This is a genomic window from Pseudoalteromonas sp. UBA6610, from assembly GCF_002433295.1.
In the GTDB taxonomy this organism is placed as follows: Bacteria; Pseudomonadota; Gammaproteobacteria; order Enterobacterales; family Alteromonadaceae; genus Pseudoalteromonas; species Pseudoalteromonas atlantica.
On the sequence record NZ_DJHW01000001.1, the window covers coordinates 35,813 to 124,337 of the forward strand.

At 40.1% G+C, this 88,525-nt stretch carries 80 protein-coding genes and 2 pseudogenes; 34 read left to right on the forward strand and 48 right to left on the reverse strand.

Annotated elements, in window-relative coordinates:
* Window positions 1–96: 96 nt before the first annotated feature.
* The gene (locus tag B4F91_RS00165; protein ID WP_288635311.1) at window positions 97–720 is read left to right on the forward strand and encodes a DNA/RNA non-specific endonuclease; all 624 of its coding nucleotides are present in this window, start codon (window positions 97–99) and stop codon (window positions 718–720) included.
* Window positions 721–1,613: 893 nt separating this feature from the next.
* Here the strand turns inward: B4F91_RS00165 and B4F91_RS00170 are convergent.
* The 6 genes from B4F91_RS00170 to B4F91_RS00195 all read right to left on the reverse strand — a co-directional run bounded on the left by B4F91_RS00170 (window position 1,614) and on the right by B4F91_RS00195 (window position 8,351).
* Window positions 1,614–2,573, reverse strand: coding sequence for a sugar-binding transcriptional regulator (locus tag B4F91_RS00170; RefSeq protein WP_064385369.1), 960 nt, complete (start codon window positions 2,571–2,573; stop codon window positions 1,614–1,616).
* 163 nt (window positions 2,574–2,736) lie between these two features.
* The gene (locus B4F91_RS00175) at window positions 2,737–3,750 is read right to left on the reverse strand and encodes an ABC transporter ATP-binding protein (protein ID WP_029772719.1); all 1,014 of its coding nucleotides are present in this window, start codon (window positions 3,748–3,750) and stop codon (window positions 2,737–2,739) included.
* Window positions 3,751–3,760: 10 nt separating this feature from the next.
* Complete coding sequence (locus B4F91_RS00180; RefSeq protein ID WP_004586533.1) at window positions 3,761–4,591, reverse strand: carbohydrate ABC transporter permease; 831 nt, start codon at window positions 4,589–4,591, stop codon at window positions 3,761–3,763.
* 2 nt (window positions 4,592–4,593) lie between these two features.
* Window positions 4,594–5,466 (reverse strand): carbohydrate ABC transporter permease, encoded by an 873-nt coding sequence (locus B4F91_RS00185; RefSeq protein WP_286938101.1) that lies wholly within the window; start codon window positions 5,464–5,466, stop codon window positions 4,594–4,596.
* A gap of 118 nt (window positions 5,467–5,584) precedes the next feature.
* Window positions 5,585–6,889, reverse strand: coding sequence for an ABC transporter substrate-binding protein (locus B4F91_RS00190; RefSeq protein ID WP_286938103.1), 1,305 nt, complete (start codon window positions 6,887–6,889; stop codon window positions 5,585–5,587).
* A 139-nt stretch (window positions 6,890–7,028) separates the two neighbouring features.
* Window positions 7,029–8,351 (reverse strand): hypothetical protein, encoded by a 1,323-nt coding sequence (locus B4F91_RS00195; RefSeq protein WP_286938106.1) that lies wholly within the window; start codon window positions 8,349–8,351, stop codon window positions 7,029–7,031.
* A 466-nt stretch (window positions 8,352–8,817) separates the two neighbouring features.
* On the opposite strand from B4F91_RS00195, the gene B4F91_RS00200 reads away from it, so the two are divergent.
* The 5 genes from B4F91_RS00200 to B4F91_RS00220 all read left to right on the forward strand — a co-directional run bounded on the left by B4F91_RS00200 (window position 8,818) and on the right by B4F91_RS00220 (window position 14,401).
* Complete coding sequence (locus tag B4F91_RS00200) at window positions 8,818–9,201, forward strand: response regulator (RefSeq protein WP_029772290.1); 384 nt, start codon at window positions 8,818–8,820, stop codon at window positions 9,199–9,201.
* 12 nt (window positions 9,202–9,213) lie between these two features.
* Window positions 9,214–10,119 (forward strand): AAA family ATPase, encoded by a 906-nt coding sequence (locus B4F91_RS00205; protein WP_286938108.1) that lies wholly within the window; start codon window positions 9,214–9,216, stop codon window positions 10,117–10,119.
* Window positions 10,120–10,303: 184 nt separating this feature from the next.
* Window positions 10,304–11,116: a DUF58 domain-containing protein gene (locus B4F91_RS00210; RefSeq protein WP_414704595.1), complete on the forward strand. Its 813-nt coding sequence runs from the start codon at window positions 10,304–10,306 to the stop codon at window positions 11,114–11,116.
* The gene (locus B4F91_RS00215) at window positions 11,109–13,070 is read left to right on the forward strand and encodes a DUF3488 and transglutaminase-like domain-containing protein (protein WP_286938110.1); all 1,962 of its coding nucleotides are present in this window, start codon (window positions 11,109–11,111) and stop codon (window positions 13,068–13,070) included. Before B4F91_RS00210 ends, B4F91_RS00215 begins: the two co-directional genes overlap by 8 nt.
* Window positions 13,071–13,078: 8 nt before the next feature.
* Window positions 13,079–14,401: a Na+/H+ antiporter family protein gene (locus tag B4F91_RS00220; protein WP_286938112.1), complete on the forward strand. Its 1,323-nt coding sequence runs from the start codon at window positions 13,079–13,081 to the stop codon at window positions 14,399–14,401.
* A gap of 210 nt (window positions 14,402–14,611) precedes the next feature.
* Here the strand turns inward: B4F91_RS00220 and B4F91_RS00225 are convergent, their stop codons facing one another.
* From B4F91_RS00225 to B4F91_RS00235, 3 genes are read right to left on the reverse strand one after another with little or no spacing between them, the layout of a single operon-like run.
* Window positions 14,612–15,046: an acyl-CoA thioesterase gene (locus B4F91_RS00225; protein ID WP_024033640.1), complete on the reverse strand. Its 435-nt coding sequence runs from the start codon at window positions 15,044–15,046 to the stop codon at window positions 14,612–14,614.
* A 5-nt stretch (window positions 15,047–15,051) separates the two neighbouring features.
* On the reverse strand, window positions 15,052–15,870 hold the full coding sequence (locus B4F91_RS00230; RefSeq protein ID WP_096041760.1) for a M23 family metallopeptidase: 819 nt from the start codon (window positions 15,868–15,870) through the stop codon (window positions 15,052–15,054).
* Window positions 15,863–16,720: a 6-carboxytetrahydropterin synthase gene (locus B4F91_RS00235; protein WP_024033642.1), complete on the reverse strand. Its 858-nt coding sequence runs from the start codon at window positions 16,718–16,720 to the stop codon at window positions 15,863–15,865. Before B4F91_RS00235 ends, B4F91_RS00230 begins: the two co-directional genes overlap by 8 nt.
* A gap of 204 nt (window positions 16,721–16,924) precedes the next feature.
* On the opposite strand from B4F91_RS00235, the gene fabA reads away from it, so the two are divergent.
* Window positions 16,925–17,440 (forward strand): bifunctional 3-hydroxydecanoyl-ACP dehydratase/trans-2-decenoyl-ACP isomerase, encoded by a 516-nt coding sequence (fabA, locus tag B4F91_RS00240; RefSeq protein WP_004586523.1) that lies wholly within the window; start codon window positions 16,925–16,927, stop codon window positions 17,438–17,440.
* Window positions 17,441–17,506: 66 nt separating this feature from the next.
* On the opposite strand, the gene rmf is transcribed toward fabA, so the two are convergent.
* Window positions 17,507–17,677, reverse strand: a complete 171-nt coding sequence (rmf, locus tag B4F91_RS00245; protein ID WP_004586522.1) for a ribosome modulation factor — start codon at window positions 17,675–17,677, stop codon at window positions 17,507–17,509.
* A 609-nt stretch (window positions 17,678–18,286) separates the two neighbouring features.
* On the opposite strand from rmf, the gene B4F91_RS00250 reads away from it, so the two are divergent.
* From B4F91_RS00250 to B4F91_RS00260, 3 genes are all read left to right on the forward strand, one after another.
* Window positions 18,287–18,919, forward strand: coding sequence for a TetR/AcrR family transcriptional regulator (locus B4F91_RS00250; protein ID WP_248452175.1), 633 nt, complete (start codon window positions 18,287–18,289; stop codon window positions 18,917–18,919).
* Window positions 18,920–18,969: 50 nt separating this feature from the next.
* Complete coding sequence (locus B4F91_RS00255) at window positions 18,970–19,959, forward strand: MDR family oxidoreductase (protein WP_248452176.1); 990 nt, start codon at window positions 18,970–18,972, stop codon at window positions 19,957–19,959.
* A gap of 73 nt (window positions 19,960–20,032) precedes the next feature.
* Complete coding sequence (locus B4F91_RS00260; RefSeq protein ID WP_004586518.1) at window positions 20,033–20,449, forward strand: VF530 family DNA-binding protein; 417 nt, start codon at window positions 20,033–20,035, stop codon at window positions 20,447–20,449.
* A 255-nt stretch (window positions 20,450–20,704) separates the two neighbouring features.
* Here the strand turns inward: B4F91_RS00260 and B4F91_RS00265 are convergent, their stop codons facing one another.
* Window positions 20,705–21,136: a DUF3859 domain-containing protein gene (locus B4F91_RS00265; protein WP_004586517.1), complete on the reverse strand. Its 432-nt coding sequence runs from the start codon at window positions 21,134–21,136 to the stop codon at window positions 20,705–20,707.
* 164 nt (window positions 21,137–21,300) lie between these two features.
* On the opposite strand from B4F91_RS00265, the gene B4F91_RS00270 reads away from it, so the two are divergent.
* Together B4F91_RS00270 and B4F91_RS00275 are read left to right on the forward strand one after the other, a co-directional pair.
* Window positions 21,301–22,296 (forward strand): YHYH protein, encoded by a 996-nt coding sequence (locus B4F91_RS00270; RefSeq protein ID WP_414704593.1) that lies wholly within the window; start codon window positions 21,301–21,303, stop codon window positions 22,294–22,296.
* 23 nt (window positions 22,297–22,319) lie between these two features.
* Window positions 22,320–22,844: a hypothetical protein gene (locus B4F91_RS00275; protein WP_286938758.1), complete on the forward strand. Its 525-nt coding sequence runs from the start codon at window positions 22,320–22,322 to the stop codon at window positions 22,842–22,844.
* A 54-nt stretch (window positions 22,845–22,898) separates the two neighbouring features.
* Here B4F91_RS00275 and B4F91_RS00280 read toward each other — a convergent pair whose 3' ends face one another.
* Window positions 22,899–24,716 carry a protein kinase domain-containing protein gene (locus B4F91_RS00280; protein ID WP_286938756.1) on the reverse strand — a complete coding sequence of 606 codons (1,818 nt, stop codon included), beginning with the start codon at window positions 24,714–24,716 and terminating at the stop codon, window positions 22,899–22,901.
* 238 nt (window positions 24,717–24,954) lie between these two features.
* Between B4F91_RS00280 and B4F91_RS00285 the strand changes: the two genes are divergently transcribed.
* Window positions 24,955–26,970, forward strand: coding sequence for a TonB-dependent receptor (locus B4F91_RS00285; RefSeq protein ID WP_288635312.1), 2,016 nt, complete (start codon window positions 24,955–24,957; stop codon window positions 26,968–26,970).
* A gap of 60 nt (window positions 26,971–27,030) precedes the next feature.
* Here the strand turns inward: B4F91_RS00285 and B4F91_RS00290 are convergent, their stop codons facing one another.
* Both B4F91_RS00290 and B4F91_RS00295 read right to left on the reverse strand, forming a co-directional pair.
* Window positions 27,031–27,690, reverse strand: coding sequence for an NADPH-dependent FMN reductase (locus B4F91_RS00290; RefSeq protein ID WP_286936777.1), 660 nt, complete (start codon window positions 27,688–27,690; stop codon window positions 27,031–27,033).
* Window positions 27,691–27,852: 162 nt separating this feature from the next.
* Window positions 27,853–28,653: a hypothetical protein gene (locus B4F91_RS00295; protein WP_288635313.1), complete on the reverse strand. Its 801-nt coding sequence runs from the start codon at window positions 28,651–28,653 to the stop codon at window positions 27,853–27,855.
* Window positions 28,654–29,082: 429 nt separating this feature from the next.
* Between B4F91_RS00295 and B4F91_RS00300 the strand changes: the two genes are divergently transcribed.
* Entirely contained in the window at window positions 29,083–30,282 is a 1,200-nt protein-coding gene (locus B4F91_RS00300) for an Nramp family divalent metal transporter (protein WP_024032231.1), read from the forward strand.
* A 13-nt stretch (window positions 30,283–30,295) separates the two neighbouring features.
* Here the strand turns inward: B4F91_RS00300 and B4F91_RS00305 are convergent, their stop codons facing one another.
* The 4 genes from B4F91_RS00305 to B4F91_RS00320 form a co-directional block, all read right to left on the reverse strand.
* Window positions 30,296–31,201: a cation diffusion facilitator family transporter gene (locus tag B4F91_RS00305; protein ID WP_121637463.1), complete on the reverse strand. Its 906-nt coding sequence runs from the start codon at window positions 31,199–31,201 to the stop codon at window positions 30,296–30,298.
* A 76-nt stretch (window positions 31,202–31,277) separates the two neighbouring features.
* Window positions 31,278–31,733 carry a hypothetical protein gene (locus B4F91_RS00310; protein ID WP_248442389.1) on the reverse strand — a complete coding sequence of 152 codons (456 nt, stop codon included), beginning with the start codon at window positions 31,731–31,733 and terminating at the stop codon, window positions 31,278–31,280.
* Between the two features lie 17 nt (window positions 31,734–31,750).
* A complete protein-coding gene (locus B4F91_RS00315; RefSeq protein ID WP_029772273.1) occupies window positions 31,751–31,987 on the reverse strand; it encodes a hypothetical protein in 237 nt (78 codons plus the stop codon).
* Window positions 31,988–32,058: 71 nt separating this feature from the next.
* Window positions 32,059–33,072, reverse strand: a complete 1,014-nt coding sequence (locus B4F91_RS00320; protein ID WP_248442390.1) for a DUF5924 family protein — start codon at window positions 33,070–33,072, stop codon at window positions 32,059–32,061.
* A 556-nt stretch (window positions 33,073–33,628) separates the two neighbouring features.
* Between B4F91_RS00320 and B4F91_RS00325 the strand changes: the two genes are divergently transcribed.
* Entirely contained in the window at window positions 33,629–34,603 is a 975-nt protein-coding gene (locus B4F91_RS00325; protein ID WP_286936779.1) for a DUF1852 domain-containing protein, read from the forward strand.
* Window positions 34,604–34,632: 29 nt separating this feature from the next.
* Entirely contained in the window at window positions 34,633–35,664 is a 1,032-nt protein-coding gene (locus tag B4F91_RS00330; protein WP_286936781.1) for a methionine synthase, read from the forward strand.
* Between the two features lie 112 nt (window positions 35,665–35,776).
* Here B4F91_RS00330 and B4F91_RS00335 read toward each other — a convergent pair whose 3' ends face one another.
* From B4F91_RS00335 to B4F91_RS00370, 8 genes and pseudogenes are all read right to left on the reverse strand, one after another.
* Window positions 35,777–36,580 (reverse strand): Stf0 family sulfotransferase, encoded by an 804-nt coding sequence (locus B4F91_RS00335; protein ID WP_286936784.1) that lies wholly within the window; start codon window positions 36,578–36,580, stop codon window positions 35,777–35,779.
* Window positions 36,581–37,107: 527 nt separating this feature from the next.
* On the reverse strand, window positions 37,108–37,230 hold the full coding sequence (locus B4F91_RS00340; RefSeq protein ID WP_257125064.1) for a hypothetical protein: 123 nt from the start codon (window positions 37,228–37,230) through the stop codon (window positions 37,108–37,110).
* 50 nt (window positions 37,231–37,280) lie between these two features.
* The gene (locus tag B4F91_RS00345; protein WP_286936787.1) at window positions 37,281–39,170 is read right to left on the reverse strand and encodes a putative bifunctional diguanylate cyclase/phosphodiesterase; all 1,890 of its coding nucleotides are present in this window, start codon (window positions 39,168–39,170) and stop codon (window positions 37,281–37,283) included.
* A gap of 502 nt (window positions 39,171–39,672) precedes the next feature.
* Window positions 39,673–39,927: pseudogene (locus B4F91_RS00350) on the reverse strand (transposase); the annotation flags it as partial.
* Between the two features lie 88 nt (window positions 39,928–40,015).
* Window positions 40,016–40,381, reverse strand: coding sequence for a DUF7674 family protein (locus tag B4F91_RS00355; RefSeq protein ID WP_286936789.1), 366 nt, complete (start codon window positions 40,379–40,381; stop codon window positions 40,016–40,018).
* Between the two features lie 118 nt (window positions 40,382–40,499).
* Window positions 40,500–41,801 carry a S41 family peptidase gene (locus B4F91_RS00360; protein ID WP_286936790.1) on the reverse strand — a complete coding sequence of 434 codons (1,302 nt, stop codon included), beginning with the start codon at window positions 41,799–41,801 and terminating at the stop codon, window positions 40,500–40,502.
* 160 nt (window positions 41,802–41,961) lie between these two features.
* Window positions 41,962–42,399, reverse strand: a complete 438-nt coding sequence (locus B4F91_RS00365) for a DUF695 domain-containing protein (RefSeq protein ID WP_157742999.1) — start codon at window positions 42,397–42,399, stop codon at window positions 41,962–41,964.
* 239 nt (window positions 42,400–42,638) lie between these two features.
* Window positions 42,639–42,881: a hypothetical protein gene (locus tag B4F91_RS00370; RefSeq protein ID WP_286936792.1), complete on the reverse strand. Its 243-nt coding sequence runs from the start codon at window positions 42,879–42,881 to the stop codon at window positions 42,639–42,641.
* A gap of 240 nt (window positions 42,882–43,121) precedes the next feature.
* On the opposite strand from B4F91_RS00370, the gene B4F91_RS19425 reads away from it, so the two are divergent.
* Both B4F91_RS19425 and B4F91_RS19430 read left to right on the forward strand, forming a co-directional pair.
* Window positions 43,122–43,373: a site-specific integrase gene (locus tag B4F91_RS19425; protein ID WP_414704594.1), complete on the forward strand. Its 252-nt coding sequence runs from the start codon at window positions 43,122–43,124 to the stop codon at window positions 43,371–43,373.
* Window positions 43,374–43,554: 181 nt separating this feature from the next.
* Window positions 43,555–44,047: pseudogene (locus B4F91_RS19430) on the forward strand (tyrosine-type recombinase/integrase).
* Window positions 44,048–44,322: 275 nt separating this feature from the next.
* Here B4F91_RS19430 and B4F91_RS00380 read toward each other — a convergent pair.
* From B4F91_RS00380 to B4F91_RS00410, 7 genes are all read right to left on the reverse strand, one after another.
* Window positions 44,323–45,093, reverse strand: a complete 771-nt coding sequence (locus tag B4F91_RS00380; protein WP_286936794.1) for an SDR family oxidoreductase — start codon at window positions 45,091–45,093, stop codon at window positions 44,323–44,325.
* Between the two features lie 9 nt (window positions 45,094–45,102).
* On the reverse strand, window positions 45,103–46,002 hold the full coding sequence (mmsB, locus tag B4F91_RS00385) for a 3-hydroxyisobutyrate dehydrogenase (RefSeq protein WP_288635314.1): 900 nt from the start codon (window positions 46,000–46,002) through the stop codon (window positions 45,103–45,105).
* A 10-nt stretch (window positions 46,003–46,012) separates the two neighbouring features.
* A complete protein-coding gene (locus B4F91_RS00390) occupies window positions 46,013–47,164 on the reverse strand; it encodes an enoyl-CoA hydratase/isomerase family protein (protein ID WP_286938276.1) in 1,152 nt (383 codons plus the stop codon).
* Complete coding sequence (locus B4F91_RS00395; RefSeq protein ID WP_286938278.1) at window positions 47,164–47,949, reverse strand: enoyl-CoA hydratase; 786 nt, start codon at window positions 47,947–47,949, stop codon at window positions 47,164–47,166. The genes B4F91_RS00390 and B4F91_RS00395 overlap by 1 nt, the downstream gene beginning before the upstream one ends.
* A 10-nt stretch (window positions 47,950–47,959) precedes the next feature.
* A complete protein-coding gene (locus B4F91_RS00400) occupies window positions 47,960–49,117 on the reverse strand; it encodes an acyl-CoA dehydrogenase family protein (protein WP_286938279.1) in 1,158 nt (385 codons plus the stop codon).
* 141 nt (window positions 49,118–49,258) lie between these two features.
* Window positions 49,259–50,749 carry a CoA-acylating methylmalonate-semialdehyde dehydrogenase gene (locus B4F91_RS00405; protein WP_286938280.1) on the reverse strand — a complete coding sequence of 497 codons (1,491 nt, stop codon included), beginning with the start codon at window positions 50,747–50,749 and terminating at the stop codon, window positions 49,259–49,261.
* Between the two features lie 103 nt (window positions 50,750–50,852).
* Window positions 50,853–52,034 (reverse strand): thiolase family protein, encoded by a 1,182-nt coding sequence (locus tag B4F91_RS00410; protein ID WP_286938282.1) that lies wholly within the window; start codon window positions 52,032–52,034, stop codon window positions 50,853–50,855.
* Window positions 52,035–52,364: 330 nt separating this feature from the next.
* On the opposite strand from B4F91_RS00410, the gene B4F91_RS00415 reads away from it, so the two are divergent.
* The 9 genes from B4F91_RS00415 to B4F91_RS00455 all read left to right on the forward strand — a co-directional run bounded on the left by B4F91_RS00415 (window position 52,365) and on the right by B4F91_RS00455 (window position 61,940).
* Window positions 52,365–52,799, forward strand: coding sequence for a MerR family transcriptional regulator (locus B4F91_RS00415; RefSeq protein ID WP_004587901.1), 435 nt, complete (start codon window positions 52,365–52,367; stop codon window positions 52,797–52,799).
* A gap of 48 nt (window positions 52,800–52,847) precedes the next feature.
* Window positions 52,848–54,023: an isovaleryl-CoA dehydrogenase gene (locus tag B4F91_RS00420; protein WP_024034119.1), complete on the forward strand. Its 1,176-nt coding sequence runs from the start codon at window positions 52,848–52,850 to the stop codon at window positions 54,021–54,023.
* Window positions 54,024–54,033: 10 nt separating this feature from the next.
* On the forward strand, window positions 54,034–55,641 hold the full coding sequence (locus tag B4F91_RS00425; RefSeq protein WP_024034118.1) for a carboxyl transferase domain-containing protein: 1,608 nt from the start codon (window positions 54,034–54,036) through the stop codon (window positions 55,639–55,641).
* 13 nt (window positions 55,642–55,654) lie between these two features.
* Window positions 55,655–56,425 carry an enoyl-CoA hydratase/isomerase family protein gene (locus tag B4F91_RS00430; RefSeq protein ID WP_004587898.1) on the forward strand — a complete coding sequence of 257 codons (771 nt, stop codon included), beginning with the start codon at window positions 55,655–55,657 and terminating at the stop codon, window positions 56,423–56,425.
* Window positions 56,426–56,433: 8 nt separating this feature from the next.
* Window positions 56,434–58,425, forward strand: coding sequence for an acetyl/propionyl/methylcrotonyl-CoA carboxylase subunit alpha (locus B4F91_RS00435; protein ID WP_288635315.1), 1,992 nt, complete (start codon window positions 56,434–56,436; stop codon window positions 58,423–58,425).
* Window positions 58,425–59,327 carry a hydroxymethylglutaryl-CoA lyase gene (locus B4F91_RS00440; RefSeq protein WP_286938287.1) on the forward strand — a complete coding sequence of 301 codons (903 nt, stop codon included), beginning with the start codon at window positions 58,425–58,427 and terminating at the stop codon, window positions 59,325–59,327. The genes B4F91_RS00435 and B4F91_RS00440 overlap by 1 nt, the downstream gene beginning before the upstream one ends.
* A gap of 45 nt (window positions 59,328–59,372) precedes the next feature.
* Window positions 59,373–60,071, forward strand: a complete 699-nt coding sequence (locus B4F91_RS00445) for a CoA transferase subunit A (RefSeq protein WP_286938288.1) — start codon at window positions 59,373–59,375, stop codon at window positions 60,069–60,071.
* 15 nt (window positions 60,072–60,086) lie between these two features.
* Complete coding sequence (locus B4F91_RS00450; protein ID WP_004587894.1) at window positions 60,087–60,743, forward strand: 3-oxoacid CoA-transferase subunit B; 657 nt, start codon at window positions 60,087–60,089, stop codon at window positions 60,741–60,743.
* Window positions 60,744–61,058: 315 nt separating this feature from the next.
* Complete coding sequence (locus B4F91_RS00455; RefSeq protein ID WP_004587893.1) at window positions 61,059–61,940, forward strand: LysR family transcriptional regulator; 882 nt, start codon at window positions 61,059–61,061, stop codon at window positions 61,938–61,940.
* 854 nt (window positions 61,941–62,794) lie between these two features.
* Here the strand turns inward: B4F91_RS00455 and B4F91_RS00460 are convergent.
* Window positions 62,795–63,550, reverse strand: a complete 756-nt coding sequence (locus tag B4F91_RS00460) for a substrate-binding periplasmic protein (protein WP_286938290.1) — start codon at window positions 63,548–63,550, stop codon at window positions 62,795–62,797.
* 115 nt (window positions 63,551–63,665) lie between these two features.
* Window positions 63,666–64,955 (reverse strand): peptide-methionine (S)-S-oxide reductase MsrA, encoded by a 1,290-nt coding sequence (gene msrA, locus B4F91_RS00465; protein WP_286938292.1) that lies wholly within the window; start codon window positions 64,953–64,955, stop codon window positions 63,666–63,668.
* A 195-nt stretch (window positions 64,956–65,150) separates the two neighbouring features.
* Between msrA and pxpB the strand changes: the two genes are divergently transcribed.
* From pxpB to B4F91_RS00485, 4 genes are all read left to right on the forward strand, one after another.
* Complete coding sequence (pxpB, locus tag B4F91_RS00470; RefSeq protein ID WP_286938293.1) at window positions 65,151–65,810, forward strand: 5-oxoprolinase subunit PxpB; 660 nt, start codon at window positions 65,151–65,153, stop codon at window positions 65,808–65,810.
* A 1-nt stretch (window position 65,811) separates the two neighbouring features.
* Entirely contained in the window at window positions 65,812–66,744 is a 933-nt protein-coding gene (locus B4F91_RS00475; protein ID WP_055253495.1) for a biotin-dependent carboxyltransferase family protein, read from the forward strand.
* A 438-nt stretch (window positions 66,745–67,182) separates the two neighbouring features.
* Window positions 67,183–68,856 carry an asparagine synthase B gene (asnB, locus tag B4F91_RS00480; protein WP_024034109.1) on the forward strand — a complete coding sequence of 558 codons (1,674 nt, stop codon included), beginning with the start codon at window positions 67,183–67,185 and terminating at the stop codon, window positions 68,854–68,856.
* The gene (locus tag B4F91_RS00485) at window positions 68,840–69,679 is read left to right on the forward strand and encodes a PhzF family phenazine biosynthesis protein (protein WP_286938295.1); all 840 of its coding nucleotides are present in this window, start codon (window positions 68,840–68,842) and stop codon (window positions 69,677–69,679) included. The genes asnB and B4F91_RS00485 overlap by 17 nt, the downstream gene beginning before the upstream one ends.
* Window positions 69,680–69,683: 4 nt before the next feature.
* On the opposite strand, the gene egtD is transcribed toward B4F91_RS00485, so the two are convergent.
* Window positions 69,684–70,658, reverse strand: a complete 975-nt coding sequence (gene egtD, locus B4F91_RS00490) for an L-histidine N(alpha)-methyltransferase (protein ID WP_286938296.1) — start codon at window positions 70,656–70,658, stop codon at window positions 69,684–69,686.
* Window positions 70,655–71,929, reverse strand: coding sequence for an ergothioneine biosynthesis protein EgtB (egtB, locus tag B4F91_RS00495; protein WP_286938298.1), 1,275 nt, complete (start codon window positions 71,927–71,929; stop codon window positions 70,655–70,657). The genes egtD and egtB overlap by 4 nt, the downstream gene beginning before the upstream one ends.
* A gap of 435 nt (window positions 71,930–72,364) precedes the next feature.
* Between egtB and B4F91_RS00500 the strand changes: the two genes are divergently transcribed.
* A complete protein-coding gene (locus tag B4F91_RS00500; protein ID WP_138611230.1) occupies window positions 72,365–73,945 on the forward strand; it encodes a BCCT family transporter in 1,581 nt (526 codons plus the stop codon).
* 120 nt (window positions 73,946–74,065) lie between these two features.
* Here the strand turns inward: B4F91_RS00500 and B4F91_RS00505 are convergent, their stop codons facing one another.
* The 5 genes from B4F91_RS00505 to B4F91_RS00525 form a co-directional block, all read right to left on the reverse strand.
* A complete protein-coding gene (locus B4F91_RS00505) occupies window positions 74,066–74,770 on the reverse strand; it encodes a 3'-5' exonuclease (protein WP_064385440.1) in 705 nt (234 codons plus the stop codon).
* A gap of 3 nt (window positions 74,771–74,773) precedes the next feature.
* Entirely contained in the window at window positions 74,774–76,669 is a 1,896-nt protein-coding gene (locus B4F91_RS00510) for a DUF294 nucleotidyltransferase-like domain-containing protein (RefSeq protein ID WP_004587882.1), read from the reverse strand.
* A gap of 137 nt (window positions 76,670–76,806) precedes the next feature.
* Window positions 76,807–79,887, reverse strand: coding sequence for an efflux RND transporter permease subunit (locus B4F91_RS00515; protein ID WP_286938301.1), 3,081 nt, complete (start codon window positions 79,885–79,887; stop codon window positions 76,807–76,809).
* A 2-nt stretch (window positions 79,888–79,889) separates the two neighbouring features.
* Window positions 79,890–80,906 (reverse strand): efflux RND transporter periplasmic adaptor subunit, encoded by a 1,017-nt coding sequence (locus B4F91_RS00520; protein ID WP_286938303.1) that lies wholly within the window; start codon window positions 80,904–80,906, stop codon window positions 79,890–79,892.
* A gap of 253 nt (window positions 80,907–81,159) precedes the next feature.
* Window positions 81,160–82,167 carry a rhodanese-related sulfurtransferase gene (locus B4F91_RS00525; RefSeq protein WP_024034100.1) on the reverse strand — a complete coding sequence of 336 codons (1,008 nt, stop codon included), beginning with the start codon at window positions 82,165–82,167 and terminating at the stop codon, window positions 81,160–81,162.
* A 198-nt stretch (window positions 82,168–82,365) separates the two neighbouring features.
* On the opposite strand from B4F91_RS00525, the gene B4F91_RS00530 reads away from it, so the two are divergent.
* Both B4F91_RS00530 and B4F91_RS00535 read left to right on the forward strand, forming a co-directional pair.
* Window positions 82,366–83,691, forward strand: coding sequence for a DEAD/DEAH box helicase (locus B4F91_RS00530; protein ID WP_286938305.1), 1,326 nt, complete (start codon window positions 82,366–82,368; stop codon window positions 83,689–83,691).
* A 2-nt stretch (window positions 83,692–83,693) separates the two neighbouring features.
* Window positions 83,694–84,524: a CvfB family protein gene (locus B4F91_RS00535; protein ID WP_054982457.1), complete on the forward strand. Its 831-nt coding sequence runs from the start codon at window positions 83,694–83,696 to the stop codon at window positions 84,522–84,524.
* Window positions 84,525–84,774: 250 nt separating this feature from the next.
* On the opposite strand, the gene B4F91_RS00540 is transcribed toward B4F91_RS00535, so the two are convergent.
* The 6 genes from B4F91_RS00540 to B4F91_RS00565 form a co-directional block, all read right to left on the reverse strand.
* Window positions 84,775–85,149, reverse strand: coding sequence for a hypothetical protein (locus B4F91_RS00540; RefSeq protein ID WP_004587876.1), 375 nt, complete (start codon window positions 85,147–85,149; stop codon window positions 84,775–84,777).
* Between the two features lie 91 nt (window positions 85,150–85,240).
* Entirely contained in the window at window positions 85,241–85,945 is a 705-nt protein-coding gene (gene pyrF, locus B4F91_RS00545; protein WP_055253475.1) for an orotidine-5'-phosphate decarboxylase, read from the reverse strand.
* 46 nt (window positions 85,946–85,991) lie between these two features.
* On the reverse strand, window positions 85,992–87,128 hold the full coding sequence (lapB, locus tag B4F91_RS00550) for a lipopolysaccharide assembly protein LapB (RefSeq protein WP_004587874.1): 1,137 nt from the start codon (window positions 87,126–87,128) through the stop codon (window positions 85,992–85,994).
* Between the two features lie 2 nt (window positions 87,129–87,130).
* Window positions 87,131–87,412, reverse strand: a complete 282-nt coding sequence (locus tag B4F91_RS00555) for a lipopolysaccharide assembly protein LapA domain-containing protein (RefSeq protein WP_004587873.1) — start codon at window positions 87,410–87,412, stop codon at window positions 87,131–87,133.
* Between the two features lie 21 nt (window positions 87,413–87,433).
* The gene (gene ihfB, locus B4F91_RS00560) at window positions 87,434–87,721 is read right to left on the reverse strand and encodes an integration host factor subunit beta (protein WP_004587872.1); all 288 of its coding nucleotides are present in this window, start codon (window positions 87,719–87,721) and stop codon (window positions 87,434–87,436) included.
* 65 nt (window positions 87,722–87,786) lie between these two features.
* A partial coding sequence (locus tag B4F91_RS00565) for a S1 RNA-binding domain-containing protein (RefSeq protein WP_288635316.1) occupies window positions 87,787–88,525 on the reverse strand: 739 nt, incomplete at its 5' end.

Here is an 88,525-nt window from a genome sequence, read left to right on the forward strand (position 1 = left end):
CGAGTTTTGTAACCTAGTGGGCTAAGTAAAAATCGAGTAACAAAGAGTAAATAGCCCCTAGAAAGAACCTTACTAGGCAACGCGTGTTTGGTATTTATGCTGCGTTATCGCCAATTTATGGGGAATAACCACACTACATTGGCTCTGCCTTGCCTAAAAACCAAACACACTATTGCAAATTCAATCTCGAATGACTGGCACGCCCTTAAACCTAGTGATTACACCGATGCATATGCAACAATAAATACCGATAGAGGCCATCAAGTTCCATTAGCATCTTTTAGCAATACGGCTGATTGGAAACTAACAAACTTACTTTCTAATATTACGCCGCAATCATCCGCATTAAATCAAGGCCCATGGGTTAGGCTTGAATCTGCAGTTCGAAATCACGTAGGAAATGGAAATGATTTATATGTAGTAACAGGTCCATTATACGAATATTATTTTGCAGAGTTACCACAAGCTAACGAAGCCCATACGATTCCAAGTGGCTATTTTAAAATTGTTATGCAGCAAACTGGTAGCACAATTAAAGCATCGGCATTTATTATGGAGCAAACAGCAAGTCGTAGTGATAACTTTTGTAATACCGAAGTAAGTATTGATGAAGTTGAATCGCGATCTGGTATAAATGTAATGCCAAACTTATCGTATAACAGTGCACAAACAATTGAATCGTCAGTGTATGGTTTAAGGTCTGAACTAGGTTGTAACTAAGTCATATTATTTTTGCGTAAAGCCTTAGGTTTTGAAGAACTTAAATCTAAGGCTTTAAATTAAACCTGATATGAGTCGCAAAAAATCTTGTAGCAATAAGTTAGCTTTAAATAAAATGATAGAAACGAAAATTACAATATTTGAGCCTGTTTAAAAAGGTAATTAATTTTCATAAAGGGAATATAGAGGCTGCTATATGGAATTTGTAATTGCTTGGTTTTATAAGATTGAAAGGCTACATAAATAGTTGCGAAAATATCAGTGTAAAAACTAGTCCGTAAGTTGTTGTTAAAAGTTACTGTGCATAACAATTTAAACGGTTAACTGAAAGACCAACTTTAAAAGACTATTACAAAACACCAGAAATAGGGGTTTATACGTAATTAATAGAAGCATAGTTACTCTGCTTATGCATTAACTTACCTTATTTAACATAATATAAATTATAGGTAGTTATGTATATTATAATAAGGAGTGCGCATTACACTCCCACTATGTCCAATACTAGACGGTATCGGACATTAAGCTTATTTTTACCAAGCTATACCAAGCCTTACTTTGCTAAGTGCTTTTAGTTTATTTCTGGTCATTAGGCTTTTATTATCCATTACACTTAAAACTTTACTAACTATATTACTTACAAAGAACTTTAAGCATTGGCTACTTTAAAATTTTAACTACACCAGTTTTTGCTTTGCTATTTTCATCAACGTTCTTTCATTGCGGCGCTCTTTTATTACAGCGCTATTTAAAACGTTTTACAAAAAGCCTAAATTTATCAATGCTTTATTGGTATTTTAAATGAGCCTGTTAGTTTTCCTTTTTGAAAAATAAAGGCTCAGTTAGTCAGTTATCATCCGTAGATTTTAAAAAACTACCTAAAACAACCTTGGCTAATCCATACTTAAAATACGTTCTGCTGTGTATTCGTTAGTAATTAAACCGCTGATCATATTCGATCTAACTGCACCAAGTATCGCAAGTACTTTATCTTCACCGGCGGCTATAGCGTAAATTTGTTTATTACCTTCAATTTTTAATGGCGTACTGGCAACACGTTGGTTTACAGTGCAGTCAATTAATTGGCCGCGTTTGTCGTAAACCCAGCTGATCATTTCGCCCACAGCCCCTAAACTTTGTAGCTCTTTTAGCTCTTGCTCATCAACAAAGCCATCAATATGCAATGGCGATTTTTCGCCTAGGCTACCTACACCCACAAACGTTACGTCGGCTTGGGTGGCCAATTTTAAGTTACTGGTAATATTATGTTGTGAATGCAATTGCTGTTTTTCTTCAACACTTCTTGGTAATACAGGAAGCGGCATTGGGTAATGCTTTGCATTTATATGCTCGGCCATTCTAACGACTACATCATAAGGTGAAGCCGACCCATCAAGTGCCATGTTACCTAGCATCGCCACTACTTTGTGTTGGCTACAATCTAGCGTTGGCAGTTCATCAACGCATGCACGTAATACGCGCCCAGTACCCATAGCTAAAATTTTCGGTGTTTCTGATTTTAAATGGCGTTGTATTTCAGCAGCACCGGCTTGCGCTAAACCCACTGTAGAGTTTGGATCTGAGCCATCGCTAGGCACTACTTCACAAGAGTCTAAGCCAAAACGGCTTTTAATTTTTTCTGCTAAATCCATACATTTAGCAATAGGATGATCGAGCCTTACTTTAATAAGCCCTTGGCTTACAGATAGTGCCACCATACGTTGAGCAGATTGACGAGATACATTGAGCTTCTTGGCAATTTCGTCTTGTGTTTTACCCGCAACATAATAGAGCCACCCTGCTCTAGCTGCATCATCGAGCTTACGTATTTCTGTATTTGATAGCTTTGCCACATAAACCTCTTATTTTGATAAGCCGCTTAGTTTAGCGATAAATCATTTTATAATATTTGCAAATATATCATTCATTTATAAAATGCCGAAGTGTCACATTAATTTAATAACCAATACTTTAGGTAAATTTACTATTCCTAAAGTATTGGCTTACAACGGTGAATTAAACTGTTGGGTTTTTAATCGTTAAACCATTTTTATCAAATCTATGTACCTTGTGCTCTGGTGCACTTAAATAAATTGTATCGCCATATTGTAGTGGGCAATCGCCATCTGCTTTTACCGTAACCGTACTGCCATCGTTAATAGTTACATGTAAAAAGCTTTCAGAACCTAAATGCTCGATTACGCCCACAGTACCTTGCCAAGTTCCTGACTCAGTTGAAATTTCAAAGTGCTCAGGACGCACACCTAAACTGTGCGTTTGTGCATGGCTATCGTTATCTACTTCAATAAAGTTCATTTTTGGTGAACCAATAAAGCCTGCCACAAATTTATTTACCGGGTGCTGATAAAGCTCAAGTGGCGTACCGACTTGCTCAATAATCCCGCCATTAAATACCGCAATTCTGTCTGCCATAGTCATCGCTTCAACTTGATCATGTGTTACATAAATCATTGTTGTAGCTAAGCTTTTGTGCAGTTCAGAAATTTCTAATCGCATATTTACACGCAGTGATGCATCTAAATTTGAAAGCGGTTCGTCAAACAAAAAAGCCGACGGTTGCCTAACAATTGCGCGCCCTATTGCTACACGTTGGCGTTGCCCGCCCGATAATTGCCCTGGTTTACGGTCTAGGTAATCAGTTAAATTAAGTATTTTAGCGGCATTTGCTATTTTACTTTCAATTTCAGCAGGGCTTACTTTTGCGCGTTTTAGTGGAAACGCAATGTTATTGCGTACACTCATGTGCGGGTACAAAGCGTACGACTGAAATACCATAGCTAAACCACGTTTTGCCGGTGGCGTCTGTGTGGCATCTTGGCCATCAATCTCAATTGTGCCGCTGGTTGTGTCTTCCAATCCGGCAATCATACGTAGTAATGTTGATTTACCACAGCCCGATGGCCCTACAAATACAATAAATTCACCGTCTTTTATCTCTAAATCAAGCGGTTTAATTACGTTAACTTCATCAAAACTTTTAGTTACTTTTTTTAGTGTGATGCTGCCCATGTGTGTTCTCCTACTTTACTGCGCCAAAGCTTAAGCCGCGCACTAATTGTTTTTGACTAAACCAACCAAGAATTAATATTGGCACAATGGCCATGGCAGATGCTGCCGACAACTTGGCGTAAAATAACCCTTCAGGGCTTGAGTAACTGGCAATAAATGCCGTTAGTGGTGCGGCATTCGCAGCGGTTAAAATGAGTGTCCAAAATGCTTCGTTCCATGCCAAAATTACGTTTAACAGTAATGTTGAGGCTATGCCGGGTAATGCGATTGGCAGTAATACATGAAATATTTCTTCGCCAATAGTTGCACCATCCATTCGTGACGCCTCTAAAATTTCACCCGGAATTTCTCTAAAGTAGGTGTATAACATCCATACCATAATCGGTAAGTTTATTAAGGTCATAACAATAACTAAGCCCAGTTTTGTATCTAATAAGGCAAAGTCTCTAAAGAGTAAATAAATAGGAATTAACACCCCTACCGGCGGGAGCATTTTTGTAGAAAGCATCCACATAAGTAGGTTTTTAGTTTTTTTCGTTTGCACAAACGCCATTGACCACGCGGCTGGTACGGCTATTAATAAGCCCAATAAACTTGAGCCTAGTGATATAACCACCGAGTTCCAAAAGTGATCAAAATACGGCGAGCGGGCTAACACATCTTGATAGTTTTCCAGTGTCCAATCAAAAGCAAATAACGCTGGTGTGGCTGATATTGCTTCTGCTTCGGTTTTAAAACTGGTGATTAATGTCCATAAAATTGGGAAAAATATCATCCCACTGATGGTCCATGCTGCCAGGGTATAAATTAGTTTTGATTTTTTATTTGCTGCACTAGCCATGATTAACCCTCTAAGTTTTTACCAATAAGGCGCATTAAAAATATGGCTACAATATTGGCAATAATTACTGCAACTATGCCCCCTGCTGAGCCCCCGCCTACATCAAATTGTAATAACGATTGGGTGTAAATTAAGTAAGTAATATTGGTTGATGCATACCCAGGTCCGCCACTGGTTGTCACTAAAATTTCTGCAAAAATAGACAGTAAAAATATAGTTTCAATTAAAATAACAGCGGTAACAGCGCGTGATAAATGCGGCAGCACGATGTAAAAAAACTTACTAAAAGGCCCTGCACCATCTAAATCAGCAGCTTCGAGTTGTTCGCGGTCAAGGGATTGAATTGCCGTGAGTAATATCAACGCTGCAAACGGTAACCACTGCCAAGAAGCAATAATAATGATTGAAAACAAAGGCATTTGCGCAAAAAAGTCGATAGGTTCAAACCCGAGCCAAATTGCAAAGTGTGCAAATAATCCATTTACAGGGTTCATAAACATGTTTTTCCACACCAAAGCCGATACGGTTGGCATAACAAAAAATGGGGCGAGAACCATAATACGAACATAGTTTCGCCCCCATATTGCTTGGTCGAGGAGAACAGCTAAACCGATACCACCACAAATTGTGATAGCTAATACACCCGTTACTAAATAAAGGGTATTAAAAAAGGATTCAACAAATGCGGGATCTGTTAAAAAAAACTCGTAGTTTAAAAAGCCTACAAATTCGCGTTCACCAGGAATAAGTAAGTTGTAATCTACAAACGAGAAATAGAGTGTCATGCACAGCGGCACTATCATCCATCCTAGTAATAAAATTACACTAGGAAATAGCATTGTGCGTGCAAGCGTACGAGACTGTGTAGTTGCCATATCAGTGACCTTCAAAAAGTCAGCATTATCCTTAGCAACAACGACAAACGGCTACTAGATAACATGCTAATGCTGACGAAAAATACGAGGTAAGCGTTAAACTTACCCGCCTACTTATTTATTTTGGGTAGCGTGCTTTACGCATTGTGCGCTCAACTAGGCGTTGTGATGTGTTAAGCGCTTGCTCAACAGTCATTTGCCCAGTAAGTGCAGCGGAAAACTGCTGCCCAACAGCAGTGCCAATTCCTTGAAATTCAGGGATAGCAACAAACTGAATGCCAACATAAGGCACGGGTTTAACAGTAGGGTTTTTCGGGTCGGCCGAATTAATAGAATCAAGCGTTATTTGTGCAAACGGTGCTGCATTCATGTATTGCTCGTTTTCATAAAGTGATGCGCGAGTACCCGGCGGTACTTTTGCCCAGCCTTTGTTATCGGCAACTAATTGGCTGTACTCTTTTGATGTAGCCCAGCTAATAAATTTCATTGCAGCATCAGATTTTTTACTACTAGAAGGAATTGCAAGTGTCCATGACCATAGCCAATTACCACGTTTACCTAGGCCATTATCTGGTGCAAGTGCAAAGCCTACTTTATCAGCTACTTCAGAATCTTTTTTATTGGTTACAAATGCGCCAGCAACCGTTGCATCAATCCAAATACCACATTTACCCGTTTGAAATAACGCTAGGTTTTCGTTAAACCCATTCGCTGACGAACCCGCAGGTCCAGACTCTTTCATAACATCTACATAGTACTGGAGTGTGGCTTTCCACTCAGGGGTATTAAATTGTGGTTTCCAATTTTCATCAAACCAGCGAGCGCCAAACGAATTTGCCATTGAAGTAATTAAAGCAACATTTTCGCCCCAACCCGCTTTACCGCGTAAGCAAAGGCCATAAACACCTTCATCTTTATTGGTCATCGCTTTTGCAGCTTTTTGAATAAAGCTCCACGTAGGCGCGTTTGGCATTTCTAGACCGGCTTTTTCCATTAGGTCTGTACGGTACATAACCATAGAGCTTTCGCCATAAAATGGGGCCGCGTATAATTTGTTATCTATCGTTAAACCACTGCGAATAGCCGGTAGTAAGTCATCAACGTCGTAATTTTCACCTAGGTTATCAAGCTCAGTTAGCCAGTTTTGTTTACCCCAAATTGGCACTTCATATGTGCCAATTGTCATTACATCGTATTGGCCGCCTTTTGTGGCAACATCGGTTGTTACACGTTGACGTAAAATATTTTCTTCTAGTGTTACCCATTTTAATGAAATCTCTGGGTTTTGTTCTTCAAAATGATTGCTTAGCTCTTTCATGGTGATCATGTCACCATTATTAACAGTGGCAATGGTTATGGTTTCTTTAGCGGCTACGTTAATAGCCATAACTGAACACGCGAGCATTAACAATTTAGTTTTCATCGGGTTAAACCTCATAAATATGTTAAATGACGCTTAAAAAATAACTGTAAAGCGCCTTAGTAAATAAAGCGGTGAGCAATTTCAACGTATTTACAGCGTTGAAATTACCTTTAAACCAAACAGTAAGTTAGTAAGCTATTTAAAATTTAACTGAGATTTCTGAGGTGAAACCGTCAAAACCACGACCAATTTGGCCGCCTGAGTTTGCGCCTTCTTCTTGGTTTACATACTCAACTTTTAAAAGTGTTGAATCTGTAAACCAGTAACCTGCGGCTACTTGTAAGCGCTCAACGGTGTTATCGTTTTGGCTGATTAAATCGGAAGTGTTTTCTGACTCTGCATAGCGTGCGGCTACGTAAAGTTTTTCAGGAATGATATATTGCTGTGCTTCAACGGCGTAATATTCTACTGAGCTTTCGCCTTTAATTACACTGTTAGAATCAAACGAGGTACCGTTTTCGTCTGCCACGCCATCTGTACCAAAGTAGGTAATACCTGCCACTGCGTTACCTGCAGAGTCTGCAAAGGTGTAATCGTCAGACGATTTACCCAACATTAAAATAATGCTGGTTTGCTCTGATGGCTGATACGCTAAATTTAATTGAATGATAGACTGATCAAGCCCTGGCATAACGCCTACGTGAGTATCACGTTCGCTTGAAGGAGAAGCCGAAAAGTTATAGTTTTCGCCATCACCAAAACGGTAATTTGTTGTTGTGAGTCCATCTAAGCTCGCTACGCCATTTTCAAAACGAAGTTGGTCGCCTTGGTTAGCTTGTAAGTAATTTAAGCCAACTTTAAAGCCACCTTCAAACTCTAATGTACCTTGTAAGCGGTAATTAAAGCCTCTATCTTCTTGAAATGCTTCGCCAAAGCTTGATGTAGTAATGTGACCTGCCACGTTATAAGAACGAAGCACACCACTGTCAAAAGTTTCTGTGTAGCTTAATTGTGCACCGTTTTCTGCGGTTGCGTAGTCGTTAATGCCGTTACCAATTAAGGCATTACCTTGGTTATCAGCGCCGTCTTGAAAACCTTTGAACTGAAATGGAGACGCGCCAATATTACCTAAACGAAGCGTTAAATTTTCGTTTTCGTTTGGTGTGCCGTATAAGCCAAGTAAATCAAATTCAATACCTGCAAAGTCGTTATGGAACGAAAAATCACGGTCGCCGCCGCCAAAATCGTTTGGCTCTTCGGCTATATCAATGTCGGCAGTAATGTATTCATTTATATGAAACTTAAGCATTAAGTTAGCTCTAATACGCCCAAAACCTGATGATTGTTCTTCATCTCCAGGACGAAATGCACCGTCTTTAGCTTGAATAGACTGAAAGTTTTGCATTGCTAGAAAGTTAACGTCAAGGCGGTCAAAGTAATCTGACATTTCTGCTTGTGCAGGCGCCGCCAACGCTGCTGCTACTAAAGTTAGCGCAAATTTAGCTTTCTTATTATTTAACATAATGAACTCTCTATTTAGTGTGTTGTGTATTTTCAGTGTGCAGCTAAAGCAAATGGGCATTTTATTTAAATGTGTTTTTAAACTTCATAATGAGCATTGGCTCAGCTAATGAGCATAATCACAAATGAATAATGTAACGTCAACATCTTTTATTACAAAACATTTACATGAAATCGCACTTATAAAAATTTACATTTATAAACAAGGGTTTAATAGTTTTGAATTCCAAAATAAAATTGCCAGTTATGACTAAAGTCTTATTTAAAGTGTTCTGTAGAGGGCTATTGAAGATCGTTATTTAACATTTATTAACCAATTAAATGGTATGGGCGTTTAATTAATACGGCAGGTTTAGGCGCGTAAAAGCGCTAATTGGTTGTTTTTTGATTTACTTTCTTGAGCTTATACAGTGCTTAGCATAAAATTAAATTACTTTAGATGTATAAAAAATAGAAGTAATTAACATATGGAATTTGTGCGCCCGCTTGAGCCTATACTTATTATTGATGACGTTAAGGAAATACGTGACTACCTAAACCAAATATTAACGGAGCTAGGCTTTGAAGATATTTTAGAAAGCAACGATTACCTTTCTGCAAAACCCCTTCTTGATAAAAAATCACCCAATGTCATATTTTTGGATGTGGACTTACCTGATTCTGAAAGCTCTGATATTCTAGAACATATTAATGATAGCTACCCTCACGCTCACGTTGTTATGTGCTCGGGTCATAACACCCTTGAAAACGTGCAAAATACATGGGAATTAGGCGCTAAAGGCTTTATAGAAAAACCTTTTAACGCTAAAAAGGTTAATTCTGTTATGAAGCGCCTCGAACTAAGCGAATAAAATAAGGTCAGTATGCAAAGCACTGTTACGGCAATTATCGACGATTTATCGAGTGTTATTTTTGGCAAAAAAAAACAAATAAAACTAGCACTCACCTGCTTATTCAGTGAAGGACATTTACTGATAGAAGATTTACCCGGTATGGGCAAAACTACGCTCTCACATGCACTTGCTGCAGTGCTTGGGCTGTCGTATCAGCGTATACAATTTACAAGTGATCTTTTACCTGCCGATATTTTAGGAACCAATGTATTTAACGCTAATGAGCACACGTTTACATTTCATAAAGGACCGATTTTTAGCCAAGTTGTATTAGCAGATGAAATAAACCGCGCGGGCCCTAAAACGCAAAGTGCATTGCTTGAGGCGATGGAAGAGCAGCAAATTACAGTAGATGGTACTAAGTACACGTTACCAAATCCTTTTTTTGTAATTGCCACGCAAAACCCGCTTTATCAGTCGGGTACTTACCCACTTCCAGAATCGCAGTTAGATCGATTTTTAATGCGTATAAGTTTAGGTTTTCCTCCTAAAGAGGCTGAAAAACAACTTATTTTAAACATCAAACCGCGAGACTACAGCCAATTACCACAAAGAATAGACGCTAAGCAGCTACAGCAAATTCAAACCTTAATTAACCAAATTGTGATAAGTAGCCCTGTAATCGATTACATTATTGAATTAGTAACGCATACTCGTCAAAGCGTAGCATTTGCAGGCTCGCTGTCTCCTCGGGCAAGTATGGCGCTTGCCAAAGCGGCTAAGTCGTGGGCATTTATTGAAGGGCGAGAGTTTGTAACCCCTGACGATGTACAAGCTGTATTTGCCAGTGTGTGCCAACACCGCTTAGGACTGCATAACGAGTCGGGCGAAGCGCAAGTAAATGAAATTTTAAAAACCGTTGCTGTGCCAGTTTAACGTGTTATTTAAAAAAAAAGCCAAAAAGGTCGGTATATTAGGCGCATTAAAAAAGCGTTTACTTAATAAACTACTTAAAAACAAGCATTCAAAGCAATCCATTACGCTGGCTCATAACAATATTTATGTAGTGCCCTCGCAGCTCGGCTTTTACTTTATTATTGTGGCTATTTTAAATTTTGTTATGGGCATTAATTATCAAAATAACTTAATTTTGGTGATGGCTTATTTAATGTTTGTGGTGATGATTATTGCCGTTCTGCTTGGTTATACAAACGCCAAAGGGCTAAAAGTTGAATATATAAAAAGTTTTGCCAGCTTCTCACCAAATAAAGGATCGGTTAAATTTATTTTAAAAGCCCCTACACTTACGCAATCAGTATCGCTTGGCTACTCAAGTGACTCAGAATACGCAAAGCACTTAACGCAAGTTACGCCCAAAGACAGCGCTTTAATTATTAACCTACCTTATAATGCCCGCGGTAAATATACCCTTGAAAGTTTTAAAATACACAGTAATTACCCATTTGGGCTGGTAAGCGTGTGGAGTTATATACAACCCAATGACTCTGTTTACGTTTACCCTGGGCCAGAGCATGTACTAAACGACACTTACAACAGTACGTTTGAACACACAACGCAAACAGGCAGTATTAAAGAGCCCGGCAGCGAAGAGTTTGATGAACTAATTACGCATTTACCAGAAATGGGATTGCAGCGAATTTCATGGAAACATTATGCTAAATCACAGCAGTTACTCGTAAAAGAATTTATAGATTATAAAAAGTCCGATATTGTTTTTGATTTTAACCTGCTAACGGGTAACACCGAGCAACGCTTGAGTCAGCTTTGCTTTTTAGTGTGTAATGCATGCGAAAACAACACACCGTTTACACTGATTTTGCCCTCAGCAAATTACAAAGCAACTAACGACGCGCACGATAAATCACAGTGTTTAGCACTTTTGAGCGAATACTGCGGAGCAACTAATGGCTGAGCTATTAAATTACCGGGCAATTAATTTAGCAATGAGCTTTATATACGCCTGCTTATTTGCGTTTTATTTATCGCATATGCCCATACTGTTTATTGGGGTTTTATCGCTTTTATGCCTTTGGAACGTGTACTTAACACTGACTAACAACCCTAAACCTAACGCGTGGCTTGCAAATATTTTGGCTGGGTTAGCTTTAATATTAATGATTTACACCATAGGTATAGGCGATACAGTCATATTGTTTGTTGCTATGTTATTGCTCTCTAGTATTTTTAAATTACTGCAGGCTAAAACAAAAAAACATTACCATATTATTGTCACACTCACGTTTTTTTCTATTTCATCGGCGTATTTGTTTAACCAAAGCATAATAACCACCTTAACCATGAGCGCCCTATTTTTACTCAACTTTGCTGTATTGAGCTTAATTGAATCTTCTCATAGTTTAAAATTAGCCTCTAAACAAAGTGCTAAGCTGTTATTTATTGCTTTGCCTTTAGCAATATTTTTGCTGTTGTTTTTACCTAAAATGCCCGCTTTTTGGCAGTTACCTGGGCCAAAGCTTGCTAAAACAGGGCTCTCTGAACAGGTTGACCCGTTTGATATTGCAAAGCTGTCTAATTCTGATGAACTGGTTTTTAGAGCGCGTTTTGATAACAACACGCCCGCCTCGCCTTATTATTGGCGAGCACTTGTACACGATACTTTTGATGGTAAAGCGTGGAAAACATCTGATTTATTAAAATATAATAATCAAAGCGCTGATCCCAATAAACAAATTACGATACAACACACCTACACTATTATTGCCGAGCCTGCTAATCAAAAATGGTTATATGGGCTTGATTACGCAACCAGTAACAATAAAAATGTTGAAAGTAATGCGCTAGGGTTACTTCGAAAAAAACAATATCAAGCTAAAAGCTTGCAGTATCAGGTATCAAGTGCAGCACTGAGTACAGAGCAACTTTCAAATTGGCAAACCGCTTATTACACACGCTTAAATAACCAAACAAACCAACAAGCAGCCAAGCTTGCTGCCAAACTTAAACAATCAACCACCTCGCAAAGCGACTTTTATAATGCATTGCTTAGCTACTTTGCTGAACAAGAATTTAGTTACACGTTAACCCCTGAGCCAATGACCGGTGACAGCACTATTGATCAATTTTTATTTGATAAAAAGCGCGGCTTTTGCGGCCATTACGCCAGTGCAGCAGCGTATATTTTTAGAAGCGCCGGTATTCCCGCGCGCTTGGCCAGCGGTTATTTAGGGGGCGAAAAAAACCAAACAAATAATTATTTATCGGTTCGTCAATACGATGCCCACGCTTGGGTTGAAGTGTATATTAATAATCAGTGGCAAATTTTTGATGCCACTGCGGTGGTCGCCCCCGAGCGGTTAAATGGTTCACTTTCACAAAACGAAGAACTCAATGATGAATTTAAAAGTAATCTCGATTTTGGCTTAGTGAGTTTAAGTAACTTTGCAGCCGTTAATTGGTTAAGGCTCAAACTAGAAACCCTTGATTACCAATGGACTAGCTGGGTACTTGGCTTTGACGAAGAAAAGCAAAGCAACTTTTTAAAATCACTTTTTGGTAGTAAACATCTTTGGCTGGTCCCTTTGGCGGTTATTTTAGGACTTGCTTTTAGCTTTGCTGCTTACTTTATTTATTTAAATTGGCCACGCAATAAAAGTAAACGGCCGCCGTTAGTTGTAGAATTTGAGGCAATTAAGCACTGGGCAGATAAAAGCCACATAGCAGCGCCTAGTCATTATTCACCTAATCAGCAGTTAATATACTTTGCTGAGCAAAGCCCTAATGCTGCGGAACCTTTAAGCGAATTTAGCTATTTATTTAACCAAGTGCGCTACGCTAAAAAACCTTTTACTAAAGAACGTAAAAATCAGGCTAAAGATCTGATAAAATTAATTAAATCTTCAAAATAGAGAAAACTATGAATGCGGTTGTTATAGGCGTTATTTTAATGCTTGGGCTCTCCTTAGCCCGTGTAAATGTCATTGTAGCTATGATAATTAGTGCACTTGTAGCTGGTTTAACAGCGGGTTTAGGGATAAAAGAAAGTGTTGATGCATTTAATTCTGGTTTGTCGGCCGGCGCTGAAATTGCACTAAGTTACGCAATGTTAGGTGCCTTTGCAGTGGCTATTTCAAAATCGGGATTAACCCGTATCCTCGCCGAAAAGCTATTAAACAAAGTGAATGCACAAGGTGCTGGCAGCGAAACCTTTTTAAGCTATTTTATTTTATTAATTATATTAGGCTGCGCTATCTCTTCTCAAAATTTAGTACCTGTGCACATAGCCTTTATACCTATTTTAATCCCCCCTTTGCTGGTTGTGTTTAATCAACTACGTATAGACCGTCGCGCCATTGCCTGTATATTAACGTTTGGTTTAGCTACCTCTTACATGGTATTGCCTTATGGATTTGGTGGCATTTACTTATACTCTATTTTGCATAAAAACTTAGTTGATAACGGCCTAGACATAGTTAACACCCAAGTGCCTATGGCAATGATTATTCCTGCCTGCGGTATGTTGGTTGGGTTAATTATTGCGGTGTTTATAAGTTACGCAAAGCGCCGTGACTACCAAGCGCAACCGTTAACAACACAAAGCAAAGCTAGCGACATTGAGAAGCCAAAAAAAGTGATGATCGTGGGTTTGTTTGCTGTGCTTTCATCATTGGTTGCACAAAACCTAAGTGGCTCTATGATATTAGGCGGCCTTGTTGGCGTAATGATATTTAGTGTATTTGGTGTTGTTAAGTGGGAAGAAAACGGCGACGTATTTAGTAAAGGCGTCGCCATGATGGCGATGATTGGCTTTATTATGATTTCGGCTCAAGGATTTGCCTCAGTAATGAAAGCAACCGGTGATGTAGCAAGTTTAGTTCACAGTGGCGCGGCGTTATTTGATGGCAATAAGCCCCTCGCTGCGGCCTCTATTTTATTGGTGGGATTATTGATAACAATGGGTATTGGTAGTTCGTTTTCTACAGTGCCAATTATAGCTACCTTATTTGTTCCTTTATGTTTAGATTTAGGTTTCTCGGTTATGGCAACTGCGGCTTTAGTGGGCACAGCGGGTGCATTAGGTGATGCGGGCTCTCCTGCCTCAGACTCTACACTTGGACCAACCTCGGGTTTAAATGCCGATGGTCAACATGACCATATACGAGATTCAGTGATCCCCACCTTTATACATTTTAATATTCCATTACTTATATTTGGTTGGATTGCGGCTATGGTGCTTTAACACCTCTGCACTTACAGTGTGTAAAATTCATTATTTTTAAGGCATGCATTCCATGCCTTTTTTATACCTCCCTATTTTGCTGACGAAATCTATATATCTTCATAGCTGCTAAGGTTGTTTTTTACAACAAACCAGTATGATGTGTTCTTTTTATATAATTAAAGAAGCACCTAAAAAAGGTGCTTCTTTAAAGGCCGCTTGCCTTAATATTTACTTGTCAAAACCGTAAATCATTTTATCGCACACAACCGGTGTCGGTCTGTGGTCATCATCTACGGCTACAAAAGTAAAGCTGCCTGAAATCGCCGAGTGCTTATCATCTTTATGCATGGTCTCTAAACAAATATCTACATCCACTTTAAGTGATGTATTGCCCACATGCACAACTTTAGCAATTAGCTCAGCAAAAGTCCCCGCTGGAATAGCCTCTTTAAAATCAACTCTATCAGATGAAATAGTCACTAACGGCTTTCGGCAAAAACGAGTGGCGGCAATAAAAGCAACCTCGTCCATCCATGCTAACGCATCGCCACCAAATAATGTGTTGTGATGATTAGTGCGCCCAGGAAACACCGTTTTAGTGACCGAGGTCGTTGAGTCTTCAATACGCTTTGCAATAATTGCATCGCGGTTAATGTCTGTCATAGTATCTACTTTTTATTAGCAAGCTTATCTTGCATCAATAATGCTGGGTCTAGGCGCTCGCCTTCCCAATTAAAACGCCAATCAAGGTGTGGGCCTGTTACACGCCCTGTTGCACCTATTTCGGCAACTTTGTCGCCTTGGCTTATTGTATCGCCTACTTTTACATCTAATTTGCTTAAATGAATATATGTAGAGGTAACGCCATGGCCGTGGTCAATAATAAGCGTACCGCCAGAGTAGTATAAATCGGGGTCAGCAAACACCACGGTGCCACTAATCGGAGCATAAACAGGCGAGCCGGTTTTATTGGCAATATCTAAACCGAAATGTGGGCGTCGCGGTTCGCCGTTAAAATAACGTTGGCTACCATAAACACCCGATATACGCCCTTGTGCAGGCTTTAATACCGGCTCTAAAAAGTACTGTAAATCAGAGTTAACTGCGCGCGCTTTACGTATTGCTTGCGCCTCACGGCTAATACGTGCGCTTACTTCTTTAGGGGGCGACACATACTTTTTAGCCACACCGGTAATTTTATCAATTTTATAATCACGTTTAGTGATCATTAAATCTTGAGTATGTGTTTTACCGTTATTATCTACCCACGTAAGGGCGTGTTTTGCTTTCGCATCGCGACCAAAGCCAAACACAAAATCGCCAGAGTCTGATAACTTTAATGTTTTACCATCTAGTGATACCGACTTTACATTTTCAAGCTTGCCTGTCACTAAGCCGCCCTGTGTAAGGTGCCCTTTTAGCTCAAGCGCTAATGCACTAAAGCTAGTTGTGGTTACAAGCGCTGTGGCTAAAAGAGTTTTAAGCATAACTAATCGATCCCTTTCCTACGCCTTCATAAGCGGTAATTTTTACGTCTTTGTCTGGGTATTCTGCCTTAACTTGCTCAGCAAGGTGTTGAGCAATACATTCTACCGTTGTATCAACAGGTAAAATGTCACAGCGTGACTCGCTAATCGCCATTTCAAAGTAACCTTGTGCAGCGGTGTAGGCAAAGCACACATCATCGTTTTTAGCGCTTATGTGTTTTAATTCGCTTGCAGCGATTTGGTCTTCACGCGTGGCTAAGTAAATATCTTGCCATTTTTCTGCCCATTGCTTTTGTAAGCGTGGCATAGACATACCATCTAAACTAATACCAATTTGCGAACGATGGCCATGAATAATACGCTGACAGTTGCCATCGTGCTTTTTAAGGCCATGGCTGTAATGATAATAAAAACTTTGGCTGTGCTCTGGTTTAAGCGACAACTCAATTTTTTCAATGTTTCCTGGCAGTTTTGGTAAAATAGTGTCGATTAAAAATTCAGTCACTGATTCAACGCTAATTTCTGGTGCATCTATCATGCAATAAGCTTGATGCGGAGCACTCATGGCTAAATGGTGGTTATCACCAAATGTGCAATCAAGCGTTTTGTGCGAATCAAATTCTTGTACTGTGCCATTTAAACCTTTAGCAATTGCTAGTTTGTGGTCTAAACAGTCGTCAATTATGCCTTTAATTTGCTTTTTAACTAAGCCAAAGTCTAACACCATAGACTCTTCATTTAGCTTGCCATGCAACGTTAAGTCAACAATCCAGCTCTCGCCAACGGCGCCGCGTTTGTTACATAAGTAAGAAAAATCAATCACTGTTAGTGAGTTAACAAAAAGGATCATAAACTTCCTTTAAACTGGTTATAAGTCAGGGGTAATTATAATGATTTCTGATTGTAATTGCGCGGTTTTATAGTGCAAAAAGCAATCGCCACTACTGATTGGCGATAAATCACGCAAAAAAGTGTTTTTTTCAACTGCTCCGAGTTGTTTAGCGTACAAGTGTACGCTAAAGTACTTGGCAATTTCTAAGCGAAGATAAGTGTTATGGAACCTAAAAATAGCTATACAAAAGAAGATTTGATCCTATGTGGTCAAGGTGAAATGTTTGGTGAAGGTAACTGCCGTTTACCAAGCGACAACATGTTAATGATGGACCGTATTACTTCAATCACTGCTGATGGCGGCGAGCACGGTAAAGGCCAAATTGTAGCTGAGCTTGATATTGACCCAAGCCTATGGTTTTTCGATTGCCATTTTAAAGGCGACCCAGTTATGCCAGGTTGTTTAGGGCTAGATGCTATGTGGCAACTCGTTGGCTTTTTCTTAGGCTGGTCTGGTGGGCCTGGTTTAGGCCGTGCTTTAGGTGTGGGTGAAGTTAAATTTACCGGTCAAATTTTACCTACCGCTAAAAAAGTAACGTACCGCCTTGATATGAAACGTGTAATTAAGCGTAAATTATTTATGGGTATGGCTGATGGCACAGTTGAAGTAGATGGCCGCGTAATTTACGAAGCAAAAGATTTAAAAGTGGGCTTATTTCAAGACACAAGCGCATTCTAAAATTAGTAATGTATGCAAAAAGGCCTCCATTTGGAGGCCTTTTTACGTTAATTCTTATTTGATGAATTAGGTTTTATACATGTTTCGGTTTTCAATTGCTTCACGCCAACCGCCTAACCATTCTGACTTAGGATCGATTTGCTGATAAGGGCATAGCTCTTTTGAGCGCCCGGCTAAACCTGCTTTAAAACCTTGAGAATGAGCTCTTTCTAAACGATCTCTTTTTTGTCTCTTCATCGGTAATATCCTCACCTTTTTTAATTATAAATTTTGTAGCATTAGTGAAATCTACATTTAATGAATAGTTAATAAAAATGTTAAATTCAAATAGCAAAATTAATTAATTTGTTTGACATTAACTAACATGCTGATGCAAAAATAATTTAACATTAATAAAAACACAGTGGTCGCACCACTTCATTTCTTACTACTTCTTTAATTTACAATACGGCTATCTAACCGCTTAAATGCACTTATGTGCTAAGGCGTGTTCTACTTTGCTGATTTAAATATCTCCATTAAAGCGATTAAATAACTGCTTAATGAAAGCAGCTAATGGGAAGCATATAGTTGGTATTTATGGTGCTTTACCGCCTTGTCTAAATGCCAAACACCACTGCAAATTTAACCAGCAAAAATCAACACGACCTATTTATCCGACACACCTTTTTTGGCTAAGTTCCAAACAAAAATGTAATCATGACGATTTTATTGCAATTTGCCCTTTTGTTTAAAAAACAGCTTTAACGATTTATTTTTAAACAATTGGTATTTATGCTTGATTAATTAAAGTCGATCGGTCTAATATGGATTAACTATAAAAAAGGCTATTAGGGGTTACTTATAATGAACACTGCTCAGGCACCTGCACGGCGCGGAAGACCCCCTAAAATACCTCGCGAAAACGCCGATACCAAAGCGCACCTTATTAGGGTTGGCCTAGAAACCTTAACCGAATTTGGTTTTAGCGCAACTGGCCTTGATACCATTTTAAAAAAAGCCGGCGTGCCTAAAGGCTCGTTTTATCATTACTTTAAAAGTAAAGAAGCGTTTGGTATTGCGTTAGTAAATGCCTACGATGACTACTTTATTACTAAGCTCAAAAAATATTTAACCGATAGCAATACCCCGCCCCTCGAGCGCTTAATTCACTTTACGCAAAGTGCCATTATGGGCATGCAAAAATACCAGTACAAACGCGGTTGTTTGGTCGGCAATTTAAATCAAGAGCTCAATCATTTAAGTGATGAATTTAAAATCCGCCTACTACAAAGCTACGTAGCATGGCAGCAGCAAGTGGAGCAGTGTTTAAATGAAGCACAGCAACAAGGCACGATTGCTAAAACTGTTGATACGCAGCTTATGAGTGAATATTTTTGGATTGGCTGGGAAGGCGCCGTTATGCGCGCTAAACTTACCCAATCAAATAAACCCCTTACGTTGTATACAGAAATGTTTTTACGCGCATTACTCACCTAATGCGCATTTTAATTAGCCATTAAAAACCGATCGGTCTAAAAGGATATGTTATGAGTAACTCAGTTAAAGCTATTGTAATTACGAAAGACGAAAACTACGCTGCGGCGCTTAGTGAAGTGCAGCAAAGTGACCTACCAGATCAAAACGTGCAACTTGATGTACTTTACAGCACACTCAATTACAAAGATGGGTTAGCCATTACAGGTAAAGGCCCTGTTGTGCGCAGTTTTCCTATGGTGCCAGGCATCGATTTAGTGGGCACAGTAAGTGAAACAAGTACGGATGAATTTGCTGTTGGCGATAATGTAATTTTAAATGGCTTTGGTGTGGGCGAAAAACACTGGGGCGGCTTAGCACAAAAGGCATCGCTTAATAGTGATTGGTTAATCCCCCTCCCTGCAGCGCTATCGCCAAAACAAGCAATGCAAATTGGCACCGCAGGCTACACAGCAATGTTGAGTGTTATTGCCCTTGAAAAACAAGGCATCACTCCAAGTGATGGCGAAATATTAGTGACCGGTGCAAACGGTGGTGTTGGCAGCTTTGCTATTTATTTATTAAATCAGCTGGGCTATAACGTAACCGCTGCAACAGGAAGAATGGAGCAAAGCGATTACTTAAAAGAACTAGGTGCGTCACAAATTATTAGCCGCGATGAGCTTTCAAACCCAGGTAAGCCACTTCAAAAAGAACGCTTTGCGGGTGCTATAGATTCGGTAGGGAGCCACACGCTTGCTAATATTTGTGCATCGCTTAAATACGGTGGTGTGGTTACTGCGTGTGGTTTAGCCCAAGGCATGGATTTACCCGCATCAGTAGCGCCCTTTATTTTACGTGGTGTATCTTTAATTGGTATAGACAGCGTTATGCGCCCTAAAAAAGACAGAGTAGAAGCATGGGACAGACTAGCAAGCTTAATAAAAGCCGATTACCTTGATAAAATTTCAACCGAAATTACACTTGAGCAAGTAATCGAAAATGCCGAGCAACTTATGGAAGGTAAAATTCGCGGCCGCGTAGTTGTTAATTGCCAAAGTTAAGCAATTTTATCTATTAAAGCCTCGTTATTAAATTTATAATGGCATTTGTATTTTTATTAATGAGGCAACACCTATGAGCAACCAAGATCTTTACAGTAATAACCCACTGCAAGGCGTAAAATTAGAGCAAGTGGTTGAAGAACTGGTTGAGCAATATGGGTGGGAGCTACTACACGCTTATTTGCAATTAAACTGTTTTAAAAACAACCCAGATGTAAAATCGGCGGTTAAGTTTTTACGTAAAACACAATGGGCACAAGAAAAGGTAGATAACTTTTACCTATACCGCCTTAAAAACTTACCTAAACCCGACGATGTGCAATACGAATTACCGCCACGAGATAGAGTTATTCCTGCTGATCATAAACCGGGGGAGCCGTGCGAATTAAGTTTTAGTGATGCAAAGCGAATTATGGAAAAAAAGGCCACTAAACAACGCGCCAGGGCACGAAAACAACGCTCAAATGCAACTAACCCGTGGGGTAACTAAGTTAACCTCAACTCTGGATAATAAATCTATCTCTAGCAGCTATTTTCAGCGCTAACAGCGTTGAATTTACTTGCAATAGGCTAGCTATTGACGCGTAAATTCGCCTTGTTTTCACCGAAAACCGCTGGCTAGAGAATTAAGCTTAAAGATCATCATGATAAATTATGTTGGTCTATCTCTTAACCAGAGTTCAGGTTAAGTTATATTTTTAAAGCCAATGTATATTGGCTTTTTTTAGCCCTGCAATTTTAGGACTTAGTAACCTCGTTTACGCCAAAAATCATTAACAGAGCCTTGCTCTTCAAGTGCAACGTTAAATGTTTTATCGGCAATAATTTTATTATTAAGGGTGAGTGTCATTCGCCAATCACCTAATTTATTTTCAATAGGCTCCCACAGCGTATCACCTAAATAAAACTGCCAGTCGTTCTCTTTAATGTATTCAACGCCTTCAAAGGGCGGCATTATTTCGCCATTACTGTCTGGTATATCGGGGTGATAAATACAAAAGTGAAGTTTTTCGCCTTTTGCTTTTTTAATATTAATTATTAAACCAAATTCAACATCAAGCTTGGCAATTACATTGGTAGTAAATTGCTCAATTTGTGGCAATGCTTTACTTTTGCTATCCCATGTAGAATAAATCCCACAACTTTGAATCGACACCTCAGGTTTTGATTTTGCCATTACACCATTCTTTACTTTAGGCTGTTAATGCACTGATTTTATAATACATGCAGCTTAAGTAAAATCACCTGATTAACAAACATACTCAATGTTGATTTATTTTTGCACATTGCTTGCACATTTAAGATCAAAAATAGCGTCAATTAGTACTTAATTGGCTGTGTATGATGAATCACACTCTATGTAATAAAGTTAAACTATTAAAAATTTCGTTATTAAGCGCAGCAATTTCTTCTCTTGTTGCATGTGGCAGTGATGAGCAAAACCTAACAACCGCCACTGATGAAAGTACAAGTTCAAGCAGTGAAAGTACAACAGCAACAAGTGGCTCCAGCTCAACCGAGCAAGTGCTATGTGAATACAGTTACAATGAATACAACGACTCAACATCAGTGCAAACCACCAGTTCTGCTGATTGGGCATGTACAGGTACAACACGCGATGTAGTTGCTAATGGCATTCCCGATCATGATGTGGGCACCTTTCCTAACCCCGATAATCCAAACACCATTTCTGAGCAAACAGTGAGTGAGAGCTTTACGTTAACGCCTATACAAAGCGATACGGCAACCTTAATGGGCGGCCCTCGAGGCGTGTTAGGCATAGTACTAAATGGCGTTAAAATTGATGCCGGTACCGGCGGCAGTTGTGATGACTCTGGCGATAATTGCTCGCTTGGCGATAACAGTGGCAACTGGAGTATTGAAGCACTAAGCCAAGATACCTTTAGTTTTGGAACAGACGATAACAACGCACACGTACAGCCCGATGGCACATATCATTATCATGGCATGCCTGAGGGATTTATCTCCCTTAGAGGCGGCAACAGCTCAACAATGACTCTAATTGCATGGGCGGCTGATGGGTTTCCTATTTATGCGCGCTATGGCTATAGCACCGCGGATGATGCAAGTTCGTCACTTAAAGTGATGACAGGTAGCTACCAACATGTTAGTACTGTGAGCGATAACCGCCCTTCTACCGATATTTATCCACTTGGGACTTTTGCACAAGATTGGGAGTATGTAGCTGGCTCTGGCGATTTAGATGAGTGTAACGGGCGCTTTGGTGTGACTCCTGAATTCCCACAAGGCATATACCATTACTATGCAACCGATACTTATCCGTTTTTTCAACGCTGTGTTAAAGGCGAACTATAAATTTACTTATAGGCAGAGTGAGTATGAAGAAAATACATAAAAAAGCACTGGTTGCACTTATTTTAGTGGCCAACATTGTTATAGCACCGGTTGTTTATGCACATTTAATGGTGGCTCAACACGGAACATTAAACGTGATAGATAACCATGCCTTTATTGTGCTCTCGCTGCCTATTTCTGCATTTAATAACCTTGATGATGATTTAAATAAAAAAGTATCTATGGATGAATTTAACGCCCATAAAAAGCAAATCAGCAAAACCATAATGCGAGGGGTTTATTTAAACGATCATCATTATAAGTTTTCCCTAGAGGGCTTATTACTAAACCCTGAAGTGTCGCATACTGATACTAATAACATTGAGTACATAACAATTACGGGCCGATATACAGTGCCCGATATAAGCGCACAGCTAAAATTAAACGTTAGGTTATTTAGTCAAAACTCTGATTTAAATAAGTACCACATTACCGCCACTAACAAACAGCAAAAAATGACTCATCAGTTTGCCTTAACACCGCGTACGCCTTTTAGCACAGTGTTTTAAACTAAAAATTAAGTAGCCAAGGGCAGACTTAATATTAAGCTGCCCTTTTTTAATTTATTGCGCTAATAATTTTGGATTTTTAGGAAAGAAATTCTCTGGTTGTTTTTCACAAAGCGAAAATTCGCGAGTGTTTTTATAAGGAAGCTTCATAAATCCTGCTACTCCCACATCAGTAATGTTAACTGCATACTGCATTAATTTATTAAGTAACCGTTTAAACTCTACTTCTTTGCTTTCATCGAGTAAGCGATAGTAATGGTGTATTTTCATTCTATCTGGCAGGGCTTCAAATATAATACAGCCAGTATGATGAATTTGGTTTAGCTCAAACACGCATCTAATCACTTTATTAGGAAGTTGCAGCTGCTCATCAGGATCTTTACCATCTTCAAAGTAAGAATGTGGACGTGCAATTTCGTTTGCCTTCATACTAACAACTTCATAATCAAGCTCAGGGAGGTTATCAAACTTAAACGCTCCGGTTCCATCTCGCTCTAACTGAATAGTTTTACGCGCATCAAATAAACAACACTTAAATAAACCTTTTTGACTTATTGCTTGTGCAAGCATCACGGTATTATTAATGGCATCGGTAAAGGCTGTTTTTAAACTTTCATCATGCATAATAAGCGATGACTCAACAAACAACGACTCATCTTTCCAATGAAAGCTCAATCCACCCACTACCGGGTATTTAGCTAGGCGGCTGATAGAGGCCAAAAAGGCTTTTTCGGTATCGCCGGTATCAAACAAAAACTCTTTATAGTAGCGATCTAATTGAGCATCGTTTACATCAAGCAATTGTTGATTATGATCGGCTTGTCGTAAAAACTGTTTTCGCGAGCTATATACTACGGTGTCGGGCTTATCGCCTTTACCAAACCAATACGGAATAGCAGGACGAGGCTCCGCTTTTTTAAGCTCAGGTAAATACGCCTTAGCCATTTTGGTAATGTTACGCATAAAGTAATCGCCTGCGCCATCTCGTATGGTTTTATTTTTAGACAGCATGCCATCAATTACATTGGCAAGCTCTTTGGGTAAGCCAAGCGAGCTTGCAGGAATGGCTTGCGCGCCAAAACGACACGACTGTGCGGAGGCAAGTGCATATAAAGTAGAAGCCACGCCTTGTTCATCAAATCGTGGCGATGACTGCTCACCCGACATTTGCGCATCACCTATAAAATACACATCGCCCATTCTGGCATTAGTAGTGCTTAAATCTCCCGACATTAAATCCATAAAATTACTGGCTATAGGCTCACCCTTACTATCAACCTGTGCGTAAACAGAGCTTCCCCAATCAACTAAAGACAGCGCATCGCTTTGCTCATCCCATACCAAGTTAGAAGGTTTAATATCGCCATGTACTATAGGTTGAGGGGTTAAACCATTTTTATGATTACGCAAATCTATTAATACATTACGCAGCCGCACCGCTAATTGCATAATATGGGCGGCACTAAAACGCCCTTTTTTTAGCGATACTTTTTCAAGGTCTTCTCCAATGGCGCGGGCCATCATTAAAATACCTTGCTTTTTTATACGCTCAAAAGCATAAAAGGTGGGCACTAGGGGGTTATTAATTTGCGAGAGCATATACGCTTCGTCTTCTAGGCGGTCGCGTACGCTTTGGGCAAGCGTAATACGCGAGAACTTAAACACCCAAGGTAAGGCGTTTTCGTCATTGCCAGCAAACACAAACCCAAACGCGCCTGAGCCAATCATCTCTACATTTTTATACCCAAGCGCACTCAGTTGTTTAATACAAATATTAAGCCATTGACGGTGTTTTTTGGCATCTCTATGCGACAGCAAATAAACAGATTGCTCTTCGTTAATATAAAAATTGCGAATTTCTTTGGCTTTCAATACAGGCTCTTTGTTTTATAGGTTAAATAGTGAGTTAGCCAGATGATTATTAGTGTTATATAGGCAGATTACAATACTCACCAGGTAGTTTTTACTCATACCTAAAAAGCTAACTAGCTAAGTGCTAAACATGCACTATTACACCTTGATAACAAATGTTGCATCCAATCGATTAGCTAAGCCGTATTTAAACTATCTGCTTATTTTATTAGATAGTAAATACATAGGGATTTTAGCGATGAAGAGATTAGCTTTACTTACACTGAGCACGTTATATAGCATTAGCAGCTACGCGAATATAGAGACCCTTACTGTTTATGGGCATAGAGATGGTTTAATTGGCGAGTCTATCAGTGCCTCAAGCGGTATTATTGGTCAAGGAGAAATACAGCAGCGTCCCATGCTCAGAAGCGCCGAAATGTTAGAGCTTATTCCAGGTATGGCGGTTACACAACACAGTGGCTCAGGTAAGGCTAATCAATACTTTATTAGAGGCTTTAATTTAGATCATGGCACCGACTTTGCCACCAGCATTGAGGGCATGCCCATAAATATGCGAAGCCATGGACACGGGCAAGGTTATACCGATCTTAATTTTATTATTCCAGAAGCTATTTCAACTATAAATTACCAAAAAGGATCATACAGCGCTACACAAGGCGACTTTTCAAGTGCGGGGAGTGCGCAATTTAATTTAGCTAATAACTTAAAGCACAAGCAAATAGAGCTAAGCATTGGTGAAGATAACTATAAACGTGCAGTTGTGCTTAGTGCGGTTGATGTATCTAATGCCAAGTTAATAGCAGCAGCTGAGTGGCAAGGCTACGATGGCCCGTGGGATGATATAAACGAAAACGTAAATAAAAAAAATGCCCTACTTCGTTATGTTGGCAAAGCTTTAAATGGAGATTTATCTATTACAGCAATGGCCTACGACAACACATGGCAATCAGCCGATCAAATTCCACAGCGCGCAGTGTCACAAAATATAACGTCACCATTAGGGTCGCTTGATACCAGCCTTGGGGGGAGTTCGAGTCGCTATAGCCTATCAAGTGCTTGGCAAGGCAAGCATATACAAACCAGTCTTTATGCCATAAATTACGATTTAACGCTGTTTTCTAACTTTAGCTATTTTTTAAACGACCCTATAAATGGCGATCAATTTAATCAACAAGACAGCCGCACTATTTATGGTGGTGAGCTAAGTTATCAATTTGACTCCCTTACTGCTGGTTTAAATATGCAGCACACAGCAGGGCTTGAGGTTCGCCATGACGATATAGACAAGGTAGGACTTTATAACACTAAAGCGCGAGAAAGACTCAATACAATAAGACAAGATGCAATAAAACAAACAAGCTATTCGAGTTATTGGCAAACAAAAATACTTTTCACACCTAAATTAGAGGCCACTGCAGGCGTGCGGTACGACTATTTTGATACCGATGTAAGCAGTATTACACGGGTAAACTCGGGAAAAGCAAACAATGACTTAGTAAGCTTTAAAGGCAGTTTAAATTATAAACTTACCGATTTGCTAGTCGCTTATGCAAACTGGGGGCAGTCTTTTCATTCAAACGATGCCCGCGGCACTACCATTAATATTGACCCTGTTAGCCAACAAAATGCCGAAAAAGTAGATTTACTGGTAAAAAGTGAAGGTGCTGAACTAGGCCTGCGTTTTGCCGATGATCAAAACGTTAATTTATCCGCCGCTTTATGGTGGCTTACACTCGACTCAGAGCTTTTATTTGTAGGTGATGCGGGTAATACAGAGCCCAGTGATGCATCAAAACGTTATGGTCTAGAGCTAAGTGCGTATTATTGGATTAATGAACGCTTTAGCCTAGACATGGAAGCCTCGTTTACTCATTCAAGATTAAATATAAACTCTGACAAAAACTATATAGAAGGCGCAGTACCTGTTGTTGCAAGTGCAGGTTTAAATTGGCATATAAGTCAAATGTGGCAATCATCATTTAGAGTACGCCACATAGGTAAACGTACGCTTTCTGACTCTGGTGATATTCGATCTGAACCATTAACGGTAGTTAATAGTGCTATTAGCTATAAACAAACTCACTGGAAAGTCGATTTTGAACTACTGAATTTATTTGATAGTACCGATCACGATATAGATTACTACTACGCTTCGCGCTTACCTGGCGAGCCTGCACAAGGTGTAGAAGACAATCACTTTCATCCTATTGAGCCTCGCACAGCCCGCTTATCAATTAGCTTATTGTTTTAATCGAGTAAAGTACTGTATATAAAAACAGTGCACATATAAAAGCGCACCTTAATACATTTTTTAAGGTGCATTTCGCTGAGATGGCGCTGTTTTAAAACTTTTTAACATAGCGTGGGGATCTACGTTTTTACTATGTTGGCTGCTCGCCTGTGCCCACCACTTCAGTTGGCTAAAAGTACGCGAATAATAATTAAACCACGATTTTTCTTCTTCGCCCTCTTGCATTGAACCATCGCTATTTAGCACCTCTTGCGCCTTTGGTACATGAACCATTGCAGAGACTGGCAAACACCCAAGTTCTGATAAAAAGGTACGTAAACTAATTGCCGCACGTAACCCTCCCCATTGCCCTGCCGAATAGGTGACAATAGCGCTTGGCTTATACGAGAACAAAGAACTGCCAAAATGGTTTAGCAAATCAGCTAATGCCGGGCTCATACTATGATTGTACTCTGGGCTTACCATTATATAGCCATCTGCTTGGGTAATTTTATCTGCTAAGGCTGTTAAATGTGCTGGAGCTTGGCTTTTTGCATAGGCAAAATGAGGTTTAAATACATCCTCTGAAGGAAAGTCGAGCGCGTCTATAAGCTCAAACTCGTGCTCGCTGTAGCGCTGGTTTAAACATTTGAGGCATGACTCAGCTACTCGCTCTCCTAATCGTGCTGGCTTAGGGGGTGTGCTATCTCTAACGGTGCCTAAAAAAACTAAAAATTTCATAAAAGCCTCTTTAATTGAGTGTTGTACCCACTATACCTTAAACCTAAAACATATTAAAAATGCGAGGCTTTTATTTGTTTGCACAATTTTTAGCACTCTAAACAAAAATTAATAAGGGTGGCACCCATCACTTACGCTTTAACGCTAACGCCAAGCCTACCCTCAATTAAATTGATAACTAACACCAAACCCTGCCCAAAATAAGGAGCGTAAATGTTCATCACCGCTATAGTGTGCAGCATCTTTGTTTATTGCAACGCTGTAACTGGCATAGCCAGATAGCATGACATTATTTAATAGTTGATAAGATAAATTAGCAGCAAGTTTTACGTTATTAAGGCCATTGTGGCCATCGCTTACATAACCACTATTAAAACCCGCCGCAGTTTGCAGCTCCAATCGCATTAAATCACTAAATGCATACTCTTTTGTAATTCCCACCTCTATAAAAGAGCCGCTTAGCGATAACGAGTGGTAGATACTCGCTATTGCATGTATATCCCAATCATATGCATAGCTTATATCGAGGCTAAGCTCATTATCATGGGAATTTACTCCTTCCTCGCGTGCTTTTATATGGTTGTAACCTGCATATAAAGTTAGGTGCTCTGCAAGCTCAGTTGAATAAATAGCATTTAAATTTAGCTCATCGTAGTCATTATCAGTGCCTGTTGCTAACCAAGGGATAAACGTAAAGTCATTGTAATTTATTTCGCCCGCAATAGAGGCTAAAGCGCTACCGGGCAAGTTATCGCGCCCTTCTGTCACATAATGGCTTTCCCATAAAGGATGAATATGAATATTAAATTTTTTATTTGCGTGATCAGGGTGTGCAACGCTTTTTATATTCCCGCCTACACCTACCTCAAGCTCTTGTAGCGACTCATTCGCAGCGCTTTTACTCGTACCTAAAGCCAGCGACATAATGCAGATTATGTGAGAGATTTTTAAATTAGTTTTCATTAAAAGGTCCAAAACCAAAAAGTTGCGCATAATAGTGCTATATAACGAAGCTCAGCAATAAAAAGATGCCTTTTTAAACAATTTATTTAAAAAATTGCCCACATCATTAAAAAACTAAGTAACTTGCTCATTTTACAATCTATAAGGTAGGATAAAAATGAGAAACCAACAACGCACATGGCTGATTTATAAATATAACTCGCGCATATTGTGCATTTAACAAGCAGGTAATCGTTTGGCTCTTTAAATCTATATATAAGTTGGTATCCTACGCGGCTTTTTGATAGTCATATTAAAATAATTACCCAGAGTGTAAGGTTAATTAGCCAAGGTGGGGCTCTCGCTGCATGGCACGTAAAGTGGCAGCAATCTAGGTTCAACGTAATAAAACGTTGTTCTAAATTTAAAAGCAAATATTAAGGTAACAGTATGCGATTTGGCCCAGGATTACTTGTAACAGCCGCATTTATTGGCCCCGGAACAATCACAACGGCAAGTGTTGCCGGTGCAAACTTTGGGTTTGCATTAATTTGGACATTACTATTTTCGGTTATTGCCACTATTTTGTTGCAGTCTATGGCTGCTCGATTAGGAGTAGCAACAGGGCAAGATTTAGCACAAGCGTTACGTGCACACATTAAAACCCCTTATCTTAAAGCGCTTGCTAGTTTTTTAGTAATAAGTGCAATTGGTGTGGGTAGCGCTGCATATGAAGCAGGAAACCTCAGTGGTGCAAGTATGGGGCTAGTTGGTATTTTCCCAGGGGTAAGTGCACAAATATGGACGCCGTTAATTGCTGTATGTAGCGCTATTCTTTTATACAGTGGTAAGCACAAAGTGGTAGAAAATGCATTAATACTGCTGGTGATCCTTATGAGCCTTGTATTTATATCTACCCTAATTATGGCTGCGCCACCAATGGCTAAAGTCCTCGCTGGGTTTATACCTACAATGCCAAGTGGCTCAATTACAACGGTATTGGCCCTCATTGGCACAACCATTGTACCGTATAACTTATTTTTGCACTCTGGTGTTTTAGCAGCGCAAGATCATTCTAAAAGTGATAAAGACACTGTTATTAAACAAACTAACTTAGATACAGGTTTATCAATTACGCTCGGTGGGGTGATCACCCTTGCCATTTTATCAACCGCGTCTGTTGCCTTTTATGGCACCGATGCCGGTAAAATTAGTGCAGCAAATATGGCCGTGCAACTTGAGCCATTACTTGGCGAAGCAGCGCATTACTTTTTTGCTATTGGCTTATTTGCCGCAGGATTAACAAGCGCAATAACAGCCCCATTAGCAGGCGCGTATGCGGTATGTGGCATGCTTGGTTGGTCAAGCGAAATGAGTAACACCCGTTTTAAAACAGTCGCCATTACTATTTTAGCTTTCGGTGCATTTGTGGCCTCACTGGGGCTTGACCCTGTTGCGGTAATTATATTTGCACAAGCTGCGAATGGATTACTACTGCCCATAATTACCGCGTATTTGGTGTGGTTAGTGAATCAAAAATCAGTCATGGGAAAATACACCAACTCAACACTTTTAAATGTAGTTATATTACCCGTGCTACTACTCATTTTTTCGTTAAGTTGTTACAAGCTATCAGGGTTAATTTTTTAAAACCAATTAACGTTTAACCATGGGCATGCCCATGGTTGAACATACAACCTGTGCTGCCTTGGCTGCTTTCAACTTGAATGGTGGCGTGTTCAATGTCAAAGTGGTCATGTAAATGGTGCTGTACTTCAATTAAAAAGTCGTTATTTAATGCGTTGTTGTCAGTTACTAAGTGAACAATAAGCGCAGACTCTGTGGTACTTAGTGGCCACACATGTAACCCATGCACACCTGTTACATGCTCAATGCTTAAAAAATACTGCTTTAGTTTTTCTATACTAATATTTTTGGGTACGGCGTCTGTGGCGTAATTGAGCGAGTCTTTAAATAATCCCCATGTGCCAATAAACACAATCACGACAATACTCAAACTTACAACAGGGTCTACCCACTGCCAGTTTTTAAATAAAATAACAATGCCGGCAATTACCACACCTAAAGACACCGCAGCATCGGCCGCCATATGTAAAAAAGCACCTCGAATATTTAAATCGTGCTTTTGACCTTGCACAAACAACAACGCAGTTAATGTGTTAATTACTACACCAATAAGCGAAACCACTATAACCGTCATGCCTGTAACCGGCTGAGGGTTTTCAAAACGTTCTATGGCATGCCAGGCTATGCTAGCAAGGGCAGCCATAAGTAAAACAGAGCTCATTAATGACGCTAACACCGTTGATTTTTTATAGCCAAAGGTGCGCTTGTCGGTAGCGGCTTTACTTGCCAAAACATTTGCCCCCCACGCAAGTAATAAACTAACCACGTCGCTTAGGTTATGCCCTGCGTCGGCTAAAAGCGCGAGGGAGTTGGCAAAAAAACCGTACCCTGCTTCTATCACGACAAATATAAGATTGAGTAAAACGCCTATAGCAAACGCGCGATTATAGTGACTAATATGATGGCTGTGATCGTGACTCATGTTGCTCCTTACATAGTAAATAACTTGATTAACCTGAGCTGTGAAAAATCTATTTTTAGCGCTCGCTGTGTTTAATTTATACAGTTAATGAGGTATGTGTTCGGAAAAGTTTAAGCGTACCTAATAAATAAAACAGCCCATAAATACTGCATACAATTGAGCTTACAATCCAAAATACAATGGAGTTGTGATGAATTAACTGACTGGTTGTTACAAAAGGAGCTATTAACCCTGCTATCCCCCTTAGTAAATAAACACCTGTTATTAATACCAAAGCCGTTTTTAAAAAAGGCAGCTTTAAAATAACACCTGCGCCAGAGAGCGCATACATGCCCCATATAGCAAGTATGGCTGATATAATTAAAGTAACAAAGGTAGGATACGTACTTCCCTGCTCAGCCAACTGCGCCATGTGCTCACCAGCACCAAAAAAGCGATACCAATCAGGGCCGCCAAAAATACAGGCAATATGTAAAAGTGACGCTATAAAACTTAAAACCCCCGCTATAACCAATAGCTTATTAAACTTCATATACTTATAAACCTAAGTTATTGGCTTATGTAAGCAACAAAACCAATTAACGCTGCGTAAAAGCTAAAGCCAAGTAAACATATTAGGTAAACGTTTTTAGCTTTATTTGCCTTAAAGCTCACATAATCTTTAATGTCAGCTTTAAACTTACCAAAGGTGAAAACGTTTAAAATTGCACAGCCGGTAGAGTACAAAATAAACCCTAAAATGGTTTCTATCATTAGCCACATAACAATATCTAAAGCAATGCTCATAACACTCATCCATTAAGTAATGTAAAAACAGCGTATCAAATCTATAGTTGATTATCAGCGTATTTATAGCGTTAAGGTGTAACAATAAATTTCGTAAGCCCTATTAATTGCCCAGACTCAGTTACCACTTTTACTTGCCACTTACCTTTAGCATCATGCGGAAAATTTACTTTATGAGTCCATGCTCTGTAGCCTTGTTTTCGCCCGCCATTAATATTGAGCGTAATTCTGTCGACCTCTTTTTTATTGTGTATCCATACATGAAATATTTTTTCGTTTAGGCCTCTTGGCGCTTTTACTGCGGTCCATGTGTATAACCCTTCATGATGAAGTGTATATAAATCAAGAGTATCAATGCTACCTAGTGGTTTTTTATGCTCAACATCTACTTTGTGTGCCAAGGTAATATCGGTTAAACGCAGGGCTGCTGGCGGAACAAAGCTGCGAAGCTGCCAAACCCCGGCGCTTATTACGCATAAAATTAAAACTAAAATAGGAAAACGCCACCAGCGCGCATCAGGCATTAAGTTTGTTAAGCTAGGTAAAGTAATAAGTACTGAGGTTACAAGCGCAATTGCTAAGCTTTGGCTCGTAGTTAGGTTTAATAAAATAGGTAACGTAACAAGCAAAACCACAAATAATGCAAAGTTATGAAATACTGTAAACAGCGTGCGGTTTTTAGCTAACTTTTTATAGTAAAATGGATCTATTACCGATATGAAGGCACATATAATTATCAGCGATGTAAAGAGTGCTTGTGGGTGATCCCACTGAGTAACCGCTAAAAAAAACGGTAACGCAAAAAATAGGCTTTCTTGTTGCACCATTTGCAGTGCAAAGCGCATTACATTAGGAGATACGGCTACCCCAAAGCGCTCTTGTACTTTATCGCGTAGCCAGTTGTCGATGATCAACCAAAACCAGCTCACCAGTAAAACAATGGCAATAACCTGCGAGAGCGACTCTTTTCTATCAACCATTACATAGCTTGCAACACCTGAGCAAAACGCCAATACAGCCAATAGCCCTGGTCGCTTTTGCATTGCCACTATAAATTGAGTAATGAGATTTTTTAGTTTGTTCATTTATTTTAGTGTCCGTACATAATATACTTTATTATTATCAAGTTAGTTAAGTCAGTGTAACTAAGCTTAGATGAACAACACATAGATGCCTGCAGGTATTATTGTTAGTTGTTGCATTAAAAACCACTCCCTTTTAATCGCTATTTTAATAAATAAGTGCCTATAACTCGCCGTAAAATTACAGTAATTTTTAAAACTGTAACTTTAAGCGTTAATTAAAATAAGGGTTACAGCCGTGCCTGAATTTTATTAATGCGCAACGTGAAATTATCACAACAAACACATCTAGACGTCTAAACACCTATAAATTATACGCTGCACTATTTTTTTACATGCCTAAACACAGGTATATGTTCTCTCAGTAACACATTTAATTTATATAAATGAATCAAACTCATGTTTTATGTGAAATTAAACCGTTTTTATTAAAGCACCAATCAACGTATAAATTATCCATCGGCCAGCGCTTATAAGCATTAAGCCTGTTTATTACAAAACCACCCTTTGAGCACGCTAAAGGCTCAGGTTTTAAATATACAATATGGATAGAGTCACCATGAGTAAAAACATTACATTTAATATTAAAAGTCAGCGCCTTGATGAAAACTACCAACCCGCTGAAAACACCCGTATTACCACTAATTTTGCAAACTTAGCACGAGGCGAACACCGCCAACAAAACTTAAGAAAAGCGCTAAATATGATCAACAACCGCTTTAACACCCTTGCTAATTGGGATAACCCAACCTCTGAGCGCTACAGTGTAGAGCTTGAGATTATTTCTGTAGATATTGGTTTAGATGAAAACAGCCAAAGCTTTCCTTCTATAGAAATATTAAAAACGAATATTATTGATACCAAAACAAACAAGCGCATAGAAGGTATTGTTGGTAATAACTTTTCATCGTACGTTCGCGACTACGACTTTAGCGTGTTACTTCAGCAACATAATAAAAATAAACCACAATTTAGTATTCCCGATAATTTTGGTGAGCTGCATGGTAAATTATTTCAATCGTTTGTACGCTCAAACACCTATAAGCAACACTTTAAAAAGCCACCGGTAATATGCCTCAGTGTGTCAGATAACAAAACATATCATCGCACTGCCAACGAGCACCCTATTTTAGGTATTGAATACCAACCAAACGAACCTTCGTTAACAGAGCAATACTTTAAAAAAATGGGCCTACAGGTGCGTTACTTTATGCCTGCAAATAGTGCCGCACCTTTTGCCTTGTTTTTCTTTGGTGACTTACTAAACGATTACACCAACCTTGAGCTAATAAGCACCATTAGCACAATGGAAACCTTTCAAAAAATTTATCGCCCAGAAATTTATAACGCCAATGCCAAAGCGGGTAACGCCTTTAAGCCTAATTTAAAAAATGCCGACCACTCACTCACGCAAATTATTTACGACAGAGATGAGCGCAGTAAATTAGCCGCAGAACAAGGCAAGTTTGCTGAAGAGCATTTTATAAAACCGTATAAATCAGTGCTTGAGCAATTTACAACAGCAAACGTTTAACCTTATTTTAATAAAGGGTCACTCTTATTATGAAAACATTATTACCTACATCTACAGCAGGCAGTTTACCAAAGCCCTTATGGCTTGCAGAGCCAGAAACCCTTTGGTCGCCGTGGAAGCTTCAAAACAACGAACTCATTGAAGGCAAAAACGACGCACTGCGCATTGCACTTCACTCACAACAACTCGCTGGTATTGACATAGTGAGCGATGGCGAGCAAACACGCCAACATTTTGTAACTACATTTATAGAGCATCTAAACGGTGTTGATTTTGAAAAACGAAAAACGGTAAAAATACGCGACCGTTACGATGCAAGTGTACCAAGCGTAGTGGGCCCTGTTAGCCGCCAAAAACCTGTGTTTGTAGAAGACGCTAAGTTTTTGCGCTCGCAAACTAACCAACCTATAAAGTGGGCACTACCCGGCCCAATGACCATGATAGATACACTTTATGACGACCACTACAAAAGCCGCGAAAAACTAGCCTGGGAATTTGCCAAAATACTCAACCAAGAGGCCAAAGAACTAGAAGCCGCAGGCGTTGATATTATCCAATTTGATGAGCCCGCGTTTAATGTATTTTTTGATGAAGTAAACGATTGGGGCATTGCCTGTTTAGAGCGCGCAATTGAAGGGTTAAAATGCGAAACTGCTGTGCATATTTGTTATGGCTACGGCATTAAAGCCAACACCGATTGGAAAAAAACACTTGGCAATGAATGGCGTCAGTACGAAGAAGCTTTTCCTAAATTACAGCAATCAAATATTGATATTATCTCACTTGAGTGTCACAACTCACACGTACCTATGAACTTACTTGAACTGATCAGAGGTAAAAAAGTAATGGTAGGCGCTATTGATGTAGCCACCAATGAAATAGAAACACCCGAAGAAGTAGCTACTACTTTACGCAAAGCCCTACAGTTTGTAGATGCCGACAAACTCTACCCCTGCACAAACTGCGGCATGGCCCCGCTTTCGCGCGAAGTTGCGAACGCTAAGCTTAATGCATTGAGTAAAGGTGCTGAAATAGTAAGAAAAGAGCTATTAGCGCAGTAAAGCTTTATCTTAAAGTGACTATCATTAAATTGGCCCTTTAGTATATTTTTACTAATGGGCCATTAAATATAAAAAATCGAGAAAAAAATCGCTTAACCTATAAATATACAAATTAAGACAACACTTTCTTAACCTTTTTCTTAATCTTTTTTATAAGTTCAGGTTTTTGTTCAGAAATTAATTTACTTGATAAGTTAAACTCTGAGCAAAAACGTTCTTCCCATTCTTTGTTTAGCTTATTACTTTGTTTACTCGTAACTTGTTCAGTAGGAATATCTTCAACATTTACGGAAACCCCCATAAATTTAGCGATATCAGAAATAGTCTTATCCAAATTATTTTTGACATTATCAAAATTCATTTCCATATAATTACAGTCACTCGCCGCGAGAGAATATCGCCAAGACGAGTTATTTTTAATAATACTTTTAAGACTTTTATCAATACTCAAGTAATCATATTCAGGGTTTTCGTTTACAGGCTCTTGCCCCGCAATCCATACCCCAGTTTGGCTTGCTATTGATAAAGACACAGCTTGATTAAGCACATTTTCTCTTGATAACAAAACATAATAAGCATCAGGAAAATAATTAACTAATTGTTCAAATCCACCAAATTCTTCAATGTGCTGATAATGTAACTTTATTCCAAATACCCCATTGGGTGATGTTCTGCGTTTTTGTATCTCATCTAAAACCTCATAAAAATCATCGGTTTTAAATTTTTCTTTCCATTTTTTTAAATTAGCAGGATTGGAATATTCTAGGGGAAAACCGAACGCATGCGTATTATGTAAAGCATGACCAAGCATATGACTACCACAACGTTCAGTTGATGCGATAATAAGCACTTTTGTAGGTTTAGAAACTCGTGGGTAATCATGCTCTTCTAAAAACTGTTCCTCATATAAGTGCATAAACAGATCCTTGTTGTTTAGTGAAAATAATAATAAATCATTAAAAATATTACACCTATAGAATAGGCTTGTAAATATTGTATATTTTCATTAAGTAACATATATAGTGCAATAGATTGATAATAAAGGGATTAAAAAGTTTAAATATTGTACACACGTATTATTCTTCAGAATAATCTACATTGTATAATTTTGTTAAAAAAACGATAAATCCTATCGTATTGAAAATATATTAGATCCGTATTTTAAATAAACAGAGAATTTTAAATAACAATCCAATTTTCTAAAAACCTCTAGAGCCTTATAAGTTAAGGGTACAAATAGCAAAATCGATAACTGTTTTGTACTGACTAAAAAAAGGCGAGCTAATAAACCATGAGTCACTTGTTTAGCATTCCCAAACCTGAATTACACGCATAAAAAAAACTGCAAGATTGCAGTTTTAACATTTACTGAATGGTTTTTAATTTATGCGAGTAGTTTTCGCAGTTGCTAATATTTGAAAGCCGTTTGCGCTTTAAATTTTCTCAGTCACTTACTTGTGAAGTGAGATTGCCTAATGCACCATGAAAGAATCGACCTGTGCAGTTATCTTCTTTACAAGCTCTGCGACCAATGTCTTCATTAATGGTTTCGGATAATTCACGCATAAACCAGCGCACTTATTTTAAAAATAAGTGCGCTGGTTAAGTTAATTATTTTAGGATTTAAGTAACGCGCAAAAGTCATCCCACGGTAATGGCCGCGATAAATAGTAGCCTTGTGCCCAATCACAACCAAGTTCTTTGAGGTAAGTCATTTGTGCTTCGGTTTCAACACCTTCAGCAATCACTCTAAGATCGTAAAGCTTGGCCAAACTTTGGATGATCATCACCATTTTGTTACGTGCCTCGCGCTCTGAAAAAAGATCATTTACAAATGAGCGATCTATTTTTAAGCAATGAGCTGGGTAATGTATTAATTGATTAAATGCCGTGTAACCTGTACCAAAATCATCTAATGCTAAGGATACGCCAAGTTCATTTAGCGTATTGAGCGTTTTTAGGCAGGTAACATCACCAGCAACAAATGCCGTCTCTGTAACTTCTAGCTCAACACAGTTAGGTTTAATTTGGTGATGTTCTAATAAATTTTTTACCTGTTCAGAAAATAGCTCGTTGTGTAGCTCAACACCCGAAATATTAATACAAATTTTGCCACTAAAACTGTGTTCTTTTTGTAAAACGCCTTGTGCTTCTAAAGCGTTGTCTATAACCCATAAATCAATATCTTTTATAAGGCCTGTTGCCTCAGCCACAGGGATGAATTGATCAGGCCCATAACCTTTCAATGCGGGGCTGTGACACCTAAGCAGCACTTCAACGGCTACAATAGAGCTATCTTTACAAGCAAAAATAGGCATATAAACTAAACTAAAATGCGCTTCATTTAAAGCAAGTCTAAGCCCTTTTTCAATGAGTTGGCGTTCACGAAGCTTGTCAGCAATGTCTTGGGTAAAAAATTTAAAGCAATTACGTCCATTATTTTTAGCGTCATACATTGCTGCATCAGCATGATGGAGTAAATTTTTGGAGTCAGCAGAATCATCGGGGTAAACAGCAATACCAATACTTGCGTATATCATGTGATCTACATCATCAACACTAAATCCCCCTTTAAAAATATTTAAAATTCTTGCGGCCACAGTACTTGCATCAAGGGGGTCTTTAATATTAGGTAACAGTACAACAAACTCATCGCCAGCAAGCCTTGCTAAACTTTCTGTTTGTGGCTTATATAGTTGATCATTTGGGCGTATAACATCTAAAAGCCGCTCACTAAATTTAAGTAAAACTCTGTCCCCAGCTTCATGGCCATGCTGATCATTAACCTGCTTAAAGTTATCCAAATCTATATAAAGCAAACCAATGCGCTGTTTATCTCGCTCAGCACGGTTTAGCATACGCTCAAGGTTAGTTTTAAAGCTCCATCGATTAGGTAACCCCGTAAGCTTATCGTAATAAGCCATTTGGCGAATATCATCTGCATGCAGTTGCATAATAGTTTCGTAGGCTTGCTCTTCTGAACGTAAAGCAGCTAAACAAATAGAATTTAAAGCCAGCATTGTAAGCATGAAGCGAACGGATTCGGTGAGTGAGTAACTAGTCATTAATAAAGCACTTAATGGCGTAAATAAAAGCAAAGCACTTGCAATACTAAAAATACTAAATACAAAAACAGCAGGCCAAAAGCGGTTTATAAAAAGATTTATAGCAACAATAGGATAAATCCACAGCATTCCGGTATTGTTCTCACCGCCAGTGATTAATAAGCTCATCGATAAAACAAACAAAATACCGCTAAGAATTTTTGCCGCTCGCTCAACATTACCACTTCGCTTTAAAAGATAAAGATTGATTAACCCCACAAGTGCATTAATTAATAATATGGTACCTAAAACATGCGAACCACTAACTAAGCTCAAACCTCCAAATGCAGTAAGAAAAAGCACACCTAAAAAGGTCAAAACATGGCAAAGTGTATAGCGCCTGCGTTGGCGCACCGCCAGCATTTCTTGCTGGCCAATTATATTTTCTGGTGTAGAAGACATGTGAATCAATTTTTCCTTAAAGCACTTACTAAAATCACTTCACGACATCTGTAGCTGTGATAATAAAAAAAACTTATTACTAAATGTTAAAAGAATAAACGAGATAGCTACTCTGTCAAATAAGTTATTGTTTTTTAACGTTGTTAATTATGGAATAATTTACATTAGTGACTTAATTTTGCTGATAATGGTTATAAATAAAGCTCACTTTGGCTAAATAATAAAGACTCTGCCTTTCTCTCGTATTTATATTTCAAGTATATAACCTTTAAAGCTGACCAACTAAGTAATAACGCTTAATAGAAACCAAACTTGAAACCCAGTTTTATTTACAAATAAAATGTACCAACAAATTTACCAATCAGATTAAGAACTTATCTTTTATTTCTGGGTCACTTTTCATTTCATCTAATAAATAAGTCATTAGCATTCTTAGATCTAAATTTCATACATGAAAATAACTGCAGGATTGCAGTTTTAACTTTTACTTAGTGGTTTTGATTTATGCGAGTAGCTTTTCGCAGTTGCTAATATTTGAACGCCGTTTGCGCTTCAAATTTTCACAGTAACGTGCTTGAGAAGCGGGTCTGCCTAATGCACCATGAAATACGCGTGTAAATTGGGTTGCAAGCTTGAACCAGTTTTCTGGTGATATATTAAGGCTTACTAGCAAAGGAAGGGTTATATTATCAATGTGCCCGCGTTTATCCTCTCGCATTATTAGCCCTGTTAGCTCAACGAGCTCTAGACTTGTTTTTTATACTAAATAAAAGCTACTATCTAATTGCGTGAAGTGCAAAATTTAATATGGGTGTCACGTTAATAATTCCTAGGTGCGTGCATTTTTAAACCACAACCCTAGGTGGTTTACCATGAAAGTCCAAGTACAATTTTTTGAGATTATCTGGCACGAGAGGCCAGCCACGTTTAATACCTTCTTTGGTTCCTTTCCAGAATAAGTGCTCTGTATAATATACATCTATGTACTCGAATTCCGCCTTGGTTGCAGTATCTAATTTCTCGCTCATGTACTGCAACTGTTCTAGTGCTTCTTCTAAATCGCCTTGGTTTAACAAAATAGTTGTCAAATTTGCGAACTCTTCCATTAGAAATGTGAGTGCCCAACTCTCATGTTTTTCCATAAGAGGACCAACATTAGGAAATTTAGTGCGGATCTCTTTTAAGAACTGTCTTATTTCTGATTTAGCCATTGATTTTCCAGAAGCACCTAACGCTTTGCTAAGCGGCAATAAAATAGCTGGCTAAAATTAGCGAGGAACGAGCAAAAGCCAGCTGTTTTTGTCCATTTAAGCAACTTTTTAGCAATTTTTACATCGTTCTCTGAAACTCTTTTGCATCCTCGCCAAAAGAGAGCATTTTCAATGCTACGGCTTCTTTATCTTTATATATAGCTTGCAACCGTGCTTCAGTAAACGCTTTAAAAATAATAGTTTCTTTATCAAGTAGCTCTATTTCAAAAGCTGGATCATCTAAATATTGATAAAAAAGTTTGCCATTTTCTTGAAAAACTTTGCGCTTACCATACGTACCTATAATTTGATTGAAATCACTCTGACTTGGCTGGTACGGGCTGGATTTTGCTTTAACCAATGGATAGACCCATTGATGCAAACTAAGGTTGCTACTATTACTTTTGATTAAGGAATTAAGCACCTCAGCATAAGCTACATTAAGTGCATTGTCGCTGTTCGTTTCTATATTTGGTTTTACACCTTTTCTTTCCCAATTATCTTTTGTTCGAGGGTCAACAGGTCGTGTAGATGGTAAAGTGAGAATATAATCGTTATTGACTATTTCTGCACTTCTACCATGAGCGGCACCAGCAGTTACCTCTCCAACAATGGTTGCTCTAGTCAAACTTTGCATAGCATAGCTAAAGCCTTCTGCAGCGGATGCAGAATTTCTGCTGGTGAGAATATAAAGCGGAGTATCTTTAAACCTAGGACCCGGAACATATGGAGACGTCCAATCTTGCGTTTGAGTTAACACACCGTTTTCACGTTGTTCAAAGGTTGATAAGTGGACGGTATCTAAGTCAAAAAAGTAACTTGCTAAGGAAGTTACCATAAATGGGCTACCACCAAAATTGTTCCTTAAATCAATAATGATACCATCGGCATACTGTAAAAATTTCATCCCATTTTCAAGCGTCTCACCACCTAAATGACTGTCAGAGAACATTCTTATATCGAGGTAACCAATGTTTCCATCAAGCATTTCAACTTTTTTAAAACCATAGTTATCTGTCGGAGTCTCCATGGCTCGACTATCCGAAAACGCTTTAGTTTGTGCTGATGAACGGTATGTTTTCAGTTCATTTACCCATTGTGGGTCATAAACGACAGAGAGGTGTTTATCATTAGCAATTTTGTTTAATTCTAAAGTCATAAAATCAGCTATATCTTCAGCTGATTCTAGGCGACTGCAATCAGAGAGAAATAGCTTGGAGCGCATTAACTTAGATAGCTTTGTTGCCGTATTTTGAATTACGTAGTTATCTTCAAGCTGCTTAGCAATAATTTCTGACACATCACGACAATCTGCCGCAGCAACTGAATTACATAAAACTAATGAGCCAATGGCGAGGGATTTTAGTATTTTATTATTCATATTCTTCCTGAAATTTTATTATTATTTTTTAATAACGTCCGAACACTCCAAAAGGGGTTAAAAAAATTTGCACATGCTAAATTAAATTGCTAACACTTTACATAATCGGTTTTGGCCGCTCTTGCCAAAATCCGGTTTATGTAAAGTGTTAGTTGCGATATCAACTACATAGCTCAAAAACTTCTCTTAATTTTGACCATCTTTCATCAGTTTCTACCTGCATTTCTATAGGAAATTTCGCAAACTTGGACAAAGCCGAGTTAATTCTTTCACCTACTGAGCTGATATCATTAGTATAAAAATGCCACTCTCTAGTACCATTAAAAGTGTAAGTAAAAACAAATATGGCGAGTCTATCGTCATCAAGAACTGGTACTATTGCGTCTTCAAATTGCCGCATTTCTTCAATCTGAGCGTCGGATGGTAAACCACTCGAATTAGACTGTTCAAAATCCCAAAAAATTGTGAGCTTTTTAGGGTAATTCGTATGACCTAATAAAAAGTGAAGGTCAGGACGGTATCGAATTAACCCAACCGTTCCATTAACTTTTTTATCTGCAATATTCCAAGACGCAATGTCGGCAGATTCAATATCCATATTCATTCCTTTTATCAACTAGCTTTTAAATAAGGGGCGCAGACATGTGGGCTATAATGCGAAGCAGCCCACGTGTAGCGTCCCAGCAAACGAAGTGAGTGACTTAATTTTTTTGTTATGTGTAAACATTCAAAACAACCTTGCCATTACTAATACTGACATTACCAAAGCATGCCGAGATGAAAAAACCTGACTCTGTTATAATGAAGCTATCTATGTAGCCATAGTCAATCGAACCGTCAATGTCGGTTGTCGGTTCGATTGCCGATTGCCGATTGCCCATTAACACAAGATATTGATGAAAAGTTAGAAAAGGTTAAAACGGCTTTCTTGTAACAAGTGTATTCATTTGGTTTGGGTTCAACATAATGAACTGATGAAGGCCAAATACTTGCTTCAAGTTGTATGGAAAACTGATTTTCTGAAACTTCCCATCCCAATACGAAAGAATCTTGAAGATCAATTCCATCCATAGAATCCAAAATTTTCTCCTTGCACATAACAATTTAATAGTGCGCTCATCGCGCATATTTATGCCAACGATACGCTCATGTATTTTATAAATCATTTTCACCAAATAACTTAACACATTGCTATATATAATTTTTTACTAGCACTCAAACTCTCAATAAAAGACAAAATGCGCTCGTCGCTCATTTTCTTGAATATTGGAGTAGCACAACTACACTGTGTGTAAATACAGTGCTATTATTGGTGATAATATGAAAACACGTTCTCCATTTTTAAATTATATAGCCGATTATATGCTGGTACGTCAGTATTCATTTCGCACCGTAGATACGTACCTAAGATGGATTGCATCTTATATCCATTTTCATAATAAACACCACCCCGCCTCAATGGGAGACAATGAAGTCGAGCGCTACTTAGAGCATTTAGTGTTAAAGCAAAACGTTGCACCACGTACGCAAGCCACTGACTCAATTCATTGTCATTTTTATACAAACATATAATAAATAAAGAACTTTCATTATATTCAAACTTTGCCCGTAGTAAAAAACAAGCAAAGCTCCCTGTCGTGATAACCCCAGAGGAAGTTAAAATGTTGATGGCTGCGATTAAATAAGCGCTATTATTTAATCGCAGCCCTTATGTATGGAAGTGGTTTGAGTAATTGAAGCGGTGCAATTAAGGGTGAAAGATATTGATTTTGATTATAAATGTATTCAAGTATGGAATGGCAAAGGAAATAAACATCGTATTGTAACGCTCGCTACAGAGCTGTTCCCTATGCTGAAAACTCAAACTTTGAACGTTGATGACTACCTAAAGCTTGATTTAAATAACACTAAATATGCCGGCGCGTGGATGCCATATGCCTTAACAAAAAAATATCCTTCAGCCGCAAAAACACTAGCATGTCAGTATTTATTTCCTTCTCATATATTAAGTTCAGACTCTCAAAGTGGTGAAATAAGGCGACATCATTTTCATCACTCTTGTATTCGAAAAGTGGTTAAAAAAGCCGTCAAAAATCAGGGTTAACAAAATAATAACACCTCATACATTGAGGCACTCTTTTGCTACTCATCTACTGCAAAATGGCGCCGATATACGCTCAGTACAAACACAACTAGGTCACAACGATGTGCGTACAACTCAAATAATACCCGCTGTATTGAATTAGTGAGCAATTATAGCGGCAGATAAATAGCTCAGTAACAAGGCAAAAACTTAGTTATATAGTTTATCTACAAGAGAAGTTTTTAACGCAGTTAATGAGTTATTTAGAGCGCTAAAATGATCAACGTTTTAATACAGCGGGTATCCTACTCATGTAGTACAACAAAGTGCCAACGGGGTTATGAGCCCTTTTTCAAGATTATCAATCTCCCCGATTTAAAACAAAAAAGCACAGCCTACAAGGGCCATGCTTTTTAAATTCAAGCGTAAAAACTTAATTTACAAACGAATCCCGCCGTCTATTTCTACCACGCGACCTGTAAAAAAGTCGTTTTCGATTATGTATTGTGCGGTATGGGCAATTTCGTCGCTTTCGCCTAAGCGCCCTACTGGTGTTACTGCAAGCATACGCTGTTTGGCTTCGGGTTTCATGGCGTCGGTCATGGCGGTGCTTATTACACCTGGAGCAATAGCGCCTACACGTATACCAAATCGACCTAGTTCTTTAGCCCATGTGGTGGTAAGTGCCACTACGCCTGCTTTTGATGCCGCGTAGTTTGTTTGGCCTATGTTACCTGCGCGCGCTACGCTCGACATATTCACTATTACGCCGCCTTTGCCTGATTCAATCATGTGGCTTGCAGCTTCACGCCCTGCTAAAAACACGCCCGTGAGATTTACATCAATCACTGATTGAAATTGCTCAAGGGACATTTTTTTAACCACTTTGCCGTCTTTAGCTTTTATAAACATGCCGTCGCGTAAAATACCGGCGTTGTTTATAAGCACATCAATGTGGCCAAAATCGCTATTAATGGTATTAAATACGTTTTCTACTTCGCTCTCAACAGTTACGTTTGCGGCGTAGCCTTTAATAGTGCCAGATACACCTTCCAGCTGTGTTAGTTTCTCGCACGCTGTGTTTAATAACTCTTGCGCCATATCTATAAGTGCGATGTTAGCGCCCATAAGGGCAAATTTTTGCGCCATTGCAAAGCCTAAGCCTTGTGCGCCACCGGTTATTACTACCGTGTTATTTTTAATTTCCACGCCTTGCTCCTACTTAGAAAACAGTTTAAAAATGGCGCTAAAATCATCACTGCCAGCACCTTGGTGCTGTAGCATAGTGTATAAATTTTTAGCCATTGAACCCATTGGGGTTGAAGAATTACTTTGCTGCGCGGCTTCCATAGCAAGCCCTAAATCTTTAGCCATTAAATCAACCATAAAGCCCGGTTTGTAATCGTTGTTAGCCGGAGCGGTATCCATTACGCCTGGGCATGGGTTGTATAGTTCAAGCGTCCAGTTACGGCCAGAGCTTGCAGTCATAATGTCGCTGAGTACTTTTGCATCTAGCCCATTATTAATACCCATTTGCAGGGCTTCGCTCGTGCCTGCCATTAAAATACTTAACAGCATGTTGTTGCATATTTTTGCAACTTGTCCTGCGCCAATATCGCCTGCATGAAATATGTTTTTACCCATATCATTAAGCACAGGTTGTGCGGTATTAAACGCGGCTTTACTACCACCTACAATAAACGTAAGCGTGCCTGCGGTTGCTCCAGCAACACCACCCGATACCGGTGCATCTACAAAGCTAATACCCTGGTCGCCAAGTGCGCTGCCAACCACACGGGCCGACTCTGCATCTATTGTTGAGCAATCTATCACTAAGGTGTTTTTGCTAAGCACATTAATTAAGCCGCTATCATCGTTATTGCCTAAATAAAGTGATTTAACATGTTTGCCCGCAGGTAACATACTAATAAGTATATCGGCATTGGTTGCACATGCTTTTGCATTTTCAGCTGCGTGTGCGCCTTTACTTGCGAGTTCATTTAAGACCGACTGGTTTAAATCAAATGCTGTAACATTATGGCCGGCTTTAATTAAGTTAGCCGCCATAGGGCCGCCCATATTACCTAAGCCGATAAAACCAATATTTAGTTTAGTCATCGTCTTTCCTTTATGTGTGTGTTGGGGTGTCTAAGCCATTGAGAGGGTGGTTTTCGCTAAAGCGGTTAGCAAAAAAGCTCTCTATTATGGGTTGTGGTACATGACTCAGTGTTTTGTATTGCCAATTAGGAGCGCCGTCTTTATCTATTAATAGTGCTCTTACGCCTTCTTGAAATTCACCTACTTCGCCAGCGCGTACCGACATACCCAGCTCCATTTTAAAACACGCTAGTAAGCTTTTGCCTTTACTGGCTTTTAGCTGCTCACTTACAAGCGCGCAACTTAGTGGGCAACCATGTTTAAGTGATTTTTGGGCGCGTTGCAGCCATTTATCGTCAGTAGCTAGGCCTAAAATATAATCAACTTGTTCTTGTAGCGTATTAAATTCAGCTAATTTTTGAATGGTTGCTAAGTTAGCTTTAATATTGCCTTTGGGCATACGCGCAGATTGGTTATCTAAATCGGTTAATAATTTAGTCAAACGCTCATGATTTAAGCTTGCGGTTTTGCCCCACTTAGCCGCTAAAATTTGCGCTAGCATGGAATCATATTTAGTGCTGTCGATAAAGTGATCGGCAAGCGATACAAAGCGTGCATCTTCACAATTAATAGAGGCCGATGTTAGCCCTAAAAATAGCCCGACGCTTTGTGGCATTTTATGTAAAAAGTAACTACCGCCTACATCTGGGTATAAGCCTATGGTTTGCTCTGGCATAGCAATGCGCGATGTTTCGGTTACTACGCGGTGGCTAGCACCGGCCATTAGGCCTAAACCGCCCCCCATAACAATGCCATTACCCCAAACAAGGATTGGTTTATCAAAGGTATGAATAAGGTAATCAAGTTTGTACTCAAGGGTAAAAAAGTCTTCCACTAAGCTTGTTGGTTTTCCTTGCGCCATTGCATGATGAAGGCTAACTACATCGCCACCAGCGCAAAATGCTTTATCGCCAGCACCTTTTAAAATAACCATTGCGATTGCATCATCGCTTTGCCAAGCGCGCAATTGCGGCTCGAGTAATTTGATCATGTCAAAATTAAGGGCGTTTAATGCTTTAGGTACGTTGAGTGTAATAAGCCCAATTAAGCTGCCATTTGCTGCACTTGCCGTTTCAAATAGCACGGGGTCGTCGGCATTATTTAATAACGTTAAATTAATCATTAGCCATTTACCCAATTAGCGCGGCGTTTTTCTAAAAAGGCATTAACGCCCTCTTGTTGATCTTGTGTATCAAACAGCCCAACAAACAATTCACGCTCAAGAGGCAATACGCTTGCCATAGGTTGATGGCGCCCTTTTTGTATAAGCGTTTTACATGCAGCTACCGAGCTTGGGCTTTGTTCGCTTACTTGATTGGCAAGTTTTAATGCCGCTGCAAAGCTTTCCCCTTGTGGGACTACTTCTTCTACTAAGCCAATTTGTAAGGCTTTATCGGCTTTTAAGCGCTCGCCACATAAAATCATGCGTTTTGCCCAGCCTTCGCCAACAAGCCATGCTAAATTTTGCGTGCCACCCGCGCACGGTAATAAACCCACTTTTGCCTCTGGCAGTGCCATTTGTGCCTGCTCTTCTGCTATACGAATATCACACGCAAGCGCTACTTCTAACCCGCCGCCCATGGCATAACCGTTAATGGCCGCAACCGACACCCCTGTAAAGTTAGTCAGTGCTTCAAAGGCTTCACCAAATACACGCGACATATCAGCGGCAATGCCTTTATCGCCACTGGCAAATACGTTTAAATCGGCACCGGCGCTAAAAAACTTCTCGCCTTCGCCAGTAAGCACTAAGGCATAAATGTTTTTGTTGCTATTAAGCTCGTTAATTTTGTTTTTTAAATCAATTAAGGTGTCTTTTGTCCAGGTATTAGCTGGTGGGTTACACATAGTTAAAATAGCAACATGGCCTTCGGTAGTCAGTTCAATACTCGGGTTAGATTGTGACATAACTTGCTCCTTATAAAACGTCGCTTGCAGACTCGGCTAAAATACGGCGCGCTATAATTACACGCATAATTTCGTTAGTGCCTTCTAAAATTTGATGAACGCGTACATCACGTACATGGCGCTCGAGCGGGTATTCTTTTATGTAACCGTAACCACCATGTACTTGCAGTGCCTCGTTACACACGTTAAAGCCAACATCGGTGGCAAAGCGTTTAGCCATGGCGCAATAGGTGGTTTTTTCACTATCGCCGGTATCAAGTTTAAATGCCGCAAGCCTTACCATTTGGCGCGCAGCTACAAGCTCAGTGTTCATATCGGCAATTTTAAATTGCAAAGCCTGAAACGCAGCCAAGGGCTTACCAAATTGAGTGCGCTCTTTTAAGTACTCTTTTGCCGTGTTTAGCGCAGCTTGTGCAGTACCAATAGAGCAAGTGGCAATATTAATACGCCCGCCATCTAAGCCTTGCATGGCAAATTTAAAGCCTTCGCCCTCTTTACCTAATAAGTTATGCGCCGGAATACGTACATCTTCAAAACTAATTAAGCGTGTTGGTTGTGCATTCCAACCCATTTTTTCTTCTGCTTTACCGTACTCAACACCTTGTGCGTCGGCAGGAACTACAAATGCCGAAATACCCGCAGCGCCTTCGCCACCGGTACGTGCCATAACCACTAAAACTTCAGTTTCACCCGCACCCGATATAAACATTTTTGAGCCGTTAATAACGTACTCATCACCTTCAAGCACAGCTTTTGTTTTTAGTGAAGCTGCATCTGAGCCCGCCCCTGGCTCTGTTAAACAATAAGAGGCAAGTAGCTCGCCCATTACTAGTTGTTCTACGTATTTGTCTTTAACTGCATCTGTACCAAAACTTGCTACCATCCACGTAGCCATATTATGAATAGTTAGCATGGCCGTTGTAGCTGTACAGCCCATCGCAAGCTGCTCAAATATGATGCTTGAATCTAAGCGTGATAACCCAAGGCCGCCGGCTTCCTCTGGCGTATATAAACCGCAAAAGCCAAGCTCGCCCGCCGCTTTAATCGTATCTTTAGGAAAAATATGCTCGCGATCCCACTTTGCTGCATGTGGAGCAAGTTCTGACTCTGCAAATTGGCGTGCAGTTTCAGCAAAGGCTTGTTGATCTTCTGATAAGTTAAAGTCCATGGTAGACCTCTTTAATTGTGTTGTTAGTGTGTCCCATTAGGGTAAATGAGTGAAGAGCGGTAAAGGCTGATGTGTGTGTTCTAGTTGCTTGTCAGCAGATTTAGCCTTTGCGCCCTTCTTTATTATTATTTTTGAGTGTGTTTATTTTAAATTAATGCTCATGTTTGGACCTGAAGCGATGTCGTCTTCAAACCAACGTGAAGTAATGGTTTTAGTTTCTGTGTAAAAACGTATACCTTGCTTACCATAGGTGTGCGTATCGCCGTAAAACGAGCCTTTCCAACCCGTAAACGAGAAAAACGGCAGCGGCACCGGAATAGGCACATTAATACCCACTTGGCCTACTTCAATTTCATGTTGAAATTTACGAGCCGCAGAACCACTTGAGGTAAATAACGAGGTACCGTTGCCGTACGGGCTTTCGTTAATAAGAGCAATTGCCTCATCAAGCGTATCTACAAACATACAGGCAAGCACAGGGCCAAAGATTTCTTCTTTGTATAAGTCCATTTCTTTTGTCACATCGGTAAATAGTGTTGGGCCAACCCAGTTACCTTGATCAAAGCCCTCTACTGTGTAGTTTGAACCATCAATTAAACAGGTGGCGCCTTGCTCCTTACCGCTTGCTATAAGCGATAAAATACGCTCTTTTGCTGCTTTTGATGTTTGTGGGCCGTAGGCTGCGTTTTTGTCATCCCACACGCCTGGGCGTACGTTTTCAAAGCCAGCTTTTATTTCATCTACCCACTCACTTGCTTGCCCTACAAACACAGCCACCGAAATACCCATACAACGCTGGCCTGCTGCACCAACCGATGCGCCAACTAGGTTATTTACCACGTGTGATTTACTCGCATCTGGCATAATAACCATGTGATTCTTAGCACCCACACACGCTTGTACGCGCTTAAGGTTTTGTGTGCCTTTAGAATAAATGTATGCACCTACACCACACGAGCCCACAAACGAAATTGCACGTACGGCTTTGTCTTCTAATAAGCGGTCTACTTGCGGTTTTGTACCATGAACCACTTGTAATACGCCTTTTGGTGCGCCGGCTTCAATAAATAGCTCAGCTAAACGCATTGGTGTGAGTGGGTCTTGCTCAGAGGGTTTTAAAATAAAGGTGTTACCACATACTATAGCTAGCGGAAACATCCAAAGTGGGATCATCGCCGGAAAGTTAAACGGCGTAATGCCTGCACATACGCCAAGGGGCTGCATGTAAGAATAGGTATCGATTTTACGGGCAACGTTTTCCATTGTTTCGCCCATCATTAATGACGGTGCGTTAGCTGCTTGTTCTACTACTTCAATACCGCGCCATACATCGCCTTTTGCATCTTCAAACGTTTTACCTAGTTCGTGGCAAATAATGGTTGCAAGCTCATCGTGGTGCTCTTTTAACAGCGCCGCGTATTTCATCATAATGCGGGCACGCTCGGTAATGGGCACATCTTTCCATGTTTTAAATGTTTCTGAGGCCGAGGCAATCGCTGCATCCATTTCTGAGTCGGTAGTGCATGGAACTTGCGCAAGTACTTCTTGGTTTGCTGGGTTAATTACATCAATAAGCTCGTTTGAAGCCGACTGAACAAATTCGCCATTTATAAGTAGTGGAACTTGGTGCATGGGTAAATCCTGTTGTTAGTGTGTTCTTTTAAAAAATGGCACCGTTTTGTTATTAGTATGAGTACGGTGCATTTTAGTTGCTGTTAGTTAATTAACTGTTTTGTTAGTAAGCCTCTACAGCCATGGCTACAGCTTCGCCGCCGCCAATACATAAAGACGCAATTCCTTTTTTAAGGCCACGGTTTTTAAGCGCGTGAATAAGCGTGACTAAAATTCTCGCGCCGCTGGCACCAATTGGGTGGCCAAGAGCACACGCCCCACCGTTTACGTTTACTTTGCTTTCATCAAGTTTTAATTCGTTAATAGCAAGCATGGTAACCATGGCAAAGGCTTCATTAATTTCCCAAAGATCTACATCAGCAGTTGTCCAGCCTGCTTTTTCAAGCACACTGTTCATTGCGCCCACAGGTGCTACTGTAAATTCACTTGGTTTTTGAGAGTGCGTGCTGTGCGCTACAATTTTACAAAGCGGTGTTAAGCCTTGCTCTTTAGCTTTTGATTCGCTCATTAATATAAGCGCTGCGCCACCATCAGAAATTGACGATGAATTAGCCGCAGTGATGGTGCCGTCTTTTTTAAAGGCAGCACGCAGGCTTGGTATTTTTTCTGGGCGGGCATTACCGGGTTGCTCATCAACCGATACGGTTACATCGCCCTTGCGGGTTTTTATGGTGTGCGGCGCAATTTCGTTTTCAAAGCTGCCGTTTTCAATTGCCCCATTGGCTTTACTTAACGAGCTAAGTGCAAACTCATCCATTTGCTCACGGCCAATGCCGTACTCATCGGCAGTATCTTGTGCAAAACAGCCCATTGCTTTGTTATCGTAAGCATCTTCTAGGCCATCGCTCATCATATGATCTTTAATTTCGCCGTGGCCCATACGCATACCGCCACGTGCTTTAGGTATAAAATACGGTGCGTTACTCATGCTTTCCATGCCGCCAGCAATTGCACTGCTAATTGAGCCCGCTTTAATTAAATCGTGTCCGAGCATGGCGGCTTTTAAACCAGAGCCACATACTTTATTAATGGTGGTAGCACCCGTGCCCAGAGCAAGGCCTGCTTTTAACATTGCTTGGCGTGCTGGCGCTTGGCCAAGGCCCGCTGGCAATACACAGCCCATAATTACTTCATCTATTGCATCATTTGCTAAACCAGTTTGTGCAAGCGCACTTGCAATGGCGGTTGCGCCAAGCTCGGTAGATTGTGCATCGGTCAATGCGCCCATAAACCCGCCCATTGGCGTACGCTTTGCTGCTACAATTACCACTGATTCTAAAGTCATAATTAACTCCGTTGTATTTATATGCAAATAGTTGTTAGAATATTTGCTCTATTAATTTAGTATTCATTTATTGTTTAACACCCTTACACAATACTAACGTTTACGCTAACGTCAACTAAAAAGCGTTTAATTTTTAGTTTTAAAAGTGTAAGCATTATTTTCCAGTAACGGCGAAGTGAACAATTAATAAAAATAAACTATTGAATATTAATAATATAATTTAACATTTCACATCAACACTCCTTTATAAATAGTTTCATACCACACCAAGCTTTACCTTTACGTAAACTTCACTTATATTGGAGTTATTCGAATGAGGTAAACACAACTATGAAACCAGATAACCAAACAAACTTTGCAAGTTCTGCAAAAGCGCCAAGCAGTAACGATCAAACCTTTAGTATTAGCGATTTAGCTAAAGAGTTTGATATTACCACCCGCTCTATTCGTTTTTACGAAGACCAAGGTTTAGTAAGCCCAGAGCGCAATGGCCAAACCCGTATTTATTCAAAACGCGACAAAGTTCGCTTAAAACTAATACTGCGAGGCAAACGCTTAGGCTTTACATTGGCTGAAACAGGCCGTTTGTTTGAACTGTACGACGCTGATAAATCAAGCGCTAAACAGCTGGTGACTATGCTCGATTTAATTGCAGAGAAAAAAGCCGACCTTTCTCAGCAAATGGACGACATAAAAGTTGTGCTTATGGAATTAGTGACAGCGGAGCGCCGCTGCAGAGACACACTTAATAAAATAGACGAGTAGCCTATTTTAATAATAAAAACACACTGACAACACACACAGGAATGAATCATGAGCACTATTTCACTTTATAAAGAGATGAACTTTGGCCTTGGCGAAACCGCCGATATGATCCGCGACCACGTAAATAGCTTTGCGAGCCAAGAAATTGCGCCACTAGCTGAACAAACCGATATGGATAACGCGTTTCCTAATCAGCTTTGGCCGCAAATGGGCGAAATGGGTGTACTAGGCATGACCGTTTCTGAAGACTTTGGCGGTGCAGGCTTAGGTTACTTAGAGCATGTAATTGCAATGGAAGAAATTAGCCGTGCGAGTGCATCAATTGGCTTAAGCTATGGTGCGCATTCAAACTTGTGTGTAAATCAAATTAACCGTAACGGTAACCAAGCACAAAAAGAAAAATACCTACCAAAACTTATTAGTGGTGAACACATTGGTGCCCTTGCCATGAGCGAGCCAAACGCAGGTTCTGACGTGGTATCAATGAAACTTAAAGCTGAAAAAAAAGGCGATAAATACATTTTAAATGGCAATAAAATGTGGATCACCAACGGCCCCGATGCACACACATTTGTTATTTATGCAAAAACAGATTTAGAAGCCGGCGCTAAAGGCATTACCGCATTTATTGTTGAAAAAGACTTCCCTGGTTTTTCTACCGCACAAAAGCTAGACAAGCTTGGTATGCGTGGCTCAAACACGTGTGAACTGGTGTTTGAAAACTGCGAAGTACCCGAAGAAAACATTTTAGGTAACCTAAACGAAGGCGTTAAGGTACTAATGAGCGGCCTAGATTACGAACGTGTAGTACTTGCTGCAGGCCCGCTTGGCATAATGCAAGCCTGTATGGATATTGTTGTTCCGTACATTCATGAACGGAAACAGTTCGACACCCCTATTGGCCAATTTCAGTTAATTCAAGGCAAAGTAGCCGACATGTATACGCAAATGAACGCAGCGCGCTCATACGTTTATACCGTTGCAAAAGCGTGTGATCGCGGCGAAACCACCCGTAAAGATGCCGCCGGCGCCATTTTATATGCTGCTGAGCTTGCCACTAAAATGGCGCTTGATGCCATTCAAATTTTAGGGGGTAACGGCTACATAAACGAATACGCCACAGGGCGCTTATTACGTGATGCCAAACTATACGAAATTGGTGCTGGCACATCAGAAATACGCCGCATGCTTATTGGCCGCGAACTCTTTACCGAAAGCCGTTAAGGATTAAATTATGACGATATTAAAATCGAGCGTTAATCCTCACGATCCTACTTTTGTGCAAAATCACAAAAACATGGCAGCTTTGGTTGATGATTTACATAGTAAAGTAGCCACCATTAGCTTAGGCGGCGGCGCTGCGTTAAAAGAGCGCCACGAAGGCCGAGGTAAGTTATTTGTACGCGACCGTATTAGCACTTTATTAGATGAAGGCTCACCGTTTTTAGAAATTTCGCAATTTGCAGCCTTTGGTGTGTACGAACAAGAAATTGCCTGTGCGGGTGTAGTTGCTGGTATTGGCCGTGTTAAAGGTATTGAATGCATGATCATTGCAAATGATGCCACGGTAAAAGGCGGTACGTACTTTCCGCTTACCGTTAAAAAGCATTTACGCGCACAAGATATAGCCGAGCGTTGCCACTTACCGTGTATTTATTTGGTTGATTCGGGCGGTGCTAACCTGCCTGAGCAAGACGATGTATTCCCTGATAAATTACATTTTGGCCGTATTTTTTATAACCAAGCCCGTATGTCGGGTAAAGGCATTCCTCAAATTGCCGTGGTAATGGGGTTATGTACCGCAGGCGGCGCATACGTACCCGCAATGGCCGATGAAAGCATAATTGTAAAAGAGCAAGGCACTATATTTTTAGCAGGCCCGCCACTTGTAAAAGCAGCGACCGGTGAAGTAGTCAGCGCCGAAGAATTAGGCGGCGCCGATGTACATTGTAAAACATCGGGTGTGGCTGACCACTTTGCAGAAAATGACGAACATGCGCTGTCTATTGCCCGCCAATGTATTGAGCGTATTAATTACACGCGCCCTACAGCCCCTCTTTTAGAGGATGTAAAACCGCCACGTTACGATATAAACGAGCTTTACGGCATTGTAGGCACTGACCTTAAAAAGCCGTTTGATGTGCGTGAAGTTATTGCCCGTACGGTTGATGATTCATCGTTTGATGAATTTAAACGCTACTTTGGTGAAACGCTGGTCACAGGTTTTGCCAGCATTTACGGTAACCCTGTAGGCATAGTGGCTAATAACGGCATTTTATTTAGTGAGTCGGCGCAAAAAGGCGCGCACTTTATTCAACTATGTGCACAGCGCAATATTCCTTTAGTGTTTTTGCAAAATATAACCGGCTTTATGGTAGGTAAAAAATACGAAGCTGAGGGCATAGCAAAGCACGGCGCTAAAATGGTGATGGCAGTTTCGTGTGCCGATGTACCTAAATTTACGGTGCTAATTGGTGGCTCTTACGGCGCTGGTAACTACGGTATGTGTGGCCGCGCATTTGAACCCACCATGATGTGGATGTGGCCCAATGCCCGTATTTCGGTAATGGGTGGCGAGCAAGCCGCCGGTGTAATGGCTCAAGTTAAGCAAGATGGTTTAGCCCGTAAAGGCCATAGCATGAGCGAGCAAGAAGTTAGCGATTTTAAAAAGCCAATTATTGATCAATACGAAGAGCAAGGCCATCCGTATTACGCAAGCGCGCGCTTGTGGGACGACGGCATTATTGACCCTGCCGATACCCGCAACGTATTAGGCCTTGCCTTAAGTGCAGCTAAAAATGCACCACAGCAAGACTCTAAGTTTGGCGTATTTAGAATGTAACCGGAGCGCAAAAATGTCAGTAACACTACAAATAACAAAATCTAATGTGGCTGTACTTGTTTTAAGCCGAGTTGAAAAACGTAACGCATTTAATAGTGAAGTGATACACGAGCTAATTCAGTGCATAGAGCATGCAAATACGCTCGATATTCGCGCTTTGGTTTTAAAAACTGAAGGCAAGCACTTTTCTGCCGGTGCCGATTTAGCCTGGATGAAATCAATGGCTGATAACAACTACGCCGATAATCTGGCCGATTCTATGCAGCTCGCTAAATTAATGCAGGTACTAGCCGCCTCTCCTCACCCAACTATATGTGCTGTACAAGGTGCTGCATTTGGTGGCGCTCTGGGCTTAATTGCATGTTGCGATATTGCCCTAAGTAAAGACGATGCGCAGTTTTGTTTAAGCGAAGTAAAGCTAGGGCTTATTCCTGCGGTAATTAGCCCGTATGTAATTAAAGCCATTGGTGAGCGTGCTGCGCGCCGCTACTTTTTAACTGCCGAGGTGTTTGATGCCCACACAGCAAAACAACTTGGTTTGGTTCATCAGGTGACCGGTAATTTAGACTGCGCCCTTGATAACATGCTGCAAACATTAATCGATAACGGCCCGGTCGCTGTAAAAGCCGCTAAATCATTAATTAACGATGTAGCAAATAAGCCTATTAATGATGATCTTATTGAACTCACGGCCGAACGTATTGCAAATATTCGGGTATCGGACGAAGGCCAAGAAGGACTAAGCGCCTTTTTTGATAAACGCCCTCCCGCTTGGCAACTGTAGGACTAATTATGAACACACACACATTAAAAAAGATACTCATTGCCAACCGTGGTGAAATTGCATGCCGTATAATGCGAAGTGCAAAGCAAATGGGCCTAACAACGGTCGCTGTTTACTCTGACGCCGACAAACACGCACAACATGTAAAAATGGCTGATGAGGCCTACCACATTGGCCCCGCACCAAGTAAAGACTCATACCTTGTAACAGATAAAATTTTACAGGTTGCAAAAACAAGCGGTGCCGATTGTATACACCCTGGGTACGGTTTTTTATCTGAAAACAGTGAGTTTGCTAAAGCCTGTGAAGCTAACAACATTGCGTTTATTGGCCCTCTTGCAAGCAGCATAGAAGCCATGGGCTCTAAAACCCGCGCCAAAGAAATTATGGCCGCGGCAAATGTACCATTAGTGCCAGGCTATTACGGTGAAAACCAAGACCCTGCTTTTTTACAATCTGAGGCTGAAAAAATTGGCTACCCTGTGCTCATTAAAGCGGCCTTTGGCGGCGGCGGTAAAGGCATGCGCATTGTTGAGCAAGCCAAAGATTTTATAACTGCACTTGAGGGCGCACAGCGCGAAGCAATTGCGGGCTTTGGTAACGACTTAGTACTGCTTGAGCGCTATGTTAACCAGCCTCGCCATGTTGAAGTACAAGTTTTTGCTGATAACCACGGTAACTGTGTTTATTTAGGGGATCGTGATTGTTCCCTGCAGCGCCGCCATCAAAAAGTAATTGAAGAAGCCCCAGCGCCTGGTTTGTCTGATGAACTGCGTAAAGAAATGGGTGAAGCCGCAGTACGCTGTGCCCTTGCAATAAACTACAGAGGTGCAGGTACGGTTGAGTTTTTACTGTGTGGCGATGAGTTCTTTTTCATGGAAATGAACACGCGCCTGCAAGTAGAACACCCTGTGACAGAAATGGTAACTGGTGTAGATTTAGTTAATTGGCAAATTAATATTGCCGCTGGGCAAACGCTGCCACTAACGCAATCAGGCATACAACTCCAAGGCCACAGCTTTGAAGCGCGTATTTATGCAGAAGATCCAAGTAACGATTTCATTCCCTGCTCGGGCACTATTGAATCGTTAAATACTCCGCTTAACAGTGAGTTTGTAAGAATAGATACAGGTATTGCACAAGGCGATGAAATAAGCCCGTATTACGACCCTATGATTGCAAAACTGATTGTGCATGATGATAACCGAGAGCAAGCATTATCGCGTTTACGCCAAGCACTTGAGCAATTTCACTTAGCAGGTTTTAGCACTAATATTGGCTTTTTACACAACTTAGCAAGCCACCCTACATTTGCTCAAGGTGCGCCAAGCACCCACTTTATTGCCGAGCAAGGCGATGCATTGGTAAGTGTTGATAGTGCCGCGCTTGAAAAAGCGCAACTAATAGCAGCCTTTGCTTACCTTGAATCGCTTAGTGCTGAAAGGGTAACTCAGCAAAGCGCAAGCCCCTGGAAGCAACTCAGTGGTTTTACGCTTAACGCACCACAAAAAGTGGATGTACCATTTACAGACTTAGCTATAAGCGCCGTTAAAACTAAAACGGGTTATGTTGTTACGCATAATAATAAGTCGTTCGATATAGCAGGCTCTGTAAACCAAAAAGTATGTAATGTATTTATTAATGGGGAAAAATTTACCGCCCATGTTAGCCACGTTGATAATAGTATTAGCGTGATGTTTGCTGCGCTGCAAATTAAGCTTGCTTTAAACACTAAACATTACATTAGCAGCCATGAAAGCGACGCCCTGCCCCTTGCGGCGCCACTTAATGGCACTGTGGTTAAGCATTTAGTTGATGTAGGCAGCACCATTACCAAAGGCGATGCCGTAGTGATTATTGAAGCCATGAAAATGGAATACACGCTCAACGCCCCGCACGATGGTATTTTACAAAGCTACTGCTTTGATGAAGGCGAATTAGTTTCGCACGGCGCTTTATTAGCAATCGTAGAAGACACCACGGCGCAGGAGGCATCGTGATGGCTGCTTTTCCAACTGAAGTTAAAATTGTTGAAGTAGGCGCGCGTGATGGCCTACAAAACGAAAAATCAGTCACTGCATCTGATAAAATTTCATTAATAAATGTACTTAGTGACGCGGGCTTAAAAAATATTGAAGCCGGTGCTTTTGTATCGCCTAAATGGGTGCCACAAATGGCCGATTCGGCCGAGGTGATAACAGCGCTTAATTTACCCCATGTAAATTTAAGTGCGCTTACACCCAACTTAAAAGGCGCTCAAGCGGCCCATGCCGTTGGCATAAAAGAATTTGCCATATTTACCGCGGCAAGCGAATCGTTCTGTCAAAAAAATATAAATTGCAGTATTGATGAGAGTATTGAGCGTTTTAGCGACGTTATGGCATTTGCAAAAGCCAATAACATACGTGTACGCGGTTATGTAAGTTGTGTACTCGGTTGTCCTTATGAGGGAGAAATAGACCCGCATAAAGTACTTAGCGTTTCGCAAAAGCTTTTAGATTTAGGCTGCTACGAAATAAGCCTTGGCGATACCATAGGTGTTGGCACTGCAAATAAAGTTACCCAGCTTTTAACACTTTTGCTTGAACATATTGATAAATCAAAACTGGCTGTGCATTTTCATGATACCTACGGGCAAGCGCTCACAAATATTTACGCAGCGTTAAGCTTAGGTATAGCAACGGTTGATGCCGCTGTTGCAGGCCTTGGCGGCTGCCCTTATGCCAAAGGGGCGTCAGGAAATGTTGCCACCGAAGATGTGGTTTACTTACTCAATGGGCTTGGCATTGAACATGGAATTGATTTACAAAGGTTAAGTAGCGCTGGTTGGAAAATTACACAAGCACTTGGCAAAACGCCTGTAAGCAAAGTTTCAATTGCATTAGGCAACACACAAAAATAATAGCTTAACTTCCCAAATGGCAGTTAATACAATGAGGAGAGTCTCATGGCCGGTTTTGATAAAGTGGTTTCTAGTTACGAAGCTGCAATGGCAGGGTTGAAAGACGGCGATACCGTTATTGCTGGCGGCTTTGGCTTATGCGGTATTCCTGAGGGCTTAATTAAACAAATTAAGGCAATGAACACCAAAGAGCTAACCGTGGTTTCTAACAACTGTGGTGTAGATGACTTTGGATTAGGAATTTTACTTAAAGATAAACAAATTAAAAAAGTAATTGCCTCCTACGTGGGTGAAAACGCCTTATTTGAGCAGCAATTACTAAGCGGTGAAATAGATGTAGAGCTTACACCGCAAGGTACCTTGGCTGAAAAAATGCGTGCGGGCGGTGCAGGTATTCCCGCATTTTATACCGCTACAGGTTACGGTACGCCCGTTGCAGAGGGTAAAGATGTAAAAGAATTTGACGGACGCCCATATATTTTAGAAGAGTCGATCACCGGTGAGTTTGCCATTGTAAAAGCGTGGAAAGCCGACCGATACGGTAATTTAGTATTTAGGCACACTGCCATGAACTTTAACCCAATGGCCGCAACAGCAGGTAAGATTACCGTTGCCGAAGTAGAAGAAATAGTAGAGCCCGGTGAACTTGAGCCAAGCCAAATTCATACCCCAGGCATTTTTGTAAATCGCGTTATTAAAGGCGACTTTGTAAAACGCATTGAACGTGTAACAACACGAGATTAAGCAGGAGCATAGGTTATGGCATTATCACGTGAACAAGTTGCAATGCGCGTTGCACAGGAACTACAAGACGGCTTTTACGTTAATTTGGGCATAGGAATTCCGACACTCGTCGCAAACTATGTACCTGATGGTATTGAAGTTATGTTACAGTCAGAAAATGGGCTTTTAGGTATGGGTCCCTACCCAACAAAAGCCGAGCTAGACGCAGATATGATAAACGCGGGTAAAGAAACCGTGACAGCTGCCACAGGTGCAGCCATATTTAATAGTGCAGATAGTTTTGCCATGATACGGGGTGGTCATGTAGACTTAACCGTTCTGGGTGCATTTGAAGTAGACCAAAGCGGCAACATTGCCTCGTGGATGATCCCCAAAAAGCTGATAAAAGGCATGGGGGGCGCAATGGATTTAGTCGCTGGGGCAAAGAATATTATTGTTACTATGACCCATGCCAGTAAGCATGGTGATTCTAAATTATTAGAGTCGTGCACATTACCGCTAACGGGCGTTAATTGCGTTAAAAAAATAGTAACAGATTTGGCCGTACTTGAAGTTAAAGACGGCGCATTTCATTTACTCGAGCGCGCTCCGGGCGTATCGGTTGATGAAATCATTAGTAAAACAGCAGGTAAATTACTTGTTGACGGTGAAGTACCAGAAATGGTTTTTTAACGCTTTACCATGTACCGACCTCATTCCCAGTGCCAATGGCGCTGAGTTACCCAAAATCCCTCGCAAGAGGGATTTTTTTTGCCTGCCATAAACTTTTTTTCAGTTTTAATACAGTTGTAGTAAATATTATCTATAATACAAATAGCTTTTAATGTAAGCGCTTAGATTATTTGCACTAATTTGTGGATTGTCTGCACCTTTTTTGTGAACTAGTGCTATATTTAAAATTAAACTATTGATATTATTATATTAAATTATTGGTTCGATTATTGCCTATTAAAGGCGTCTTAAATTAATTAAACAATTCTGGAAAACATGCAAACTCCTATTCGAGGCCTCCGCTCTTTTTGCTTTGCAGCAAAAAGCTTAAGTTTTAAACATGCAGCTAAAGAGCTGTACTTAACGCCCTCTGCGGTAAGCCATCAGATAAAACAACTTGAAGAACAACTGGGCATTGAACTCTTTCAACGCCAAACCCGATCCATTAGTTTAACGGCTGCGGGTAAAAACTTTTTTGATGCCATTTCGCCTATTATCTATACGCTTGAAAACACCATCAATGAGTTCAGTCAATTGCAGCAAAATACTAATATAACTATTACGCTGCCTGAATTTTTTGCCAGTGAACTACTTATGCCTAAATTAAGTGAGTGGACATCTGAGCACCCTAATATAAATTTACAAATGGATACGCTCAAAACCCGTAAAGAGCTAACCCGCCACAGTGATTTATCGATTGTTTTATCCTCAAGTAAACCCACAGAGGGCCTTACTACAGAGCTATTTAATCTTGAATATATACCGGCGTGTAACGAAAAACTGTTAAAACAGTGGAAAGACGATCACTGCCAAGCACTAAACCAAGTACCATTAATCCTTCACAAAGCAAGGCCGTGGGCATGGCACCAATGGGCTGAAAAAGCAGGTATAGATGACTTTTCGCCTACGCAAATTATACAAATTGATAGTATGTTTGGGGTCGCTCGTGCAGCGCAACAGGGTATTGGCATTTCACTTATACCGCTGCCTATTAGCCAAAGCTGGTTTGATGAAAAATGGCTTTATAAATTATTTCAACAGCCTCTTACCACCAAAGATAAATACTATTTAGTACAGCATGAAGCTAATTCGCCAAATCCCGCGCTAGATTTATTTGCTAAATGGGTTGTATCTACATTTAGCAACATTCAAGGTTAGTGTTACCTTAGTAAGTGCAATTTACATTTTGGTTTAATAACGCCAATTTTAATGTGTGCAGCACGTAGCAAGTGCTAAAGCTGCACGCAGTAAACTGTAAAGCTCCTTCTTTTTTACTTTCTTGCAGCTTAACAACACCGTTTAGTGATTTATTATTAATTAAATATTTTTATTTAATCATTCGTTTTTGCCCTACAAGCTAACCTATAAAAATTTATCATTTTAAATCAATAAAATAACACAACACGTTAGACTAAAGTCTATAGCTTAATTTTTTTCACTTATTGGTTTTATTTTTATCGTTTGTCTGACTTTTACGATTATTCTAAAGTTAACCCATCGCAAGCAAACAGCTAAACGTTTTTATTAATTAGACTTTATTTACTGTTTTGCACCAAATAAATGCAACCTTTTTAGATGTGATAGCTCTAACAAGGTAAGAAAAGAATCTTATATTGTGTGTGTAAGATGTTGTCAGTGTGAAAAGGCAGTTCAAGTCAGGTGGTGACTTGGTTTGAACTGTTTTTTATTCCACCAGCAGCACGCAGCAATAACTAAATTAGCTACTTTGTAGCAAACCAAATCTTATATTGTGTGTGTAAGATGTTGTCAGTGTGAAAAAGCAGTTCAAGTTAGGTGGTGACTTGGTTTGGACTGTTTTTTATTCCACCAGCAGTACGCAGCAATAACGTAATTAGCTACTATGTAGAAAACCAAATCTTATATTGTGTGTGTAAGATGTTGTCAGTGTGAAAAGCGGTTCATGTGAGGTGGTGACCTTATATGGGCCGTTTTTGTTTTATAAACACGATTACCTGCCCCACCGTTTTATGCCAATTCGCTTAAATTTAGTATTATTCAACTATAAAGTTATGTTTTTGTTTAAGCTCTTCAATGGTATTTTCATTGTCTTTTAAAAATACATTAAACTTTTTAACGAGCTGTGGGTGTTTAATGCTCGATAACATAAACGCTTGGTGATCAACAGGCAACTGATGCTGAAAAAACACAGGGACGGGAGTATCAAAAAATTCTTCTATATTGTATTTAAGTACATCGTGTGAAATATATATACAATCAACTCGCTCTTTATGCAGCAAATAAATCATCTCAATAACGTTATCATTTTCGAGTACTTGCAAGCCTGGCATTGAGGTTAACTTTTCAAGCCCTTGCAATGTAAAGCCACGCACTTTTGCAAGTGATTTACAATCTTCAAGTTTAATTTTGTCCTTTAAGCTCGCTATACCTGTATGTGTAACTAATGAAGGCACAGAATAATTAATATCTTGTTGATGCTGATTTTTATAACTTACTTGCCAATTAGGGTTGTCGGGGTATTTAAAGTCAACATGGTGATGCTCTATAAATTCTTTATAAAGGCGCGGAATAGGCAAAGTGTAAAATTCAAATTTAATATTTTGTTGTTTTGCAAATAGTTCCAGTAACTCTTTACTAAAACCAAAATAATCACGCTTACTAGTGCCACTGCCATCGTAATAAGGTAGGTATTCTATATTCTCTACCCCTATTACATATTTTTCGGTTGGCTGTGCTAATACAGGGCTTATAGTTATAAGCCCTGATACAAGTGCTAACGTGTTAATCAATTTGATAGTAAATGCCGTTTATATCGTTTGGATTATTAATTTATATATCATAATCACAGTTAATTAAAGTTTAGATTTATTAAATATAAAAGAGCGAATTAATCGCTCTTATAAATTAGCTTTTGTCACGAGGTATAAACTCTAACACAGTAGCATTAATACAGTATCTATCTGTGCCTCTTGGCCCCTCACCTTTAAATAAATGCCCTAAATGTATACCGGTGCTTTTTGATTTAAGCTCAATTCGAGTCATCCCCCAGCTGGTATCTTTATGCTTAGTAACACTATTTTTAACCGGATGTTTAAACGACAGCCACCCCGTGCCCGAATTAAATCTATCGCGGGTATCAAATAATGGCTCACCACTTAATTTATCAACAAATACGCCATCGGGAGTGTTTTTAAATTCTTTATACTCTTTACAGTAAGGTCTGTCGGTGCGCTCATTAAATGCGACTTCGTAGGCATCACTATCGCCTAGTTTAAAGGCGCCAAGTGCTTTGTAAAATTCAGCGGGGCTTGCATAGCCTTGACGCGCGTACACCTCTTTTCCATTTTCTAAAAACAAAATGGTGGGGGTTGCCCAAGTTGCCGATTTTATAGTTAGGCCTTTAAGCTCATCAGCATGGCGAAATGTCAGTGGGATTGAACCTTTGTAATTGTTAGCGACTGTTTTTTTAAATTTTTCACAGTAAGGGCAGTATTCGCGCGAATCAAGTACCACAATCTGCTTGCCCGTGAGTAAAACGTTATTGTCTACATCTGCTTTTTTAGTTTTATTAAATACCACACCCGTGGCGTGATCTGGGCAATAGCCATTTGGGTTCTTTTGTAAATAATTTTGATGATACTCCTCAGCAGATACAAACCCCTCAAGCGGTTTTATTACTGTTTTAATTGCCCCATAACCGGCTGCACTTAATAACGGCTGATACTCGGCTTTAACTTGCTCTGCATGCTGCGCTTGCTCTTTAGTGGTAGTAAGAATAATTGATCGATACTGCGTACCAATATCATTACCTTGGCGATTCGATTGTGTAGGATCATGGCTTTCAAAGTAATTTTGTAATAGCGCTTTAGAAGAAATGATATTGCTGTTGTACATCACTTGCACTACTTCAGCGTAGTTGTTTTCGTCAAACCGGCGAGATTGGTCGGTGATATTTTTATAGCTTGCTTTAAAGCCGTGCCCATCTGCATACCCCGACTCTGCATCAATAACCCCTTCTAGTACTTCGTAGCGCTTTTCGGCTCCCCAAAAACAACCAGAACCTAACACAATGGTTTTTATATGCATTGTGGCCTCTACGTTGCTATGCTCTATTTTTTCGGTTGATAAAGCAAAACAGTCGGCGCTAAATGTAATAGCGGCGCCTAATAAATAAACTGAGCGAGAAAATGTCATAAATACCTCTTAATACCTGCGTGTTTTAATTAAGACCCAACATCCCTTGTTTTAATTTCAGTAAATAAATACGTGCTAAATTTGAATACAGTTTGAGTCGCATTTCTTTTTCGTTTATTTTTCTTATGGCTAGGTACTGAATAAATTGACAAAACTATGTTAGCTTTGCTGCACGTTGTATAAAAAGATTAAATTATGACTGCATTTTTACAGGTATTTACTTTAACAAATAACAGTTTGCTATTAGATGCCACACAGCATAAACAAAACAATGTGTTAGACACTCAAAAAAAAATTTGGGCACTCACTAAGCAGCTAAAGCAAAGTAACGAATTTATTGATTTAGTCCCAGGCATGAACTCTTTAACGCTGTATTTAAAATCGGCAAGTAATTTAAAAAAATGGCAAAACGCCTTGCCTGATTTATGGGACAAAGTACAAGCAACAACATTTAAAGGCACTCACCATAAAATTCACACTACCTATGAAGGAGAAGATTTAGATTTTGTTGCCAAACAAACTAATTTAACACCCCAGCAAATTATTCAAATACATAGCCAAGCCACTTACCACGTTTTATTTTTAGGGTTTCAGCCCGGGTTTGCCTACCTGCATGGATTAGATTCACGCTTGCATATCCCACGCAGAGACACTCCGCGTACTAAAGTACCTAAAGGTGCCGTTGCTTTAGGCGCAGAGCAAACTGCTATTTACCCAGCAGAAACACCTGGCGGTTGGCATATCATTGGCCATACAAACACACCCCTTTTTGATAGCACACACTCAGATCCTTGCTTATTTAAACCCGGCGACACGCTATCGTTCGTTTCAATAAACACAGTGCAAGGAGCATAAAGTGATAAAAGTTCTTAAACCTGGTGTACAACTTACAATTCAAGATGGCGGGCGCTGCGGTTATCGTCATTTAGGTGTAAGCCAAGCGGGTTGTTTAGACCCTTACGCACAAATAATTGCCAATAAATTAGTCGGTAACAAAGATAATGAAGCTGTGCTTGAAGTTACGTTAGGCCTTTGCGAGTTACAGTTTGAAACCGATACTGTTATTGCCCTACAAGGTGCTGATTTAAACGCTGCGCTTGATGAAACACCCTTGTACCCTGGCTGGAGTTACCAAGTAAGAGCCAAACAAACTTTAAGCTTTGATACTGGCCGCGCTGGTTTGCGTGCCTATGTAGCCGTACAAGGTGGCATTGATGTTAAAGATATCATGGGCTCAAAATCCACCGATTTAAACGCGCTCTTTGGTGGTTTAGCAGGTAAAGCACTTAGCGAGGGCGACATTATTCCTATTAAAACATCGCCCGTGCCAATAACGCGCTTTATACAGCGCGGCGCTATTACCCCACCTAAACTAAAGGTGATTAGGGTATATGCAAGCCCACATGCGCATCTATTAGGTGATACGCTACTTAAACAATTTTTTTCAACGGCGTTTAAAGTAAGCCATAACAGCAACAGAATGGGCCTTAGGCTAACAAACGAAAGTCCCCTAACTCATAGTCACTCACTTGCCTCTCTTGGTACAGGCCCAGGCTCTATTCAATTACCGCCCAGTGGTGAGCCTATTGTATTACTTAACGACGCACAAACAACCGGTGGCTACCCATTACTTGGCACGGTAATAGAGGCTGATTTACATCAATTTGCGCAATTTAGACCCGGTGACTCGATTGAATTTAAGCAAGTAACCCATGAGCAAGCTAGATTAGCAAAACAAAAGCTTAAAGGTCACTTACATCAGCTAAGCTTGGCGCTTAAATACAGTTAACTCTAAGGTGAGATATAAACCTATTACAAGGAGCTAATAAAAGTACAAGCGGCGCTCTACTTAACTTGCAATAGGTAGGCTTAGATTGGTTAATTAAGCGCATAAAATTAAAACACGCTAACGCAAAAAATTATAATAAGGCAATTTAAGCTCTGCTTTAATTTTCGCACACACTTGGTGCATTTGTGCAGTGTGCTTTTTTGCAAACACTGCACTGAATGCCTTACTAACGCCACTTTACACACCAAAAGTGTTGTAAATATAGCCACACCTGCGCGCAGCGCACTACTTTGGTGCGCGCACTTTTCAGTTGGTGCATAAATTATTCTTAATTAATTGTAAAAGCAGTGTGACTTGAGTAATTATTTCTGATAAAACAAGGTTTCGCAGCACAGCAAAGTTGCCCTGCTGCACACATAATAGGAATGAGGAGTTACTATGTGTTCAATTTTTGGTGTATTAGATATTAAATCTAACGCCACTCAGTTGCGTACCCAAGCAATTGAAATGTCAAAACTACTAAGGCACCGTGGCCCAGATTGGTCTGGTGTGTATTCATCTGAAAAAGCGATTTTAGTGCATGAACGCTTAGCCATTGTTGGTGTATCAAGCGGCGCACAACCATTATATAACCCTGAAAAAACAAATATTCTAGCGGTTAACGGCGAAATTTATAACCACAAAGAGCTGGCAGCAGAGCTAGAGGTTGATTTTGAATTTCAGACTCAATCAGACTGTGAAGTTATATTAGCGTTATACAAACAAAAAGGGCCTGAGTTTTTAGATGACTTAAATGGTATTTTTGCATTTTGTTTATACGATGAAGAAAACGATGCGTACTTAATTGGCCGCGATCACATTGGTATTATTCCGCTTTATACTGGTCACGATGAGCATGGTAATTTTTATGTTGCCTCAGAGCTTAAAGCGCTTTCACCAATTTGTAAGCACATTGAAGAGTTTCCACCAGGGCACTACCTATACAGCAAAAATGGTGAACTAACGCCTTATTATAAGCGCGATTGGGAAACCTTTGATGCAGTTAAAGATAACAGCGCACAAGCGCAAGACGTAAAAGAAGCGCTAGAAAGCGCTGTAAAACGCCAGCTAATGTGTGATGTACCGTATGGCGTATTGCTATCGGGAGGTTTAGACTCGTCGGTTATTTCGGCTATTACGCAACGTTTTGCTGCTAAACGTATTGAAGATAACGATGAAAGCGACGCATGGTGGCCTAAGCTGCATTCATTTTCTGTTGGGCTTGAGGGTTCACCTGATTTAGCCGCTGCGCAAAAAGTAGCGGATATGATTGGCACAGTACATCACCCTATTCACTTTACCATTCAAGAAGGTATTGATGCGCTTCGTGAGGTTATTTACCACATTGAAACGTACGATGTAACCACCATCCGTGCTTCAACGCCAATGTATTTAATGGCGCGCCAAATTAAAGCTATGGGTATTAAAATGGTATTATCGGGCGAAGGCGCTGATGAACTATTTGGTGGCTATTTATACTTCCATAAAGCGCCAAACGCACAAGAATTTCATGAAGAGCTAAACCGTAAAGTGTCAAAGCTGCATATGTTTGACTGTTTACGTGCCAATAAGTCAATGGCTGCATGGGGCGTAGAAGCACGCGTACCGTTTCTTGATAAAGAGTTTGTTGATGTGGCTATGCGTATCAACCCTGAAGCTAAAATGTGTAAAGATGGCAAAATTGAAAAGCACATTTTACGCGAAGGCTTCGATGGCTACCTGCCTGAAGAAGTATTGTGGCGTCAAAAAGAGCAATTCTCAGACGGTGTTGGCTACAGCTGGATAGACACGTTAAAAGAGTTTGTAAACGAGCAAGTAAGCGACCAAGAGCTTGCTAACGCTAAGTTTAAGTACCCTATTAACACGCCAGATTCTAAAGAAGCGTATTACTATCGCTCTATTTTTGAATCACACTTCCCAGGTGATGCATCCGCTAAATGTGTACCACATGGTAAGTCGGTTGCGTGTTCAACCCCTGAAGCACTTGCATGGGATGCATCATTTCAAAATAATGCTGATCCTTCAGGCCGTGCTGCTGGCGTTCACAACGACGCGTATGCAAGCAAAGGCTAAACGCACCCTTTTATCGCAACGTAGGCTACAACAGCCTAGGTTGCGATATATAAAGTACCTTTATTCAGTTCCTGTATTTTCTAGTTCACAGCATAACTTAGCTGGTTCAAGTGCGTTAATTGTTATTTATACGCAAGGGTTAAGTACCCGTGTAATGCAAAAAATTGCATCAAATTCGCAGCACCCTGCTAGCGTTTTTTTAAATGAAAATGAAATTTCTCACCGTGTATGTAACATTCGCTGGTTTAACCAAACATCAGAAATTAAGCGCTGCGGCCATGGCACCCTTGCTGCTGCAAAATGTTTATTAGCACACTTTGGTTTTTGCCCTTCACATTTCATTTCAAACGATAAAGAACGGTTTAAAATCAAGCGAGCTACAGGCCGGGTACAACTTCAACTAGCGGCTATTAATTCTAAAAAGAGTGATGAGGTTAACAGCCTTAGTGATGTGTTTTCGCACTCTATAAAAGCAACTTACTCAACAGCTTATAAAAATGGCTATACCGTTGTACTGTTTAAAAACATGGCTGATTTAAAGCATTTACAGGTTAATTTTACACATTTAGTAAATGTGCATAACAATGCGGTAATTGCATTGCAAATACATAGTATTAATAAAAACCGCGCAAGTGCGTATTTTAGGTATTTTGCGCCGCAATTTGGGGTAAATGAAGATACTGCTACAGGCTCTGCTGTGTCGGTTATTGCGCCACTTATTTTTAGACTACATGGTTTAAATAAAGTAACACTTATGCAGCAGTCACCAAAAGGGGCGCTGCTAAACTATACGTTTAGCAGTAATCAGGTAGTTGTAAGTTAAGCTATTACATTGGCCTTAGTAGGCAAAGTGCAAAGTAGTTTTTCTCGTCTTGCCATGTTTGTTCAAGCGATAAATTAGCCTGAGCAGCAAGGTTTTTAAACGACTCAAGCGTATATTTGTGCGAGTTTTCAGTGTGAATGCTCTCTCCCGCTACAAAGTCTATTTGCTTATCGTTAATAACCACGCTTTGATTACACTTGCTCACTAAATGCATTTCAATGCGGCTGTGCACTTCGTTAAATCGCGATTCGTGTTTAAAATTATCTAAAATAAACGTGCCATTTAATTCGTTATTTATACGCTGGAGCAAGTTTTTATTAAAGGCGGCGGTGATGCCGGCTTTGTCATCGTAAGCATCAAGTAACACTTGTCGCTCTTTTACTAAATCAATACCTATTAATACATAGCCATCAACACCACATAAACGGTGGAAATTATTCATTATTTCAATGGCTTTTACTGGCGCAAAGTTACCCAGTGTAGAGCCTGGAAAATAAACTAAATTTGTTTGGCTGTCTAAGGCGGTGTCTTTTGTTAACTGCTTAACCATTTGGCTATGGGTAAAATCACCTAGCAATGGCGTAATGGCCAGCTCCGGAAATAACGGTGATAAATGCGCTAACGAGTAATTAAGCATCTCTGATGATATTTCAAAAGGAACAAAGGTTTTTACATTGCTCATATGGGCGAGTAAATACGCGACCTTTTTACCCGAGCCACAGCCAGGCTCAATAATTGATAGGTTCTCGGGCAGTCTATTAGCGATAGCTTTTGAGTAATCTTCTAATATGGCAAGTTCAGTGCGGGTAACATAGTACTCTTGCAATGAGGTTATTTGCTCGAATAAAGCCGCCCCTTTATCATCGTAAAAATACTTACACGGCAGCGACTTTTGCTGTTGAGCAAGTCCATGTAATACATCATTTAAAAAATCTAGATCGGTTATTGATTGCTGATTAATTGCTGTTACTTGGCTCATAGTATGTCCTTTGCTAGTCTTATGCCGCTGCACATCCACGCTTGGTGTGGATAAAAAAAGTTACGGTAGGTCTTTCTTAAATGATCTTTTGGGGTAAACACGCATCCGCCACGCAAAACCATTTGGTTATTCATAAATTTACCATTGTATTCCCCTGCGGCTCCGCTAAAAGGTTTAAAGCCTGGGTAAGGTAAATAGGCGCTATTAGTCCACTGCCAACATGTATCGCTTAACTGCGAGATAGCATCTGGGTTTTTACATACACTTGGCGTAAGCAAATCATTTTGCTGTTGCTTAAGTGCTTGCTGCTGCGCTACATACTCCCATTCAAACTCAGTAGGTAGGCGCGCATTAACAAAGTTAGCGTAAGCTACCGATTCAAAATAACTTACATGGCTCACTGGCGCATCTAAATTTAAAGGCTGCAGTCCGTATAGGGTAAATTCAAACCACTGCCCGTCAATATAATGCCAGTATAAAGGGTGACTAAGTTGCTCGGTGTTTATATTAGCCCAGCCATCACTTAACCAAAATGAAGGGTTTTTATACCCGCCCGCCTCTATAAATTGTAAGTACTCTCTATTAGTCACTAATCGATTAGCAAAACTAAATGCATGGATAAGGGCTTGATGTTTAGGTTGTTCGTTATCGTACGAAAAGCCGTTTTTAGCATCAGCCCCTATATTGGTTATGCTTTGGCTAAATTCGGTATATTTTAAGGTGCCTAACGAATCACTCACCTTTATTAAGTCATTTGGAGTTTTGCTGTAGGCAGGAAAGCTTGGATTAACCGAAAAATTATATTTAATATCCATTAGCATGAGCTCTTGATGTTGCTGCTCATGATTCAGCCCAAGTTCTATAATATTACACAGTGTTTGGTTAGTGCCTAATTGAAGCAGCTCGTTTAGCGCATTATCAACATAAGCTCTGTAGCGCAACACCACCTCTAAACTGGGGCGAGATAAACTTCCTCTATTAGCACGCTTAAATTGCTCACCTATGCCGTTATAGTAGGAGTTAAAAAGCACCTTAAATTGTTCATCAAAGAGCGTGTAGTTAGGCAGATACTTAGCAAGTAAAAATGTTTCAAAAAACCACGTAGTATGAGCTAAGTGCCATTTCATTGGGCTTGCATCATCCATTGCTTGTAGTTGGCAATCTTCTGCGCTGAGGTTTTTTATAAGTGTAAGACTATGTTGGCGAATTGACTGAAATTGAGCGTGTATTTTTTCAGTACTGTGCGCTTCATTCGTTTTCGTGTTTAGCATATTAAAGTTAGTCCTTTTCACTCTTTGCGATTAAATAAAGCCTACCCCAGATTTTACCTTTATGCATGTTACATAATGATTAAATCAAACCCTCTACCCATTTAAAACGTAGACTAATGTATTAACGACTAAACGAGTTTGGTGGCGCTGCTTTAATTTTAGTTTAATAACAAACTAATTTTTAACACTCACTGAATTAACAATAGCTTATCTTTTTAGTGATAAATAGCTTTTAGCGCTAAGTAATCAGGCATATATAACCAAATAGTTTTACATTTACGATTTAACTCATACACTATTAAGGGTATGATCAGCGATTAATTTAGTTAGTCCTCAAATAAGTTTTATTGTAAATAATGCAACTTACTTTGTGGCTAATTAACTTAGTGTTATGCCGGAACTCTCTGGCTTGTTAGGACAACATAAGAGGTATTCATGAGCGAAAATCATGACAAGTATAGTATTGATAATACGGACTACACCGTAGGTCAAGATAACGTGCAAAAATGGGGATTTGATATACATAATCCTGTTTTTGGTATTAGTGCCGGTTTGATTGTCATCTTTTTAGTCGCCATTCTCGTTTCGGATGCGCAAACAGCCAAAGCAACGCTTGATGGTATTAAGCTCGATATAATAAATAACTTTGATGCGTTTTTTATGTGGGCAGCAAACTTCTTTGTTATATTTTGTTTGGCATTAATTGTATCGCCCTATGGTAATATTCGTTTAGGCGGAGAAGGAGCTAAACCAACGCACTCGCGTATATCATGGCTTGCCATGTTATTTGCCGCAGGTATGGGTATTGGGTTAATGTTTTGGGGTGTTGCAGAGCCTGTAGCTTACTTTACCGGCTGGTACGAAACCCCACTTAATGTAACCGCAAATACGCCAGAGGCTGCAAAAGTAGCCATGGGTGCAACCATGTTTCACTGGGGTCTTCACCCCTGGGCTATTTATGCCGTTGTAGCGCTCTCACTTGCGTTTTTTACTTATAATAAAGGTCTTCCTTTATCAATCCGTTCAATTTTTTATCCACTATTAGGCGACAGAGCTTGGGGTTGGCCTGGTCATATTATTGATATTCTTGCCGTGCTTGCCACTTTGTTTGGCCTTGCAACCTCGTTAGGTTTAGGCGCGCAGCAGGCTTCTGCAGGTATTAACCATGTATTTGGAACTGATGGCGGCGTAGGCGCACAATTATTGGTTATTATTGGCGTTACCTTACTAGCTATTATCTCAGTAGTACGCGGCATTGATGGCGGCGTAAAGGTCCTTAGTAATATAAACATGCTCATTGCATTTGCCTTACTTCTGTTTGTTGGTTTAGTTGGTTTTGCTGTGGCAATCGGTAACGTACCAAATACGGTTATGGGTTATGTTGAAAATATTATTCCACTGAGCAACCCCCATGGCCGAGAAGACGAAACATGGATGCACGGTTGGACTGTATTTTACTGGGCATGGTGGATTTCGTGGTCACCGTTTGTAGGTATGTTTATTGCGCGTGTTTCTCGTGGTCGTACAATTAGAGAGTTTTTAATCGCTGTATTATTAATTCCTACTGCGGTTACTATTTTATGGATGTCTATTTACGGCGGCATTGCAATAGACCAAGTTGTTCAAGGTGTTGGTAGCTTAGGCGTAAACGGTTTAACCGATGTGCCTATGGCGATGTTCCAAATGCTAGACGAACTGCCTATGTCGAGCGTGCTTTCGTTCCTCGCTGTTGTTTTAGTATTAGTGTTTTTCATTACCTCTTCTGACTCGGGTTCATTAGTTATCGACTCAATTACAGCAGGCGGTAAAGTGGATGCGCCAGTACCACAACGCATCTTTTGGGCTACGGTTGAAGGCTCTATTGCTGCTGCTCTATTATGGATTGGCGGTACAGAGGCGATTCAAGCATTACAAGCGGGTGCTGTTTCGACAGGTCTTCCGTTTACTTTAGTGTTACTACTAATGTGTGTAAGCCTATTATTAGGATTACGTACTGAGCCTCGCGCTGTTAAATAATTAGTCGCTTGCCAGTAAACTAAAAAACGCCGCATAATATGCGGCGTTTTTATTAGCTAAGCTAAACTTTGGTTAATAAGTTTAAACCTGTATTGCATTCGCTAAAATTTAAAAATAGATTTAACTTAGTAATTCAGCCAATGGCGTATCATCGCGGTAATGGTATTGCAGCTGTGCAATTAACAGCTCTGCTGTGGCTAATGCATCAGTTAGCGCATTGTGATTATGATAAGCAGGCAAAGAATATCGACTGCGGCAATCTGTGAGTCTAAGTGAGCCTACCTTTTGATTAAACAAACGCCCTATTAAGCCTTGGCGGGCGCGCAGTGCTCGTTGCTCAATTTCCATGGTATCGACTAATGCAAACTGGATCCCTTCGTTAATTCTCGCAAGTAATGCATTGTTTAAAAAGTGCCGCTCTATCGCTGCATAATGCACCACCACGACTTTACCACTAAGTGCATTAAGTAGCGGCCCTAGTCGAGAGGTTAAATCGGGAGCGTCATCCACTTCTGAATGCGTAATACCATGAATAACAATCGACTCCTCACTTAAGCTTTTACGAGGCTGCACTACCCAATGCTTAGCATGTGTGCAATACACTCTTTGCATTGTAAAAGGGACTAAGCCAATACTGACTATATCGTCCACCTCACTATTTAGACCGGTTGTCTCAAAATCAAGAGCCACAAACGAAATGTCTTTTATAGGCGTGTGCGTATCACCATAAGCGTGCTGATAAAACGCTTTTAAATGCTCATTTTTAGCGTTGTTAGCCAGTGTTTTATAATGAGCCTGCCAGTCAAAATACGATTGCTTAGCCATTCGCTACTTAACACCCGCATTGGCTGAGTAGCTAAACTTTAAGTAGCTTTGTGCTTTTTCGAGTATGGCAAACGCTTCTTTTAAATTGCGTTGCTCAAACGGCGAAAGTAAATGCGGGTCTATGTCGTTATCGGGCTCTTCTTCTTGCTCTATTTGCCATGCTTGATGGCGAATTCGCATCATGGCAATGTATTCTAACGCATCACGTAAATCCTGTGCTTTACCTTCAGGTAACAGTCGCGATTCAATAATATCTTCAAGGCGTTCAAACGAATTTTGCTTACGAGAGCCTATCGCCAGTGCATGCACTCTTATCACATCAGAAAGCGGTGCGGTGCCTCTGCGTTTTAAGTTCATTGAGCGCTTATGCTGGCCGTTATGTTCAAGCACAAAGCCTTTAAAAAAACCAAGTGGCGGTGTGCGGTTTCGGGCATTGGCAGCCATATTTGCTAAAAACACCCGGTTTTGTTTACTTTGCTTAGCAATAAAAATTTTAAGCTCGTCGGCCCATTTTGTTTTACCCCACACCCCATCTAAATCAAAAAATATTGAGCTGTTAAGTAGGGCTTGTGGTTTAGGTAAGGCTATCCACTGTGAGAATTGATCAAACCATTGCGAGCGTGTTTTACGCCATTTTTTGAACGAGGCCATAATTTCGCCGCTGCAATAGGTATAACCACATTGCGCTAAGCCATCACACACAAAATCAGAAATATTTTGAAAGTACTCGTTGTGTTTTTCATCATCGTAATTGTCATCCAAAATAAGCGCGTTATCTTGATCTGTTACAATAAGTTGTTCATCTCGCGCCATAGAGCCTAACGCTATAAAACAGTAAGGTACTGGCGGCGGGCCATATTTTTCTTCAGCCAGTACTAATAAGCGCTGTTTAAAAGTACGCCCTATTACCGCCATTGCCGTACCAATCATATGTGAATTAGCATCTTCGTTTACCATACGTACAAATACATTGGGCAGCTGGCGCGCGTAATGTGCTAAATCTTCAATGGTTTGCTGCGCTAAAATACCGCGTACCAAAAGTAAACTACTTTGCGACTCGTACCTTAAAATATCGGATAGCGAAATAACACCAATGGGTCGGCGCTTTTGTACCACAGGTAAGTGGTGCAAGTTGTCGCGCAGCATGGCAAGGACGGCTTCAAATACATAGGCATTTGAATCAAGCAGTACAAGATTAGTAGACATAATTTTATCTGCGGTAACATCAAGCCCAAGGCCTTCGGCTACCACTTTTGTGCGTATATCGCGGTCGGTAATAATGCCTACAATTTGCCCATCGTCTTCTTCTGGGTCGTCGCTTATTGGTTTGTCTAAATCGGTAACTAACACAGAAGATACCGCTTCTTCTGTCATTACTTTAGCCACATCCTGTATGGTGGTTTGCGTACTTAGCGTTACCACATCGCGATGAATGAGCGACTTAACTTTGGCGGTTGTTAAATCGTTGCTGTCGGCCTGCTCAACTAACGCTTGGCGAAGGCGTACATTGCCATCGGCTTCAAAATAATCAGCAAAGCCGTCAAACTCGTCACAAAAACGGTTAAACAGCGTAAAGTTAATACAATACACTAGGGTGTCTTCGAGTGCCTTTGCAGGAAAGCGCACTTTACGATTCATCAACAAGCCCATTTGGCCAAAAATACCGCCCACATCTAAGCGGTTATAAAGCTCGTTATTACGACGATAAATTTCTACAGAGCCACTGCGAATTATAAATAAATCAGCGATGTCTTGGCCTAACGTTAAAATATCAGTTTGCGAGCGGTAGTAAGCTACCTCAACTTGTTGCGCAAGCTCGTTTAAAGCGTTTGTCGGTAAGTCATCAAATGGCGGGTGCTGCGCTAAAAACTGCGCAATTTCAACTTGTTCGGCTTGCATTGGGGATTCCTTGTGGCCACACAAAAAGGCATGTATATGCTTAAGTGGCTATCTTAACAAACAAGTAGTGCCAATCAAGTCATAACCATGCCCAGTACACTTTTAATTTAAAAACGTTGCTGGGCATGGCTTTAAGGTTAGTCTATTTTTTCAAGCTCTTGTGCGAGCTGCTTAGATTCATCCCCCCTTGGCGTGGTAAAGCGTGCTAAACCTAAGTAAATTACCGGAGTAAGATAAAGCGTAAACAACACCGCAAGTGCTAAGCCGCCAAACACCACCCAGCCAATTGCATTTCGGGCCTCAGCCCCTGCGCCTGTAGAGAGAATTAACGGCAATGCACCAAGTAGAGTAGATATAAGGGTCATCGTAATTGGGCGTAAACGTACCAGCGCAGCTTGCTCGACGGCTTTTCTGACCGTTAAACCTTGATCGCGTAATTGGTCTGCAAATTCAACAAGCAAAATTGCGTTTTTAGCGATTAAGCCTATCAGCATCACTAAACCAATTTGAGAGTAAATATTTAACGACGTGCCGGTTAAATAAAGCGCTAATATGGCCGAGGTAATACCAAAGGGAACGGTTATCATAACCACAATGGCACTATTTACATTTTCAAATTGAGCAGCCAATACTAAAAATACAATTAAAAAAGCAAGTACATAAGTTACAAGTACTTCGCTGGATGTTTCTTCATACGTTAGCGCTTCGCCTTTAAACGCAAGTGCAATACCTGGCTCTAACGATTGCTCAGACACCGTTTTTATTTGCTCTACTAAAGCAGCAATGGTTAACGATTCTGGCAACTCCATACTGAGCTCTATTGAGCGGCGCTGGGCATGACGTTCAAGCTCTGCAGCCACCCCCTCTTCAGAAATATAGGCCACACTACTTAATGGTACTAAACTGCCATTACCCGCTCTGATGTATAAATTAGCCAAATCACTTGGACTGTTTATGGTTTGGTTTTGCGCTTGGAGCATAATTGGCACAGACTGATCGCCAATGTTTAAATCTTCTACATCGTCGCCATTTATTGCTGCGCGCAAGGTAATGGCAATGTCGTCTAGCGATACACCGAGCTCTTGTGCACGGCGTCTGTCTATATTTACTCTAAGTTGTGGTTGCGATGGCTGATAAGAAATACGCACAGGTGCCACCTCAGGAACGGCTTTTTCTAATGCCGCAGAAAACTGCTGAGCCGCTTTAAATATTTGCAAATAATCTTGCCCAAGCAGCGCGATTTCAACGCCTCCCCCTTGACCACGTAGATTTAAACTATTAGCCCCACCTGGGTAAGCCGGTGCTCCTGGAATATCGCCAAGTGGCTGGCGTATCTTATTAATAATTTCTTGTTGGCTAAAATGGCGCTCATCCCAATGCTTTAATGGCACAGTAATAAACACAATATTAGGGTCCCATTGGCCTACCACAGTATAAATTGACTCAATTTCGCCGCTATCGACAAACGGAAGTAAAATATCTTCCATTTTTATCGCTTGCCTATCCATAAAGTTTAGTCCTACACCATCTGGGCCACGTGCAAATATACGAATTTTTCCTCGGTCTTCTGTTGGCAAAAGCTCGCTGTCTAAACTGGCGTACAACGCACCTGAGCCTGCTGCAACCAATAAACAGAGCGCAAACGTAAGCCATGCATGGTTAAGCACTTTATGAATTGTTTTTGTATAAATACCACCCAACCAATGGCCTAGTTTAGCAAATGGGTGAAAACCGCCCTGCTTTAACTTTAATTTGGAGGTAAGAGCAGGCACTAATGAAAGTGCCACAAAGCTTGATATAATTACCGCACCGGCAAGTACTCCACCAAACTCTCTAAATAAGCGACCGGCAGTAGAGGGTAAAAACGCAATAGGTATAAATACAGCGGCAAGTACAGCAGTAGTTGCTACAACAGCAAAAAAAACCTCGCGCGTGCCTATTACAGCAGCTGCCCGACGCCCTAAACCTAGCCCCCGCTGGCGCTGAATATTTTCACTTACTACTATGGCATCATCAACAATTAAGCCTGTGGCTAATACTAGCGCCAACAAGGTTAAAATATTTATTGAAAAACCCAGTGCCCATATAAGTGCTAAAGACCCTATTAAGGCAACAGGAATAGCAAAAGCAGGCACTAAAGTGGCGCGCCAAGAGCCAATAAATACCCACAAAGTGACAACCACTAACAATACTGTAAGCAATAAAGAGTAAATTACTTCATCTACTGAGCTTCTTATAAATTGTGCGTCATCGGAGGTAAGTGTAAATTCCATTTCTGGAAAGCGCGTTTGCATGCTTGTAATGAGCTTGAGCACTTCATCTGATATTTCAATTGTATTTGATTGTGCTTGTCGAATAATTTCCATACCAATAACGGGCTTACCGTTTAGCCTTACCATAGAGCGCGGATCGGCAGGGCCAAAATACACAGCTGCAATATCACTAATTCGGGTATCGCCTTGTATTATAATATCGCCAACTTGTTCTGGAGTAATAGAGGTTGCATCGGCACGTACAATAATTTGCTGATCGTTTGACTTTAAACTCCCTGCTGGAACATCAAACGGTGCTTGGCTAAGCACTTGTGCTACATCGGGCACTGTTAAATTAAAGCTACTTAGTTTTAGCGGGTCAATTCGTACTCTTAATACGCGTTCTCTATCACCGTTTAAGCGTACATCTGCGACACCCGGAATAGTTAAAAATTGCGGCGCTAAGTCAACATTTACGCGCTCGGTAAGTGCTTCAAGCGATAAATTTTCACTTGAAACAGTCAGAGATACAACTGCCTCAGCGTCGTTGTCGGCTTTAATAATAGAAACACGTTCTACTTCCTCTGGAAGGTCTCGCTCTACACGTGCAATAGACTCTCGCGTTTCATTCGCGGCGTCATCTAAATTTATGCCTGGTCTAAATTCGACCACAATACGTGCATTTCCCTCTTCACTTTGAGCGCGTATTGATTTAACGCCACTTACACGCGCTACTGCGCCTTCTAATTTGCTGGTTACTTCGGTATCAACGGTCTCAGGCGAGCCACCAGGAAATGGCGCCGAAACCGTAATACGTGGTCTATCTACATCAGGAAGCTCTCTTACTTCAACACCCGCAATAGCGGCAATACCTGCAATAATAATTAATAAGTTAAGCACCACAATAAGTACTGGGCGGCGAATCGCCATTGAGGGTAAGTCTTGCATCATAGGTTGCTGTTTCATACCTACTCCTGCGTATCTTGCGCGGGTAAATTAAAGCTTAGCTCTTGGCCTGCACGTAAGCGTTGTACCCCTTCAATTACTAAAATATCGCCTTTATTTAACGGCTCAGAAACCAATAATCGCCCCGCCAAGCGCTGCTCTATTTTTACATCAACACGTGTGGCTTTTTTATCAACGCTGGTCCATACATACGGGCCTGTTGCCCCCCACAGTAATGCAGCCTCAGGAACTGCAGCAAAATGCTCGCCTAACACTTCAATATGTACTCTAAAGCTCATACCAGGTAAAAATTGTTGTTTTTCATTATTTAGCTTGGCTTTAACACGTAAAGTACGAGTTTGTGGGTCTACGCGTGAGTCTAAATAGGCAATATCAGCGTTAATGGCAGTGTCTGATTGCCAAGGAAACACCGTTAAGCTGCTTTTATTACGCAGCATACTGATAGCCGACTCCGGTGCGTTAAAATTTATGTACAAGCTTGTTGTGTCATCTATTGTGGCGATGGGCGTTTGCTCGGTTATTCTATCGCCTACCTCAACATCTGTTAAACCCATAATGCCATTTATCGGCGCGATTACTTTTCTGTCTTCAAGCTCAGTTTGAGCCTGTATGAGGGTGACTTTGGCAAGCTCTACAACGGTTTTAGCATCATCAACATCGCTTTTAGGCACTGCGCCTTTGGCCTGACTTTGTTCTAATCGTTTTAGTATTCGCTGGGTGTCGGCAAGTTTAATTTTAGCCTCATCAAGCGCTGCTTTTTGCCTACGGGAATCAAGTTCGAGTAAAGTATCGCCTTTTTTTACTTTATCACCTGGCTTAAAAAAAACGCCTGTTACTCTATCGCCTACTGCAGGGTACATTACAACCGAATGTATTGCCTCTGTATTTCCTACCGCTTGCACTTGTTGTTTAGCACTTTCGAGGGCAATTTTTTGTACAACAACGTTCGCGCTCATTGCAGGAAGGCTGAAAAACAGCAGCGAACTAAGCACACCGATTAAAAAGTTTTGCGATTTCAAAGTAACACCTTAATTAATTATTATTTCCATTACCTCACGAAGTCTAACAGCTGATTGATCAATAGGTAGGATAGAACGATAAATTAGCAAAACTATAAGATGAAATTAAATTGGTAATACCAATTAATTTTTAAAAAAGGCGCTTAAAGACTAAGCATTTATACAAATACAGGCAGGATTAAACTAAAAAGTGGCTATATAAATAAAAAAGCCCAGTATAAACTGGGCTATGTAGATAATAGGTAGTTAAAGATTATTTACCACGCTGGGCTTCTTTTTGTGCTTTTTTAGCTTCTTTACGTTGTTGTAAAACCGCTTGCGCTTCATTACCAATGTGCCCTTCACCACGTGCTTGTGCTAATTCTATTTGCTTTTGGCGCTCAGCAAAACGAGCACGTTGCTCATCGGTTACATTATCAATACAGTGATGACACGAAACACCTTCCATGTATTCTGGCTTTTGCTTTTCTTCTTCTGTAATCGGCATACGACACGCATGACATTGATCGTAAGAGCCTTTTTGTAAATCATGATTTACTGCTACACGATTATCAAAAACAAAACACTCGCCTTCCCACATTGTTTCTTCTTTTGGTACTTCTTCTAGGTATTTTAAAATACCGCCTTCAAGGTGGTAAACCTCATCAAACCCTTGCTCTTTCATGTAAGCCGTTGATTTTTCGCAGCGAATACCACCGGTACAAAACATGGCTACTTTTTTGTGTTTTTCTGGGTCTAAATTCTCTTTAGCCCACTGAGGGAACTCTCGGAAAGTTTTGGTGTTAGGATCGACTGCATTTTGAAAAGTGCCAATTTCAATTTCGTAATCGTTACGTGTATCAATCAAAATCACTTCAGGGTCTGATATTAATGCATTCCACTCTTTAGGCTTAACATAGCTTCCCACTACTTTTAGTGGGTCAACCCCTTCAACGCCCATAGTAACAATTTCGTTTTTTAGCTTTACTTTAGTGCGGTAAAACGGGCATTCATCATCGTATGATTCTTTAGTCACTATGTCTTTTAGGTTTTCTTGTGTGTCTAACCACGCAAGTAAGTTATCTATTCCTTCGCGTTTAGCCGATACAGTACCGTTAATACCTTCAGCCGCAAGCAATAAAGTACCGCGTACTTCGTTTGCTTCCATCACTTCTAAAAGGGGTTTACGTAGCGCTTCAAAATTTGGCAAACCTACAAATTTGTACATTGCACACACTACAAAGTGCTCGTTTGTTACATCATCTTTATGAACAGCAGTCATTTTACTTCCTATTTTGCTTTGATAGCCTTAAGTGGCGTTTACCGAATCGTAAATCCGGCGCATATGGGGCGCGTATTTTACGCTTTTTATAATTAATTGCAAAAAATAGCGCGTTAGAATGGTTTTTACTGTCGGCATAACCCTTGTGTAAGCTATAATGCGGCCATTAATTTAAGTTGCACATTGGAGAACACGACTTTGCACTTTACTGATCTTGGGATTGATACTCGCCTTGAAACACAATTAGCACATCAAGGGATCACCCAGCCCACAGATATTCAAGCACATGCAGTGCCTACCGCACTTGCAGGGCATGACATTTTTGCTCAGTCTAAAACTGGGTCGGGCAAAACATTAGCGTTTTTATTACCTGCTGTTCAGCGAGTTATGAAACAAAAAGCGCTCAGTAAACGCGATCCACGTGTCCTCATCGTTGCACCAACCCGTGAGCTTGCAACGCAAGTATTTACGCAATTGCGTTTATTAATTGCGGGCACAAACATTAAAGCTGTAAAAATACTCGGTGGCGAGAACTTTAACGATCAAATTAAAGCCCTTCGTAACGACCCGCACTTTGTTGTGGCAACCCCAGGGCGTTTGGCCGATCACATCACAAAACGCTCATTACAATTAAGCGGGTTAGAGCTATTAATTTTTGATGAAGCCGACCGTATTTTAGACTTAGGTTTTACTGAACAGCTGAAAATGATTAACGAGCAAGCTAATCACCGCTTGCGCCAAACATTGTTGTTTTCAGCGACACTAGATCACACTCAAGTAGATGCCCTATCGCGTAATTTATTAAAAAAGCCAAAACAAATTACACTGAGCGCCGCTAACGAGCAACACAGTGATATTAAACAAACACTCTATTTAGCCGATCACCTTGATCATAAAGAAGCGTTACTTGAGCATTTTTTAAAACAAGATGATGTTGGCCAATGTATTATATTTACAGCAACCCGTGCCGATACCAGCCGTTTAAGTGAAGCATTAAATGCAAAAGGTTTTAAATCAGTTGCTTTAGCTGGCGATTTAACACAGAGCAAACGCCTTGAGATCATGGACTCGTTTAGCCGCGAAAACTTTAAAATTTTGATCACCACTGATGTCGCTTCGCGAGGATTGGACTTATTAAGTGTAACGCACGTAATCAATTTTGATTTACCAAAACACGCTGAAGAGTATGTACACCGTATAGGTCGTACAGGCCGAGCCGGATTTAAAGGTAATGCATTATCGCTAGTAGGCCCTAAAGACTGGGCAAGCTACTTAGCAATTAAGTCGTTTTTGAACGACGAGCTGCTTTTTGCAAGCGTGGATGGCCTTAAAGCTAAATTTAAAGGTATAAAAGAGAAAAAGCCTGCAACAGCCGCTGTAAAAACTAAAAAAGTTGCACAGGTGAAAAAGCCGCAAGTTAAACGCAAGACAAAACCTAAAAAACCAGCTGCACCTATAAAAGCCCCGATGAACATTGATGGCAATTCACCAATGCGCCGTAAAAAAAAGCCTGAGCAGGAATAATTATGAGTTACCTAGGAACAACACAAACCTTATTTGTAAAAGAAGTAAGCAATGAAGGTGCTTACCTTGATGGCCACGATTTAGGGGAAGTGTTTTTACCAAAACACGAAATTAAAGATGAACTTGAAGCTGGCGATAGCATAAGCGTTTTTATCTTTTTAGATAACGCCAATTTACCTACAGCAACAGTAAAAAAACCCCATGCCCAAGTTGGTGAATACGCACTGCTTCGTGTTAAAGAAATAAATAGCATTGGCGCTTTTTTAGATTGGGGACTAGAGAAAGATGTTTTAGCTCCATTTAACGAGCAAAAACCACGTATGCAAGAAGGTCATTCTTATTTAGTTCGCTTATATTTAGATAATGCGAGCCAACGTATTTGTGCATCAAGCAACTTTAATCGCTTTTTATCAAAAGATGAACCTGAGTACACACATCTTCAAGAAGTTGATTTAATTGTTGCTGGTAAAACAGATATTGGCTACAAAGTGCTTATTGAAGAGTCTCACTTTGGGGTTGTGTTTTACAACATGGTATTTAAAAACTTATTTGTAGGGCAAAAGCTTAAAGGGTTTGTTCAAAAAGTACGAGAAGACGGAAAAATCGACGTTATACTTGAAAAGCCAGGCATGGGTAAAGTAAGTGAACTTGGCGATAAAATAATGGAAAAGCTTAAAAACGAAGGCGGCATACTAGCCATTGGTGATAAATCTGATCCTGAGCTTATCAAAAAAGTATTTTCAACCAGTAAAGCTAACTACAAAAAAGCCATTGGTGGTTTATTTAAGCAAGGCTTGATAGACATAGAAGCCAAATCTATCCGCTTAAAATAGTTGTACACTTTTTATAAGCGCTAACATTATGTTGGCGCTTATAGTTAAATTTTTTCTAAATAGTTTAATTAAATGATTATTCAAAGGGCATATAACGTTTTGATGAATAAAAAACGTTATTTAGCTATTATCACTAACGGCACTTATATTGCCCTATTCTCTGCCCTCACCTTCGCGTAAATAAAATTTTTTAAACAAAGCTAACACGAGGTTTACCCCTGAAAAATAATTAGGGAATTACTAATAGGCATTAGCCCATAATACGCTTATACGGCAACGTACATTCTGTATATTGCTTTGAATAATCAAGTATCTCAGCTTTGGTTTCTAAGCTTAGTGGCGCCAACCTAAATACTTTATTTTCACATTCACTTTGTTTGTCGTCGTGATTTGAAATGCAATCTGACGTAGTTACGTTTTGGCGCGTTAAGCGCTCTTCATTTTTATAGCATAAGTGGTGTGCGTAGCCATGCATGGTTTGCTTAAATTCAAATAAATCGACAGGGTAATTTGCGACTAAGTCAGTAATCGTCGCTACTCCATCATAAGCTTTACTAGAAAAAACATATTTATTTACTGAAAAACCTGCAACAACAATTAAAATAGATCCAAAAATTAACTTCAAAATAAACCCCTTACTGCATTCTTAGTACTAATGTAGCATAAAAATGTATTCATAAAAGGGGTTTAGCACTAAATAATTGCTTTTTGTTAACTTAAACTAGTGATTTATTAACATCAGTTAAAGTTTGTACCGGATCTGACGATTTTGTGATCGGTCTACCAATCACTAAGTAATCGCTACCCGCTTCAATAGCTTGCTTAGGTGTCATAATGCGTTTTTGGTCACCCACATCACTACCAGCAGGGCGAATGCCTGGAGTAACTAGCTTAAACTCGCTACCTAATTGTGCTTTTAGCGCTTTCGCTTCTTGGGCAGAACATACTACGCCATCAAGCCCTGCTTCTTTTGTTAATTTAGCTAAATGAATAACTTGTTCTTGCGCTGATTTTTCAACACCCAAACGCTTTAGTTCAGCTTCGTCCATGCTGGTTAGCACTGTCACTGCTATTAATAAAGGTGCTTTATCACCAAACTTTTCAAGTGCCTGCTTTGCCTTATTCATCATTTCAAAACCACCTGATGCATGAACGTTTACCATCCAAACGCCCATATTAGCCGCTGCGGTGACCGCTTTTGCCACTGTATTAGGGATATCGTGAAATTTTAAATCTAAAAATACGTCAAAGCCTAAATCGATTAACTGTTTAACGAATGCAGGGCCAAAATAAGTAAACATTTCTTTACCTACTTTTAAACGACACGTATCTGGTGAGAGTTTTTTTACAAAATTAAGAGCCGCGTCTTGTGAATCGTAATCTAGGGCAATAAGAACTTTTTTTGTATCTTCTAAAGACATAACTATCCTAATGAATGGCAGTAAAGTTATAAATAGTTGGGGGTTATTAAAATCCGTCTAGGCCTCTACTTGGCACAATGGTTTCCCAATGTTTACAAGATGGGCAGTTCCAATAAATAGTGTGGCTTGTAAAACCACAATGTTGGCATTGAAAGTCTGGTTTTGTAGCTATATACGACGTAACTAGCTTATCAATTTCATCAAGTACTTCTTTGGTATTTGGATTTTTATCACCCATTAGCTGTAGTAAAAAGCTAAAACCTCGAATTGTAGGCTGACGCTTTAAGCTGTCGGTTAAAAACTCAAATGCCTGTTTAGTATTTCCCTGCTCTAACAGTGCTTGGCAATGTTTTATTTTTATTAGCACCCCACCTTTATCGAGCAAGTCACATAATAAATCATGAAACTGATGTGTTAAATTTAACTGCTTATAACTATGTGCAAGCTGGTCAATAAACAAAGGTGCAAATAACGTAAATTGGCAAACGAGTTCACGCCAATAGTAAATTGCTTTTACGTAGTCTTCACTTGTGTAAGCCGATAACCCTAATTCGTATAAAGGGCGAACCGCTTTGTAATTTAAGCTAATGGCTTTGTTCATTAATTGCGGTTTATTTTCGCTTAAGGCAGCTTCGCTGTAAAAATTAGCAATTGCTTTAAAATGCTGCTCTTTAACGAATAACTCACTATGGGCTTCGAACATATTAATGCCCTTTTCCCACTCTCGGGTTTGCGAGTATAAAGTAATAATTGGGTCAAGTGCTTGTTCATGCCCAGCTTTAACAAGCCACACTAAATGCTCTTCTGCACCGTCTAATAAGCCGGCCATAATATAATCTTCAGCTAATTCTAAACGGCTAGCGGCAGCTTGTTGTTCATTTAAGCTTGGGTGTTTTAAAAGGAGTTCATGAATTTTTATTGCGCGGTCAAGCTCGCCTCTTCGGCGAAACATGGTAGCAAGGGTTGAATAATGGTCAACAGAGTCAGCAGCCACTTCTAATAGGTTTATTAGATGCTCTAAGCCCTGATCTTCTTCTCTGTCTAGTAAAAACTTTAAGCCTTTACTGTATTCTGAAGTGATTTGGCGATTGAGTTGATGAGCTTGGTTTTTTGCACTATTTTTGCCCATAATCCAGCCATAACCGGCAGCAACAGGCAGTAGTAAAAACAAAAGCTCAATCATGATTAGGTGTCTTTATTAGCAATAAGCTTACTATTATTTTTTTCTGGCGCTAATTGTTTTTTTAAGCGGTAATTTTGCCACTTTAATTTAGAAAACAATTTAAAGCTAATAAAACACCCTATTATCACACCCAGTATAAAGCAGATACTTATTATTACAGCGAGTGGCAAGGTATTACTGGCAATAATATAATTGATTTGTACTAATTGTGGATTTTGAGAACCCAATAAAAATGCGCAAAATAGGCATAGTACAACCAGAATAATTTTTAATACCTTAAACAAGTAACTACTCCAACTGGTTAACTAGGCAATACTCTCGTTTACGCGGTCGCGTAATTCTTTGCCTGGTTTAAAATGAGGTACATGCTTACCATCAAGCTCTACTGTATCGCCAGTCTTAGGATTACGACCTGTGCGAGGAGCGCGGTAATGCAAAGAGAAACTACCAAAACCTCTGATCTCAATACGATCGGAAGTAGATAATGAGCCGGCCATTTGTTCAAGAATTTCTTTTACTGCATTTTCAACATCTTTCACTGGAACGTGTGCGTGCTGTTCGGCAAGTGTTTCTATCAGTTCTGACTTAGTCATAGCGTTTCCTTAAAGAGAATAGTGGAAGGGCAAAACTGCCCTTCCAATTAAAAACTAATTAGAAATTAGTCTTTTTGTGCATTTGCGAAAGCAGCTGCCATTGCGTTTTCAAACACTGGCTCTTCTTTCTTAAGCTTCTCTAGTACTTCTTTCTCTTCTGCTTCGAAAAGAGCTTTAACAGATAAGCTTAAAGTGCGGTTCTTACGATCAACGCCAACGTATTTAGCTTCGATTTCGTCGCCTACAGAAGCAACAGTCGTTGCATCTTCAACGCGCTCTTGAGCGATATCAGCTACACGGATGTAACCTTCAACGCCTTCGATAAGCTCTACAGTTGCGCCTTTCGCATCAACTTCAGTCACTTTACCTTTAACAATAGCACCTTTTTTGTTTGCATCAAGGTAGTTATTGAACGGGTCAGCTTCGATTTGCTTAACACCTAGAGAGATACGTTCACGCTCTGGGTCAACTTGCAATACGATAGCAGTGATTTCGTCGCCTTTCTTGAATTCACGTACAGCTTCTTCGCCAGGCGTGTTCCAAGAAATGTCTGAAAGGTGTACAAGACCATCAATACCACCGTCAAGACCGATAAAGATACCGAAGTCAGTGATTGATTTGATCTTACCAGTAACTTGGTCGCCTTTGTTTTGTAGACGAGCAAATTCCTGCCAAGGATTAGCAATACATTGCTTAAGACCAAGAGAAATACGACGACGTTCTTCGTCGATTTCAAGAACCATAACTTCAACAGTGTCACCTAGTGAAACAACTTTTGAAGGGTGGATGTTCTTGTTAGTCCAA

Excerpts from the sequence above, each read along its gene's own strand:
- B4F91_RS00165 (WP_288635311.1), top strand. The coding sequence starts at position 97 with ATGCTGCGTTATCGCCAATTTATGGGGAATAACCACACTACATTGGCT.
- B4F91_RS00175 (WP_029772719.1), bottom strand. The coding sequence starts at position 3,750 with ATGGGCAGCATCACACTAAAAAAAGTAACTAAAAGTTTTGATGAAGTT.
- B4F91_RS00180 (WP_004586533.1), bottom strand. The coding sequence starts at position 4,591 with ATGGCTAGTGCAGCAAATAAAAAATCAAAACTAATTTATACCCTGGCA.
- B4F91_RS00185 (WP_286938101.1), bottom strand. The coding sequence starts at position 5,466 with ATGGCAACTACACAGTCTCGTACGCTTGCACGCACAATGCTATTTCCT.
- B4F91_RS00190 (WP_286938103.1), bottom strand. The coding sequence starts at position 6,889 with ATGAAAACTAAATTGTTAATGCTCGCGTGTTCAGTTATGGCTATTAAC.
- B4F91_RS00195 (WP_286938106.1), bottom strand. The coding sequence starts at position 8,351 with ATGTTAAATAATAAGAAAGCTAAATTTGCGCTAACTTTAGTAGCAGCA.
- B4F91_RS00200 (WP_029772290.1), top strand. The coding sequence starts at position 8,818 with ATGGAATTTGTGCGCCCGCTTGAGCCTATACTTATTATTGATGACGTT.
- B4F91_RS00205 (WP_286938108.1), top strand. The coding sequence starts at position 9,214 with ATGCAAAGCACTGTTACGGCAATTATCGACGATTTATCGAGTGTTATT.
- B4F91_RS00210 (WP_414704595.1), top strand. The coding sequence starts at position 10,304 with ATGGGCATTAATTATCAAAATAACTTAATTTTGGTGATGGCTTATTTA.
- B4F91_RS00215 (WP_286938110.1), top strand. The coding sequence starts at position 11,109 with ATGGCTGAGCTATTAAATTACCGGGCAATTAATTTAGCAATGAGCTTT.
- B4F91_RS00220 (WP_286938112.1), top strand. The coding sequence starts at position 13,079 with ATGAATGCGGTTGTTATAGGCGTTATTTTAATGCTTGGGCTCTCCTTA.
- B4F91_RS00225 (WP_024033640.1), bottom strand. The coding sequence starts at position 15,046 with ATGACAGACATTAACCGCGATGCAATTATTGCAAAGCGTATTGAAGAC.
- B4F91_RS00230 (WP_096041760.1), bottom strand. The coding sequence starts at position 15,870 with ATGCTTAAAACTCTTTTAGCCACAGCGCTTGTAACCACAACTAGCTTT.
- B4F91_RS00235 (WP_024033642.1), bottom strand. The coding sequence starts at position 16,720 with ATGATCCTTTTTGTTAACTCACTAACAGTGATTGATTTTTCTTACTTA.
- fabA (WP_004586523.1), top strand. The coding sequence starts at position 16,925 with ATGGAACCTAAAAATAGCTATACAAAAGAAGATTTGATCCTATGTGGT.
- rmf (WP_004586522.1), bottom strand. The coding sequence starts at position 17,677 with ATGAAGAGACAAAAAAGAGATCGTTTAGAAAGAGCTCATTCTCAAGGT.
- B4F91_RS00250 (WP_248452175.1), top strand. The coding sequence starts at position 18,287 with ATGAACACTGCTCAGGCACCTGCACGGCGCGGAAGACCCCCTAAAATA.
- B4F91_RS00255 (WP_248452176.1), top strand. The coding sequence starts at position 18,970 with ATGAGTAACTCAGTTAAAGCTATTGTAATTACGAAAGACGAAAACTAC.
- B4F91_RS00260 (WP_004586518.1), top strand. The coding sequence starts at position 20,033 with ATGAGCAACCAAGATCTTTACAGTAATAACCCACTGCAAGGCGTAAAA.
- B4F91_RS00265 (WP_004586517.1), bottom strand. The coding sequence starts at position 21,136 with ATGGCAAAATCAAAACCTGAGGTGTCGATTCAAAGTTGTGGGATTTAT.
- B4F91_RS00270 (WP_414704593.1), top strand. The coding sequence starts at position 21,301 with ATGATGAATCACACTCTATGTAATAAAGTTAAACTATTAAAAATTTCG.
- B4F91_RS00275 (WP_286938758.1), top strand. The coding sequence starts at position 22,320 with ATGAAGAAAATACATAAAAAAGCACTGGTTGCACTTATTTTAGTGGCC.
- B4F91_RS00285 (WP_288635312.1), top strand. The coding sequence starts at position 24,955 with ATGAAGAGATTAGCTTTACTTACACTGAGCACGTTATATAGCATTAGC.
- B4F91_RS00290 (WP_286936777.1), bottom strand. The coding sequence starts at position 27,690 with ATGAAATTTTTAGTTTTTTTAGGCACCGTTAGAGATAGCACACCCCCT.
- B4F91_RS00295 (WP_288635313.1), bottom strand. The coding sequence starts at position 28,653 with ATGAAAACTAATTTAAAAATCTCTCACATAATCTGCATTATGTCGCTG.
- B4F91_RS00300 (WP_024032231.1), top strand. The coding sequence starts at position 29,083 with ATGCGATTTGGCCCAGGATTACTTGTAACAGCCGCATTTATTGGCCCC.
- B4F91_RS00305 (WP_121637463.1), bottom strand. The coding sequence starts at position 31,201 with ATGAGTCACGATCACAGCCATCATATTAGTCACTATAATCGCGCGTTT.
- B4F91_RS00310 (WP_248442389.1), bottom strand. The coding sequence starts at position 31,733 with ATGAAGTTTAATAAGCTATTGGTTATAGCGGGGGTTTTAAGTTTTATA.
- B4F91_RS00315 (WP_029772273.1), bottom strand. The coding sequence starts at position 31,987 with ATGAGCATTGCTTTAGATATTGTTATGTGGCTAATGATAGAAACCATT.
- B4F91_RS00320 (WP_248442390.1), bottom strand. The coding sequence starts at position 33,072 with ATGAACAAACTAAAAAATCTCATTACTCAATTTATAGTGGCAATGCAA.
- B4F91_RS00325 (WP_286936779.1), top strand. The coding sequence starts at position 33,629 with ATGAGTAAAAACATTACATTTAATATTAAAAGTCAGCGCCTTGATGAA.
- B4F91_RS00330 (WP_286936781.1), top strand. The coding sequence starts at position 34,633 with ATGAAAACATTATTACCTACATCTACAGCAGGCAGTTTACCAAAGCCC.
- B4F91_RS00335 (WP_286936784.1), bottom strand. The coding sequence starts at position 36,580 with ATGCACTTATATGAGGAACAGTTTTTAGAAGAGCATGATTACCCACGA.
- B4F91_RS00340 (WP_257125064.1), bottom strand. The coding sequence starts at position 37,230 with ATGCGTGAATTATCCGAAACCATTAATGAAGACATTGGTCGCAGAGCT.
- B4F91_RS00345 (WP_286936787.1), bottom strand. The coding sequence starts at position 39,170 with ATGTCTTCTACACCAGAAAATATAATTGGCCAGCAAGAAATGCTGGCG.
- B4F91_RS00355 (WP_286936789.1), bottom strand. The coding sequence starts at position 40,381 with ATGGCTAAATCAGAAATAAGACAGTTCTTAAAAGAGATCCGCACTAAA.
- B4F91_RS00360 (WP_286936790.1), bottom strand. The coding sequence starts at position 41,801 with ATGAATAATAAAATACTAAAATCCCTCGCCATTGGCTCATTAGTTTTA.
- B4F91_RS00365 (WP_157742999.1), bottom strand. The coding sequence starts at position 42,399 with ATGGATATTGAATCTGCCGACATTGCGTCTTGGAATATTGCAGATAAA.
- B4F91_RS19425 (WP_414704594.1), top strand. The coding sequence starts at position 43,122 with ATGAAAACACGTTCTCCATTTTTAAATTATATAGCCGATTATATGCTG.
- mmsB (WP_288635314.1), bottom strand. The coding sequence starts at position 46,002 with ATGACTAAACTAAATATTGGTTTTATCGGCTTAGGTAATATGGGCGGC.
- B4F91_RS00390 (WP_286938276.1), bottom strand. The coding sequence starts at position 47,164 with ATGATTAATTTAACGTTATTAAATAATGCCGACGACCCCGTGCTATTT.
- B4F91_RS00395 (WP_286938278.1), bottom strand. The coding sequence starts at position 47,949 with ATGTCACAATCTAACCCGAGTATTGAACTGACTACCGAAGGCCATGTT.
- B4F91_RS00400 (WP_286938279.1), bottom strand. The coding sequence starts at position 49,117 with ATGGACTTTAACTTATCAGAAGATCAACAAGCCTTTGCTGAAACTGCA.
- B4F91_RS00405 (WP_286938280.1), bottom strand. The coding sequence starts at position 50,749 with ATGCACCAAGTTCCACTACTTATAAATGGCGAATTTGTTCAGTCGGCT.
- B4F91_RS00410 (WP_286938282.1), bottom strand. The coding sequence starts at position 52,034 with ATGACTTTAGAATCAGTGGTAATTGTAGCAGCAAAGCGTACGCCAATG.
- B4F91_RS00415 (WP_004587901.1), top strand. The coding sequence starts at position 52,365 with ATGAAACCAGATAACCAAACAAACTTTGCAAGTTCTGCAAAAGCGCCA.
- B4F91_RS00420 (WP_024034119.1), top strand. The coding sequence starts at position 52,848 with ATGAGCACTATTTCACTTTATAAAGAGATGAACTTTGGCCTTGGCGAA.
- B4F91_RS00425 (WP_024034118.1), top strand. The coding sequence starts at position 54,034 with ATGACGATATTAAAATCGAGCGTTAATCCTCACGATCCTACTTTTGTG.
- B4F91_RS00430 (WP_004587898.1), top strand. The coding sequence starts at position 55,655 with ATGTCAGTAACACTACAAATAACAAAATCTAATGTGGCTGTACTTGTT.
- B4F91_RS00435 (WP_288635315.1), top strand. The coding sequence starts at position 56,434 with ATGAACACACACACATTAAAAAAGATACTCATTGCCAACCGTGGTGAA.
- B4F91_RS00440 (WP_286938287.1), top strand. The coding sequence starts at position 58,425 with ATGGCTGCTTTTCCAACTGAAGTTAAAATTGTTGAAGTAGGCGCGCGT.
- B4F91_RS00445 (WP_286938288.1), top strand. The coding sequence starts at position 59,373 with ATGGCCGGTTTTGATAAAGTGGTTTCTAGTTACGAAGCTGCAATGGCA.
- B4F91_RS00450 (WP_004587894.1), top strand. The coding sequence starts at position 60,087 with ATGGCATTATCACGTGAACAAGTTGCAATGCGCGTTGCACAGGAACTA.
- B4F91_RS00455 (WP_004587893.1), top strand. The coding sequence starts at position 61,059 with ATGCAAACTCCTATTCGAGGCCTCCGCTCTTTTTGCTTTGCAGCAAAA.
- msrA (WP_286938292.1), bottom strand. The coding sequence starts at position 64,955 with ATGACATTTTCTCGCTCAGTTTATTTATTAGGCGCCGCTATTACATTT.
- pxpB (WP_286938293.1), top strand. The coding sequence starts at position 65,151 with ATGACTGCATTTTTACAGGTATTTACTTTAACAAATAACAGTTTGCTA.
- asnB (WP_024034109.1), top strand. The coding sequence starts at position 67,183 with ATGTGTTCAATTTTTGGTGTATTAGATATTAAATCTAACGCCACTCAG.
- B4F91_RS00485 (WP_286938295.1), top strand. The coding sequence starts at position 68,840 with ATGCAAGCAAAGGCTAAACGCACCCTTTTATCGCAACGTAGGCTACAA.
- egtD (WP_286938296.1), bottom strand. The coding sequence starts at position 70,658 with ATGAGCCAAGTAACAGCAATTAATCAGCAATCAATAACCGATCTAGAT.
- egtB (WP_286938298.1), bottom strand. The coding sequence starts at position 71,929 with ATGCTAAACACGAAAACGAATGAAGCGCACAGTACTGAAAAAATACAC.
- B4F91_RS00500 (WP_138611230.1), top strand. The coding sequence starts at position 72,365 with ATGAGCGAAAATCATGACAAGTATAGTATTGATAATACGGACTACACC.
- B4F91_RS00505 (WP_064385440.1), bottom strand. The coding sequence starts at position 74,770 with ATGGCTAAGCAATCGTATTTTGACTGGCAGGCTCATTATAAAACACTG.
- B4F91_RS00510 (WP_004587882.1), bottom strand. The coding sequence starts at position 76,669 with ATGCAAGCCGAACAAGTTGAAATTGCGCAGTTTTTAGCGCAGCACCCG.
- B4F91_RS00515 (WP_286938301.1), bottom strand. The coding sequence starts at position 79,887 with ATGAAACAGCAACCTATGATGCAAGACTTACCCTCAATGGCGATTCGC.
- B4F91_RS00525 (WP_024034100.1), bottom strand. The coding sequence starts at position 82,167 with ATGACTGCTGTTCATAAAGATGATGTAACAAACGAGCACTTTGTAGTG.
- B4F91_RS00535 (WP_054982457.1), top strand. The coding sequence starts at position 83,694 with ATGAGTTACCTAGGAACAACACAAACCTTATTTGTAAAAGAAGTAAGC.
- pyrF (WP_055253475.1), bottom strand. The coding sequence starts at position 85,945 with ATGTCTTTAGAAGATACAAAAAAAGTTCTTATTGCCCTAGATTACGAT.
- lapB (WP_004587874.1), bottom strand. The coding sequence starts at position 87,128 with ATGATTGAGCTTTTGTTTTTACTACTGCCTGTTGCTGCCGGTTATGGC.
- ihfB (WP_004587872.1), bottom strand. The coding sequence starts at position 87,721 with ATGACTAAGTCAGAACTGATAGAAACACTTGCCGAACAGCACGCACAC.